The organism is Streptomyces luteoverticillatus, assembly GCF_003970715.1.
Lineage (GTDB): Bacteria > Actinomycetota > Actinomycetes > Streptomycetales > Streptomycetaceae > Streptomyces > Streptomyces abikoensis.
Genome location: NZ_CP034587.1, coordinates 2701987 through 2816396 on the forward strand (window position 1 = coordinate 2701987; position 114410 = coordinate 2816396).

Below are 114410 nucleotides of genomic sequence, written 5' to 3' on the forward strand. Positions count from 1 at the left end.
TTGTCCTTGTCGTGCGAGAAGTAGAGGTCCTGGAAGTACTGGCGGTTGTAGTCCTTCTGCCAGGCCGTGCTGTTGTCCTTCGCACGGTCCGGCTTGGCTATGGTGTTGTGCGCCGGGCCGGGTGTGCCGCCGTACTTGACCACGGGGGGCTTGGGGCCGTCGGGCCCGTCCGGGTCGTACATGGTGGTGTTGTCGACCTTGTCGCCGAAGTCGACCAGGATCGTAAATATCTTGTCGGTCTTCTCGCGGCCGAGCTCGACGTACTTGCCCTTGCCCAGCTGGACGACCTTGGAGGCGCCCCGCTGCTCCGGCTTGGCGTCACCCGCGACGACCCGCTCCAGCGCCGCCTTGCGCTGAGCTTCCTGCTTCTTGCTGAACGGGCCCTTGAGGTCGTGCTCCACACCGGGCTTGACCTGCGCCGGGTCCTGCCGCTGGATCTTGGCCGGGACCTGGTCCGCGCCGGACGGGTTGGTCACGCCCGCCGCCTGCGCGACACCCGCCGCCAGGGTGCCCGTACCGAGCGCCGCGACCACAACGGCCGCCGCGGCGGATCGGACGACCCTCCGATGGCTGATCTTCACTTGTGAATGTCCTCCCCAGTAAGAACTGTGGAGGTATTTGACCTGAGTGACGCAAGAAAAGACAGATCTTGACCATGGCGAGCAAAGCAAGTACGTTATCCGGCCTTTAAGTTGCGGATAACGGGCGTCAATGGGCGAGACCGGGCGCGCTCGACTCACTTGACGACATACCAAACGCCCCCGTGCGCCCCTTTCGCTCCGGGCACCGTGGGTTAGGTCACGCTTACCAGCAGTTCCGCCAGGGCAGACAGCACCGTAGAGTCGAAGTGCGGTACGTACCAACGGCACGTACCGACAGACGTACCGCCAGACTCCGGCCCCCTATATCCCCCCGCATATCGATGCCTTGAGGACGGATACCGCCATGCCGCGTCCGACTCCTGCACAGATCGCTTACGGATCGGCCACCGTAGTCTTCTCCGCCGCAGCGCTCCTGCTACTGACCCCCACCGGGTCGGTCCTGATGCTCGGCGCCCTGGCCCTGGCCTCGCTCCTCCTCGGCTGCGCCGTAGCCGTCACCGTCCCGGCCCGCACCCGCCGGGAACGTCAAGCGGCGGGCGCCGCCGCCGGGTTGCCCGAGCGGCGCACGCCCGCGCACGCCGGTTCGGCCGTGGGAGAGCACTCACTCAACGGCTGACCCACTCGGCGGCTGTTCTCACTCGGCGGTCATTCTCACTCGACGGTCGAGACCACGACGGTCCTGGCCGCCTTGTCGTGGACGCACTGGTGGTACGGCTTGTCCCAGGTGCACCACAACACGTTCACCAGCCAGAAGACGAAGCCGCAGCACGGCACGATCTCGGGCAGGGAGTAGACCGCGGCGCGCGTCCACCCCGGCCGCCCTTCCGGGATCGCGCCGTTGTCCAGCATCGCGACCCGGATCTTCATCAGCATCTTGCCGACCGTCTGACCACGCGTGGTCAGCATCAGGCCCTCGTACACGAAGTAGACGACCGCGACGATGATGGACAGGCTCGTGGAGCGCGCCTGGTCGTTCCAGGGGTCGTAGTTCCGCGTCGAGAGCGAGAAGATCACGCTGATCGGGATGCTCACGATCAGCCCGTCGATGACGCGGGCGACGAGCCGCTTGAAGCGGTTCGCGAGCGGGGGCATACCGGCGAGCGGATCGGGCCCGTAGGGGCCGCCGCCCAGGGGGGCGCCGCCGTAGGGGCCTCCGTACGGGTCGCCGGACGGGCCTCCGTACGGGCCGCCGCCGGGATACGGGCCACCGGGGGGCGGGCCGGGGTACGGCCCCGGACCCCCGGGGGGCGGTTCCGGCGGCGGGGGCGGCGGCTGATCGGTGCTCATGGCCCGAGTAGAACCCAGGGCGCTACGGGACGCATCCGCCGCTGTGCCGTTCGGGGGCTAATCCCCCGCCGACGCCACGAACGTCCTCGCCGCCTTGTCGTGCCAGCACTGCCGCCAGGGCCGGTCGAAAACGCACCACAGCACGTTCAACAGCCCGACGGCCAGCACCCCGAGCCCCCCGTACACCAGCCACCGTCGCACCGCCGCCCGCACCGGCGCCGTGTCGTGCGACTCGATGTCCAGCACCCGTACCCCGAACAGCTTCTTGCCCAGCGTGCGTCCCCACTTAGCGGTGGGCAGCGCCTCGTACAGCAGGCCGGCGACCAGCAGCACGGCGAGCACGATCGCCAGGTACGTGCCCGTCGTGCCGTCGAGGAGCCAGACCGTCACCGTCCGGCCGGTCCGCTTGGCCTGCTCCACCTTCTCGTCGATGTGCTCGACCGACTTGGCCCACAGCGGCACCGCGACCGCGCTCACCACTCCGCCCAGCACGGCGGAGTCCACCAGCCGGGCGGCGAGCCTGCGGCCGAGCGCGGCGGGGCGGCCCTGCGCCTGGGCCGCGCGCAGGAACGGGTCGTCCTTGGGCGGCTTCCACGCCGTGGGCGGCGCGACCGGCTCGGCCACCGCGCCGCCGGGCGCGGCCTGCGGCCCCTGCTGGGCGAGCTGGTGCACCTGCTGGGCCCAGCCCACCGGCTGCTGCCGCTCCACGGGAACGGGCGCGGACTCCGGGCGCCGGGCGGGCAGCGCGACCCCCTGGGAACCACCGGCCGGGGCGACCGGGGTGGCCGGGGCGACCGGTGCCACCGGGGCCGCCTCCCTGGCCCGCTGGGCGGGCCACGCCTGACGGGCCGCCGGCGCGTCCGCCGAGATGGGCGCGGGCGGCCCGCCGGGCGCCGAGCCGTGCGGCTTGGGCCGCAGGTCCAAGGTGCCCTGGCCGGGCACGGGACGCTCGGCCCGCTCCGGGGCCACCGGCTCCGCCGCGGCCGGCTCGGGCAGCCGCGGGTCACGGGCCCTGGGCAGCGCCGCGGCCCCACCCCAGGAGACCTGCTGCTCCTGGGCGCCGGCCGCCTGCCAGGCCCCGCCCCCGGCCGACCCGTGCCCGGGACCGGGCCCCGGCTCGGGCTCCGGCTCCTCGTCCAGGAACACCGGCCCCGTCTCGTCCGCCGCGCGCTGCGCGACCGGCTCGGCGGACGCGGGCGACGCGGCGGGCGCGGCGGACGCGCGCGACACAGCGGGCGGCGTCGGCGCGGGAGGCCGCGCGGCGGCCACCGACGGCGGCGGCGCGGGCATCGGCTCCCCCTTGGCGGGCGCCGGCCGGCTCGTACCGGGCACCCAGGCCGCACCGCTCCAGTAACGGATGTAGCCCGGAATGGACGGGTCCGGATAAAAGCCCTGAGGGGGGCTGCCGTCGGCGGATCCCGAGATAGGTGCGCTCATGGTCTCCGGTGTCCCGTATCTGCTCGGCCGTACATAAGGGGTGGTCACCAGGTCTACCAGAACGCCCCTTCCTCTGTGACCGTCCCCGGCCGGGGCCACTCACACGTGCGACTCACCCGCGCCACCGCGGCTCCGCCGCACCCCGGCACGAAAATCTTGAAACTGTTCGCCGAAACCGCGTAATGAAACCCGTCCGGCGCACTCTCTTCACCCGTAACCGATCCCGAACGGACGAGCAGAAAGGGGTGCGCCCATGCACACCGAGGTGGTACGAGACCTGGAGACCGACCTGGTGCTGTCGCCGGAGCACAGCGTTCCGATCCCGGCCAGGCTGACCTACCGGACGGAGGACCCCTATGCCGTCCACCTCAGCTTCCACATCACCTCGCCACGGCAGGTGACCTGGACTTTCTCCAGGGACCTGCTGATCGAGGGGGTGTTCCGGGAAGCCGGTGAGGGGGATGTGCGGATCTTCCCCGGCAAGGTCGACGGACGCTCCGTGGTCTGTCTGGCGCTGTCCTCCCCGGAGGGCCGGGCGCTGGTGACGGTGCCGGTGAAGGAGGTGTCCGGCTGGCTGGAGCGGACGCTGCGGCTCGTGGCACCGGGCCTGGAGGGCCAGTGGCTCGCCCTCGACGAGGCCCTGGAGGAACTGCTGACCTCCGGTGCGTGAGGCGGAAGGCACCGTTCGGGGAGGGCAGGGCGCGGGCGGGCTACCCGATGGAGTGACCGCCGCGCCGGCCCCCGGGCCCCTTGGTCACTCCCCCGCGCCCCCGGCCGCCGGGTCGCGGACCTCGCCTGGACCGAGATCTGGATCGAGGCCGGGATCGAGGACCTTGCCGGGGTTGAGCAGCCCGAGCGGGTCGAAGACGGCCTTGATGCCGCGCTGGAGCTCCATCGCCACCGGCCCGGCCTCCCGGACCAGCCAGTCCTTCTTCAGCAGGCCCACCCCGTGCTCGCCGGTGATGGTGCCGCCCAGCTCCAGCCCCAGGGCCATGATGGCGTCGAAGGAGTCCCGGGCGCGGCGCGTCTCGTCGGGGTCGGCGGGGTCGAAGCAGACGACGGGATGGGTGTTGCCGTCGCCCGCGTGGGCGACGACACCGATCGTCAGGCCGTGTTCGCGGGCGATGGCGGCGGTGCCGTCCAGCATCTCGGCGAGCCGGGAGCGCGGTACGCACACGTCGTCGATCATCGTGGCGGGGCGCAGCCGCTCCAGCGCGGGCAGGGACATCCGGCGGGCCTGCAGCAGCAGTTCGGACTCGGCGGCGTCCTCGGCGGGGACGGCCTCGGTGGCGCCGGCGGCGCGGCACAGTTCGGCGACGGCGGCCAGGTCGGCGGCGGGGGCGGGGGTGTCGAAGGCGGCGAGCAGCAGGGCTTCGGTGGTCTCCGGGAGGCCCATGTGGGTCAGGGAGTTGACGGCCCGTACGGTCGTGGCGTCCATCAGCTCCAGCAGGGACGGCGCGTGCCCGCGCGCCATGATGCTGCGGACCGCCTCGCAGGCCGCGGCGACGGAGGGGAACTCGGCGGCCAGCGCCAGTTGCGCGGGCGGCGCGGGCTTGAGTGCCAGGACGGCCCGTACGACGATGCCGAGGCTGCCCTCGGAGCCGACGAAGAGACGGGTGAGGTCGTACCCGGCGACGCCCTTGGCGGTGCGCCGGCCGGTGGTCAGCAGCCGGCCGTCGGCGAGGACGACGTCCAGGCCGAGGACGTATTCGGCGGTGACGCCGTACTTGACGCAGCACAGCCCGCCGGAGGCGGTGCCGATGTTGCCTCCGATGGTGCACTGTTCCCAACTGGACGGGTCGGGCGGGTAGTACAGGCCGTGCTCGGCGACGGCTCGGGAGAGGACGGCGTTGACGACGCCGGGTTCGACAACGGCGATCCGCTCGACCGGGTCGATCTCCAGGACGCGGTCCATCTTGACAAGGGAGAGGACGACGCAGCCGTCGATGGCGTTGGCCGCGCCGGACAGCCCCGTGCGGGCGCCCTGCGGGACGACGGGGACGCGGAGCGCCGTAGCGGTGCGCATGACGTGCCGCACTTGCTCCACGGTGCGCGGCAGCACGACGACGGCGGGCGCGCCGCGCTCGCAGAAGCTCGCCATGTCGGCGGCGTAGGAGGCGGTGACGTCGGGGTCGGTGAGGACGGCTTCGGCGGGAAGTCCTGTGCGCAACTGATCGATGAGATCACCCATGGGCCCACCCTGTCACCGAGCGTCTCCGCCGGAAAGATCGCGCGCCCCGAAGGGGCGCGGGGAACTGCGCGACCGGCCACAACCGGCCCGCAGCCGAAACACCCGCGACCCGGCGGGCCACGCCGCGAGGCTAAAGATTGCCGCGCTTCTCCTGCTCGCGCTCGATCGCCTCGAAGAGGGCCTTGAAGTTGCCCTTGCCGAAGCCCATGGAGCCGTGGCGCTCGATCATCTCGAAGAAGACCGTGGGGCGGTCCTGGACCGGCTTGGTGAAGATCTGGAGCAGGTAGCCGTCCTCGTCGCGGTCGGCGAGGATCTTCAGCTCGCGGAGGGTGTCGATGGGCACCCGGGTCTCGCCGACCCACTCGCCGAGGGTGTCGTAGTAGGAGTCGGGGGTGTCCAGGAACTGAACGCCCGCCTCCCGCATGGCCCGTACGGTGGCGACGATGTCGTTGGTGGCCAGCGCGATGTGCTGGACGCCGGGGCCGTTGTAGAACTCCAGGTACTCGTCGATCTGGGACTTCTTCTTGGCGATGGCCGGCTCGTTGAGCGGGAACTTCACCTTGCGGGTGCCGTCCGCGACGACCTTCGACATGAGCGCGGAGTACTCGGTGGCGATGTCGTCGCCCACGAACTCCTTCATGTTGGTGAAGCCCATGACGTTGTTGTAGAAGCTCACCCACTGGTCCATCTTGCCGAGCTCGACGTTGCCCACGCAGTGGTCGATGGCCTGGAAGCGGCGGGGCGTGGGCTCGACGATGGGGGCGGCGGCGACGTAGCCGGGCAGGTACGGGCCGGTGTAGGCGGAGCGGTCGACGAGCGTGTGGCGCGTCTTGCCGTACGTGGCGATGGCGGCGAGGACGACGGTGCCGTGCTCGTCCTTCAGCTCGTACGGCTCGGTGAGGCCGGTGGCCCCGTGCTCGATGGCGTAGGCGTACGCCGCCCGCGCGTCGGGCACCTCGATGGCGAGGTCCACGACGCCGTCGCCGTGCTCGGCCACGTGGTCGGCCAGGAAACGGCCGTGCTCGGTGCTCGCCTTGATCACGGTGGTGAAGACGAACCGGGCGCTGCCGGATTCGAGCACGTAGCTCGCGGTCTCACGGCTGCCGTTCTCCGGGCCGGAGTAGGCGACGCGCTTCATGCCGAAGGCGGTGGAGTAGTAGTGGGCGGCCTGCTTGGCGTTGCCGACGGCGAAGACGACCGCGTCCATCCCCTTGACCGGGAAGGGGTCGGCCTGCCGTGCGGTGTGCGGGGTGTGATCGGTGGTCTGAGTCATGGGCGAAGAGTCTCTCCGAACCACAAGGTGCGCAATAGTTTGCGATTTCACTGGGCATTATGCATAGAGGCGGTCGAGAAGCCCCGGACGATCTGTGCAGGATGACCACGAAAGGAGCATCAGGGTGATCGATCGTTTGGACGGGCGGCTGATCGAGCTGCTCGCCCGGGAGCCCCGGATCGGGGTGCTGGAGGCCTCACGGCGCCTCGGCGTGGCGCGCGGCACGGTGCAGGCGCGGCTGGACCGGCTCCAGTCGCAGGGGGTGATCAGGGGCTTCGGCCCGGACGTGGACCCGGCGGCGCTGGGCTATCCGGTGACCGCGTTCGCGACGCTGGAGATCAAGCAGGGGCAGGGCGCGGACGTCCGTACGCATCTGGCGTCGGTGCCCGAGGTGCTGGAGCTGCACACGACGACCGGGCACGGGGACATGCTGTGCCGGCTGGTGGCCCGCTCGAACGCGGACCTGCAGCGGGTGATCGACCGGGTGGTGGGCTTCGAGGGGATCGTCCGGGCGTCCACGGCGATCGTCATGGAGAACCCGGTGCCGCTGAGGATCATCCCGCTGGTGCAGCAGGCGTCGGAGGACTGACGCGTCCGTATTGCGCTGCGTCGGGTCAGGCCGGGCAGGAGGGGACGCGGCCCCCGTCCTTCAGGGCCTTCAGGGACGTGACGGCGTCGCTCAGCGTGTCGACCGGGATCAGCCGCATGCCCTTGGGCAGCTCGGCCCCCGCCTCGGAGCACTCGCCCTTCGGCACGATGAAGACGGTGGCGCCGTCGCGCCCGGCCGCCTGGGTCTTGAGGGAGACGCCGCCGACCGCGCCGACGCTGCCGTCCGGGGCGATGGTGCCGGTGCCCGCGATGACCCGGCCGCCCGTCAGGTCGCCGCCCCGGCCGTCACCGGCGATCTTGTCGATGATGCCCAGGGTGAAGAGCAGGCCGGCGCTGGGCCCGCCGACGTCGGCGAGGCTCAGCTCCACCTTCACGTCCTTGGGCGAGCGGTGGAGATAGCGCAGGGCGGCCTCGGCCGCGGCGTCCTGGGACTTCTTCATCTCCGCGACGTTGTGCTTCTCGATCTCCGTGTCGGACTGCCCCGGGGGGTAGACCGCGTCGCGCGGCATCACGGCCCGGTCCCGGCGGAACCAGCTGTCGACCACGTCGGTCAGACCGATCTCGGTATCCGGACCGGTGGCCTCGATGGTGGTCATGCGCAGCTGCCCACTCGTCTCGCGGGTCGGGACGCCGGAGATGGTGATGACCGGCTTGTCCTTGTGCAGGCCGAGCACGTTCGCCGTCGTGGAGCCCGGCTGGGCGATGACGAACGGCAGGGGGACGAGCGCGGCCACGGCGAGCAGGGCGACGACGGGCGCGGCGCAGACGGCGAGGACGCGGGTGGGGGCGGCTGGCATGCTGCGAATCTAATTCACGCGGTGGGTGTACGCGGCATCCGGGACCGCCTGGGGGTACGAGTCGGGGGCGGGGCGGGTCGGACGGGCCCTTACGGGGCTGAGCTCTTCGCGGTGCCTGGTATCGCGGTGTCGGTCGCCCGGCATGTGTCTCCAGCGGCGAAGAGCTCTTTACGCCCCTACCAGGGCCCGTCCGCCCCGCCCCGCCCCCTTGCGCCGGTGGGCTACCGGCTAGCGGAGGGCGTCGGCCACCTCCTTCGCGGCCTCCATGACGCGGGTGCCGACCCTCGGTGGCACGGAGTCGGCGAGCATCACGACTCCAACGCTCCCCTCGAGCCCGGACACGCCGAGCAGGGGTGCGGCGGCCCCGCTCGCCCCGGCCTCGAGCTCGCCGTGGGTGAGGGCGTAGCCGGGGTTGTCGACCTCGCCGCGGCGGGCGGCGAGGATGGCCCGCCCGGCCGCGCCGCGATCCAGGGGGTGGCGGAATCCGGCGCGGTAGGCGACGTGGTAGTCGGTCCAGGTCGGCTCGACGACGGCGACCGCGAGCGCCTCGGCCCCGTCGACGAGGGTGAGATGGGCGGTGGCCCCCAGGTCCTCGGCCAGCGAGCGCAGGGCGGGCAGGGCCGCTTCCCGCACGAGCGGGTGCACCTGCCGGCCGAGCCTCAGCACGCCGAGGCCCACCCTGGCCCGGCCGCCTATGTCCCGGCGGACGAGCGCGTGTTGCTCCAGGGTGGCCAGGAGCCGGTAGACGACCGTCCGGTTGACCCCGAGCCGGGTGGACAGCTCGGTGACGGTCAGTCCGTGGTCGGTGTCCGCTAGCAGTTTGAGGACCTTCAGTCCCCTGTCGAGCGTCTGCGAAGTCTCCGCGGTCACGACGCCCCTCCTCCGATGAGTGGCGGCTCCCGTCGCGGGTGGGGGTCGCGCCGCCGGTCCCGTTCCGGCAGCGCGCGAGGAGAGGCCGCCGGCGGCTTGTCGTTATGGTCCGGCTGCGCTCCGCGGCGGCGCTGCCACGGGGCGTGTGCGTGACCGGCACGGTAGCGCCGCCGGTCCGCTCAGCGGAAGAGTCTGCCCACAATCCGGGCATCACGGAGGGGAATTGAGCAATCCGCTTTGTGGACGGGGTAATCCAGGGGGGCCATTGGCATTGCGGGGCTTTAGTGTGATCGCCATGCAGATTTCCCGAATAGCCACGATCGTGGCGGCCGGTGTCATCACCCCGGCCCTCTTCCTGACCACGCCGGCGGTCGCCGAGGAGCAGCCGGCCACGACGGGACAGACGACGACCCAGCAGGACGGCGGGGCGGCGGCCCCTGCGGACACGAACCCGGCCCCGAAGGCCGACACGGGCGGAAAGGACGACAAGGCCGGCGGCGAGCAGTCCGGTAAGGGTGATGGCACCGCCCCGTTCTTCAACCCCTTGACGCTGCACGGCCCCGGAAAGAAGGTGGTGCAGGCCGGCCCCGACAAGTGGGCGGCCTTCGAGATGTCCTTCGACAACCGCAAGGGCGACAAGGACGCGTCCTTCGACCTGGAGGCGGCCTACGTCCCGGCCAAGCCCAATGTCGGCAAGGTCGAGGACTATGCCGTGGCGCTGGAGTACCGGAGCACCAAGAACTCCGGCTGGACGCACGTGGACCTGGTGCCCAGCTTCAGCGGAGAGAACGGCCCTTTCCGATTCACCGGCTCCCTCACGTCGTACGAGGTGAAGAAGGGCTTTCTCGAGACGTTCGAGCTGCGCCTGAAGCTCGGCGAGCGGACCCCGGCCCACGAGGCCGGCCTCACCCTGATGGACAGCCAGAACCACAAGATCTCGGCCGACCAGCGGTTCTCCGTCAAGGCCGTCGAGCCCAAGCCTGAGAAGAGCAAGAGCCCCACCGCCTCGGCCTCCCCCACCGCGACCGAGTCCGGGAAGAAGAACCCCGACGCCAAGCCCTCCGCCAGCGCGAGCGCGAGCGCCAGCCCGAGCGCGTCGTCCTCGACGACCGCCGCCGCAGCCGACACCACCTCCGGTGGCTCCGGTACCACCGCCAACGGCAGCCGCACCGAGCTCGCCGCGACCGGCTCGGACCCGGCCACCCCGTGGATCGCCGCAGGCGGCGCCGCGGCGATCATCGCCGGTGCCGGCCTGGTCGTCGCGACCCGCCGCCGCGCGGGCGCGCAGGGCTAGCCGCCGCTGGACGGGCCGGGGGACCCGGCCCGTCCGGTGCGGACGGCAACGGCAGTCGTCACTTCATGCGCGTGGCCCATTCGCGCACCTTGTTGATGCGCTCCGTGAGCTGCCCCGCCGTCGCCTCCGCGCTCGGCGGCCCGCCGCACACGCGGCGCAGCTCGGTGTGGATGACACCGTGCGGCTTGCCGCTCTGGTGGACGTACGCGCCCACCAGCGTGTTGAGCTGCTTGCGGAGTTCCAGGAGCTCCTTGTGCGTGACGACCGGCCGCCGCTCGGCGGGGATTTCGAGCAGGTCCGCCTGCTCGTCCGGCTTGCGGCGGCTGTGCGCGATCTGCCGGGCCTGGCGCTTCTGGAGCAGTAGCTGCACCTGTTCGGGCTCGAGCAGGCCGGGGATGCCGAGGTAGTCCTGCTCCTCCTCGCTGCCTGGGTGGGCCTGCATGCCGAACTCGGCGCCGTCGTAGAGCACGCGGTCGAAGACGGCGTCGGACTCCAGGGCCTCGAAGGGCAGCTGGTCCTGGTCGCCGGTGTCCTCGTCCTCCTGCTTGTTCGCCTCGTCCATCTCCTTCTCGGACTCGGCGTAGGGGTCCTCCTCGCCCTCCTTCTTGGGCTTGTCGAGGACGTGGTCGCGCTCGACCTCCATCTCGTTGGCGAAGGTCAGCAGCGTGGGGATCGTCGGGACGAAGACGGACGCCGTCTCGCCGCGCCGGCGGGAGCGGACGAAGCGGCCGACGGCCTGGGCGAAGAACAGCGGCGTGGAGATCGTCGTGGCGTAGACGCCGACCGCCAGGCGGGGCACGTCCACGCCCTCGGACACCATGCGGACGGCGACCATCCAGCGGTCCTCGGACGCCGCGAAGTCGTCGATGCGCTGGGAGGCGCCGCTGTCGTCGGACAGCACGAGCGTCGCGCCCTCGCCGGTGATCTCGCGGATCAGCTTGGCGTAGGCGCGCGCGGACTCCTGGTCGGAGGCGATCACGAGCGCGCCCGCGTCGGGGATGGACTTGCGGACCTCGGTCAGCCGCCGGTCGGCGGCGCGCAGCACGTTCGGCATCCAGTCGCCGCGCGGGTCCAGGGCGGTGCGCCAGGCCTGGGAGACGGCGTCCTTGGTCATGGGCTCGCCGAGCCGGGCCTCCAGCTCGTCGCCCGCCTTGGTGCGCCAGCGCATGTTGCCGCTGTAGGAGAGGAAGATCACCGGGCGGACGACGCCGTCGCCGAGCGCGTTGCCGTAGCCGTAGGTGTAGTCGGCGGAGGAGCGGCGGATGCCGTCGTCGCCCTCTTCGTAGGTGACGAAGGGGATGGGGTTGGTGTCGGAGCGGAACGGCGTGCCGGTGAGGCAGAGGCGGCGGGTGGCCGGCTCGAAGGCCTCCAGGCAGGCGTCGCCCCAGGAGCGGGAGTCGCCCGCGTGGTGGATCTCGTCGAGGATGACGAGCGTCTTGCGCTGCTCGGAGCGGTTGCGGTGGAGCATGGGGCGCACGCCGACACCGGCGTAGGTGACGGCGACGCCGTGGTACTCGCGGCCCAGCGGACCGGCGCTGTACTCGGGGTCGAGCTTGATGCCTATGCGGGCGGCCGCTTCGGCCCACTGCTTCTTCAGGTGCTCGGTCGGCGCGACGACGGTCACCTGCTGGACGACGTGGTGGTGCAGCAGCCACGAGGCCAGGGTCAGGGCGAAGGTGGTCTTGCCGGCACCCGGGGTGGCCACGGCGAGGAAGTCGCGGGGCTGCGTCTGGATGTACTTCTCCATGGCGCCCTGCTGCCAGGCACGCAGCTTGTTGGCGGTACCCCAGGGCGCCCGTCCGGGGAAGGCGGGTGAGAGATGGTGATTCGCGGTGGTGGTAGTCACGGTCTCCGTCGGTGGGGTCGGCGGTCGGCAACCGCGTCAGCCTACCCGCGTCGGCCGACACTGCCGGGTGCTACAGGCCGGGTCCACACGGGGGTGGGACGGACCTCACAGTCCGGGCACCATCAGCCCCTCCGGCGTTTGAGGAGCGGGGGTCCGGGGGCGGAGCCCCCGGGAAACGGTGAAAGGGCGGGACTGGGGCCTCCTCCTCCCGCGACCTACCCCCGCGGCCGCAGCCTCGTGGCCACGTACGCCCCCACCAGCGCCGCGCCCGCCGAGAGCACGAACACCGCCACGAAGGCCCCGCCGGGCGCGGCCGAGGCCCCCGGGCCATGCCCGGCGACGGAAGCCACCCCTCCCCCGCCAAGAGCAAACAGCACCCCCGCCAGCCCCACGAGCACCACGCTCCCCAGCGCGTCCGACACCTGGAGCGAGGACGCGTTCGTGCCCTCCTCGCCCGGCCGCGACAGCCGGAGCGTGAGCACGCCCACGCTGGAGATCGTCAGCCCCATCCCGTAGCCGACGAGGAGCCAGCAGACGGCCACCAGCCACGCCGGCACCGCGTCGATCAGCACCAGCGGCACCACCGCCACGGCGAGCGCCTGCACCGCCATGCCCAGGCTCATCAGCCGCTCGCGGTGGGGTTCCAGCCGGGGCCGGCTCAGGGTGAACGAGCCGAGGGCCCAGGTCAGCCCGCCTCCGGTGAGCGACAGCCCGGCGAGGGTGGCCGACAGCCCGCGCTCGGTCACGAGCATCAGCGGCACGAAGGTCTCGGCGGCCAGGAAGGAGCCCTGCGCGAGGCCGCGCAGCAGCACGACGGAGGGCAGCCCGCGCCCGGCCAGGAAGGTGCGGGCGGGCAGCAGCCGCCGGACGCACGGCACGAGGAGGGCGAGCCCGGCGGCCGCGGGGAGAGCTGACAGCAGGCGGAGGTCCTGGCCCGCGTACTGGAGGAGTCCCGCCCCCGCTGCGACGCCGAGGGCGAGGAGGATCCGGCGCCGGTCCATCGCGTCCGTGTTCCTCCCCGGCGGCAGCGCGCGCAGCGCGGGGAGCATCACGGCGAGCGGCAGCAGTATCAGCACGGGGATGGCCAGGAACACCCAGCGCCAGCCGAGCCGCTCGGTCACCGTCCCCGCCACCAGCGGCCCCACGATCACGGGGACGACCCAGGCGGCGGAGAACGACGCGATCACGGCGGGCCGCAGCCGTTCCGGGTAGGCCCGCCCCACGACCACGTACAGGGCGACGATCACGAGCCCGGAGCCGATGCCCTGCGCGCCGCGCGCGGCCACGAACATCCACATCTCCTGCGCCGCGCCCGCGCCCACCAGCCCGGTGCCGAAGGCGGCGATGCCCGTGAAGAGGGGTATGAGGGGGCCGGCGCGGTCGCACCACTCCCCCGACAGCGCCATCGCGAACAGGCTCGCGGTGAAGAAGGCGGAGAAGGCGAAGGCGTACAGCCCGATGCCGTCGAGCGCGCGGGCCGCGACGGGCATCGCCGTGTTGACGGCGCTGGCCTCGAAGGCGATGAGGGAGACGACGGAGACGATGCCGAGGGTGAGGGCGCGGTGGCGGCGTCCGAGAACGCCTTCCGCTGTGTCTGTTGCGGCCTGGGGGGCGGATATGGGATCGGCGGCGGTCATGGCCTTCACAGTAAGTGGCCAAAGCGGGTTTGACCCCTGTCGTGCGGCGGAGATCCACTCGGCCTTGCGGCCTAGTCGCACGGTCGGGCGGGGCTCGGCCACGGGTCGGACACGGGTCCGTCGTGATTCCGTCCCAGATTGATCATGACCATGCAAACAGTCGATTTTTCGCCATGCCCATGCCCATATGCTTCCGGCCGGTTCACATAGACAGTTCAGCTCGCTGGGGGATCCCTCATGTCCATTCGCCATGTCGTCACGGCCGCGCTGGTCGTCTCCGGCGCACTCGCGCTGACCGCCTGCGGCCCCACCGACGACGGCGGGAAGAACGACGACAAGGGTTCCGCCAGCGCGGCCCCGTCGCAGCAGCCCGCCGACGGCAAGGGGAAGGGCAAGAGCGACTACAAGGACCCGTGCGCGCCGCTGCCCAAGGGCCACAAGCTCATCAAGGTGCTCAGCGTCGAAGGCGCGATGAACAACATCGTCGCGCAGGACGCCAAGGTGTCCTGCAACACGAAGATGGACGAGGGCGCCTTCTACCGCAACGAGGGCCCGACGTACACCTACGCCTTCGACAACGAGAACGCGAAGGTGACCGTCCTCAGCCTGGACGGCCCCCAGGTCCGCCCGACGAAGCCCACCGACAAGGTCCTCTCGGGCATCGGCCACGTCAAGGAGTGCGCGGACCCGAACCACCAGCAGTACGACAACCAGAGCAAGGCCGACCACAAGGAATGGTGCGCCGGCCAGAACTACTACAACGTGACGCTCGGCCCGGACAAGAAGATCATCGAGATGGTCGAGCTGTCCGGCTCGTGACGCCCCGGGGGGTGCGGGGGTACGGCACCCCCGCACCCCTCACGTCGTGAGCAGCACGCCCCCGTACGACACGCCCGCGACGACCGCCCACGAGCACAGCCCCAGCGCCGCGACCCGGCCGCCCGTCCGGACGAGCGAGGGCAGGTGCACCGCGCTGCCCAGGCCGAAGAGGGCGGCGGCGAGCAGCAGTTCCTGGGTGTGCGCGGCCGCGTCCAGCGCGCCGCCCGGCAGCCAACCGGTGGTCCGGAGGGCCACCATGGCGAGGAAGCCGAGGACGAAGAGGGGGACAAGCGCGGGCCGCTTCCCCTCGGCGGGCGCTCCGGCGGCGGCGCGCCGCTGCCGTACGGCCATGGCCACCGCCGCGACCAGGGGCGCCAGCAGCGCCACCCGCATCAGCTTGACCAGCACGGCCTCGCCGAGGGCGGCGGGCCCGGCCGTCTGCGCGGTCGCCACCACCTGCCCGACGTCGTGGACGCTCGCGCCCACCCAGCGTCCGAACGCCACGTCGCCGAGCCCCAGCGGGTGGTGGAGCAGCGGGAGTACGGCGATGGCGAGCGTGCCGCACAGCGTCACCAGCGCCACGGACGTCGCGACGTCCTCCTCGTCGCTGCCCGACACCTCGCTGACCGCGCCGATCGCGGAGGCCCCGCAGATGGAGTAGCCGGTGGCGATCAGCAGCGGCTGGTCGCCGCGCAGCCCGAGCCGGCGGCCGAGCCACAGCGTCCCGAAGAAGGTCGCGGCGACCACCGCGACCACCATCGCGACGGTGGCCCAGCCCAGCCCGAGCACGTCGTCGAGGCTCAGCTTGAGCCCCAGCAGCACGATGCCGACGCGCATCAGCCGCTTGCCTGCCAGCGTCAGCCCCGGCTTGCCGATACCCCGCACCCGGGTCCGTACGCCGGGCAGGTGGGCGGCGGCGATGCCGAGGACGACGGCGGCGGTGAGCATGGGGACGGCGGGTACGAGCCGGTGGGTGCCCCAGGAGAGGGCCACGCCGGCGGCGGCCATGGCCAGCCCGGGCAGCTTGCCCGGTGCGGTCTTCGCCCGGGGAACGGACGCCGGCTGGGTGGAGGTCCGGGAGTCGACGACCGCCATCAGAACTCGTCGGCGGGCAGGTCGTACACGCGCCGCACGCTGGAGCCGAGGCGGGAGACGTCCGCGCCGTAGACGTGCAGGGAGATGGCGATGCTCGAGCAGGCGTTGCGCACCCGGTGGATGTCGCCGGGCGGCGCGAAGCCGCACACGTCGCCCTGCCGGTTGACGACGTCCTCGGTGGCGACGAGGCGCGCGGTCGGGACGTCGGGGACGAGGCGGTAGCGGCGCTCGCTCTCGGTGCCCTGGTGGACGCCGGTGACACACCAGGAGACGTGATCGTGGATGGCGGTCCGCTGTCCGGGCATCCAGACCAGCGCGACGACGGAGAAGCTGCCGTCGGCCTCGGCGTGGAGGATGTGCTGGCGGTAGCGGTCGGGGTCGCCCTCGCACTGCTCGGGGGTGAGCAGGTCCGGGGCGCCGAGGTGGGCCGCGAGCCGCTCGCCGACGAGGTAGGCCGTCGCGTCGGGCGCCAGGCCGCGGCCGACGGTCTCGCGGATCTCGTCGACGAGCCGGCCGAGGCGCGCGGTCGTCGCGGTGGTCGTCGCCGTCGCTGTCGTCGTCGCTGTCGCTGTCGCTGTCGCCGTCTTCGGGGGTGCGGTGGGGGTGGTCATGGGTGCAGCGTCGGGGCGCCGGATCCATCACGTCCAACGACAGTTCTTAACCCGACCGCCAACTCCCGCTTATGGATACGCGGGCATCCGGGGCGGGAACTCAGCACCCGACCCGTCGCGCCGCGACGGCCTTGAGCTCGTCGAGGACGAGCGCCGTGGCGGGGATGCGCAGGTGCTCGCGGAGGACGTAGGCGGAGACCTGCCGCCGGCAGGCCGGGTCGAGGGCCCGTCCGGTGATCTTGTCGTGCCGGAGGAAGGACAACACCAGCCCCGGCATCATCGCCACTCCCAGCCCCTCGGCGACGAGCGACTGCACGACGAGATTGTCGTCCGTTGTGAACGCGATGTCCGGAGCGAAGCCCTGCTCGGCGCACTCGTGGAGGAAATTGGTGCGGCAGCGCAGACAGCCGGCGATCCAGCGTTCCTCCGCCAGATCGGCGAGCTTGACGGCGCGGCGGCGGGCCAGCGGATGGCCTATCGGCAGCAGCACCGTCAGCTGGTCCTCGAACAGCGGTATCTCGACGAGCTCGTCGGGGACCTGTTCGTGCAGGCCGGGGTAGGTGAAGGCGAGGGTGATGTCGCACTCGCCGCGCACCAGCCGGCGGAGCGAGTCCGGCGGCTCGCCCTCCTGGAGCTCGACCCGCACCCCCGGGTGGTCGGCCGCCAGCCGGGCCAGCGCCTCGGGTATGAGGGTGGCTCCCGCGCTGGGGAAGGCGCACACCCGTACCCGCCCGGCGCGCAGCCGGGTCAGGGAGCTCATTTGCCTTTGCGCGGCGGTCAGGCTGTCGAGGATGACCTCCGCGTGCCGCGCGAGGGCCTCGCCCGCCTCGGTCAGCCGCATCCGGCGCCCGACCCGGGTGAACAGCGGCGTGCCGACGGCGCGTTCGAGGGCCTTCATCTGCTGGGTGATGGCGGGCTGGGTGTACCCCAGGGCCCGGGCGGCGGCCGAGTAGGAGCCCGCGGTGACGACCGCGTGGAATGTCTTGATGTGCCGGGAGTCGAACACGCCGGAATCATAAGCGGAATTTGGGATAGGGGGAGGAGGAGGGGTGGCTTGCTTCTGGATCACTCAACATTTCCGGCATGGTGGACTTATGACTCGTTACACCTCATACGACTCGGTGGAACTGGCCTATCGGGTCCTCGGCGAGGGCGCCGGCCCACCCGTCGTCTGTCTGGCGGGCGGCCCCGGCCGTGACGCCGCGTACCTCGGCGACCTCGGCGGCCTGGACGCCCACCACACGCTCGTCGTCCCCGACAGCCGCGGCACGGGCGCCTCCCCGCCCTCCCCCGACGTGGCGGGCTACGCCTTCCCCGCACTCGCCGAGGACGTCGAGGCGCTCCGCGTCCACCTCGGCCTGGAACGCTTCGCCCTGCTCGCTCACGACGCCGCCTGCGCCACGGCCCAGGCCTACGCCGCCACCCACGGCGAGCACCTGACCCACCTCGTCCTCATCGCGCCCGGCTCCCGCCTCCAGGGCGAACTCCCCACGGACGCCGAGGAGATCTTCGAGTCCCGCGCCACCGAGGACTGGTGGGTCGACGCCTACGTCGCCGTCCACTCCCTGGCCGCCGCCAGTGGCCTCGCCGAGGTCCGCTCCCTCCTCCGCCGCGCCGCCCCCATGGCCTACGGCCGCTGGGACGCCGAACAACGCGCCCACGCCGCCACCGAGCCCGACCAGCTCAACCCCGTCCCGCGCGCCGCCTTCTGGCAGGGCGTCGACGAACCCCTGCGCCTGACCCTGCTCCGCGGCCTGCGCCAGGTCCACTGCCCCGCCCTGGTCGTGACGGGCGACCTGGACGCCGTCACCGGCATGCGCGCGGGCGAACTCGTCGCCGCCTCCTTCCCCCGCGGCGTGACGCGCCCACTGCACGGGGTGGGTCACTTCCCGTGGGTCGACGAGCCGGAGATGTTCCGTCCGCTGGTGGACGAGTTCCTGCGGGGGGTGAGCGCGTGAGGTCGCCGTCCTCGGCACGGGAGCGTGGCTGGCGTATGTCCGCCATATGACAGTGGCCTCCGCACCATTGAAGCGGGGCCGGGGTGAACGTATGGTCGTAGCCGTCGGGGAGGGTACGACACTTCGACCGACCCGGCCGTGTGCCCGAGTGGCTTAGGGGCTCGCCTGCAAAGCGAGTTACGTGGGTTCGATTCCCGCCACGGCCTCCAGTTCGCCGAAGGTGAGTACGGCTACTCAGGCCGGTGTGAGTGGGCGAGCTCTCCCGGACGGGACCTGTCGGCGTGTGTGATCAGTCGCATGACGACCACGCTCCTTCCGGACCACCTGCCCGACCGCCTCCAGGCCGCCACCCGCACGGGAAAGGCCCATCTCCCCGCACGAGCCGCGGACCGCTTCATGACCGTCCTGGCGGCGATCCTGTGGACGATCACGGCAATGGCCGTAGGGCTGTGCCTGGTGGTCGTGCTGATGATCGCCGTCTGGGGTGCGGCGGCGGAACATCCTACGGAGGCCGGTGACTTCCTCCTCGGCGTGGCGGGAGTCCTGGCGCTGGCGGCAGCCGTCCTGACAGCCGTCTGGCATGCCCTGAAGCTCCTCCGCCTCGGCCCGACCACCCGCTGGGCCGTCACCGGCGCCCTGGCCTGCCCGGGACCGGTGGCACTGGCGCTGCACGTCTACCTGGGGCGGTGAGACCCTCGGGCCCCGGGTGCCGGCTCACCGCCCCCAGGGGATGTTCAGCCAGGGGCTGGCGAGGTCGGTGGTGAGGATGCGGTGCGCGGCGAGCGCGTCCTCGTACCACTTGCCGAACTTCTCCTCGTCGAAGTGGAGACAGCGCGCGAGGACGTAGCCGGCGGAGAACTCCTCCCACGAGCCGTACGCGGCCTTGGCCGCGATCCCGGCGCGCAGCACCGCCTCCTCCGCCTCGTGCAGGGTGCAGTACCGCGCGGCCAGCCCCCAGCGGGCCATCCCGGCGGCGCGCCCGTGGTCCCACGCCGTCGCCGTCCGCACGTACGCGCCCTCGGCGAGCAGGCCATCCGCGCGGAAGCGGGCCTCGTAGCGCGCGATCCGCCCGATCAGCTGGTGGATCTCGGCGACGTATTCCCCGACCTCCTCGTCGGAGAGTGCCTCCCCCCGGGTCACCCCCTCCAGCGTGATCCGCACCTCGCCCGCCTGCTCGGCCCTGCGCCGCAGGACGCGCTCGGCGGTCCGGCGCCAGTGCTCGACGTCGACGAGCCCCGGGAAGTCCATCGCCATGGCCCGGCGGACGCCCAGCGCGAACTCCCACGAGCCGCTGACCATGTCCGCGTCCAGCAGCCCTTCCTGAGCCTTCCGCCAGCCGTCCCGGTCGGTGATGCCCCACCACTCCTTGAGCCGGTCCTTCTCGTGGAAGTAGCCGCCGCCGTGGTAGGCCATGGCGTTCCACAGCTCGCCGTTGTCGACGAAGAGCAGGGCGGTGAGGGCCAGCCCGTGCGCGAGCGGCCCGTGCAGGGGCCCGCCCGTGTGGAGGGCGCGCAGCCGCCCGTGCCGGCTCGGGCAGCCGCAACCGGAGGTGCTGACGCGCTCGGCGTGCCACTGCCAGATCTCCCGCCCCGCCGGGTTCGCCGGGATGACGGCCTCACAGGGGCTGCCGGGGTTCACCACCAGATACGGCGGGTCGCCGGGCTCCCACACCCGGGCGTACCAGCCCAGGGAGTACCCGCAGAAGACGGGGTCCTCGGCGGGCGGGGGCAGCATCCCCTCGGTGAAGACGGCGAGGCAGGGCGTCCCGGTCTGAGGGTTCCAGTACGGGGTGAAGGGCACGGTGCGGGTCTCGGCGTCGGCGTTCGCCCGGGGCACGGGGAGGAACAGCCGCGTCTCGGCCAGCGCATGGAAGTACGCGTCCCAGTCGCCGCGCACCCGCGCCTCGTACAGCCTCTGCTCGACGTCACTCGGCGCCTGCCACGGCGCGACGGCCGCCGGCTGCGCCGCCCCGCCGACGGGCCGCTGTCCTGCCGTGCCTGTCGTGTTCCACAACCCCATACCCCGACCCTATCGAGCACTGTTCGAGCACCGTTCGAGCGCCTCCGGGGTCACCCGGCGATGGCCGACACGACCACCCACGCGGCGACCAGCATCCCCATGGCGACGGCGTACAGCCCCCTGGCCCGCCCCCCTTCCGCCGCCAGCCCGTACGTACCGAGCACACCGGCGAGGGGCGCGGTGACCATCGGGACGTAGGCGACGGCGTTCTGCCCGGCGACGGTGCAGATGGCGCGGGTGTCCCCGTCGAAGCAGCCGTCGCTGGCCATGACGTTGAGCGGGAGGAGAAGAAACGTGAACGCCGCGAAGACCCACAGCACGACCCCGCCGAGGTACTTCATCACGAGGGTGGTGGGGTCGCTGCCGGGGTCGATGTCCGTGGTGTTGGTTGCCATGCGACAGACGCTAGGCGGGGCGTGGTGGCGGGCGTATCCGTAGCGGTACTCAGGTGGGACGTGTGCGGGTACGGACGGTACTCACACGGACGGACGGCGCCGCGCTATCCCCGTACCCGGGTCTCGTTCCGTATCCGCGAGGTCTTCATCGCCGCTTCGTCGATGTCAGCGCTGCCGCCGGGGACGGAGAGGGTGGCCACGGTGCTGCGGTCGCTCCAGCCGCAGGCGACCACCGAATTCGACTGCCCGGCGCGGGTGGCGCCGAGGACCTCGCACGTGACGGACGTCTGGGCACCGGGCGGTGTGACCTCCCTGGCAGGTGTGGTGACCGTGACGCCCTCGTTGTCGCCCATGCCCCGGAGCATGCTGTCCAGAGCGCGGTGTGGATCGTCGATCTCGCCGTAGCCCCCGGCGAGGAGGATGGTCTCCTGCTCGTCTCCGGAAGTGGTGACGTACTGCCCGCTCGCCCACTTCATGTCGTGCTCGTTCCGGCCGTTCCGCTGCCCCGCGAGCTTGTCGTTCAGGGTCTGGCTGAGGTCCTGGGCCAGGGTGTACTTACCGTCCAGGAGGGCATGCGGCACGGTGAGCCGATAGCGCTCGGACTTCGGCACGGGACTCGAAGCGTGGTGCCGACCCGGCTGCCCACCGGACGACACGTACAGCAGAACGCCGGAGAGGGCAGGCAACCCCAACACCACACCGATGACGATCCCGACGATCGCCCCGGTGCTCAGGCGCCGGGGCGCGGGCGGGATGGGCGGCATGGGGGCCACGGGTGCTCCCCAGCCACCGGGCTGCGAGTACGGGGGGCCGTACGGCTGTTGCGCCGGGTACGGCGGCGGTGCGGCCGGGGGATGGGGCGGGAGGGGCGGGGGCGTCGTCATGACGTCAACCGTATGTCGCAGCGTGGTCGACGGTACGACGGCCTGCGGCAGACCTGGCGGCCGCAGAGCCCCGTAATCGGTGAACCGCCGCACACCGCTCGTCTCGGATGCCTCGAACGCTTCAGAGCACGGCATAACGCTCCGCCGCCTCTCGCGGGAGTACGGCCCACAGCCTGCTGCCGGCGAGCGGCCTCTCCGCCGCAGCGAGCCCGACGATCCCGCCGCACTCACCGACGACGGATTCGAGCACGGCCAGCGCCTCCCGCCGATACGCCCGGCACGCCACGCCGGCCTCGACGGCATGCTCCTGGTGCTCGTCGAACACGGTGAGCCGCAACACGCCGAAACGCCAGCGCAGGGTGAGGCTGACGTCACGCCCGGGGGTGAACGTATGGGCGTTCCCGAGCAGTTCGGACGCGGCCAGGGCGCCGAGCTCGGCGAGACCGCCGAGGCCGTGCTCGACCAGCAGACGTCGGACGACGGTACGGGCCATGCCGAGACAGTAGGAACCACCAGGCAGGCCGAGAGAGTAGTTGAGATTCACGCGGGTGGGAGGGAGTGGGGGTGCGGGTGGGCGGGATTCGGGCAGGCAGGAGCGATGAGGAGTACTCATGCGGGGACTCCAAGCACGTTCGAGTGGTGGGGAGTTCTGATCACTCACGCGCGGCCGACGACCGGTGGCCCGCCTCCCTGGGCGCGAGCACACCTCACCCCAGGGAAGGCGGGCATGCTCACGCGGTGCTCTTCCGGCACCACGGCGTGTGAGTCGAGCGATACCGACGGTAGCGCATCGGCGCGTACGTTACGTCGCTTCTGGAAAACGGTTCTACGAATGGATCGCGCACCCCTACAACGGGCAGACTGTGGCCACACGGAGAGGAGTTCCATGGCGCCAAGAACCGAGCCCACAGTTCGCCAGCGTCGGCTCGGCATCGAGCTCCGCAAGCTCCGCGAGGCAGCAGGCATCTCAACACAGGAAGCCGGCGCCCTCCTTGGCGTCAACCGCACCCGGATCCCGAACATCGAGTCCGGCCGCTTCGTCACCAGTCCCGAGCGTGTCCGGACCCTCGCTCAGCACTATGGATGCACGGATACGGACCTGATCGACGCCTTGGCCGCCATGGCCCAGGAACGTCCCGGCAAGAACTGGTGGGAGTCCTATAGAGGCCTACTCCCCTCCGGCTTCCTGGACGTGTCCGAGCTGGAACACCACGCCAAAGCCATCCGGATGTTCCTCATGGTGCACATGCCAGGTCTTCTCCAGACAGCCGAACACGCACGCGCCGTCTTCGAGATGTCGCTCAGCTCTCTACCCGCGAAGGACATCGAGGTACGAGCGCTTCACCGCATGCGGCGCCAAGAGGTCCTCACCCTTCGCAGCAACCCGCCGAAGTATGACGTGATCCTCCACGAGGCAGCTCTGCGCATGCAGTTCGGCGGCCCGAAGGTGGCTCGTCAGCAGTTGCAGCACCTCCTGGACATGAGCGAGCGGGACAACATCACCATTCGCGTCCTTCCCTTCACCACCCAGGGCTTCGGCGGCCCGGGACAACCGATCTGCTACGCGAACGGGCCGGTTCGCCAACTCGACACCGTCCAGCTGGACAGCTTCCATGGCCCCGTCTTCGTCGATGACGAGGCTGAACTGGCCAATTACCGAGGGCTCCTCGACAGGGCGGAGACGATGTCACACTCGCCGGAGGAGTCACGCGAACTCATCCTCGAAATCGCCCAGCAACTGTGAGAGGCACGGCATGTCCGACATCACCTGGCAGACCCCGCTCTGCGGTGGCAACGGTGGCAACTCCTGCTTACAGATAGGCCACACGTCCGCCGGCGTCCCCGTCCTCCGCGAGGCGACGCACCCCACCGAGCTGATCACCACAACCCACCAGGGCCTCCGCAACCTCATAGAGGCAGCGAAACGCGGCGACCTGGACCACCTGCTGTAGCGCGTACGTCAGCCACGAGCTACGCCGGCCGGGCGCGAGCCCAAGCCTCCTCGAACTCATCACGGCTGATCTCCTGCGCTGCCGACTCAGGGTCGAAGAGATCGACGACGGGCGGATTGAAGGGCCAGCCGTCAGGCCCACTCCTCACCGCGCTCCCGTCCTCGGCGAGCTCCACCTGCCGGGTCCGGCGCCCGTCGGAGCCGATTTCCATCAGATAGACGGCGGGATCGACATCGTCTTCGCCATCCCAGGGCCGCCGAAGGTAAACGACCCCCTTGTCCGCAAGCGCACCGAACCCGGGGCGCCCGCGCTGAGCGTCACGCTTGGCTCGCAGCCCGTCCAGCTCGGGCGGCATGTGGGGCGCGTCGATGTCGACGTCCTCCAGCTCATCGACCTCGCGCCAAGCGACGGTCTCAGGATCGGTGACGACCTCGACCCAGGCGAAGTTTTCAAGGATCTCCCGCGCCGATCGCGCATGGATCCACCACCACGCGCCGCCCATGCCGTAGTCGTGCAGAACGAGGAATCGCGACTTGGGCGCGACGTCGGTATCAGCCACGGCCCCAGAGAGTAAGCCCCCACTGGGGGAGCCCGTCACCCACCCCGCCCCGCCCCGCTCGCCGCGGCCCACTCCCCGTGGCATCGTCGAAACGGCAGATCAGCAGCCGAGGGGAGCACTCCATGGCCGGCCTCGTACGCAAGAGCTTCGCTACGCCAGACGAAATCCGCCCTTTCCAGGCTGACAAAGGGCGAATGGAGCTGGTGGAACTGGGCCCCGGCTCGGTGGGCCGGGCGACGTTCGAACCGGGCTGGCGCTGGTCCGACCACGTCAAGCCAATCGCGGGAACCGACAGCTGCCAGGCCTCCCACGCGGCCTATGTCATCTCGGGCCGCATGCACGTCGTCATGGACGACGGCGAAGAGGCGGAATTCGGCCCGGGCGACTGTATGATCTGCCCCCCGGGCCACGACGCCTGGGTACTGGGCGACACCCCCTGCATCATGATCGACTGGCAGGGCGCCACGAACTACGCGAAGGGCTAATGAGCCTACGTCAAGGCTCCGTCGCATGACGCGGCGCATCTCGTTGAGCTGAGCCCAGGACCCGCATTCGTCCGGGCGCGACCGCAGCTCGTCCGTGACGCGGTCGGCCCGAAGCGTGTACCAGAAGTTGTGACCGACCTTGACGTACCGAAGGCCAGTTCCACGCGGAACGTCAACCCACCTCATCCTCGCAGTCGAACAGCCAACTACTCGAATCCCCGACGTGTCACACGATTCGACTCAATGCCTGACTCCGTCAAAAACTCTTCCAGGATGTCGGACAGATCTTTTACACCGATAGCAGTCAAGATGTATCCAGGATTTGGGGCATTTTCCACTTCGCGCACCAGAGCAGCCAGAATCCCGCTACGGAGCGAGAACGCAAAGGTGAACCATGGACCGAGGTCATCCATGGTGATCTCATGGGGGCCCCAGCGCGCCTCGATCTCCTCCGTGGTCAGATCAAGCTCGGCAATATAATTCTGAGGCTTGCCAAGAAAATCAGAAGCATTAATTCGCTCCATCGCCGCTACCGCACCTCCGTAACAAACACAGGAATTGAGGCGAAATCTTCACCATTACTCTGAATATGCTGAACTCCCGGCTCCTTCCCCAGCTCCCACGCCGCATAGTCGCCCGGCGTGTTTCTCAAGGCCTTCGGCTCAACAGTCGTATAGAACTCAAAGCTTCCCGGCTTGGCGCCACTCGGTATTGGCCCCCGGTGCGCCTGGACCATCGGCTCGCCTCCCCAGCGCGCCTCGCGCCCCCACAATTGCCCCGACTCAATCACCTGTTGAGTGACCTCCGGCGTTTGAGTGCGTGAGCCCCGCCTATGGAAGGGGCCATACAGTTCCGCTACATCCCCGATCCCGGGCGAGCCGGATTCCAGCATGAGAGGTTCCTGCGCAATACCGGACCCAGGGCTCGCCACACCTGTTTCACTGCGCCCGAAAAATGCCTTCAGGCGGTTGAATATAGACCCCTTGCATGGGGCCAGTCCAAGCGGGTCCGCCCACGTATGCGGGTTCTCAACGTACGCCACCGGATTCGGTGCCGGAGCCAACCCCAGCGGGTCCGGTGACGTATAGCGTGCCGTCTCCGGGTCGTAGTGACGGTGGAAGTTGTAATGGAGGCCCGTCTCCGGGTCGTAGTACTGGCCCGGGAAGCGCAGGGGTGTGTACGCGGTGCTGTCCGATGCCCACGCCGTCGTACCCCACAGGGTGGTGCGGGTGCGCCAGGCGATCGTGCCAGACTCGTCCACCAACTCGCTCGGCGTGCCGACCAGGTCGGTGACGATCGCGAAGAAGCGGCTGTCGATCTCGGCCTGGGGGGCGTCCGGCGCCGATATGCGTTCCGTCTGGGCGACGGGGCGGAGGCCGTCGTGGTCCCAGGTCAGGGTGACGGGGTTCGGGAGGGCGGGTGACGTCGTCGTCTGTTCGGTGAGGGTCGGGCCGTCCCAGGTGAAGTCGACCTGTTCCGTCACGGCGCCCGACGCGTCGAGGCACTGCTTCGCTATGCGGCGGCCCAGCGGGTCGTACAGGTACCGCCAGCGCGTGCCGTCCGGTGTGGTCACGGACCGCAGGCGGTCCTCCGCGTCCCACTCGTACCGCCAGGTGTCCGGCTTCCGGGACAGCCGGGTCTTCTGGCGGAGGACGACGCGTCCCTGCGCGTCGTGCTCGTAGCGGATGCCGCCCGCGCGGGCGATGCGCGTGCCCGTGTACGTGCGCGGGCCCTGGGCGTCCGTGCCCGGGTGGTCCGACGGCCAGGTGGCCTCCGTCTGGTTGCCGGCCTCGTCGTAGGCGTAACGTTCCTGCCAACCCGGGCAGTGACGGCCGTGACGCGGCCGACGGCGTCGAGCTCGAAGGAGCGGTCGTTGACGGCCGTCAGGTGACCGTCAGGACGGTATGTGTAGTCCCGGTGCTGGAGCTGCGTGGACTGCGCTCCCCCTGCCAGCGTCTGCGACGCCAGTCGGCCACTCGCGTCCCACGCGCGCGTCAGTGTGACACCATCGCCGAAGTGCCGGGCGATCTCGCGTCCCGCCGCGTCGTGTTCGATGTCGAAAGCATGTCCCGATGCCGTCAGCGACGTACGCCGTCCCGCCGCGTCGTACGTCCACGCGCTGACCGCCCCACAGGGGGTGACCCGCCGCGTCCGCCGTCCCAGGCCGTCGTACGCGAAGGTCAGCGTTCGACCATTCGTCGTCTCCGACTTGACCCGACCCAACCGGTCGCGGCTGTAGATCAGGGTCGCGTCCGGGTTCACCGCCTCCAGCAACCGCCCCGCCGCGTCGTACGCGTACGTGGTGACAGCGCCATCCACTTCTTTGGCCACCATGCGACCGAGAACATCGTGGTCGTAGGTGATGGTCTGCCCCAGCGCGTTCGTACGTGACACGAGCCGACCGGCAGCATCATGCGTGTAGTTCAGCGTCCGTCCGTCGAAGTCTGTCTCGGACACCAAGCGGCCGACGGAGTCGTATGTGTAGGACCACGTCAGACGCTGAGGATTGGTGACCTGCGTCAGTCGTAGTTCCGTGTCGTAGGCGAACTCATGCCGAATGCCGTCGGGACCGGTCTGCGCGCAGAGCAGATCGAAGTGCGTGTATTCGTACTTCGTCACCCCACCCAGGGCATCGGTGTACGCGACGCAGTTTCCTTCGCCGTCGTACGTCCACGATTGTTCCATGCCGTCCGGAGCGATACGGCCGACAAGGTGTCCCTCCACAGACCACTTCAGTCGAGTCACGGCACCGACCGGATCTATCACCGTCGATACCCGGCCAAACGCATCGCGCCGATAGCTGGTCACCCCACCTAGCGAATCCGTCAGCTCCATCACAAGCCCGGCACTGTTACAACGAAGGCGGGTGATGTTACCCAAGGCATCAGTGACCGAAGCGGGGTGACCGAGCTCGTCGTAAGCAAACCGGGTCACCGAGCCCGACGGATCAGTGATGGATGTACGGTTCCCATTCCGGTCGTACGTCTGGCGCCAAACGCTTCCATCCGGGTTCGTAACCGTCTCTGGAAGCCCCAGCGTCAGCTCGTACGAAGCCCGCATCACTCGCCCATCAGGACGGACTACAGCAGTGTTACGCCCGAACTCGTCATACCGGAATCGAGTAGTCCGCCCCAGGGCGTCGGTACGCGACAGAAGCTGGTTGTGTCTGCCCCAGGTGGACCGGGACGCCCCACCGTCGGGGGTGATCCTCGCTATGACACGCAAGGATTGGTCGATCACATAGCGGGTGCTGTGGCCCAACGAATCGGTGACCGTGGTGACAGGCAAGCCGCTCTCGCTATCGATCCCGTCATAATCGAAGTACGAGCGCAGATGCCCTTGGGCCCCGGACTGCTCTACGCAGCGGTGACGATCGTCGTAGACATAGCCGAAACGGCGGCCATTGCGGTCGGTCCAGGAGGTGATTCGGCCGTACTCGTCATAGGCAAAGCGAAGCGGCTGTCCTGAAGAATTGATGATCTCGGACAGTTGCCCTTCGGTGTATCCGTATCGGACCAGCTCCGCATCCGTGCCGGCAGGCCCCGCACCGATCAGATGCAGGGCGGTGATCCGCCTCCCATCGGTCGTGACGCGGATGTGATAGCCCGCGTCATGAACGATGTCGGTCGGGGTGCCATCCTCCGCGTGGACGAAGGTGATGCGACGGCCATTCCGATCAGTCAGCTCCTCAAGGAGGGCGAATCCACCGTCGTAGCGCCGGAAGCGCCGGACACAGCCGCTGCCGGGGTCGCTGATCGAGTAAGTTCCAGCTTCATCAACGGTCAGTGGCCACCGTTGGCTCCCCGTCGGCAAGGTCTCCACACCGGGCGCAGGGTGCGGGTAAGACAGCAGAACGCCGTCCTCGCGCACGAAGATGACTCCTTCGGAATCGATCTCCAGACGCTGGTCCGCGCTGCTTGCCCAGGCCGGGCCGAACCAGATGCCAGCCCGATAGGACGACTCGAAGTGGCGGGAGAATACGAGGGGCAGTGCGCCAGGAAGCATGACGTCCGTCTGCGGCAGGAGCATGCGCCCCGTCGCAACGTCAACCGGGTCCTTCTCACAGACCTTCTCCTGCGGAGCACGCTCGTAGTTCGGACCATCAGCGGCATGCTCGCGTGCCGGACCACGCTCAACCGACTTGGCGGCCTCGCCCGCCCGCGTGCCCCCGCCTTCCACCGCGCTCGCCCCCGCGCGGCCCGTCGCCCCCGCCGCGCTCCCCGCCCCCCGCTCCGCCGCCGCGATCGCCGTACGTTCGGCCGCGGCGGCGCCCGCGCTGCCGCCGCCTGTGGCGAAGGCCATGAGGACGTTGCCGCCGAGACGGCCGCTTGCCTCGGAGAAGTCCTTGCCCCAGCCCTCGCCGACGAGGGTGGCGGGCAGCCGCTCGGGGTGGGAGGCGAGGGAGAGCATGCCGGCGGCGGTGTTGGAGACGGTGCTCAGGTAGTCGGCGGGGTGGGTGACGTTGTAGATGTCGAGGGGGTTGAGACCGCGGGCGAACTTCACCCCGTCCGTACCGGCCCTAAGGACGCCGCCCTCGAAGTGCATGAGCTCCATCGCCCCGCCGTCCTTGAGGTCGAGGGCGTTGGCCTTCATGCGGTTGGTGAAGCTGGGCTTCTGCGGGGCGTGCGAGACGGCTGCGGTGATCTTCGCCTGGGCCTCGGCGGCGGCCGTGTTGCGCTGCTTGCGGGCCTCGGCGAGGAGGCGCTGGGCCTCCTCCATGTCCGCGTCGCCGGGGTTTCCGGGGTCGACGGGCTTGGGGCCGGGGTCCTGGAGGTTCTGGATCTTCGCGTTGTAGACGAGGACCTTGCCGTTGTAGTCGTCGACGGCCTTCTTGTTGGCCTGCTTGCCCTTCCTCCAGAGGCGGACGGCCTCCTTGGCCTGGTTCTGCGCCCAGGCGACGGTGTGGGCGTACGACTCGAGCGCGCCAGCCGCCGCCTCGAAGGCGTCGGCCGCCTCGGCCCACTTCTGCGGCTGCTCGACGAACTTCGTGGTGAACGCGTCGGCGCCCTGACCCTTCCAGTCGGTGGCACGGACCTGCTGGAGGGCGGAGTGAGTGGTGTTGAAGGAGGAGTGGAGATTGCGCAGGTGCTTCGCCGTGTCCTCGATCCGCTTGGGCTCGCCGTGGACGAGCTCCTTGGGGTCCTCGGTCTGGTCCAGCTGGTGCTCGCCGACCTCGGCGCCGAGGTCGGAGGCGATCGCCTCACCGGCGTGCTCGACCTTGCGGGCCGCGCCGTGCAGGCCGGCCTTGTCCAGGCCCTGGGCGGCGAGGTCGGTGCCCTTGTGGATGACCTTGCCGACCGCCCGCTCGCCCTGCTCCAGCTTCTTCTCGCCCCACTCGCCGAGGCTGTCGAACGCGTTCATCAGTAGACCTCAGCAGCCTCAGTAGTCCTCGATCTTGCTGACCGTCCGGACCGCCACGCCGAGCGGGCCCGGTCCGCCGGTCTTGGCGCTGTCCATGAGGTCCTTGCCGGTCTTCGACCAGGCGTCCTTGGCGCCCTCGCCGGCCTTGGCGAAGGAGCCGAGGCTGTAGTCGGCATCGCGGGTCTGGGTGAACGCGTTGTCGGACAGCACTTCACTGACCGACTTTTCCTTCACCTGATCCTCGGTCAGATGAGGATTTCCCATGGCTGCGTTGGCGACGATCTTGAAGGTGTCCGCCACGTAGCGGTCACGCTCGTGGTAGTAGCCGGCCGCGAGGCCGACGCGCTCGGCGAACTGGTCGGCGTCCTGGATGAGTGCACGTACGCCCCAGTCCCAGCGCTCACAGAAGTTCTTGAGGGAGGCGGTCAGGCCGCCGTGCCCGAGCTCCAACCCGGAGAGCGCGAGATCGTCGAAGCCCCGCCCCACGGAGGCCGCGCCCGCGCCGCCGATGCCCTTGAGTTCGCCGATCGCCGCGTTGATGCCCTTGGCGACGTTGCCGAGCGCCGCCTGGCTCGCCTGTATGCCGTCCCCGCCCCCACCGCTCACGGTGCTGCTGCCTCCTTCTCGACGGATTCGATGGAGAATCGATTCTTCGGCGCGTCCAGCGCCACATCATCCGGCACGATGCCACGCACCGGCGGGAACATGACGGGACGTTCGTCGGCGATGTCGAGGGCGACACCGGCGGGCGCGCCGACCGCCGGGACGACCACGTCGAGGAGACGCGCGCCGAGGATCGAGCGGTACTCCCACTCCTCGTCCTCGCCGATTCCGCGCGCCACGGCGAACCGCGCGAGCGCGGCCATGTCCGTGAAGCCGCAGATCCAGCGGATGCCGTGCATCTCCACGGACCAGAGTCCGCCCGCCTCGTCGAGCGGTACGAGCATGGCGGTGCGGCGGAACTCACCGAGGAGGGCGGCGGGGCGTACGGCCTCGTCGTACATCGCGGCGATTTCGTCGGCCAGCCGAGCGGAATCGGCGGGCTCGGCCCCGTGAGCGGGGAGTTGGGCGTGGGTCATCGGGCGGCCTCGGGGGGGAGGGGACGGTGTCGGAACGTGATGGGCCCAGCCTAGTCAGGCGTTGGTGTTCGACGAACGGCGATTGCCCGCGTGGCCGGGTGCCGGGTGCCGGGTGCTTCCAGCAGTGACCTCGAAAGGACTTGAGAGTCCGCCCGGCCCATAAGCCATAGAGGCCCCATTTCTGAGCCCTCCCCATCTCCCACGGAATGTAAGGTGCATGCCAGACTGCTGGCCCCGCGCCCGCTCGATGCGGAGCACCTGGAGGCGGCATACCGAGGGGGACACGTGAGTGCCGAGGATTCCACAGAACAGCGTCTGCAATTGGCCGGGACGAACGCTGGTGGGGTGGACAACGGACAGGGGAAACTGGCCAGCTCCGCAAGCGACAAGCAGCGTGCTGTGGCGTTCATGGAGCAGCATCTTCTCCCGGACACCCAGGCCGCCTGCCGCATGGGGGAAGGCGGCGCAGCGGTGCAGCCGCCCATGGCCGGCCCGGGGGCGCAGTCGAGTCTCCTGAAGCCGGACACCGGGTTGACGGGGCTATCCGCTTGGGCTGCACACAAAGGGATGTCCGAGGCACTGACCACCTGGCAGATGCAGGCGGGCTGGCTCATGAACCGGCTGAACCGCGAGCTGAACGCGGTGCGCAGCACAAACACTTTCCTCCAGAGCCAGGACAGCGCCATCGGCGCGCAAATCGGCTCGGCGAGCATTGCGCAGCGGCCGCCGCACAGCCGAATTGACGAGTGGTGACCGAGGAGCGACCATGCCACTGAGCTACCAGGACGTCATGACTGCCGACCTGTCGCCGCTGTTGAACGCATCCGAGTCGTGGCAGAAGATGGGCAAACGATTCGGCGAGCTGAAGGGCGATTACGAAAGAAACGTTCAGCGCGCGCTGGCGAACGGCAATTGGCAGGGGGCTTCCTTCACCGCGCACCAGAACAGTTCCATAGCCACGGCATCAGAATACGCCGCAGCCAGCACGGAGGCGCTGGCCGTTGCCGACATCCTGGCGCAGGCGCATACCGAGCTGGCCCGGCTGCAGAAGGCGGTGAAGGACCTGGTCGCCGAAGCCGAGGACAAGGACTACAAGGTCGACAGTGCCGGCAAGGCCACCTACGTCGGCTTCGACAAGCTCTCCGCCGCGGAGCAGGACACCCTTCGCCGTGACCCGGACTACCCAAAGCTGATGGCTCAGGCCCAACAGACGGCCCAGGCCTGGACAGACGGAATCGCCAAGGCGGTGCATGCCGTGGACGAGACCGACCAAAGCGTTCAGCGGGCGCTGACCCGCGCGACGATCGACCATTCGGCAGGCAGCAACGGCTTTGGCGGGTTCAACGCGCATGCCGAGGGCACCTTGGCGAAGGCGGGGGCGCCGGAGGTGTCCGCCACGAAAACCGATGGGTGGGAGATCACGACGACCGGGCCCAAGGCCGACTTCACCTCAACCGACAGCCCTTCATACGGCAAGGAGGGCAGGTTCAAGGCGTATGCCGACCTGGGCCACGTGACCGCAAAGAGATCGCTGACCGACGGATCGACGGATATTTCGGTGGTCGCCGATGCCTACGCGGGAGCGAGGTTCACAGGGAACTACGGCTTCAACAACAAGGGTGGTGGCGCCGCCACCGAGGTGTCCATAGGGGGACGGGCCATGGCCGAAGTGCGCGAAGACCACGGACCCATGGATTACTACACGCGTGCTGAGGGATTTGCCGGAGGTGAGGCCGGACTCACCGCCAAAGCGACCAAGGACGAGGTCAGTGTCGGCACAAAGAGGTTCGTCGGGGCGAAGGCCGGCATGGCCGGTGGCTTTGAAATCGCCGGCATCGGCATCGGCGGGACGGTCGAAGGATGGGCCGGCGAAGGCGCGGAAGGCAAGTGGGGCTATATGAGGGACCCGGGAACCGGCAAGTGGAAGATCGGCGCCAAGGGCGGCGCGGCCGAGTTCTTCGGTGGCGCAACGGGAGTCGAGATCACCGTCGATCCTGACAAGTTCACCAAAGCCGTCGGCCATGCGGCCAACGCGGTCGGTCATGCCGCGGGCTCCGTCAAGAACACCGTCCGAAGCTGGTTCTGACCCGCGTTTGGAAGAAGGGCCCGAGATAGCCATGACATTGCCGGTACCTATTGAATTCCTCCCGCCCGAAGGCTGGTTTCCGGCCGACCTCGAGAAGGCCGACGCCACAGATGTGGCTTTTGCTGTCGTACATCCGCAGCCCGATGCCGGCTTCGCCGCCAACATCACCGTCGATGGCGAGTACCGGCCGGACACGGCGACGCTGACCGAGCTCGCCGACAAGTCGGTGGAGCGTTTGCGGAATGTGGCCGATTCCGTGGTGGTGACCGACTGCCGCGAGATCGGATCCCCTGACGCACCCGCCCTGATCCAACGGCTGGTCTTCTCCGTCGGCTTTGGTGACGCACGCCGCGAGCTCGTTCAGTCCCAGGTATATCTGCCCATGCTGGACGTCGCGGACTCGCGCGAGTGGGCAGTGGTTCGTCTGGCCCTGACCGCCACCGCGGCCCAGCACGACACCGTTCTTGGAGACTTCCAGGACTTCGTGCGCACGGTGCGCCCGGGTACCGGGACGGGGATCTGACGATGGGCCGCCTTTGGGACAAATGGCTTGGTACCCAATATCCCGACAGCGATGCCGTACCACTTTCCGCAGCAGAGGTCCGGGATGCTCTGCTCGCCGCCAACAGCTCGGCGGTGCCGTACCACGTGCGCAAGGCCAACCCTTGGGAGAAGGCCGACCTGGTGGCGGAGTGGCGGATCCCGCCGCGTTCCTCCTTCGGTGAGCAGGTGGAGCAGAGGGTCAGGATTCGGATGCGCCTGAACCCTTCAGAGCACGAGGTGCGGATCCTCCAGGAACAGTGGACTTCCGCCAGGAGCCAGCTGTCCAGCTCGGACGGGTACAGCCGTGGGCGAGGACATACGGTTGAACGGCAATGGACGTATGAGCGAGGACCCGATGGCCGTCGGCGCCGAGTCGAGACGTATCGCCTGGATACACGGGACATGAGGAACGCGCTGCGAAAGGTCGTCCTCAGCGCGGGGTGGACTTGGCGCGGAGTGTTCAAACTATGACCGCCGCTCTGCGGCTGGCCTGTGAGAAGCCCGGCGTCTCACAGGCCAACCCTGGGCGGGTCGCCCTGCATCGTCCCGGTATCCGTGCGGGCATGGGGATCCAGCCCTAGGCCGAACCGAACCAGCCTGGCTCGGCCATAGATGCCGTCAGACACGCCTCAACTGGTGAGTGCCCGACGACGCCGGGCGACAAGGACAGCCACCGTGACTGCTGCCGCTATGGCACTACAGGCGCCGACCGCAATCAGATTGCGCTTGGACAGCAGGGCGCTGTCCGCCTTGTCGGCCTGACTGCTTGCGGGGGGCGCGGCGACATCGGGAGCAGGAGACTTGGCGGCTGCCAGCTCGGGGAGAGGGCTGACGTCGGCGGGGCCGGGGTCGCCGGGATTCTGCAGGGCGATCCGGGGGCGGACTACGCCGTAACCGATGGAGTCGCTGCGCTTCTCGCCGCTCTTGGGGCCGCCAGCGGTGTTGATCAGGACGCGGAGGACCTGGTTGGCGGTCCAGTCGGGGTGGGCGGACCAGAGGAGGGCGGCGGAGGCGGAGGCCAGGGCGGTGGCGTCGCTGGTGCCGTGGCTTCGACAGAGGCCGGTGCCGCCCTTGCAGGTTGCGACGATGTTGTCGCCGGGGGCGGCCAGGTCGACCTGGGGGCCGTGTTGTGACTCGGCGGTCGCCTTGATGTCCTGGTCTACGGCGGCTACGCCAACGACCCCTGGAAACGCTGCGGGGTATTCGACCAAGTTGCTCTTGTCACCGGTGTTACCGACTGCCGCGAAGACCAACTTTCCTTTAGATACAGCATGCTTGACGGCTTCGTCCACCGCGTCTCTCTTTTGCGGGCTGCCCATCGAGATGTTGATGATCTTAGCTTCGGAATCAGCCGCATACCGGATCGCCGAAGCCATTGAATCTGCCGTCAGAACCTTTGATGCGGGCACTTTGGCATTGGCAACCCTTAGCGGGAGGATCTTGGCTCCGGGCGCCAGGCCGAAAGCTCCTACCCCTCCATTACCCTTTCCGCTTCCTGCGATGAGGACGGCCATGCCCGTTCCATGCCCGTCGTAGTCCGAGTGAGCGTCCCCCTCCAAACCTGAGAAGTCCTCACCAGGAAGGACCTGCCCACGAAGGTCCGGAAGCTCTGCGTCGACTCCACTGTCGACCACAGCCACAGTCATGCCAGACCCTGTGCTCCTCTGCCACATTTCTTCAGCCCGCATTGCATCCAAGTACCACTGCTGGGACCGAATCGTGTCTGCTTGAGCCAGTTGAGCGGGGAGAGCGAGAGTGAAGAGTGTGGCAACTGAGCAAACAGCAGCCTTCCGCCTACCAACCCTATTGCCTTCGATGCGACGCAAGGCCATCCCCTCTCTCGTCTCCTGCTGAAATCAGTCGATGACCGGCGGAACGACGCGCCGATTCACCTGCGTCCAGGTCCCCTCGTCTTCGACCAGGTAGTCAGGGCGCTGCCCCCCACGCCCACGTCGCGTCGTGGCGCCCCCCGCCGGAACGGGGCCAGGATGGGCGAAACCTTGCACGCTTCTTCCCGCAGACGAGCCACCTTCCGGCATCGACCGATTGCGGACCAAACCTGATCCGCCCGGGGTAAATTCCCTAGTGGCACCGGATCGTGGGACAGGTCCAGCCCCGACCACACCACCGGGCTCTGTGGCCAACCGCCGTCCCGCCGCCATGCCTGGGCCTCTGCCAGCCGACCCTGCCGGGACCCCAAAGGCAGGGGTAGCGCCCGTTGGAGCTTTCCCGGGGGTTGACCTTTGACCTTCCCCCCCGATGACTGTGCCGCGCTGCGCCTGACTCCCTGGCCCTTCCTGCCCGGGAACAGCAGCTCTCCCGCCGACAATCCCGGTATCAGAAGATCGGGGCGTTGCCAGTCCGGGTCGCGACATGCCCGGGCCTTGCCCAATAGGCGTGGCTGAGCGCATCGATGGAGATACACGACCGCCACCCGTCGGCCCCGTACCAGTTGTCACGTGGGGCAGAGCAACACCTGGCAGTGGTGGCACGCTGGCAACTGGCTGACTTCCAGTACGGCCGCCGAGATGATCTGTAGGCATCGACGGCGAGGCCGTGGGAAGCGGGGCAACGCTATTGACAACCGTGCCGGCATTCAGGCCCGGCCGAGCCGCACCACGATGCTCAGCGATGGCACTGATGTCTGTGGCATCATGGCTGCTCGCACGAAGCAGCGTCCCGCCATAACGACCCGCCTGACGGGATTCTTCGCCGACCGAGCTCGCTGTCTGGCCACCCCCTGTGTTGTAGGAGCCGTAACCCGACTGGCCGCTGCCCGGGTCTCCGATGTACTCCCGGCCATCATGCCCGTAATCAATTGGTCTCGGATTTCCCGGCATCGGCCGAAACGTAGGCCTCTCCCCCGTAGAAATCTGGTGCGCCGACCACGAATACGACTCCGCCAGCTTCCGCATAAGCCGGGCCGCCTCCGCGCGGTCCGCGTCCAGGCGCTGCTGGGCCGCGTAGGCCTGTGCCTGTGAGGGGCCGGAAGCGGTTGCCGACAGGGCTCCGCCCTGGTCCGGGGCCGCGACGGCGCCGACCTGTCCTGGGTAGTTGGCCCGAAAGGTGTCCAGGACGGTCTTCGGCTCCGTCGAGACCTCCGGCATCGCGGATTTCACGCCGGACAGGGTGGCGGCCGCGTCAATCATCCATGAGCCCGTGTTGTGGCTGAACTCGCCGAGTCGGAGCGCCGCGTTGGCCATGTCGGTGCCCCACTCGCGGAAGGAGTCGCCACCTTGGCCGGACCACTCGACCTTGGCCATGTGGCCCTTCAGGTCTTCGCCGATCTTCTTGATGGTGGCGGCCGCGACCTGGAGCTTGACGCCCAGGTTCTGGGTGCCCGAGGGGTCCGCCTGCTCGATCATCGCGCGGAGTTGTTCGTGCGACATCGACTCGAAGTTCGATGTCGTGAACAGGCCGCTGCTGGGCTTCCGGATCGCAGGCGTCGGGTTCGTCGGCGTCGTCATCAGATCTGCCCCTCGTTGCTGCCGCCCTGCGGGCGGGGGGACGGCGTCGGCCCCGGTGCCGCCGGCTTCGGGTTGGGGTCACGGCTCGGCTCGTACAGTTCCCTCGTCCTGGCCTGGATCGCCCACATGCGGTCGCGGAGGTCCGCGTCGACGTTCGCGTAGCCGACCTTGGCCGCGTGGACCGCCGTGCCCAGGGCCTCGATCTGGTCGCTCAGGAGCTGGGACAGCGCCTTGAGTTGCGCGTGGACCTCGTTGTACGCGCTGTAGAGCGACTCGACCTCCGCGAAGCCCACGCCCAGTTGCGCGGGCACCAAGTGGTTGTCCGCCATGCGGTGCGGGGATGCCTCCGTGCCCTGGAGGTAGGTCAATAGGGCGTCGACCCTGCCCTTGAAGGATTCGAGGGAATCCAGTTCCGCCCGCAATCCCGATGCCCCACTCACGGTCCCCGCCCCGCCCCTCATGCCAGTCCGCCAGTTGTCTTGTACGCAAGAGCCACAAGACTACTGACAGGCACCGACACTCACCTGAGTACGTCTACTCAGGCGTTCACCGCCGCCGTCTGCGGCCTGATCGGCAGGCGGTTGACCGGGCGACCCGTGGCCGCCCGTACTGCCCCCGCCACCGCCGCCGGGGACGTCACGACCGGCACCGCGCTGATCGCCTTCGCGCCGAAGGGGGCTACTACGTCGCGTTCCTCGACGAGTTTGACGATGTGGACTTCCGGGGCGTCCAAGGCCGTCGGGAGGGCGTACGACATCAGGTCGGGGCGGCGGACCTGGCCGGTGTTGGTGCGGAGGTTCTCCGTCAGCGCGGCGCCCACGCCCTGGATCACGCCGGCCTCGACGCGGGCCCTCGCCTGGGCCGGGTTGAGGACGCGGCCCACGTCCTGGGCGACGGCCAGTTCGACCACGCGCACCGAGCCCAGGTCGACGTCCACGTCCACCACGGCACGGACCGCGCAGAAGGCCATGCCGACGAAGGCGTCGCCCTGGCCGGAGGCGTCCAGGGGCTCCGTCGGGTGGGGGCGGCACTGGGCGGTGGCCCAGAGTTCCTTGCCGTCGAGGGCCTCGGCCACCGTCGTGCTCAGGACGCCGTCGTACGACGTGATCTTGCCGTCGGCGATGGTCAGCAGCTCCGTCGACATGCCGAACTGGTGGGCCAGGGGCTGCAGGAGCTGCGTACGGACCATTCTCGCCGCGCGCTCCACCGCGCCGCCCGAGACCCATGTGTGGCGGCCGTGCGCGGCCGGGCCGCACGGCGGCTGGTCGGTGTCGACCGGGGCGACGTGGACCTCCTCGATGCCCAGGACTTCCTGGACGATCTGCCGTGCCAGCGTGGTGAAGCCCTGGCCCGTCTCCACGGCGGCGCAGATGACCGTGGCCACCGAGCCCGAGACCTTCACCGTGGCCGTGGAGACCTCGTCGGCGCCCTCCGCGCCCAGCATGTGGACCATGCCCACGCCGTAGCCGACGCCCCGGCGCACCGCGCCCGGGTCGCCCGCGCCGTCGGGGCCGCCGGGGAGGAGCCAGTCGTCCTCGTTGTCGTCGGGGTCGTCCTTGGGAAGAGCAGGGAGCGGGTAGTCGCGGACGGCGCGCAGGAGTTCGGCGACGGGGGCCGGGCAGGTGACGGTCTGGCCGGTGGGCAGGACGTCGCCCGTGGCCATCACGTTGCGCATGCGCAGTTCCGCCGGGTCCAGGCCGAGCCGCTCCGCGAGCTTGTCCATCTGGCCCTCGTACGCGGCGCACACCTGCATGGCGCCCTCGCCGCGGACGTGGCCGGAGGGCGGGTTGTTGGTGCGGACGACCCAGCCCTCGACGAAGGCGTGCGGGACGACGTACGGGCCGCAGGCGAAGGCCACGGCCGCCGCCAGCGCGTCCGAGGACGAGTCGGCGTAGGCGCCGCCGTCCATCAGGATCTGCGCCTCGACCTTGACGAGCTTGCCCTCGGCGTCCGCGTGGTGGCGGTAGCGCAGCAGGGTGGGGTGGCGGTGCGGGTGGCTGAGGAAGGACTCCTCGCGCGTCGCCACCAGCTTGACCGGGTGGCCCGTGCGCAGGGCGAGCAGGCCCAGGGCGAGCTGGATCCCCGGGTCCTCGCGGTCGCCCATGGCGCCGGGGACTCCCGTGACGACGACCTTGACGCGGTCGTTCTCCAGGCCCAGGCAGGCGGCGACGAGGTCGCGGTCGGCGTGCGGGTCGGTGGAGGCGGTGTAGAGCTCGACGCCGCCGTCGGGGCGGGGCACGGCCAGGGCGGCCTCGGCGCCGATGGGCGCGGGGTCCTGACGGCCGATCCGGTACAGGCCCTCGACGACGACCTCGCCGACCGCCTCCGGGTCGCCGAAGCGCAGCGGGATGTGGCGGACCAGATTGCCGTCGGGGTGCAGCGGTTCCGCGGCGAACGCCTGCTCGGGGTCGGTGACCGGCTCGAGCGGCTCGTACTCCACCACGATGGCCGCGGCGGCGAGGCGGGCCGTGTCCGGGTGGTCGGCGGCGACGGCGGCGATCGGCTCGCCGTGGTGCCGCACGAGGTCGGAGGCGAAGACGGGCCGGTCGGCGACGCCCCGGCCGTACCTGTTCTCGCCCGGCACGTCGGCGTGGGTGACGACGGCCCGGACGCCCGGCATCGTCGCGGCCGCCGACGTGTCGATCGAGACGATGCGGGCGTGGGGGTGCGGCGAGCGCAGCACGGCGGCCCACAGCAGGCCCTCGGCCCACAGGTCCGCCGCGTAGGGGAAGGTGCCCTGGGCCTTGGCGGCCGCGTCGGTGGAGGGCAGGGAGACGCCGATGCCGAGGAGGGGCTCCTCGGGGGTGGCGGGCGGTACGAGGGTGGCGGTGGTGACGGATGCCGGGATGTCGCCCGCGCCCGTGCCGCCCGCCATTCCGCCCGTACCGGTCATCCCGCCCATTCCCGTCATGCCGTTGCCTTTCCAAAGCCACTGCCGGCGCCGCCGTCCCCGTACGGGCCGTCACCGTAGGGGCCGCCACCGCCGTAGGAGCCCGTGTCGTACGTTCCGTATGCCCCTTCGCCGTACGGCGCCTGGGCGTACGAACCGTCGCCGTACGAACCGTCGCCGTACGAGCCGTCGACGTACGGGCCGGGCTGCTGGTGCGGGATGCCCATCGTGTCCGGGCCCGCGTCCGAGGGCTGAAGGCCCTGGGCCTCTTCCTCGTGCGCCGCCGTTTCCTCTTCCATGGCGGCCGTCTCGGCGCGCTCGTCGACGACCTGGCGCACCGCTTCGAGCACCCCCCGGTACCCGGAGCAGCGGCAGAGGTTGCCGCAGATGGCCTGCCGGGTCTCCAGCTCGGTCGGGGCGTGGTTGCCCTCGAGCAGGTCGTGCACGGTCATCGCGAGACCGGGTACGCAGAAGCCGCACTGCACGGCACCGCACTCGGCGAGCGCCCGCTGGACGTCGGACGGCTGCCCGTGCGCCGCGAGGCCCTCGACCGTACGGACCTCCGAGCCCGCCGTCGTCGCCGCCGGTACGAGGCACGACGCGACCAGCCGGCCGTCCACCTGGACGGAGCACGCGCCGCACTCCCCCTGCGAGCAGCCGTCCTTGGCGCCCGCGAGGCCGAGTCGCTCGCGCAGGACGTAGAGCAGGGACTCGCCGATCCACGCGTCGGTCACGGGACGGTCGGTGCCGTTGACGCGCAGGACGTACGAGGCGCAGGGGTGCTCGTTGAGGAGGTAGGGCTGCGGGTCGGGGGTCGTGACGTCGGCAGGCGGGATGTCCGCAAGAGGGATGTCCGCAGGCGGGATGTCGGAGGCCAGGGGCTGGTCCTCCTGCTCCTGGGCTTCGGCCTGACCCTGGTCCTGGCCCGGGGCCTGGGCCTGGCCTTGGCCGTCGGTCGGGTCCGCTTCCTGTTCCGGCTGCGTCTCGGCCTCGACCTCGGCCCCGGCCTCGACCTCCGCATCAGCCTCGGCCTCGGCCGCCTCAGTCGCCTCACCGGGCACGGCGGGCTCGGCCGCGGCCGTCCACTCGTCGGTCGGATTATCGCCCGCACCGGTGACCGGGCGGTCCTCGGCGATGACGTCGGCGACACCCGTTCCGTACCCGGCGGACGCGTCCCGCGCGGCCGGTACGGTCCACTGCTGCTCGGCGGAACCGCGCAGCGCGTACTCCCCGGATTCCTCCACCGAGTCGTCCCCGGCGGCCGGGACCGACCACTGCCCCGAGGCCCCCGGCCCCGGGTGGTGCACCGGCTCCGGCCCGACGGGCTCGGCGATGCCGGAGGCGCCGGTGGCGTTCACGGCCTCGTCCGCCGCGAAGGACACCTGCCACTGCGCCGTGGCGTGCGGATCGGCGGCACCACCGTCGTCCGCACCCGGAACGTGCTGCTCCGGCACATGCTGCTCTGGAACGTGCTGGTCCGGCACGTGCTGGTCCGGCACATACCGGTGTTCGTACGCGTCCCAGTGCTGCTGCGCCGGCACCTGCGGCTCGTGCTGATGCGGGGCTGCCGGGTGCTGCGGCGCCTGCTGCTGCCAGGAGTCCACGACCGGGGGCGCGTAGCCCGTGCCGGGCGCCGCCAGGGGGCTCCATCCCGCGCCGGTCCCGGGGCCCGTCTGGGCCAGGAGCTCGGGCGGGAGCTGGACGAAGGTCGTGCCCTCGGCCTCCAGGCCCGCCCCCTGCGGGATCGGCTGCCAGCCGCCCGCGCCGGGCGCGGGGGCATGGGTGTGTCGCTGCTGGTCGTCACTCACGCGAGTGCCCTCCCCAGTGCTCGGCGGGCCAGGGTCGCCACCGTACGACGGAGATGCAGCACGGCCGGCGGCAGGGTACCGGGCTCGGCTCCCTCGTGAACGTTCAGCGCGTCCGGCTCGGGCACCGGATCGGGGATGCACGCGGCCGCGACGTAGTCGCCGAAGGCGGCGAGGGCGTCCGGCGCGAGCGTGCGGTCGCCGTCCCAGTCGACGATCGAGGACACCCAGCGTTCGGCGTCGAAGGGCCGCAGCGGCATCGGCGCCACCGCGCCCACCGCGCAGCGCACGCTGCGCCGCGCGGGGTCGAGGACGACGGCGACGGAGGCGATGGCGCGGCCGGGGCCCGTCCGGCCGGTCGCCTTGAGGAAGGTCTGGGGGGCGTGCAGCAGCGGTACGCGCACGTAGCCGATCAGCTCGCCGGGGCGCAGCATGTCGAGCCCGGCCAGCAGGCGGCCGATGGGGATCTCGCGGCGCGTGCCGCCGGGGCCGGCGATGACGAGCGAGGCTTCGAGGGCGGCGAGCACGGGCAGGGTGTCGCCGGTCGGCTGGGCGGAGGCGATGTTGCCGCCGAGGGTGCCGGCGTTGCGGATCTGGGGCGGTCCGGCGGCGCGGGCGGCGGCGGCGAGCGCCGGCATGAGGGCGGCGAAGTCGGGGCGGCCCATCCGGGCGTGGGTGAGGCCGGCGCCGAGCAGGGCGGCGCCGTCCTGGTACTGCCAGCCCTTGATCTCGCTGATGCGGCCGAGGCCGACGAGGCCCGCGGGGCGCAGCAGCCCGGAGTTGACGGCCGCCATGAGATCGGTGCCGCCGGCGACGGGCACGGCCGTGGGCATGGCGGCCAACGCCGCCACGGCCTCGTCCAGCGAGCCCGGCAACGTCACCGTGTGCGCCGCCTGCGGTGCGTGCGTGGTCAACCCAGGTGCCCCTTCCCGGTGGGCCCGACTGTTCCGTCAGGTCCTCGCCGTACGGTACGTGCTGTCGGCCCGGACGTGGAAACTTTGGCACATCTTCCGGTTCCGCTGTCGCGAGGGTCCGCAAGCCGTGGTCGCGCACCCGCCCAGGGAGAAAGTCCGGGTTGGGAGACTCTCACCACTGTGGGTGCTTTGCCAGCGTATTGCGGTGCTTGCTGACTCTTGTACGGCCCTTGTACGACTTACGGCAGTGTGTGGAGGACCACCGTGCCAGGGGCCGTCACACGGTTCGTCAGCTTCCGGCGCGGCTCACACGATCGGGGGCGCGCCCTCGATCGGGCGTCCGAGCACTCCGGGCCGGCGCTGCCAGGGGTGGGGGCCGCCGGGCGGCCGGTAGTCGACGCCGAGGGCGTCGAGCCGGGCGTAGTGGGCGGCCATCCGGCGTTCGAAGGCGGGGTGGTCGCGGGCGGCGGGGGCGGGCAGCGGGGACCACACGGTCTCGGCGAAGGCGGCCAGGCGGGGGAACGCCTGGTAGTCGAGGCGCCGCTGGTCCTCCATCACCTCCGTCCAGAGGTTGGCCTGGGCGCCGAGGATCCGGGCGGCCTCGGTCTCCGTGAGCTCCGCCGGCACCGGGTCGAAGCGGTAGACGTCCTCCAGGGTGCGGACGTAGCCGATGGGGACGGGCTCGTCGGCGCCGGGCGCCTGGCGGTGGTCGAGGTAGACCTGTTGTTCGGGGCACATCACGACGTCATGGCCCGCCCGGGCGGCGGCGATGCCGCCCGCGCAGCCGCGCCAGGACGAGACGGTGGCGCCTTCCGAAAGGCCCGCGAGGCCCGCGAGGCCCCCCTCCAGGATCTCGTCCCATCCGGCCATCCGCCGGCCGCGATCCGCGAGCCAGCGGTCGAAGTGCCGGATGAACCAGCTCTGGAGCTCGTCCTCGTCCGCCAGCCCCTCCGCCGCCATCCGGGCCCGCGCCGCCGGGGACGCCTTCCACTGGTCCTTGGGGCACTCGTCGCCGCCGATGTGGACGAAGGGGGAGGGGAAGACGTCGAGGACCTCGGTGAGCACGTTCTCGTAGAAGGCGAGAGTGTGGTCGGTGGGGGCGAGGACGTTCGGGCTGATCCCCCAGGTGTCCCAGACGGTGAGGGCCGCGGTGTCGACGACGTCGGTGTTGCCGAGTTCGGGGTAGGCGGCGATGGCGGCCTGCGAGTGGCCGGGCAGGTCGATCTCGGGGACGACGGTGATGTGCCGCTCGGCGGCGTACGCGACGATCTCGCGCAGGTCGTCCTGCGTGTAGTAGCCGCCGTGCGGGCGCTCGTCCCACAGCGGCGAGGCCCGGTGGCCGAGCTTGGTGCGGGCGCGCCAGGCGCCGGTCCGGGTCAGCTCCGGATAGCGGTGGACCTCCATGCGCCAGCCCTGGTCGTCCGTCAGGTGGAGGTGGAGGACGTTGAGCTTGTGGGCGGCGAGCAGGTCGAGGTAGCGGAGGACGCCGTCCTTGGGGAGGAAGTGCCGGGCGACGTCGAGGAGGACGCCGCGCCAGACGAAGCGGGGGGCGTCCTCGATGGCGACCATCGGGAGCTCCCACGCGGTCCCGGACCCGATCGGCGCCCGCCTGAAGGCCGCCGGGCCCAGCAGCTGACGGAGGGTCTGGGCGCCCCAGAAGACACCGACGGAGCCGCCCCCGTCGACGCGCACGGCGTGACCGTCCACCACGAGGCGGTAGCCCTCGGGGCCGAGCCGCCGCCCGAGCGCGGGGTCGACGGCGAGCACGATCCGATTGTCATCGTCGTCGCCAGGATCCAGCGGCAGTCCGGTCGCCGCGCCGACGGTCGCGCGCAGCCAGCGCGCCACGCCCTCGGTGCCGGGGCGCGCCTCGATACGGGTCTCCTCGTCGAGGACGTACCGCCCGGAGGGCGGCACCGCGCGGACGGACAACGGGGCCGGAATCAGATCGAGGCCGAGGTCGTGATCGAGATCGAAATCGTCCATGGTTCAGTTCAGTCCTTCACCGCTCCGCCGAGGCCCGAGACGAGCCCGCGCTGTACCAGTACGAAGAAGACGAGCACCGGAATCGTCATCACGGTCGACGCCGCCATGATGCCGCCCCAGTCGTTGCCCTCGTCCTTGAAGAAGACCAGCAGTGCCATCGGGAGCGTCGAGTTCTCGGTGGCGCTGATGATGAAGGACTTGGCGAGGAGGAAGTCGTTCCATGTCGAGATGAAGGAGAAGACGCTCGTCGCCACCAGTCCCGGGAAGACCAGCGGAAAGAGGATCCGCCACAGGAAACGGGCCCGGCTCGCCCCGTCGAGGTACGCCGCCTCCTCCAGCGACTCCGGCACCGCCCGGACGAAGCCGCGCAGCATCCAGATCGCGAAGGGGAGGGAGAACGCGATGTGCGGGAGGATCAGCGAGCCCAGCGTATTGAGCCCGACGCCGGGCACTCCGGTCACGTCGCCGAGGTCCCGCATCAGGAAGAAGAGCGGAATCGTCAGGGCCTCGACCGGCACCATCTGCGCGACGAGGAACATGACGAGCAGCGTCGTCCGGAAACGGAACCGGAATCGGGTGACGGCCACGGCCGCCAGAAAGGCGATCAGCGCGGAGGCGACGACCACGACGACGGCGACCAGCAGGCTGTTGCCCAGGTAGCGGCCGAAGTCCTGCTGTCCGAAGACCCGCCGGAAGGCGTCGAGGGTGGGGCGCGCGGTCCACGGCCGGGCCTCCTCCGACAGCACTTCGTCCTCCGGTTTGAAGGCCGAGAGCACCATCCAGTAGAGGGGAAAGGCCACCGCCGCCGCGCACAGCAGCGCGGCCGATTCCGCCAGGAGCCGACCTCGGGGGCCTCGGAGTCGTCGGGATCCTCGAAGCCGTCTCATATCTCCTCCCCTTGCCGTCTGAGCAGCCGCAGGTATCCGAGCGTCACCGCCAGCAGGATCAGCAGCATCACCACGCCGATCGCCGAGCCGAGGCCGTACTGCGAGGAGGCGAACGCCTTCTGATAGGCGTAGACGTTCAGCGTCAGATTCTGTCCGGCGATACCGCCGCCGTTCGTCATCACATAGATCTGCGTGAAGACCTTGAAATCCCAGATGACCGACTGGATCGTGACGACGACCAGGATCGGGCGCAGCATGGGCGCCATGACGTCCCGCCAGATCCGCCACTGCGAGGCCCCGTCCAGCGCCGCCGCCTCCAGTACCTCCCCGGGAATCGCCCGGATGCCCGCGTAGACGGTCACCATGACGAAGGGGAACGAGCACCAGACGACTTCCAGCAGGACGAGCGCGAAGGCGCTGTACCGGTCGTAGGTCCACGCGTAGCCGTCGAATCCGCTCAGCCCGAGCCAGGAGAGCGCCTTGTCGACCGGGCCGAAGTCGGGGTCGAAAAGGAAGACCCACACCGTGGAGCCGGTGATCGCGGGCGTGGCCCAGGCCCCCAGCGCGGCGAGCGTCAGCGCCAGTCGTGGCAGGGCCCGGATCCGCGTCAGCAGCACCGCCAGCGCGCAGCCGACGGCGAGGGTGGCGACGACGCAGGCCGCCGCGAAGACGACGGTCGTCAGCAGGACCTGGCGGAACCGGTCGTCGGCGAAGAGCGCGCGGTAGTTGCCCAGGCCCTGGAAACTCGTTGGCTCTCCCCCGCTGACCTGGGCCTGGGTGTATTCGAGGAAGGAGATCAGGCCCAGCTCGTAGACGGGGTAGACGAGGAGTCCGCCGAGGACGACGAGCGCCGGGGCGAGGTAGAGCCAGGGTGCTCCACCCTTCCCTCCCATCACTCGGGCCCTCATGATCCGGGCCCTCATGACCGGAGTCCGTTCTTCCGGAAGGCGGCGTTCATCTTCCGTGCCGCCCCGGCCGTCGCCGCGTCCACGTCCTCGCGTCCGCTCACGACCTCCTGGAGCAGGGTCGGCAGCACCTGCCCGGCGTCGATGGCGGCCCACGCCGGCGTCACCGGCACGCTCCGCGCGCCCGCCGCCAGCGTCCGGACGAACGGCTCCACGAAGGGCCGTTTCCGCGCCGCCTCGGCCCGGACGTCGGTGAAGGCCGGCAGGAAGCCCATGGCGTCGAAGAGCCGGGCCTGGGTGCGCTTGCCGGCCAGGGTCTTCAGCAGGTCCACGGCGAGGGTGCGATGGGTGCTGCTTCTGAGCACCCCGAGGTTGTTCCCGCCCGCGAAGGCGGGGGCGATCCGCCCCTCCCGGGTCCCGGGCAGCGGTACGACCGCGTACGCGCCCTTGACCTTGCCGTTCTCCATGGCCTGATGGCTGAAGTCACCGGCGATGGCCATGGCAGCCTTGCCGGACGCGAAGGCCTGGACGGTGTCGTTGCCGGTCATCCGGGCGCACCGGCTCGCGGGGCAGTTGTGGTCGCCGAACAGGCTCGTGTAGGCCGTGATGCCCCGCCGGGCGGCGGGGTCGTCGACGGTGGCCTCGTACGACCGGCCCTTCCGCTCGGCGACGTCCCCGCCGTGCGCCCAGACGAAGGGCAGCGCGGCGTAGGTGTACGCGCCGCCCACCGCGAGCCCGTACAGCCCGGGGCGGGCCGCGTGGACGCGGCGGGCGGTCGCGGCCAGTTCGTCCAGGGTCGCCGGTGGCCGCAGGCCCAGCTCCCGGAAGACGTCGGTGCGGTAGTACAGGGCCCGGACGCCCACGAGGAGCGGCGCGCCGTAGAGCTTGCCGTCCACGGTCACGGACCGCTTCGCGGCCGGGTCGAGGGCGCGGGCGTCGTCCCAGGCCGCCAGGTCGGCGGTGAGATCGGCCAGCCCGCCGTCCCGGACGTACCCGGCCGTGTCGGTGTTGCCGTACTCGACGACGTCGGGGGCGCTCCGCGGGTCGTTGAACGCGGCCTTGATCCGCTGGGCCCGGGTCTCGACGGGGATGTAGGTGACCTCGGCCCGCACCCCGCGATGGGTCTTCTCGAAGGCGGCGACGGCCTCGTCGACGACCGCCGCCTTGGGCGCGTTGTCGACCTCGCGGAAGAGCCAGACCCGCAGGGTGCCGGTCGCGCGGTCCCCGCCCGGGCCGCCGGCCGGCGTGCGCGGCGCGCAGGCGCCGACGGCGCAGAGCACCGCCCCCGCCACAACCAGGACGAGCGTTCGCCACGCCATGAGGCCCCCCGGAGCGTTGCAACATACGCAATGGACGTTTCGCAGCGCACAACTGAGAGGAGGCTAAGCGGGGCGACGGCGCCCCGACAAGAGCACATCCGATAAGAACAAAACGGCTCCCAGGGCGCGATCACGCGCCCTGGGAGCCGTCGGCGAACCCGAGGGGAGAAGCGGGAGGGGGCTTACTTCTTGTCGCCGCCCTTGCCGCCCTTGTCGTCCCCGCCGGCGCCCATGCCGTCGAAGATCTCCTTGCACATCGGACAGACCGGGTACTTCTTGGGGTCGCGCCCGGGCACCCAGACCTTGCCGCACAGGGCGACGACGGGGGAGCCGGAGAGCGCGCTCTCCATGATCTTGTCCTTCTGGACGTAATGGGCGTAGCGCTCGTGGTCGCCGTCGCCGTGCGACACCTGCGGCGTCGGCTCTACGAGGGTGCCGGTACCTGCCCCGCGCTCGGGCTCAAGAGTGCTCATGGTCTCCAAGAGTACTGGGGACGGCGCGGGTCAGTTGAGGCTCGGGTCGTCCGGATAGGTGGCGACCATCGCCAGCTCGCTGCGCTGACGCCGCAGGACGGCCCGCCACAGCCGCGCCGGGTCCGGGGACGACACGTCGCCGGGCTCCGACTCCACCACGTACCAGGCGCCCTCGGCCAGCTCCTTCTCCAGCTGCCCCGGACCCCAGCCGGAGTACCCGGCGAAGATCCGCAGCGAGCCCAGGACCCTGGCCATCAGCTCGGGCGGGGCCTCCAGGTCGACCAGGCCGATCGCCCCGTGCACCCTGCGCCAGCCGACGGGGTCGCCCATGGCGGACGACGGCAGCAGGCCCGCACCGGCGCTCTCGCCGGCCGACGACGGCCCTTCGTGCTCCCGGGCCTCGCCCGGCACCACCGCCACGCCCAGTGCCGAGTCCAGCGAGACCGGGCCGCCCTGGAAGACCACCCCGGGCTCCCCGGCCAGCGCGGCCCAGGGCTCGAGGACGTCGCCGACGCCGACCGGGGTCGGGCGGTTCAGGACCACACCGAGGGAGCCGTCCTCGTCGTGGTCGAGCAGCAGCACCACCGCGCGGTCGAAGTTGGGGTCGGACAGCGCGGGCGTCGCGACAAGCAGTCGCCCTGTGAGCGAGGACACCTCGGTCATGGGCACATGATCCCCCATTTCGCCCCTTCGGGGGGAGTGGACGACTGCCCCCGCCCGGGGCGGGTAGGGGGCGTACGAGAGCAGCGCCCGCGCAAGTGACCGAAAGCGACCTCACGGCCACGGAAAGCGCCGGAAAGGCCGCCCGGGCCGTGAGCGCGGGCCCGTCGGGCGGTCCGGGGACGCCCCGGCGATAACCGGTAGCGACCGTTCCATAAACACAGAGTGTTGTGACAAACCCATGACGTGCTTTCCGGCCCTCCAGGGCGCCAGAAGGGCCCCCGGGTCGCATTACCCTTTCTTCTTGCCCCCTGCCCAACTCCAGGAACGCGAGATCCATGACCGGCCCTGACGATGTCCTGCTTGTCCACGGCGGCACCCCGCTCGAGGGAGAGATCCGCGTCCGCGGCGCGAAGAATCTCGTGCCGAAGGCCATGGTCGCCGCCCTGCTCGGGCACGGTCCCAGCCGGCTGCGCAACGTGCCCGACATCCGTGACGTCCGCGTCGTGCGCGGTCTGCTCCAGCTGCACGGTGTGACCGTCCGCCCCGGCGACGAGCCCGGCGAGCTGGTTCTCGACCCGACGTACGTGGAGAGCGCCAACGTCGCGGACATCGACGCCCACGCGGGCTCCTCGCGCATCCCGATCCTGCTCTGCGGCCCGCTGCTGCACCGCCTCGGCCACGCCTTCATCCCGGGCCTGGGCGGCTGCGACATCGGCGGCCGGCCGATCGACTTCCACTTCGAGGTGCTGCGCCAGTTCGGCGCGACGATCGAGAAGCGCGAGGGCGGCCAGTACCTGGAGGCCCCGCAGCGACTGCGCGGCTGCAAGATCCGCCTGCCCTACCCCTCGGTCGGCGCGACCGAGCAGGTGCTGCTGACCGCCGTCCTGGCGGAGGGCGTCACGGAGCTGTCCAACGCGGCCGTGGAGCCGGAGATCGAGGACCTCATCTGCGTGCTGCAGAAGATGGGCGCGATCATCGCCATGGACACGGACCGGACGATCCGGATCACCGGTGTCGACAAGCTCGGCGGCTACAACCACCGCGCCCTGTCCGACCGCCTGGAGGCGGCCTCCTGGGCGTCGGCCGCGCTGGCCACGAAGGGCAACATCTACGTCCGCGGCGCCCAGCAGCGGTCGATGATGACCTTCCTCAACACCTACCGCAAGGTCGGCGGCGCCTTCGAGATCGACGACGAGGGCATCCGCTTCTGGCACCCGGGCGGCTCGCTCAACGCCATAGCGCTGGAGACGGACGTCCACCCCGGCTTCCAGACGGACTGGCAGCAGCCGCTGGTCGTGGCCCTGACGCAGGCGAGCGGTCTGTCGATCGTCCACGAGACGGTCTACGAGTCCCGCCTGGGCTTCACCTCCGCGCTCAACCAGATGGGCGCGCACATCCAGCTCTACCGCGAGTGCCTGGGCGGCTCCGCCTGCCGCTTCGGTCAGCGCAACTTCCTCCACTCGGCCGTCGTCTCCGGCCCGACGAAGCTCCAGGGCGCGGACATGGTCGTCCCCGACCTGCGCGGCGGCTTCTCGTACCTGATCGCGGCGCTGGCCGCGGAGGGCACGTCCCGGGTGCACGGCATCGACCTGATCAACCGCGGCTACGAGAACTTCATGCAGAAGCTGCGGGATCTCGGCGCGAACGTCGAGCTGCCGGGCGGCTCCGACGCCTGACGGTGAGGGGGCTCCGCCCCCTCGAACCCCCGGAGGGGGCTGACGTACGTCAGCCCCCTCCGGCGTTTCACGGCAGGATTCCGCTGCCGGGCCGTCAGGGCGCCGAACGGCCCCGGGGTGGGGCCCGGGCACCCTGACGAGGCGTTAGGGGCTTTACGGGCCGCGCAAAGGCCGTTTACGCGGCAACGCGGCGGGGCATGCTCCCCTGATACGCCAAAAGGGCGGCCACCCCGCGGGGTGGCCGCCCTTCGAGCTGAAGGCTTACTTGCCCTTCGCGGCTTCCTTGAGCTTGGAGCCCGCGGAGACCTTCACGCTGTAACCGGCAGCGATCTGGATCGGCTCGCCCGTCTGCGGGTTGCGCGCGGTCCGAGCGGCACGGTGGGTGCGCTCGAAGGTCAGGAAGCCGGGGATGGTGACCTTCTCGTCGCCCTTGGCGACGATCTCGCCGACGGTCTCGGCGAGCGCGGCCAGAACGGCGTCGGCGTCCTTGCGGGTCACCTCGGCGCGGTCGGCCAGAGCGGCCACCAGCTCACTGCGGTTCATGTTGTACTCCCGTGTTCTTCTTGCCAATGAGGCGTGAGATCGAAGCCGATGCTGCCAGGGCCCTCGGACAGTCCCCGGACCCGGGTCCGTATGCCAGACCCTCGCGCCCGGTTACGCATCCTGCCCCCACCAGTGGCGGGAAAGCCAATCCGGCACCCTGGAGAGTCACACGGAAAGCGCCACGGCCAGCTGCCACAGCCTCGGATGTGGCCGCATTTCTGCGGCCGGATGTCTGCCCGACACCTTATGGGGGGCCCAGCGGCGTCGCGCCACTCGACGCGCCGTGCGTCAGGCCGTCGTGGTGCCTGTCACAGCGGCCCCGGCGGCCTTCGCGGCCTCCCGGACGGCACCCGCGACGGCCCCGGCGACCTTGTCGTTGAAGACGCTGGGGATGATGTAGTTGGCGTTGAGTTCGTCCTCGGCGACGACGTCGGCGAGGGCGCGGGCGGCGGCGAGCATCATGTCGGTGTTGACGGTGCGGGACTGGGCGTCGAGCAGGCCGCGGAAGACGCCGGGGAAGACCAGCACGTTGTTGATCTGGTTCGGGAAGTCCGAGCGGCCGGTGGCCACCACCGCGGCGGTCTTGCGGGCGATGCCGGGGTCGACCTCGGGGTCGGGGTTGGCCAGCGCGAAGACGATCGAGTCCGGGGCCATCGCGGCGACGTCCTCGCCGTCCAGGACGTTGGGGGCGGAGACGCCGATGAAGACGTCCGCGCCGCGCACGGCCTCCTTCAGCGTCCCGGTCACGCCCTCGGGGTTGGTGTTGTCCGCGATCCAGCGCAGCGCCGAGTCCGGGCTCGCGGAGACGAGGTCGGGGCGGCCGGTGTGGACGACGCCGTGGATGTCGGCGACCACCGCGTGCCGCACCCCGGCGGCGATGAGGAGCTTGAGGATGGCGGTGCCGGCCGCGCCCGCACCCGACATGACGACGCGGACGTCGCCTACGTTCTTGCCGACGACGCGCAGGGCGTTGGTCAGGGCGGCGAGGACGACGATGGCGGTGCCGTGCTGGTCGTCGTGGAAGACGGGGATGTCGAGGGCTTCGCGCAGGCGGGCTTCGATCTCGAAGCAGCGGGGGCGGAGATGTCCTCGAGGTTGATGCCGGCGAAGCCGGGGGCGATGGCCTTGACGATCTCGACGATGGCGTCGGAGTCCTGGGTGTCCAGGCAGATCGGCCAGGCGTCGATGCCGGCGAAGCGCTTGAAGAGGGCGGCCTTGCCCTCCATGACCGGGAGGGCGGCCTTGGGGCCGATGTTGCCCAGGCCGAGGACGGCGGAGCCGTCGGTGACGACGGCGACGCTGTTGCGCTTGATGGTCAGGCGGCGGGCGTCCTCGGGGTTCTCGGCGATGGCCATGCAGACGCGGGCGACGCCGGGGGTGTAGACCATGGAGAGGTCGTCGCGGTTGCGGATGGGGTGCTTGGAGGCCATCTCGATCTTGCCGCCGAGGTGCATCAGGAACGTGCGGTCGGAGACCTTGCCCAGGGTCACGCCCTCGATGCCGCGGAGCTTTTCGACGATCTCGTCGGCGTGCTCGGTCGAGGTGGTGGCCATGGTGACGTCGATGCGCAGCTTCTCGTGGCCGGAAGCGGTCACGTCCAGGCCGGTCACGGACCCGCCGGAGGACTCCACGGCCGTGGTCAGCTCACTGACCGCGGTCCCCGACGCGGGAACCTCCAGCCGGACCGTCATCGAGTACGAGACGCTGGGCGCCGTTGCCATGGCCGCTTTCCCCTGCTTTCGCTGTTCTTCGCTTGTTTGGATCGCTTCGGCGTGGTTCACGTCACGAAGACGCGACATGTCCCGTGGAGGACGAGACGTTCGATCGTCCCACCTACCGGTGAGTAGGGGGTAACCCGGCCCTCATTCCGGAAGAAAGCTTCCGGAATCTTGGGAAACTTGGGAAGACAAAAACCGGCGGGCGCCCTTCCGCATAGGAAGAACGCCCGCCGGTACGTGTTGAGCGACACCGACCCGCCATGCTCGCCTCGCGGCAAGTGGTCGCTCGTAGCGACGAAGGTTGGGCCCGGGGGCTTGGATCGAGCCGGTGTCGTAACCAGGCTAACAAACAGTCCGCGGAACTGATTCCGTGCGGAGCGTTCCGCCGGCGGATCGGGCCGTACGGGCGGCCGGAACAGGCCGTTCGGCCGCACCGGTCCGGCCATCCGGCCCACGCCGGCGGGCCCGTAGCGGCCCCTTTCGGCCCGTTCAGTCGCGCCCGTTTCAGTCGCGCCCGTTTCAGTCGCGCAGCAGGTCGGGCACCCCGAGCTCGTCCGGGTCGTCCCGCTCCCCCGAGATCACCGTCAGCCGCTGCGTGGCCCGGGTGAGCGCCACGTAGAGCACCCGCAGACCGGCCGGTGACTCGTCGGCGATCCCGGCCGGGGTGACCACGATCGTCGCGTCGTACTCCAGGCCCTTGGCCTCCAGGCTGCCCAGCACCACCACGCGGTCGCCCAGCCCGGCCACCCATTCCCGGGCCTCGACGCGACGGCCCATGGGGACGACCACGCCGACCGTGCCGTCCACGTCCGCCAGCAGGTGCTCCGCCTCCGCGCGCACGGACGCGGCGAGGTCCGCGCCGGCGACCACGAAGCGCGGCTCGATGCCGGTGGAGCGCACGGCCGAGGGGGACTCCATCCCCGGCATGGCCAGCGCCAGCACCTTCGCCGCCAGCTCGGCGATCTCCGCCGGGTTGCGGTAGTTGACCGTGAGCCGGAAGCGGCGGCGCGGGCGGGTGCCCAGCGCCTCGTCCCGGGCGGCGCCGGCCTCGTCGGGGTCGGACCAGGAGGACTGGGCCGCGTCGCCGACGATCGTCCAGGTGGCGTGGCGGCCGCGACGGCCCACCATCCGCCACTGCATGGGCGTGAGGTCCTGCGCCTCGTCGACGATGACGTGCGCGTAGTCGCGGCGCTCCCGCTCCAGCCGCTCGGCGCGCTCGCGACGGGACTCGGTGCGCTGGGGCATCAGCTCCTCCAGCCCGGTGAGCTGATCGAGCGGGTCGGCCTCGCGGGGCTTCTTGGGGCGGGCCGGGACACCGAGCAGCGTCTCCAGCTCGTCCAGCAGCGCCACGTCGTGCACCGACAGCGGGCCCTTGCCGGCCGCGTCGAGCCGGCGCAGCGAGCGGGCCAGCTTGCGGATCTCGCGGGGGTTGAGGTCCCGGCGGGCCCAGCGGTTCAGCCGCTTCTCGTCGGCGAGGCAGCCCAGCACCCGGCGCGGGGTGAGCTCGGGCCACCAGGCGTCGAGGAACTCGATGAAGTAGTCCTCGGTGGTGATGTCCTCGTCGAAGGCCGACCGGGCCTCGGCGGCGAGCTCGGGGTCGGTGTAGCGGCGGGGGCCGCCGGACTTCGACCACAGGGCGTCCAGGATCAGCCGGCGGGCGCGGGGGCGCAGCAGGTTGATCGGGGCGGTGCCGCCGAGGGCCGTGTTGCGGACGCGCCGCAGCTCGTCGGCCCCCAGCTCGATCCGGGCGCCGAAGGCGACGACGCGCAGCCGCTCGGGCACGGCCGCGCCGGAGGCGGGGACGTCCAGGGCGCCCCGGACCGCCTTGCGCAGCACCTTGACCATCCGGGAGGAGCCCTTGACGCGGGCGACGTCCGGCTCGTCGTAGACCTCGGCCTCGGCGCCGTCGACGAGGTTGCCGACCGCGCGGATGGCGACCTGGCCCTCCTCGCCGAGCGAGGGCAGCACGCCCTCGGTGTAGGCGACGAGCAGCGGGGTCGGCGAGACGACGAGGATGCCGCCCGCGTAGCGCCGGCGGTCCTGGTAGAGGAGGTAGGCGGCGCGGTGGAGGGCGACGGCGGTCTTGCCGGTGCCGGGGCCGCCCTCGACCTCGGTGACCGAGGCGGCGGGGGCGCGGATGACCAGGTCCTGCTCGGCCTGGATGGAGGCGACGATGTCGCGCATCGTGTGGCTGCGGGCCTGGCCGAGCGCGGCCATCAGGGCGCCGTCGCCGACCACCGGCAGGGCGTCCCCGTCGAGGGTGGCGCGCAGCTCGGGGCGGAGCAGGTCGTCCTCGACGCCGAGGACCCGGCGGCCCTTGGAGCGGATGACCCGGCGGCGGACGACCCGGCCGGGGGCGACCGGGGTGGACCGGTAGAAGGGCGCGGCGGCGGGCGCCCGCCAGTCGATGACGAGCGGCGAGTAGTCCGCGTCGAGCACGCCGATGCGGCCGATGTGGAGCGTCTCGGCGATCTCGGCCTCGTCACCGCGCACGGCGTCGTCGGCGGGCTCGACGGAGGTGTAGGCGCCGTCGGGGCCCTTCTTGCCGTCCTTGCCGAGGAGGAGGTCGATCCGGCCGAAGAGGAAGTCCTCGAACTCGTTGTTCAGCCGGTTGAGGTGCACACCGGCGCGGAACACCTGGGCGTCGCGCTCGGCGAGCGCTCCGGGGGTGCCGACCTGGCCGCGTTTGGCCGCGTCGTCCATGAGGAACTCCGCCTCGTGGATCTTCTCCTCGAGGCGTCGGTACACCCGGTCGAGATGGTGCTGTTCGGCACCGATCTCACGGTCCCGGATCCCTTCGGACTCCGTCGCCGTTTCTGTCGCCACGTGCGCGTGTGTGGCGTTCTGCGCGGCCACCCAGGCCCCCTTCTGCTGTGCGTAGGGCAGCCGTCAACCGTACGCGAACAGGGGTAGTGAGCGCACCTGTCAGGACATGAGGGGTTTGCCACGAGTGTCGGCTGTTGACGGATCACATATTGACGGTCACGAGGTGCTTTCCGTCGAGGGTGCGGACCTCGAAGCGGACGATGTCCTTCTCGTTGAACGCGACGCCGCCGTGGGTGTAGAGGGGCTCCGTGGCCGTCGGGTACCCGGAGGGGCTCCCGGTCTTGTTGTCGCCCTTGTCGATGCCGTAGCCGGATTCGGGGACGGCCCAGGTGGTGGCGACCTGCTCCTGGCCGTTCTTGGCGACGGCGACGAGATCGCAGGTCAGGGGCCCTTTGACATTGCCGAGCTTGAGCGCGACGTGGGTGCCCCAGGCCTTGTCCTGGAGGGACACGGTGGCGTTGGCCTTGGTGACGGGGTCGGTGACTCCGCCGTACTTCTCGCCCTCGTCGTACATCTCCTTGGCGGCGCTCACCCCGGTGTGGCCGTGCCCGGTGTCCTGCCCGGTGAGGGCGGCGCCGGCGAACGGCCCGGCGACGATCAGGGCGACGGCGGCGGCGACCAGCCACAACCGGCGGGTGCGCCGCGCCCTGCGGGTGACGGTGACATCGTCGAGCAGCCGGTCCAGCAGCTGGGGGCGGGGCTCGGGCGCGAGGGCCGCCGGGTCGGGCGTCGCCTCCTTGAGCTCGGCGAGGAGCGGGATGGTGAGGCCCATGAGCGTCTCCAGTTCGGCGGCGCAGCGGGGACAGCCGGCGAGGTGCTCCTCGAAACGGGCGGTGCCCGCCTCGTCCAGCACGCCGAGCGCGTAGGCACCGACGGCGGTGTGCTCGTCGTCGCGGTGCGGGTGCTCATGGTGCGGTGCCGGCCGGTTCATGCCGTCACTCCTCGTTCCTCGAGCGAGAGCCTCATGGAGCGCAGCGCGTAGAACACCCGGGACCGTACGGTCCCGGCGGGTACACCCAGCACTTCCGCCGCCTCGCTCACGGTACGTCCTTTGAAATAGGTCTCGATCAGGGCCTCTCTATGGGCTTCGGAAAGGTCGCCCAGCGCGTCGGAGATCGTCATCAGGCGCAGTGCCCGGTCGATCTCGTCGGCGGCGGGCAGCAGCTCCAGTGGCCCCGGGTCGACCTCGGGGGGCCGGGCCTGCCGGCTGCGGTGGTTGTCGATGACGATGCGCCGGGCGACGGTGATCAGCCAGGGCCGTACGGAGCCGGTGGCGCCGCGCAGCCGGTCGGCGTTGCGCCAGGCGCGCAGCAGCGTCTCCTGGACGACGTCCTCCGCCCGCTGGCGGTCGCCCGCCACGAGCCGGAGGACGAAGGCCAGCAGGGGACCCGCGTGCTCCTCGTAGAGCGACCGCATCAGGTCCTCGTCCGGACTGGTCCTGTCAGCCACGACGGCATCCTTGCGCAAGGCTTCCCCCTTGGTCGAGAGCGCGGGGCCGGGGTGTCGCCGCCGGGCCGTGGCCGTGCCATGGCCCTTCAACCAGGAGTACGGAGGGCGGCGGCCCTCCGTTCACCGCCTGGGGGTGGCGTCAGGCCTTGTCGCCCACCGGGAGGGGTTCGCTGGCGCGGCGGCGGTGCCGGGCCACGCGCTCGCGGTTTCCGCAGACCTCGCTGGAGCACCAGCGCCTGCGGCGGCCGCGGGAGGTGTCGAGATAGATCAGGGGGCAGTTCTCGCCCTCGCAGCGGCGCAGCTGCCCCCGGGCGACGGGGTCGGTGAGGAGGTCGACGGCGTCGCGGGCGACCTGCCCGAGGAGCGCGCCGCAGTCCGGGGCGCCGGCGAGGCGCCGGACGAGCCGCCCGTCGGCGCCCCGGGCGGCCACGGGGGCGGGCGGGGCGGTGACGGCGAGGGCGTTCACCCGCTCCAGGTCGGGCCCGGCGACCCGGCCGTCCCCGTCGAGCTCGGCGTGCACGACGCGCGCGAGCAGCTCCCGGGCGGCCTGGAAGCGCGCGAGCCACGCGCCGTCCACGGCGTCGAGCGGCGTGCCCGGCGGGACGACCCCGGCCCCGGCCAGCCACGCCCGTAAGCGCCGGGCGCCGTCGAGCCGGTCCGGTGGCTCGGCGGTGGCCAGCAGGTCCAGGCAGAGCCGCCCGCAGTCGAACCTCAGACCATTCGTGGCCGCCGCGGCCGGTGCCATGCGTCACCTTTTCCGTATGAGTGTTCCCCGGGATCCCCGCCGTTACAGGGTGCCCGGTGGGGCGGACGGCGGGAAGGGGCGGATCACGGGTTTCCGCCAGGCCCCCCGGGTGTCCGGACGCCGCCTGAGCGCCCGTCAGGGGTCGGCCGTCCAGGGGAGACGTGGCACGCCTGTTGACGGAGTGCCACGGACACGGATGTACGAACTGCTCCCCCTTCTTTTACGGGGCAGTCGACCGACGTTCACCACACGACGATCCGCAGCGCGGGACAAGGGCCGCCGCCTCTCGCCGAGAAGGCCCTGGTGCCTCGGGAGCGCTTGATCACCCGTATCGCGCATCGGCCGGCGAGGGCGCCGGGCCGCGCGCCCATGAATCCAAAAGTCGCCCTGACCAGGGATAGTGCCGAATCGGCCGCACAAAATAGGCGACAGAAGTGCATCAGAGCGAAGATCGACCTTGCGGGAAGGGCCGAGGCAATCAGCCGACCGGAGGACAGATGGCGCCCACTGAGCCAGCTGGCCGCATGCCATGATCGGCTTGGTGATCAGCGTTGAATTCGCTGGTCAGCGCCATCTGTCGGTTTGAACTGCCGAAGCGCCAGGGGCCGACAAGCACCACCCAAACTGCTAGCTTGCAGATTAGGGCGTCCCACGGTGCCCTGATGTGCGGGAAGGACCAGCAATCGTGGTTACTCCGGGTGCCGTAGTACAGCGGCAACAGCTACGCACGGAGCTCAAGAAAGCGCGCACCAAGTCAGGGCTCACTCAGCTCCAAGTGGCCGAACGGATGGACTGGAGCCCCTCCAAGCTCATCCGTATCGAAGCAGGACAGGTGGGAATCTCCACCAACGACCTTCGGGCACTCGTGCGCGAGTACGGGATCACCGACCCGGAGAAGGTGGAGTTCTTCCTGTCGCTGGCTCGTGCCAGCCGGAAGATGCCCTACCGGGAGTACCGAGGGCTGCTCGCGAAACCGTTCCTGGACCTGCTGTCGTACGAGACCTCCGCGTCCATCGTGCGCACATACCAGCCACTGCTGATCCCCGGCCTGCTGCAGACCGAGGAGTACTCCCGGGCGGTGAACCTCGCTTTCGCACCTGATGTCGCGGGCGACCGGCTCGACCGTCTGATCGAGGTCAGGCAGCAGCGCCAGGAGCTCCTGGAGAGCGACGGGCGGCCGGAGTTCTTCTTCATCATCGACGAAGCGGCGCTCCACCGGTGGGTCGGCGGCCCCAGGGTGATGCGAGGGCAACTGAACCAGCTCAAGGAAATGGCCGCCCGCCCCGGCGTTTCCATCCAGGTCGTCCCGTTCAGGACCGGCGCGCACGTCGGCCTGCAAGGCCCCTTCGTCCTGCTCGAGTTCGACGGGGACATCGACCACATTCTCTATCTGGAGAAATACACAGGGGAATCCGTCTTCAGTGACGCCCCCGAGGCGACCGCAATGTATTTGGAACGCTTCTGGGAGCTGGAGCGACTGGCGCCGCGAGAGGAACTCCACCGTTTGGTGGACAACGCGATCGAAGGATTGAGCGAACAGCCCGTCACCACACCGCAGGAAGAGGTCGGCGTGATGACGTAGCGAAATTCGTCCCCACGTCAGCGGCAGCTGCAGGGCAGCGGGGCGTCCGATCAGAAGTCGGTTGATATCGGAGTATGTCGTGAAGTGCACAGTCAGCCCCGCCACGGCCGCGCCATCGGCACGGGGACATGCGAACGAGTTGCAGAAAAATGGCCAGTGGTAGCACCAGGCAGCACGTCAAGGACGCTTGGGACGCCGTCCACGTCGTCCTGCGGGAGGTCCTACCGGATTCCCGCAGGACGCTCCATCTGATTCTGCTGGTCACCGTGCCACCGTTGGTGGTCGTCTCGGCGCCGCTGACGGTGGTGCTCCTGCTGATACCCGACCCGGGGGCGGTGCTGACGACGGTGCTCTCCTGCTCCCTCGGGACATCTGCGGTGGCAGCGGCGGCCGTCCGGCGTCGATCACGCGCCTCCAGGCGCACGCCCCTTCTCAGCGCCGGGAGTCCGCCTGTCGGCGTGCCGGAGCAGCAGGGGGGTGGGCTGGACGGCGAGGAGGCCACAACCGAAACACCAGGCTGAGCAAGGTCGGTGCGACCACCCCTGCCGCCAGTACTGCCAGCCCCGAGGCCACGACCTGCACCAGGACCGATCGCCCGGCGACCGAAGCCGCCAGCACTCCCACTCCGGTCGCCGCGATACCGGCGGCAAGGATGTAGACCGCCCACAGGAGTCGCCTCACGTTCCGGGGCGGACCGGTGGCATCTGCGCTCATCATGACGTCCTCCGACAGAGGAAGCAGTTGGGCCCAGGTTAGAGGATGAGGCGCACGGCCGTAACTGTAGCTGTATATATGCGTGTAAATACTGTGTTCCAGCGATATCCCGCAGCCCGCCGTGACTCCCCTTCCCTGATCAACGTTGGGTTGCCATTCTGGATGGGGCACCCAGCCGGAAGGGGACTCACATGGGCGACCGAATCCCTCGTCTGCACTGGCACAGAAGCAGTTTCAGCGGAGGCCTCAACAACGAATGCGTCGAAGTCGCTTACCATCTTCGGAAGGTATGGGTACGCGACTCGAATTCACCGCGTCGAACCATCCTGCAGTTCAGTCGTCCCGCCTGGACGGAATTCCTGGCGGAGTTACCCCCGTCGCCATGACCGGACACAGACCCCGGCCGCGACTAGAAGAACCCCTTGGCCTCCGCCACGGCCCCCGCGTCCTCCAGCACCGCCCCCGGCCTGGTCCCGGAACCCAGCAGTCCCCCGCCCCACCGCATGCCCATGTACGCGGCGGACGAGCGCAGCGTGCCGAGGAGTGGTTCGGCGATCGTGCGGTCCTCGTTGCTGGAGGCGGCGACGGCCCAGAGGGTGGAGCCCCGCATCCGGTCGCGGAAGCTCAGCTCGGGGAGACTCAGCCAGTTGACCCAGTAGTCGAGGTAGAGCTTGGTGCTGGCCGAGACGCTGTACCAGTAGACCGGTGAGGCGATCACCAGGTCGGTCGCGTCGAGCGTGGCGTCGAGCAGGAGCTTCTCGTTGCCGGCCGGAGGGGCGAACGTACGGTCCTCGCTGTGGCGGAGGTCCTCGAACGGGGGGAGCGGATAGTCGCTCAGCCGCAGCCAGGTCTGCCGTACACCGGAGGGGAGTTGGGCAGCCGCCTCCCGTGCCAGTGCCTCCGTGTTGCCGCCCTCGCGGCCGCTGCCCAGCAGAAAGAGAAAGGAGCGCTTTGCGTTCTGATCAACATCCGTCATGACGGTCTACAACAGCGCTCAACTCACACGCATTCCAACCGCGTCGGCTTCCGGCAACCACGAGCCCGAGGGCCGCTCCAACCACCCGTGCAAGTCCACCAACTCCCGTACAACATCGCGCAGCGCGTCCAGCCCGGGATGACGAAGCCCCCGCCGCCACACCATCGCCACGGGCGACAATGGCACCGGATCGACCAGGGGCCTGAGCACCATCCCCGGCACCTCGATGAACTCCTCGCTCGCCAGCACCGCCCACCCCCGTTTCCGGATGACGCGGACGAACTCCTCCTCACCCTCGATGCCGGGGAACGGCTCGGCCACGGCGATGCCCCGGCCGGCGAAGAGCCGCTCCGCGAGGTCCGTCCACTCGGCCGTGTCCGGGTTGCCCGCGCCCGCGTAGAGCGTCTCGCCCCGCAGCGCGTCCAGCGACACACGGTCACACCCGGCCAAACGGTGATCATCAGGCAGCAGCACGGTCATCCGCTCCAGCCGTACGGGCAAAAACTCCAACCCGGCCCGCACGTCAGCCGAAAGGCCACCGACGCGCCCAAAGGACACATCGAGCCGACCCGCAAGAATCCGCTCGACCGCGCCCGTGAGGCCGGACTGATAGCGGGCCACCAGTTCCAGCCGGGGCGCCGTCCGCCGGGCCTCCGCCAGCACGCGCCGACCGGTGCTCACCGGGCCGCCGACGTCCACGAGCAGGGGGCGGCTCTCCCCCGCGCACGCCGTCGCGAACTCCTCGTACGCGGCGAGGACCCGGCGCGCGTACGGCAGCAGCCGCTCCCCCTCCGCGGTGAGCGCGACCACGCGCGTGGTCCGGGAGAACAACTCGGCGCCCACCTCGCGCTCCAGGCGCCGGATGTCACGGCTGAGCGCCTGCTGGGCGAGGTACAACCGCGCGGCGGCGCGCGTGAAGTGGAGCTCCTCGGCCGCGGTCACGAAGGCGCGCAGCAGTCGCGGTTCCACAGAGAACGAGGCGTAGGACGAGGACACGCACGGCAGTTAACAACACAGGCGCGTGAATGGCCACCCACCAGGTGTTGGACGCCACACCACACCGACAACGACCGTAGAGACATGCTCCTCTTCCTCACCACTCCCCCAAGCTGGACCGAGCCGACCGAGCCGACCGAGCCCAAGCAACCCACCCTCCGCACCCGCATCCACCGCACCCGCATCCGCATCCGCATCCGCATCCGGGGGCGGGCATGGCAGACACGGCGAGGAGGGGGCGGGGCGGGACGGACCCCGGTGGGGGCGTAAGGCGTTCTTCGCCGCTGGTGCGAGGTGCGGGGCAAGCGGTGACGTGTTACCAGGAACCGCGAAGAGCGCAGCCCCCGCCGGGGTCCGGCCCGCCCCGCCCCCGCCCCCGACGCCGCACCACCAGCACCACCGTCCCCACCCCGACGCCCAGCGCCGCGAGCCCCGCGCCCGTCCCCGCGACGATCACCATGGGGTCGGGGCCGTCGTCACCGACCGCCTTCGCGGCGAGGGCCCCGACCGTCGCGCCGGTGACCTGGAGATGCCCCGTCCGCTTCACCCGGCCGTGGTGGCTGATCACGGTCACGGCGTAGCGGCCGGGCTCCAGCCCCCTCCGGACCCGGGCGGGCCCGTAGTAGCGGGGGTCGTCGCCGTCGCTCGCCTTGCTGTCGTCGCGCCGCAGCGGAACCGGGCGTTCGAAGGCGGGCGAGGTCGCGGTGAGCCGGTCGTCCTCGCCGGGGTCGGGGGCGGCGTCGCGCCACAGAACGTTGACCGTGCCGCCGGGCGGAACCCGGTGGCCGTACGCGCGGGCGGCCTCCGGACGGCCGTCGAAGGGGAAGAAGGCGGGGCCGCGCGCCCTGCCCACGTAGTCGCTGTCGCCGACGCGGGCGGCCCGCACGACGAGCGGTTTCTCGTCGACGCGCCGCCCGCCGGGCGCCGTCAGCGTCATCTTGTACGTGCCGTCCTTGGCGTCCGGCGGCACGGAGACGAGGGCGGTGAACATCCGGGGGTTGTTCCAATGAGTGCCACGCGGATCGTGCACCAGCGGAACCGGCGCGGGAAGCAGTGGCGAGGCGACGGCGAAGGAGTCACCCGTCTCCCCCGGGTAGAGATCGTCGTACGAGACGCCCAGTTGCTCCCCGGGCCGCAGCACGTCGTCCTTGATGCCCACCCGGAACTCCGGCCGGCGCGGGGCCTTGATCTCCACCTGCTCCTCGGCGACGACCCGCCCACCGGCGTGGACGCGCAGCGGATACGTCCCGGGCCGGGCCCGCGCCGAGATCGCGGGCCGCGCGTGCAGCCCCTCACCACCGTCCGGACCGGTGGCGCCGGGGTCACCGGCATTGTCATAGGGCGCGAGCGGCACGCGGCTGTCGAAAACGGGCGAGGTGACGCTGACACCGGACCCGGCCCGCAGCCCCCGGACGTCTATGTCGATGAGCTCACCGGGCCGGTTGCCGAAGGCCCCATTGAGCAGCACCTGCACCCCGCCGGGATCCCCCCGCGTCTCCTGGATCCCCCGGGTCCCAGGGGATCCATAGATCCCCCGGTGCGCGTCGTGCGCGACGGCCGCGGCCGACCCGCCCAGCCACAGCGTGCCCGTGCCCACCACGGCGACAGCAGTTCGTGTCCAGTTCACCGGCCACCCCCTATGTCACTCAGGAAGAGGGCCCCTCCGGCCCGGCGGTTGCACGGCGGCTACCCTTCCGCGCGTGAGCGACGAAGCGAGCAGCACCACTACGAACCGTAGCTACGAACTCCGCCCGGGTGTACCGGCGATAGAGACCTATCGTGCCCTGCGCGCCGCGACGGGCCTCGGCGCGAAATCGGTCGAGGGATCGGCCGTCGGACTCCCCAACACCTGGTTCGGAGTGCTCGTCCTGCAGGACGGGGACCCCGAGCCGGTGGGCATGGGCCGGATCGTCGGGGACGGCGGCTGTCACCTCCAGATAGTCGACATCTGCGTCCTGCCCGAGCACCAGGGCCAGGGCCTGGGCAAGCGGATCATGGAGGCCCTGACGGCCGAGCTGGAGCGCCGGGCGCCGGAGGGCGCCTATGTCTCCCTGATCGCGGACGGGGACGCCCGCCACCTCTACGCGAAGTTCGGCTGGACCGAGGTGGCCCCGGTGTCGGTGGGCATGGCGCGACTGTTCTGAGTACCTCATCGTGCTCTGAGTACCTCATCGCGCGCAGCGCATCAGCGCCGACGCGGGCGCACGAATGCTATCCGGGGGCGCATGAATAAGGAATGCGCCCCCGGATTACTTCGATTTCCCTGCCGTACCGATACCTCACACCGGCCTCAGCGGAGAGGTGCGCGCAGAGCTCGGGGATAATGGCCCCTCGCGGAACCCCGGGCCTCGCAAAGAAGGTACGATGCCGAACACCCCGATTAAATCGAAATTGTATAACTGGCTCTTCTTTGCGTGCACCGTCCTGCCTCCCGCGCTTGTTCTGATCGCCAACTGGATAGCCAGGGAAACCCACGGCCTGGCGCAGTCCTTCTGGTACGCCCTCGCCGCCGCCCTGGCGACAGTGCCTCCCGGGTGGGCATTCCTGCGGCACCGAAAGGACCGTGCCGAGCAGGAGCGGGAGCGCATCGCCGAGAGGGAGCGCCAGCAGGCGCTACTGGCGCCGGTGATCACCTATATGGGCGACTGCATCGTCGAGCCCCACGAGGCGCCGACCAAGGTGGCTCAGATCCATGAGCGCCTGACCCCGCTGCTGGCGGACAACCTGACCGGGGATGTGCGGGTCGCCTACTACCTTTACGACAGAAAAAACGAGCGCCTCAAAAGAGTTGCCGTCTCGGGTGGCCAGAACGGCCTGCCGAACGAGTTCGGGAAGGATTCCAGGGAATTCGGCGAATTGATGGACGCCATGAAGGAGAAGGGCCGGAAGAGTCCCGTCTACACCGAGGACATCCTGGACCGCGACGCGAATCTCACGGTGACGCTCGGCGGCGGGTACCGGTCCTCCATCGTGTCGGGAGCGTTCGCGGGCGCGGAACTGAAGGGCATCCTGTTCATCGAGGCCCCGAACCCCGGAGAGCTCTCCCGGGACAAGGTGTCCGAATACTACGTCTGGGTCTACGCGGCCCTGTACGGCACATCGAGCGCCCTCCTCCCCCACTTTCCCGTTCTACCGGAGCAGCCGAGCGGTGAACGATCAGGTGACGGCAGCCCGAGCAAGGGGTAGGAAAAGTGAATAGGCACGCGCGACCGCCCGGGGCTCACTACAGTCGATGTGCGGCTACGGACAGTTGGGGGAACGGTCATGGGTGAGCAGGAATCGGCGATCATCGAATCGGGACGGAAGTGGATGGCCGGCGAGGTGTCCACCGACGTATACGTCTCCGGGGTACTCCAGTCGTCGGCAAGGGTGCTGCGGCCCACCCATCACGGTCAGGAACTGCTGCGTCGCGTCAAGGCCGGCATCACCACCGTCCTGCACTCCCTGCACCTGCACAGGCCCTGACCGCCCCGGTCACGGAAAGACGTACACGGAAAGACGTACATAAAAAGACGTACGGCCCGCGAGCTGGGCTCGCGGGCCGTACGTCTACATGGGATGAGTGGAGATGGCGGGAATCGAACCCGCGTCCAACGGTGCGGAATCAGGGCTTCTCCGTGTGCAGTTCGCTGCGATTTTCTCGGCCCCGGAGATCACGCGAACAAGTCTCCGACGGGCTCAGCCACTGTTTGATTTCCCACCGGGCCCCGTGGCCGAGCCCAGTGGTTTAGTCCCCTTCATGATGCCAGGATCCGGGTCGGGAACAGCCCCGGGCTGACACTTCGCAAGTCGCTACTTAGGCAGCGAGGGCGAAGGAATCGCGCTTGGTGTTGGCGATTATTGGTTGCGACATATGGTTTACGAGATCATTGCCGCTTCCTCGACACGCTTCCCCTGCTTCGACATCCGCTGTCGAAACCGATCATCCCCATGTTGTTTTTTCAAGGTGCGCACCCGGTACCACCCGGTGTGCTGCGTTGCCCATCGTACTGGAACGACGCTGGGCGGTGCCAGCGTATTCCCGCCGGGCAAGTCCTGGGCAAGCCCCCGGGCCAGGCCCCGGCTAGCCCCGGGCCGCCGCCGACGCCCGCTGCCGGCGCCGCGCCGCCGCGATCGCGCGGTTCGACTCGCGCAGGTCCTGCTTCTCGCGGAGCGTCTGCCGCTTGTCGTACTCCTTCTTGCCCTTCGCCAGGGCGATCTCGACCTTGGCCCGGCCGTCCTTGAAGTACAGGGACAGCGGGATGATCGTGTGGCCGGTCTCGTCCGCCTTGGAGGCCAGCTTGTCGATCTCCGCGCGGTGCATCAGCAGCTTCCGCTTGCGCCGCGCGCTGTGGTTGGTCCACGTCCCCTGGGCGTACTCGGGGATGTGCGCGTTGTGCAGCCACGCCTCGCCGCCGTCGATCTGGACGAAGCCGTCGACCAGCGAGGAGCGACCCTGGCGCAGCGACTTGACCTCGGTGCCGGTGAGCACCAGGCCGCACTCGTAGGTGGTCAGGAGGTGGTAGTCGTGGCGCGCCTTCTTGTTCTGCGCGACGATCTTCCGACCCGACTCTTTCTTGTCCTTGTCTTTAGCCATAGCACCGTCATTCTCGCACTACGCCCCGCCCCCGAGGCCACTCAATACTCTGCGCCCCCGCGCCTCCGCGTCCTTCTCCCCGCCGTCCCCGGCAGGGCCCTGGACGGCCAGGTCGGGGGTGATCCCGGCGCCGTCGACCGCCCGGCCCGCCGGGGTGCGGTAATGGCCGACGGTGAGCTCGGCGACGGAGCCGTCCGCGAGCCGGCTGGGCATCTGGACCGAGCCCTTGCCGAAGGTCCGGGAGCCGACGACGACCGTGCGCCCCCGGTCCTGCAGGGCCCCGGTCAGCAGCTCGGCGGCGCTCATGGTGCCGCCGTCGACGAGGACGACGAGGGGGCGGCGGGTGTCCCCGCCCGGCTCGGCCCGCAGGACGTGCCGGCTGCCGCGCACGTCGTACGTGGCGACGAGCCCGCCGTCGAGGAACGCGGAGGCGGCCGTGACGGCCTCGGCGACCAGCCCGCCGGAGTTCCCGCGCAGGTCCAGCAGGATCCCCTCGCCGGGCGCGGCCTCCCGCACCGCCGCCCGGACCCGCTCGCCGGTGCCCCGGGTGAAGGAACTGACCTTGATCAGCGTGGCCGGGAGGGTGCCCGCCGCCCCCCGGCTCAGCTCCTCGACCTCGACGCTCTCGGTGACCAGCCGCTCGCGGCGCAGCGTCCGCTCCCAGCGCTCCGCGCCGCGCTGAAGGCCCAGCCGGACGGTCGTGCCGGGCGCGGAAACGGGCCACGAGCCGAGGGAGTGGCCGTCGCCGCGCAGCAGGGAGACGACCTCCGTCACGGGGCGGCCGGTGACGTCCGCCCCGTCGACGGTCAGGAGCCGGTCGCCGGGGGCGATGCCGGCCCGCTCGGCGGGGCCGCCGGGGCGGACCCCGTCGACCTCCATCCGGCCGTCCTCGGCGCGCCGGGTGGTGAGCCCCACGCCGACGTAGGCGCCGTCGAGGGCGAGCGCGAACCCTTCGTACTCCCGGGGTGTGTAGACGGCGCTCCAGGCGTCCCCGCTGCGGCTCAGCAGCTCGGCGGCGGCCTCCGAGCCGGACTTGCCGTCATGCACGGCCCGCTCGGCGGCGGCCTCCACGGCACGGCGGTCGACGGTGTGCCGGTCCGCGGCGTGCCGGTCGGCGGCGCGGGGGGCCACGGCGCTCCGGCCGGCGGCGTGGGAGAGCACCTGCCGCTCGCCGTGCTCCCCCGCCGGGGGCCGGGCCGGCCGCCCGTCGGCGGCGCCCCACGCGGCGGTCGCGGCGCCCGCCGCCAGCGCCCCCATGAAGACCAACGTCAGCGCGGCCCCGCGCCGGGCGCGGCGCGGCGGTACGAACAACGTCGGGCCGGGCATGCGCGTGAGTCTAGGACACCGAAGGGCGCCGTACGGGGAGTTGACCGTACGACGCCCTTGACTGTTCCACGCCTCTCTACAGCTTCTGCACCATCCCGCCCCTTCGGGCTGTCCAGGCAGTCCCGGGAGTGCTACACCTTCAGGTACTTGCGCAGGGCGACGAACGCGGCCAGCGCGGGCATCAGCAGCCCGATGGCGATCACCAGGGGCATCTTGGCGAACACGGCGTCCCAGCCGATGAACTGGATCACGTCGATCTGGTGCGCCAGCCAGTTGTTGACCAGGAAGTACTGGACGCTGACCAGCAGGACGCAGGCGAGGCCGGCGCCGAGCAGCCCGGCGAAGGCGGCCTCCATGATGAACGGCGTCTGGATGTAGAAGCTGGACGCGCCGACCAGGCGCATGATCCCGGTCTCCCGGCGCCGGCTGAAGGCCGAGACCCGGACCGTGTTGATGATCAGCATCAGGGCGACCACCAGCATCAGGGCCATCACGCCCAGGGCCGCTAGGTTCATGCCGTTGAGCAGGTTGAGCAGGGGTTCCAGGGTCTTGCGCTGGTCCTCCACCTCCTGGACGCCGGGCCGCTGGGAGAAGGCGCTGGAGACCACCCGGTACTTGGCGGGGTCCTTCAGCTTGACGCGGAAGGCCTCCTGCATCTGGTCGGGGGTGAGGAAGGGCACGATCGGGGAATTGCCGAACTGCTCCTTGTAGTGCTTGAACGCCTCGTCGGCCGTCTCGAACTGGACCGACTGGACGACCGGCATCTTCTCCAGGTCGGCCTTGATCTCCTTCTTCTGGTCCTCGGTGACCGCGCCCTTGGCGCAGGCGCCGCCCTGGCTCTGGGCGTCGTTCTTGTTGCAGAGGTAGATCGAGACGTTGACCTTGTCGTACCAGTAGCCCTTCATCGTGCCGACCTGCTCGCGCATGAGCAGGGAACCGCCGAACAGGGCGAGCGACAGGGCGACGGAGACGATCACCGCGAAGGTCATCGTGAGATTGCGGCGGAGACCGACGCCGATCTCCGACATGACGAACTGGGCGCGCATGGCGTCCTTTCAGTGCCCTCGGGCGGTTTCAGTGCTGGTAGCCGTAGACGCCGCGCGACTGGTCGCGCACGAGACGGCCCTGTTCGAGTTCGATGACGCGCTTGCGCATCTGGTCCACGATCTGCTGGTCGTGGGTGGCCATGATGACCGTGGTGCCGGTCCGGTTGATCCGGTCCAGCAGCTTCATGATGCCGACGGACGTCTGCGGGTCCAGGTTTCCGGTGGGCTCGTCGGCGATCAGCAGCCGCGGCCGGTTGACGAACGCGCGGGCGATCGCGACGCGCTGCTGCTCACCGCCGGAGAGCTCACCGGGCATCCGCTGCTCCTTGCCGCCGAGACCCACCAGCTCCAGGACCTGGGGCACGGCCTTGCGGATCTCGCCCCGAGGCTTGCCGATGACCTCCAGGGCGAAGGCCACGTTCTCCGCGACGGTCTTGTTGGGCAGCAGCCGGAAGTCCTGGAACACCGTGCCCAACTGGCGGCGCATGTGAGGTACTTTCCAGTTCGAGAGCCGGGCCAGGTCCTTGCCCAGGACATGGACCTGGCCGTGGGTGGCCCGCTCCTCGCGCAGCAGCAGTCGCAGGAAGGTCGACTTGCCGGAGCCGGAGGAACCGACCAGGAAGACGAACTCGCCCTTCTCGATCTCGAGCGAGACGTCCCGGAGCGCCGGACGGTTCTGCTTGGGGTAGGACTTGGAGACGTTGTCGAATCGGATCACGAGTGCACCACGTGTCGGCCTGGAGAGCGGCACGGAACGCCGCGTTCGCGGCTCCCGTCGGTGTGCGTGACCATACCGAACCGTCCGTGCACGCGCAGTCGGCCTCCGGAGTCAACGGGACAATTGGGTTCCATTTCGCGCTTCACCGGGCCGGCCGCGCCGGACGGCGGTAAAGCTGGCACAGTGGTAAGGGGAACCGCACGACGTTCCCGCGCGTTGGACGTACCGGAGGAGGACTTCGCATGACATGCGACCGACTGGTGTGCGCCAACTGCGCGGCCCCCGTCAGTGAGGGCAGGTGCCCGGTCTGCCGGGCGAGCCGCGAGCGGCTGCAGCACCAGGAAGGCATCTTCGGCGGCCTGACCCCGGCCGCGCTGATCGCGCTGCTGGTGGTGCTCGTCGCCCTCGCGGTGCTCGCGCGCGGTTTCGCGGGGTAGCGGCTCGATCGCTCTCCGATATCGCCGGCTTATGGACCGAGGCCCGGGACGCTGTCCGCGTCCCGGGCCTCGGTCGTCGTGCGTGCGCTTGAGCGGCCGGGGCCGTCAGGCGGCGGCCGCGCCGCGGTCGATCAGGCGCGGCAGCATCCGGAAGCCGATGCCGCCGGCGATCATCGTGGCGGCGCCGACCACGAGGAACATGGTCTGACCGGCGCCGGTCTCGGCCAGCTGACCGGCCTGCGCGGGCTGGCCGGACTGGCCGCCCTGCCCGGACGAGCCGGACTGCCCGGTCTGGGCCAGCTCCTCCTTGGGCTTGCCCTGCTGGACGGGCTGGACGCCGGCGTTGTCGGGGCTGGTGTTGCAGTTGCCGTCGGTGTCGACCGGGCAGGTACGGGCGTCGTCGCCGCCGTCGCCGCCCGTGGAGCCCGAACCGCCGGTGGCGGAGCCGCTGTGGCCGCCGGTGGTGGAGCCACCGGTCGTGGAGCCACCCGTGGTCGAACCGCCGGTGGAGCCGCCGCCGGTCGTGGAACCGCCGGTGGTCGAGCCGCCGGTCGTACCGCCGCCGGTGGTGGAGCCGCCCGAGGTGGAACCGCCAGTGGTGCCGCCGCCGGTCGTGGAACCGCCCGTCGAACCGCCGCCCGTGGTCGAACCACCGGTGGTGGAGCCACCGGTCGTCGAACCGCCGCCGGTGGTGGTCTCACCGCCGGTCGTGGAGCCACCCGTCGCACCGCCGCCGGTGGTCTCGCCACCGGTCGTGGAACCGCCGGTGGTGGAACCACCCGTCGTGGATCCGCCGGTCGTGGTCTCGCCGCCCGTGGTGGAACCGCCGGTGGTCGAGCCACCGGTCGTGGACCCACCCGTCGTGGTCTCGCCACCGGTCGTGGAACCACCAGTGGTGGAACCGCCGGTGGTGGAGCCACCGGTCGTGGAACCGCCCGTCGTGGAACCACCGGTGGTGGAGCCGCCCGTGGTCGGGGGCTGCGGGATCTCGGTCGGGTCGGCCGTGGGGCCGTCAGCGGCCGCGGCGCGCACGTCGGCGCCGCCCTTCACGCCGAAACCGCCGACCTCGACATCGAGACCGGCGGCCGAGGCCGCACCCGCGGCCGTCAGCGAAGCACCAGCGGCGATCATCGCGCCGGCGGCTATGCGCGCAACGCGCAGTCGCGTCTTACTCGTCATCTGCCTGCTACCCCCAGTAGCTGAACTCGTCGATGGAGCAGCTGTGCACGGGGCCGCGGCGCTGAAGGGGGACGGCGTGACCGATCCGGCCCCGTACGCATGTCGTGAACGCATGCCATACGGGCCGGGCCGCTCGCCCCCCGCCACACGCGCCCCAGTGATTCGCATGCCGCGCGCCAGCCTTCCCAGTTTTCTGGGCAGCGTCAAGGAACTTACGGGCGCGATGTCCGGCTATGCGGGGGTTGCGACAAACAAGCGGAGGGAGTTGTTCTACTTGTCCTGCTGCTTGCGCCAGCGGATGCCGGCCTCGAGGAACCCGTCGATGTCGCCGTCGAGGACGGAGGTCGGGTTGCCGACCTCGAACTCCGTGCGGAGGTCCTTGACCATCTGGTACGGGTGGAGGACGTACGAACGCATCTGGTTGCCCCAGGAGCTGCCGCCGTCGCCCTTGAGCGCGTCCATCTTGGCGCGCTCCTCCTGGCGCTGGCGCTCGAGGAGCTTGGCCTGGAGGACGTTCATGGCGGTCGCCTTGTTCTGGATCTGCGAGCGCTCGTTCTGGCAGGAGACGACGATGCCGGTGGGGAGGTGCGTCAGGCGGACCGCGGAGTCCGTGGTGTTGACGCCCTGGCCGCCGGGGCCGGAGGAGCGGTAGACGTCGACGCGCAGGTCGGACTCGTCGATCTCGACGTGGTCGGTCTGCTCGACGACCGGCAGCACCTCGACGCCCGCGAAGGACGTCTGGCGGCGGCCCTGGTTGTCGAAGGGCGAGATGCGCACCAGGCGGTGGGTGCCCTGCTCGACGGAGAGGGTGCCGTAGGCGTACGGCGCCTGGACGGCGAAGGTGGTCGACTTGATGCCGGCCTCTTCGGCGTACGACGTCTCGTAGATCTCGGTCTTGTAGCCGTGGCGCTCGGCCCAGCGCAGGTACATGCGCTGGAGTCGCTCGGCGAAGTCGGAGGCGTCGACGCCGCCGGCCTCGGCGCGGATGTTGACGAGGGCCTCGCGGGAGTCGTACTCGCCGGAGAGGAGGGTACGGACCTCCATCTCGTCGAGCGCCTTGCGGACGGAGGTGAGCTCCGCCTCGGCCTCGGCGAGGGCGTCCGCGTCGTCCTCGGCCTCCGCGAGCTCGAAGAGCACGCCGAGGTCGTCGATGCGACCGCGGAGCGTCTCCGTCTTGCGCAGCTCCGCCTGGAGGTGCGACAGCTTGCTGGTGATCTTCTGCGCCGCCTCCGGGTCGTCCCAGAGTGACGGGGCGGCCGCCTGCTCCTCGAGCACGGCGACGTCGGCCCTCATCTTGTCGAGGTCCAGAACGGCCTCGATCGACCCCATGGTCGAGGAGAGGGACTTCAGCTCTTCGGATACATCAACGACTGCCACGCACCCAGCCTAACGGCTGCGCCGGGCTTCCCGGTCCGAAGGACGGCCCGGATCGCACTCCGGGGCGCGCACAAGGCCGCGCCGGGCCCCTGGCGGAGCCTTCTCCCGCCGCGGCGGCGATCAGCCGGCGGCTACCGGTCCGGCGGTGCCGGACCGGCCCGCGCCCCGGGCCTTACCGCGTGCTCGGCGGAGCCGTGCGGTGGATGCCCGGCGGGTGGGAGCCACCCGGCTTCGCGTCGCCCGGGTCCGAGCCCCCGCTCGTCGCGAACCAGCCGCCGACGCCCGCCGCCGCGGCCAGCGCGACGGCCGCCGCGCCGAGGCGGATGCGGCGGCGCCGCGCCTTCTCCGCCGGGGAGCGGTGGCGCGCGGAGCCCGCCCGCGGCTGCCCCGGCGAGCGCGGAGCGCGAGCCGTCCCGTGGGGGCCGCCCGCGAGCTCCTCCGGCCCGGGCACCCGCATGCTGGTGTGGGTGTCGCGGCTGGAGTCCGACACCCCGGCCCCCGGCACGAGCGGCACGACCCCCCGTCGCCGCGGCTCGGGCGGCGCGGCGGCGGTGGCGGCGGGCGCGGGAGCGCCCTCCGCGTATCCGGCGGGCGCGGTGGAAGCGGCCGCCTCCTCGTCTTCCGGCTCGTCGATGTCGAGCGGCGGGATCCCGGCCAGGTGCGGCAGCAGCTCCCGCAGCCGGGCCGCCAGCTCCGAGGCGCGCAGCCGGGACGCCGGAGCCTTGGCGAGGCACTGCACGACGAGCTGCCACAGCTCGTCGGGGATGCCGGGCAGCGGCGCCACCGTCTCCGTCACATGGCGCCGCAGCACCGCCCCGGGGTGGCCGCCGCCGAAGGGCGTGAAGCCGGCCAGGAGCTCGTAGAGGACGGTGGCCAGGGCGTAGACGTCGACGGACGCGCGCGGCGGCAGGCCCTCGATGATCTCGGGGGCGAGGTAGTCGGGCGTGCCGATGACGCTACGGGCGCCTGGCGAACGCTCCCGGTCGCGGGCGGGCGCCGGGCGCGGCACGTCCACGAGCCGGGCGATGCCGAAGTCCGTGAGCAGCGCGGGGTGCGCTCCGGCGGGCCCGAGCGGGCCCTGCATGTCGAGGAGGACGTTCTCGGGTTTGACGTCGCGGTGGACGACCCCGGCGGCGTGCGCGGCGGCGAGGCCGTCGGCGACGTCGGCCACGATGGCGACGGCCGCCTCGGGCGCGAGGCGCCGCTCGCGGTCGAGCCGCGTCCGCAGGTCGGTGCCGCGGATGAGGTCCATGACCAGGGCGAGGTCGTTGCCGTCGACGACGAGGTCGCGGACGCCGACCACATGGGGGTGGTCGAGACCGAGGAGGGCCGCGCGCTCCTGCACGAAGCGGCCGACGAGCTCCTGATCGGAGGCGAGATCCTCCCGCAGGAGCTTGATGGCGACCGGCCCCTCGGGGCCTTCGCCGAGCCACACCGTCCCGACACTGCCCCGGCCCAGGACCTGGTGGGCGGTGTACCGGCTGCCGATCTTCCGTGCCAAGACTGTTCCCCGACTCCTCCGCCATCCGGCGACATCATCCGACGGGCGCGGCCAGGCGGCCGTCACCCGCGCTGGCGACCAAGCTACGCGGCCGGAGGGGCGTTGGGGACACCGATTCAGTGCCAACCGTTACTTCTGAGGCAGAAAACACCCTTCGGGTGTCGACATATCGACTGCCTTATCGGTTCTTCACGGCCCCCACCGCCCCGTCGTCACTGGCCGGAACCCGACCCCGCTCCGGAGTCGGACCCCAGGCTCGAGAGCCAGTCCTTGACGCTGGTGATCCAGTCCGACGCGGCGTCCCAGAAGTTCTTGCCGTCGGCGACCCAGTCCTTGAGCGGCGTGAACTCCCACACCAGCCAGGAGCCGACGATCAGCACGACGATCATGAACAGACAGCCCTTGAGGCAGCCCAGGCCCGGGATCCGCATGGGGTTCGCGCTGCGCTGACGCGGCGGGCGCGGCTCCCGGCGCGGGGCGGGCGTCGGCTCGGGCGGGGGCGCGGGGGCGTACCGCTGCGGCCGGCTCTGAGGCTGGGGCGGCTGCGGGGGCTGCTGGTAGCGCGGAGCCCGCTGGGGCTGCGGCTGGGGCTGGGGTTGCCGACGGGGCGGCCGCTGCGGCGGGTACTGCTGCTGCGGCGGCTGCGGGGCGTACTGCTGCTGGGGCGGCTGCTGCTGGTAGCCCTGCGGCGGCTGGGGCGACGGGCGGCGCTGGGGCCTGCGGCGCAGCGGGTCCTCGCCCGGGTCGAGGTACTGGGTCTGCTCGTTGCGGTCGCGGGCCGCGCGCATCTGGGTCTGCCACGGGTGCGGGCTGTCGCCCTGGCCCGGCTGAGCGGACGGGGGCCCCGGCGGCACGGGCGGCATGACGCGCGTGGGGTCGCCGCCGCCCTGCGGGCCGGAACCGGCGGAGAGCACCTGCGTGGGGTCGGCGTCGCCCGTCCGCCCGGAGCCGTGGGCGCCGGAGGCCGGGAGGCCGGTGCTGGGCAGGACGCTCGTCGCGGCGTTCGGGTCGTAGCCGGCCGGGAGCCCGGCCGGGGCCGTCCCGGCGGAGGACGGGAGCACCTGCGTCGGGTCGGCGTCGCCGGTGGCGGGACCCGCGCCGGGGAGGGTGTGGAGGCCCGTACCGGGCACCCGGGTGGGCTCGGGGTCGGGCGCGAGCAGCGCGGCGACGCCCAGCGCCGCCTCGGCCTGGTCCGGGGAGGCGTGGACGCCTACGCCGGCGGCGACGACCCGCAGGCCGCGGGCGAGGTTCTCGGCGCTGGGCCGCTCCTCGGGGCGCTTGCGCAGACAGCGCTCGATGACCGTCCACAGCGGCTCGGGCACGGTCGTGGGGCGGCGCGGCTCGGCGCTGAGGTGCTGGTGGAGGACCTCCAGGGCCGTCGCGCCCGCGAACGGCGGACGGCCGGTGACCAGCTCGTACAGCAGGATGCCCGCGCCGTAGATGTCCACGGCGGAGGTCTGCGGGCGGCCCTCGGCGGACTCGGGCGCGACGTAGGCCGGGGTGCCGACGAACTCGTGGGTGCGGGTCAGGCCGGGCGAGTCCGCGAGGCGCGCGATGCCGAAGTCGGTGAGCATCGGGTGCATCTGCCCGGCTTCGCTCTTCAGCAGCACGTTGGCGGGCTTGAGGTCGCGGTGGACGATGCCGTCGGCGTGGCTGGCGGCGAGGGCGTCGGCGATCTGCGCGGTGAGCAGCGCGGCCGCGACGGGCGTGAAGGGGCCGTTGTCGCGGAGGTAGCGGTGGAGGTCCGGGCCGTCGACCAGGTCCATGACGAGCGCGAGGAGATCGCCCTCGACGACGAGGTCGCGGGTGCGGACGATATTGGGGTGCGTCAGCCGCAGCAGCACGGAGCGCTCGCGCAGGAAGCGCATCACGACGTCCGCGTCGTGGGCCAGCTCCTCCTTGAGGACCTTGATCGCGACGGTCTCGCCGGGCTGTCCGGCCACCGCCGCCTCGGCGCCGGCCGCCTCACGCTGGCGGGCACGCCAGACAGTGCCCGTGGCGCCGCGTCCGAGCGGCTCCTCGAGCAGGTATTTGCTGCCTACCGGCCGCACGTCATGCGCTCCCTGGTCGTGATCCGGATGCCGAAACCTGTGCCGAAGCCCGTGCCGAAACCTTCGATACCGTCGGTACCGTCGGCTGCCGACGGCACCTCCGCCCCACTGTAGTGCCGCCGTCCGGACCGTCGGCCCGGCGAATCCGTGGGGCTTGTGGGAAAGACGCGGGCCGGGTGCGGATGGTTGCCGCGAGCGGTGGCGCTCCCCTCAAAATCGGCGATAAAGGGGTCGAGAGCAGGCAATTCCCAGAAGAAATCAGCCATCGCCCCACCGCGACCAGCGGGTTTCGCATACTCGGACCGTCGTTCAAGATCACGAATCGAGTCTCGCCGGGCGAGTCGTCCGCGGTGGATGCGAGGATGCTCGCTGGCGAGAGGATGCTGCTCGCCAGCACGGCTGCGGCGGGGAGGGAGCGGGAAGACCCCGCGCGACGTGGTGACCTGTACGTGCCGACGCGCCCGTGCGAGGTGGGGGAAGGCTGGCGCCGCCCCTGCCGCGTACTTTCGGGCAGGAAGGGACCGTTGACGGCGATGCAGATCCGGCTGACCGTCCTCGGGCCGCTCAGCGGCCACACCACGTGCGCCTGCGATGTGCTCGTGACCGCCCCGGCGGGGACCGCTCTGGCCGCCGTGACCAGCGGCCTCGCCACCGCCGTCGCGGCGGCGGGATCCGACCTCGGCAGCGGTGCCGTCGTCGTCCACTCCGGCGAGCGGCGGCTCGACCCGCAGCGCTGTGTGCTGGGCGAGCCGCCGCTGATCGACGGCGCGGTGCTCTCCCTGGGCGCCCCCGCCGACCCCGAACGCCACGGCGGCGTGTCCCTCACCGGCCCCCTCCCCGCCGCCGCGCGCCTCCACGTGGTCTCCGGCCCGGACGCGGGCGGCGTCCACCTGCTGCACGGCGGCGAGGTGCGCGTCGGCCGCTCCAGCTCTGCGGACATCCCGCTGGACGACCCCGACGTCTCCCGCCTCCACTGCGCGGTGACGCTCGAGGACGACGGCGCCGTCACCCTCCACGACCTGGGCTCGACGAACGGCACCACCCTGGACGGCGCCCCGGTCGACGGCACGGCCGTCCCCCTGGCGCCGGGCGCGCTGCTGCGGGTCGGCGAGTCGACCCTGAGCCTGTACGGGGCGGGCGCGGGGGCCGGCGCCCCCGAGACCCTTCCGGCGGCGCCGGACGGGGAGGGACATCTCCGGGTACCTGTACAAGCGCGCGGGGCGGCCGAGGAGAGCGCGGTAGCGCTACCGGGCGCGCGAAGCGCGACGAGCGCCCCCGGTGGCCCCGGAACGCCGGACGCGGGACCGGCAGGCGGGCAGATCGAAGCGGTGGGCTCCGCGAGCCCCTCGGCCGACGGCGGGGAGCCGGGCTGGGGCGCGGGCGCACGGGCCGGGTACGCGAACGGACAGAGTGGCGGCGGCTCGGCGCGGGGCGTGGGTGGCGCGGCCGGGTCCGGCCGGGCGCCGGCCAGCTGGGGCTCGGACGCCCGCGCGGCCCACGAAGGTGACCCCGGGCAGCAGCCCGCGTGGCGGAGCGACGGCCCCCTCGACGCGCACCAGGGCCAGGACGCGCACCAGGACCGGGACGGGGACCGGACGCACAGCCGGCGCGACGACGGCGGGACGAACCGGGCCGCCGGGTTCGCGAACCTGACCGGTCCCGACGCCGCGACGGCCCCCGGCGCGTACCCCTCGCACCAGGCGGACGCCTTCGCCGACGGCGGCCACGCCACCCACACCGTGCGCGGCAACGCCGCGCTGACCCCCGGCACGGCCGACGCGCCCACGGCGGAGCCGGCGCGGGCGGACGGCGGCGGCAAGCGCCGCGCCCGCGGCATAGGGGCGTGGGCCCGCCGCCTCACCGGCGGCGGCCGCGCCGTCGCGCAGCGCGAGACGGTGACGGGCGAGGGCCCGCAGGAGCGGGCCGCCGCCGCGCCCGAGCGCGCGCCCGACACCGCCGCCGCGCTGCGCGAGCGCTGGCCGGACCCCGCCGCCGTGCTGCTCACCGCGCTCGGGCCGGGCCCCCGGCTGTGGGAGCGCGGCCCGGGCCACCCGGACCTGCTGACCGTCCGGCTGGGCACGGCCGACCGCTACGCGCCCGACGGCGGCGGACCGCTGCCGTCCGTGCCGGTGACGGTCGGGCTGCGCGAGGTGGGGGCGCTCGGCATGACCGGGCCCCGGGAGCGGCTGTCCGGGCTCGCCCGCTCCGTGCTGGCGCAGCTGGCCGCGCTGCACGCGCCGGGCACCCTGGAGTACGTGCTGATCAGCACCGACCGTTCGCGCTCGGCCGAGGAGCGGGCCGCGGAGTGGTCCTGGCTGGGCTGGCTGCCGCAGTCGCGGCCGGCGCACGGGCAGGACTGCCGACTGCTCGTCGGCTACGACCGGGAGCAGGCGGAGGCCCGTACCGCCGAGCTGGTGCGGCGGCTGGACGACGGCCCGCTGGGCACGGGCTGGACGACGGCGCCGCCGGAGGCCGTCGCGGAGGCCGCCGCGCGGCACGAGGGCCCGTACACGGTCCTGATCGTCGACGGCGACCCCGGTTCGACGGCGCTGCGCGAGACGGTCGCGCGGCTGGCGACGGGCGGTCCGGCGGCGGGCATCCACGTCCTGTGCCTGGCGGAGGCCCCGGCCACCACACCCGCCTCCCCCGTCTCGGCGACGCTCGCGTCGGCGGAGGCGGTCTCCCCCGCCTTCGCGCACTGCGGCGCGGTCGCGCTGCTGAGCGGTGACGTGGCGACGGTGGTGCAGGTCATCCACCGCGCTTCGGCGCCGGCCGCGCCGGTGGCGCACCCCGTGCGCCCGGGGCACACGATGATCGCCGCGCTGGACGCGGTGTCGGGCGCGTGGGCCGAGCGCTTCGCGCGGGCCCTGGCGCCGCTGCGCATGGCGGACACCGCGGGCGACCCCGCGCACGCCTCGCGCATCGCGGCGGCGCTGCCCCGGTCGTCCAGACTCCTGGACGAGCTGGGCCTCGCCCGCGCCACGCCCGCCTCGCTGACCGCGCGCTGGGCGGCCGCCACCGACCGGGGCACCCGGCCCGGCGGGCGGGCCGTGGCCGTGCTGGGGGCCGGGCCGCACGGCCCACTGTCCGTGGACCTGGCGGCGGACGGGCCGCACCTGCTGGTGGAGGGTTCCCCGGGCAGCGGGAAGACCGAGCTGCTGCGCTCCCTCGCCGCGTCGCTCGCGGCGGCCGACCGGCCGGACCGGCTCTCGCTCGTCCTGGTCGACGGGGCGGCCGCCGAGCGGGGCGAGGGGCTGCGGGTCTGCACGGACCTGCCGCACGTGTCGACGTACCTCGCCGCCGCCGACCCGGTGCGGATGCGGGAGTTCGCCCAGGCGCTCGCGTCGGAGCTCAAGCGCCGGGCCGAGCTGCTGGGCACGCTGGACTTCGTCGGCTGGCACGACCGGAACCCGGCCCCCGGCCCGAACGTCGTCGGCCCGCGCCGGTCGGCCGAGCCGACGACGGCCCCGGCTCCGGCCGCGGTCGCGGCGGCCGCCTCCGGCCCGGGTGCCGGTTCCGGGGCCGGTGCGGGTTTGGGCGTGGGGGCGGGCTTGGGCGTGGGGGCGGACTTGGGCGTGGGGGCCGCCGATCTCGAGTCCGCGCCGAGCGGGACGATCAAGTTGCGTACGCAGAGCGGCGGTCGGACGCGTACGGCCGAGACGGCCCTGCCCCGGCTCGTCGTGCTCGTCGACGACTTCGACGCCCTGGTCGCCCCCGCGCTGGGCAGCACGGGCCGTCCGGCGGCCGGTTCGGTCGTACGGGCCCTGGAGGCCGTGGCGCGGGACGGCGAGCGGCTCGGGGTGCATCTGATCGCCGCGTCGGGGCGTCCGGACCGTACGGCCGACACGGCGGCGGTCGAGCGGGCCGGGCTGCGGGTGACGCTGGACATCGCCCCGCCGTCGGCGGACGCCGTCGCGTCCGGCGGCGACGGTCCCGGCGCGGGCGAACCCGCCCCGGGGCGCGGCCGGTTGCAGCGTCCGGACGACGACGCGACCACCCCGTTCCAGGCGGGCCGGGTCACCGGCCGCATCCCCCGTACGGCGACGCTCCGGCCGACGGTCGTGACCCTCGACTGGCAGCGCATGGGCGACCCGCCCACCCGCCGGCCGGTGCGCGAACTCGGCAACGGCCCCACCGACCTGGCCCTCCTCGCCAGCGCCCTCCAGCGCGCCGCGCAGTCCGCCGGGGCCCAGGCGGCACCCCCGTTGCTGTAGTCCGCCGCCGCAGTCAGTCGCGGCACGGGCCGGGCCGGGCCGTCGGTGCCGGAGCGTCACAGCCCTGTCACGATCGGCTGGTTGACGTCGGAGACGGTATTGCGGCGGTCCGTGCCGGGGCGTAGACCTGTCGCACGGGAGTGCGGCCGTATGCCGGGGCGACGTGCGGCGCGGCCGTCGACGGGGACCGGGCACGGGAGGTACGGGCCATGCGCACGGCAACACGTACATCGCTCCGCGCGACACGCGCGGCGCGCACCCCACGCAGAGCGGACGGCGGCGCGGGCGCGCGGCGCGGCGCGCTGGCCCTGGCCGTGGCGGGGGCCCTGGCCCTGACCGCCGCCGGCTGCGGGGACGGCGGCGGGGACAAGGACAAGAGCGGCGACAAACCCGCCCCCGGGCGGTCCGACCTCATCACGCACACCGTGCAACTCCCCAAGCTCAACGGGCAGAAGCTCAAGGTGACCGCTGTCTGGACGGGCGTCGAGCAGAAGAGCTTCACCAAGGTCCTGGACGAGTTCGCCAAGCGCACCGGCGCCGAGGTCGCCTACGTACCCAGCGGCGACGACATGGCGGCCTTCATCGGCTCGAAGGTGGCGGGCGGCGACCCGCCGGACGTGGCCATGCTGCAACAGCCGGGAGCGCTGCGCGAGTTCGCCGGGAAGGGGTGGCTCAAGCCGCTGAGCGAGGAGGCGCGGGCGCAGCTGAACAAGAACTTCCCGCAGGGCTGGCAGGACCTGGGCTCCGCCGACGGCAAGCAGTACGGCGTCTACTTCAAGGCGAGCAACAAGTCCCTCGTCTGGTACAACACCAAGATCTTCACCGCGGCGGGCGTCAAGACGCCCGCGACCTGGCCGGAGTTCCTGCGCACCGCGCAGGCCGTCGCCGACTTCGGCGTCTCCCCGGTGTCGGTGGGCGGCGCGGACGGCTGGACGCTCACGGACTGGTTCGAGAACGTCTACCTCTCCCAGGCGGGCCCGGAGAAGTACGACCAGCTGGCCCAACACAAGATCAAATGGACCGATCCCTCCGTCAAGGACGCGCTGACCACGCTCGGCCGGCTCTTCGGCAAGAAGGAGCTGCTGGCGGGCGGCCAGGAGGGCGCGCTCCAGGCGCAGTTCCCCACGTCCGTCACCCAGACCTTCAGCGGGGGCGAGAAGGCGAAGGCCGCCATGGTCTTCGAGGGTGACTTCGCGGCCGCGAACATCACTGCGGCCAAGGCGAAGATCGGTACCGACGCCAAGGTCTTCCCCTTCCCGGCGGTCGGCGGCCGGGCGCCCGTGGTGACCGGTGGCGACGTGGGCGTGGCGCTCAAGGACGGCCAGGCGGCGCAGGCACTGCTGACCTTCCTGGCCTCCACCGACGCCGCCGGGATCTGGGCGAGGGAGGGCGGCTTCATCTCCGCGAACAAGAACCTCGACCTCGCCTCCTACCCCGACGACGTGCAGCGCTCCATCGCCAAGGCGCTGGTCTCGGCGGGCGACTCCTTCCGCTTCGACATGTCCGACCAGGCGCCCGCCGCGTTCGGCGGCAAGCCGGGACAGGGCGAGTGGAAGGACCTCCAGGACTTCCTGCGGAACCCGGCGGACGTGGAGGGCACCCAGCAGCGGCTGGAGTCCGACGCGGCCAAGGCGTTCAAGAACTGACGGGACCGGTCACCATGACCACCGCCACCGCCGTCCCACCACCACCGCCGCCCGACCCCGCCGTGCGCCCGGCCCCGGCTCCCCGGGGCAAGGGCCGGGGGGCGCTCGGCACGCGGCCCTGGGTGGCCGCCTGCTTCCTGCTGCCCGCGCTGGCCCTGCTGGGCGCCCTCGTCGTCTACCCCATCGGCTTCTCCGTCTACCGCAGCCTCTTCGACGCCTCCGGGCACGGCTTCGTGGGCATGGACAACTACCAGGAGGTCTTCACCGACGCGCGGATACGCACGGCCCTGAAGAACAACGTCATCTGGGTCGTCGTCGCGCCCTCCGTGGCCACCGCCCTCGGCCTGATCTTCGCCGTGCTCACCGAACGGGTGCGCTGGGGCACGGCGTTCAAACTCGTCGTCTTCATGCCGATGGCCATCTCGATGCTCGCCGCGGGCATCATCTTCCGGCTGGTGTACGAGCAGAACCCGGACCGCGGCGTCGCCAACGCCGTCTGGGTCGGCATCCACGACACCTTCGCCGCCCCCGCCCCCTTCCCGGGGGCGCACCCCCGGCCGACGGGGGACCTCGTGGCGAGCGGCGACGGCGCGTTCACGACGAAGACGGCGGCGCGGGCGGGCAGCGCCGTGGCGCTGCCACTGGTGGCCGTGAAGCCGGAGGACGTCTCCGGCGCCAGGGACGCCATTCCCGCGCGGGACGTGGCCGGGAAGGTCACCGGCACGGTGTGGATGGACTTCAGCCGGGGCGGCGGCGGAACTGCCGGGAAGATCGACGCCGGCGAGAAGGCCCTGGCCGGGGTGACGGTGGAGGCCGTCAAGGACGACAGGACCGTCGCCTCCACCACCACGGACCCCGACGGCACCTTCACCCTGCCCTCGGCGGCGGACGGCGCCCGGCTGCGGCTGCCCGCGGCCAACTTCGCCTCCGCCTACAACGGCGTCGACTGGCTCGGCCCCTCCCTGGTGACGCCCTCCATCATCGGCGCGTACATCTGGATGTGGGCAGGCTTCGCCATGGTGCTCATCGCGGCCGGCCTGGCGGGCGTGCCGCGCGAACTGCTGGAGGCGGCGCGCGTCGACGGCGCCAACGAGTGGCAGGTCTTCCGCCGGGTGACGGTGCCCCTGCTGGCACCGGTCCTCGCGGTGGTGGTCGTCACCCTGATGATCAATGTGCTGAAGATCTTCGACCTGGTCTACATCATCGCCCCGGGCTCCAGTCTCGACAACGCCAATGTGCTGGCCCTCCAGCTCTATCAGTCCTCCTTCGGCACGGACGTCAACCAGGGCGTGGGCAGCGCCATCGCCGTCTTCCTGCTGCTGCTCGTCACTCCGGTGGTGATCGTGAACATTCGCCGGATCAGGAAGGAGCGGCAACGATGAGCCTTCAAGACACCGTCGTACGGGGCGAGCGCTCCCTTCCCGCCCGCTTGGCCGCCCGCCTGGGCGCGGGGGCGACGCGCGGCTTCCTCGTCGTGGTCGGGCTGTTCTGGCTGATGCCGACCGTGGGACTGCTCCTTTCGTCACTGCGCGACAAGTCCGACATCGCCGCCTCGGGCTGGTGGCAGGTCTTCGCCCACCCGTCCCAGCTGACGACGGAGAGCTATCGCACGCTCTTCGCCAACGACAAAGTCACGCACTCCCTCCTGACCACCGCGCTGATCACCGTCCCGGCGACGGTGCTGGTGATCCTCGTCGGCGCCCTCGCCGGATACGCCTTCGCCTGGCTGGACTTCCCCGGCCGGGACTGGTGGTTCATGGTCGTCGTGGGGCTGCTGGTGGTGCCCGTGCAGGTGGCGCTGATCCCGGTGGCCAAGCTCTTCAGCGCGCTCGGCATCTTCGAGTCCACGGTGGGGGTGGTGCTGTTCCACACCGCCTTCGGGCTGCCCTTCGCAGTGTTCCTGTTGCGGAACTTCTTCGCGGAGATACCGCGCGAGCTGCTGGAGGCCGCGAGACTGGACGGCGCGGGCGAGCTACGGCTGTTCACCCGCGTCGTGCTGCCCCTGGGCGGGCCGGCCATCGCCTCCCTGGGCATCTTCCAGTTCCTGTGGGTGTGGAACGACATGCTGGTCGCGCTGATCTTCGCGGACAGTGGCAACCCTCCCATCACGGTGGCCCTCCAGCAGCAGGTCCGGCAGTTCGGCGACAACGTGGACATCCTGGCGTCGGGTGCCTTCCTCTCGATGGTCGTTCCGCTGGCGGTCTTCTTCGCCTTCCAGCGCCAGTTCGTGAGCGGGGTGATGGCGGGCGCGGTGAAGTGACGGCGCGTACAGACGGCGCGTACGTACGGACTAGCGCTGTACGTACAGCGACACCGCCCCTCCCCGGACGAACACCGTGGACTCCTCCCGGTACAGCGCGTCGAGCTCCCTCGTCTTGGCGGACTCGGCGCGCTGGGCCCGGAACCACGGCGTCCCGACCGTGCTCGTGTCCGCCACCACCCACACCCGCGTCCCCGCCGGAAGCCCCCGCAGCCGGGAGCGCAGCTCCCCCGCCCCGGCCTCCTGGCCGTAGAGGGTGCCCGAGGCGGCGGGCGACCTCTTGAGGGTGAGGTCCCGCAGCCCCGTGAAGGCCTCCGGGTAGGCCAGGGATATCCGGCGCTCGTGGAGCGGGAGGAAGAGCACCGTGTCCCCCGGCCGGGCCGTCCTCCCGACGGCCGCGGCCACCCGGGCGAGCTCGTCGCCCCGGCTGGACGGCAGCCGCTCGCGCTCGTGGAAGGGCAGCTGCGCCACGAAGGCCGCCGCCACAGCCGCGACCCCGGCCGCCGCCGCAACACTCCGCCACGGCAGGAGCCCCAGGAGCCGCTCCGCCCCGGCGGCCGCCAGCAGCGGAACGCCCGCGAGGCAGAACAGCAGATAGCGGTCGAGGAAGAGCGGCTGCCACTGGGACGCCGCGTAGAGCAGCACCGGTGGGACGACGGCCAGCGGCAGGGCGACGGCGCCCAGCCGCAGCGGGCCGGTGCGGGGCAGAGGGGCGAGCACGGCGAGGGCCATCAGCGCGACCACCACGGCCACGACGGGCTCACCAGGGCCCGTGAAGGCGTGGAGGAGCGCCTTCGCCTGCTCGTATCCCGGTGCGCGGAGCCAGGAGACCTGCTCGCTCTGGCCTTGGGAGAGCACGGCCAGCGGCGCCAGCACGGCGCAGGCCGCGGCCGCCGCGCAGCCCCACCCGCGCCAGGTCCGCCCCGGCACCCGGGAGAGCAGCAGCGTCAGCCCATGGGCCGCCAGCAGCAGGATCGCGAACTCGTGCAGCAGCGCCGTGACCGCCACCACCGCGCCGTAGCCGGCCCAGCGCCCGGGCGAACCCCGTTCGACGGCCTCCAGCAACAGCCACGTCGCCAGCGCCGCGCCCGCCGCGACCAGGGCGTACGAACGGCCCTCCTGGGCGTAGTGGCCGACGAACGGGGTGGCCGCGTACAGCAGCCCGGCCCACAGGCCCACCCGGGGCCGGGCCAGCCGACAGCCGATCGCGCCGATCAGCCCGGCGGTGACGGCCGCGGCCACGACGGACGGCAGCCGCAGCGTGGTCTCGTCGGCGCGCAACGCCAGCACCGGACGCATCAGCAGGTAGTAGAGCCCGTGCACGGCGTCGACGTGCCCGAGCAGGCGCACGATCTCGCCCGGCGAGCGGCGCGCCACCTGGAAGGTGGCGGCCTCGTCCCGCCACATCGTGCCCCGGTCGAGCCCCCACAGGCCGAGGAGGAGCATGACGGCGGCGGGCACGATCACGGCCAGGGGCACGGCGGTGGTCAGCTCCCGAAGGGCGGTCCCGAGGGTGACCGCCCATGGTTCCCTCGGCTCCTTCCTCGGCCCCTTCCTCAGCTCGGGCCGTACCGCGGTCCGCGCCATCGTCGTCCCTCCCCGCTTCCGTTCCTGCCGGCCACACGCGGTCGCAGAATGCACCGATTACGCATACTTACTGGATAAAACTGTGCTTTATGGCAGTGAACGGGAGTGGAATCCCTGTCGCGCACCCCGCCACCGGGCTTCCGGTGGGCGCCCCGGCCGACGCCCGGGTCGGCGTCGTCGTCATCGGCTACGACGACGCCGCCCACATCGGCCACGCCGTGCGCTCGGCCCTCGGCCAGGGCCCGGCCGTCGCCGAGGTCGTCGCCGTGGACGACGCGTCCACCGACGGCACCGGGGCCCTCCTCGACCGGCTGGCCGCGCGCGAACCCCGGCTGCGCGTCGTCCACCGGGCCGTCAACAGCGGTGGCTGCGGCACCCCCCGCAACGACGGCCTCCGGACCGTCACCACGCCCTATGTGATGTTCCTGGACAGCGACGACATCCTGCCCCGGGGCGCGGTGACCGCCCTGCTGCGTGGCGCCCTGGCCCACGACGCGCCGGTGACGGCGGGGCTGTGCGTCCGCAGGGAACTCCCCCGGCGACGGGACACTCCCTGGCAGCCCGCCCTCTACCGGCGGCCCGCCGTCCACGCCTCCCCCGAGGAGCACCCGGCGCTGCTGCGCGACACGCTCTGCGTCAACAAGCTCTACGCCCGCCACTTTCTCGACACGCACGGCATCGACTTCCCCGAAGGGCCGTTCCCCTACGAGGACTTCGTCTTCAGCGCCCGCGTCATGGCGGCGGGTCCGCGCGTGGCCGTCGTCCCGGACCCGGTCTACGTCTGGCACGTGCGCCGGGGCGCGGCCCGGCCCTCGATCTCCCTGGACCGCGAGCGGGTGGCCAACTGGCAGGCGCGGGTCCGCGCCCACGAGCGGGGTGTGGAGGTCTTCCGCGACGCCGGCAACGAGCCGCTCGCCCACGCCGCCCGGGTGAAGTTCCTCGACCACGACCTGCGGATGTACGTCCGGGAGTTGCCCGGCCACGGCCCGGCGTACCGCGCGGCCTGGTGGCGGGCGGCGCGCGCCGCGCTGGCCGCCTGCGACGAGGCGGACCTGCGCGCCGCCCGGGCCCCGGCCCGCTGGATCGCCCGGGTCGTGCTCGCCTCCGAGACGCCGCGCGACCTGGACCGGCTCGCCCAGCTCGCCGCCCGGCCCGCCCGGCTGCTGCCCCCCTACGCCGAGGCGGCGGGGCGGCCGGTCTGGGCGGCGGACCTGCCGAGGGCCGTCCTCGACGGCCTCACCGGCCCGGGCGCCAAGCCGGCCCGCCGCCTGCCGGTCACCGTCGACGCCGTCCTGCGCCGCCGCGCGGGGCGCGGCCGCCACGCCGAACTCCGGCTGCGGGTGCACGAGCTGTACGGCCGGCTGGCGGCGGCCCGGCCGCACGGCGTCGACGTCGAGCTCCGGCTGCGGGACGGCGCCTCCGTCCAGGAACACACCGCCTCGCCATGGCCGGACGAGCCGGCCGGGTCGGACGGGTCGGACGGGCTGGCCGGGTCGGACGGGCCGGCCGGGTCGGGTAGGCCGAGCGGCGGCGGGCCGGACAGACCAGTCGGGCCAGGCGCCGGAACCTCGTGGGTGGTCTCCGTGCCCGTGGACCTCGCGGCGCTGGCCGCGCGCGGGCTCCTCGACGCCAGGGCCCGCAGGGCCCTCACGACCGGGTCGCAGGCGTGGGACGTCCGCGTCCGCATCCACTGCGCCCACGGTGGCACCCTGCGGACGGCCGTACGGGCCGTGGGCGCAGGCTCCCGGCCCGCCGTGCTGCTCGGCGCGCGGTACGGCCTGTTGCTGGCGCAGCCGCACGCCACGGCGAGCGGTTCGCTCGTCCTGCGGCTCGCGCCCGGCGTCCGCTGCGCGCTCGGTGTCGCCCTGCGCAGGGCCCGTACGCTCCTGCCCCCGCTGCCCCTGCTGCCCCCTCTGCCCCTGCCATCCCTCCTGCGGCGCACGGCGGCGGCCCGTACCGACGGCCGTCCCTAGCCTCACGACGCTCATGTCCCATCCCCCGTTCATGCCCCATCCCCCTTGTGGCCGTTCCGGTCCGGTGGCGGACCTAGCGGTCGATCTCCTCGAACAGCGCCTCCCAGCGGTCCAGGACCGCCGGGAGGGCCAGTGGCGCGACGTGCTCGCGCGCGGCCCGCCCATAGCGTTCGCGCGCCGGGCCGTCCCCCATCAGCTCCCCCAGCGCGGCCGCGAACGCCGCCGTGTCCCCGTGCGGCACGAGCGTGCCGGTACGCCCGTGGACGACCAGCTCGCGGACGCCGCCCGACAGGTCGAAGCTCACGCAGGGCACTCCGGCGGCGGACGCCTCGGCGAGGGCCATCGGCCGTCCTTCGCGCTCGCTGGTGAGAGCCACCAGCGACAGCTCCCGGTAGGCGGCGGCCATGTCGCGAACGGTGCCCCGGAAGCGGACCCTGCCGTCGATGCCGAGCCGGGCCGCCCGCGCCCTGAGTTCCGGCTCCTGGGGGCCGTCGCCGAAGAAGTGCAGCTCCCAGCCGGGGTGTTCGGTCGAGGCGGTGGCGAAGGCGTCGAGCAGCCGGTCCAGCCGTTTGACCGGTTCCAGCCGCCCGACCGCGCCGACGCGCCGACCGTCCAGGGGCGCGGGGGTGAGGGGAGCGAAGGGCAGTGGGTTGGGCATCACTCCGGCGTTCGGCAGCCGTCTGCGGCGGAATTCCGCCGCGTCCGGCTCGCTGAGGAACAGCGACTTCTCCAGCGCCGGGTAGTGCCGCAGGATCAGCTCCAGGTTGACGGACGTCCGCGCCTGGTGGAATGACTCGTGGTATTGGCCGATGGCCCGCACGTGGGCCGGCCGCGCCACCGACTCCAGCCAGACCGCCGCCCAGGGCGAACCGGCGATCACATACCCCCTACCGTCCTCCGGTGTGTCGGCGAACCGTCGCGCCAGCAGTTCCCGGGCCCGCTGTCGCTCCCGGCGTTCGGCCCGCGCCGACCACAGCCGTGCCGGGCTCAGCCGCTCGGCGAGGGAGTCCGCCCGCCAGGAGGGCGGAGCGGCTGCCCGGTAGAGCGTGGTCCGCCGGTAGGCGGGGTCGGCGATGTACGCGTGGGGCCGGGGGCTCGGCCGGATGCCGATGAGCTCGACGGTGTGGCCGCGCTCGGCGAACCCCTGGGCGAGGGTGTGCAGCACCCGCTGGGAGCCGCCCGTCGAATCGACGTCGATGCCGAGGAGGAACAGCCGCCTCCGGCGGCCCTGAGCCGAAACCCTCACCCCTGTCCGTCCGTCGTGGCGGTTCACCGGTCGCTCCCCTCGAAGAACAGGTCGACCACGGACTTGCTCGACCATCCGGTCTCCAGGGGGTTGAACCGCTCCTGGAAGCGGGCGTACGCCCCGGCCCACCGCTCGCGCACCCCCGCCAGATCGCCCAGCGCCGCCGCCAGTTCCCTCGTGGTGGTGAGCATCGGACCGGGGGCGATGTCCGCCAACTCGTAGTAGGCGCCGCGCGAGACCGAGCGGTAGTGCTCGTAGTCGTCGGTGTAGAGCAGGATGGGCCGACCCAGGTTGGCGTAGTCGAACATCACCGACGAGTAGTCCGTGAGCAGGGCGTCCGAGGCGAGCTGCAGATCGTTGAGATCGGCGAACTCCCGCCCGTCGCGCACCGCGTGCCCGAGCTCGCGGGGCACGGTGAACCGGTCGTAGTAGTGCGGGCGGACCACGACCGTCCACTCCTCGCCGACCGCGCCGACGAGCTCCGCCAGGTCGATCCGGATCGACGCCCCGCTGCCGCGCTCGCCGTCCCGGAACGTGGGGGCGTACAGCAGCACCTTCCGGCCGTCGGGGATCTGCAGTCGCTCCCGGGTGCGGGCCGCGCGGTCGCGCTGCTCCGGCTCGTTCCAGCGGACGAGCACGTCGTTGCGCGGCAGCCCGGTGCGCAGCAGCCGGCCCGCGTAGCCGTTGGCCCGCACGAAGGTCCGCTCGAACTCCTCGCTGGGGGAGATCAGCGCGTCCCAGCGGGCCACCGTCGCGCGGTGCCGCCGGCGCCGCTCGGCACTCGCCAGCCGTAGCTCGGGGATGTCGAACCCCATGTGCTTGAACGCCTGGCCGTGCCAGGTCTGGAGATAGCGGGTGCCCGCCCGTTTGGCGTAGGACGCCGGGAAGCCGTGCGAGTCCACCCAGTAGCGCGCCCGGGCGACCGTACGGGCGTGCTCCCAGCTGCCGCGCCGGACGAGCTCCACGCCCTCGGGGAAGGAGGACCGGTCGCCGGTGTACGACCAGACCGCGCGGAGCGGGAGTCCGCGCCGGACGAGTTCCTCGTGGATGTAGCGGGGGCTGTCGGCGTAGCCGCGCCCTTCCAGGGCCTCGAAGACGACCAGCCGGTCGTCGATGGGCAGTTTCCGCAGCTCGTGGTAGGCGAGGGCCTTGGCGCGCGGCCCGGTCGCGCGGCGGATCAGCCGGTGGGCGCGGCGCAGGGCCGGCCGGGCGGGGACGAGGGCCTCGGCCCGGCCGAGGGCGCCCGTCCGCTCCCAGGCGAGCTCGAACCGTCCGGCGCCGTGTCCTTCGCACCCCGCCCGCACCAGGTGCCCGCCGATCCGTGCCCGCAAGGACGGCGCCGGGGCGGGGGCCAGCAGCGGATCGGCGCGGGTCAGGCCCTGCCGGGTGAGTACGACGTGGGGGTGACGCCGCCCCCGGAACCCGGTGGGCCCGAGGGGCACCCGGCGCAGATCGATCTCGACCCGGGCGGTGCGCTCTTCCGCGCCCTCGGTGCCTTCCGTGTCCTCCCCGTCCGGCTCGTAGCGGAAGGGGACGACGAGGGGCTCGGCGGTCACGGCGACGCGCAGCTCCGCCGTGACGGGCACGGGCCCGGCCAGCAGCCGTGCGGGGTCGTAGGTGCGCAGGGTAAGGCGCAGGAGGCTTCCGGCCGGTTCGACGTGCGTCACCTCGTGCCGAAGGGGGCCGGTGGTGAAGGGCTGGTCGTCCAGGCGCCATTCGGTGATGTCCAGTTCCCGGGCGGCCCGTTCGTCCTCGGGCAGTTCCCGTCCCCAGTACCGGCGTCCGGTGGCGTCGCGCACGGTGTGGCGGGGGGCGATGCGGGGCCGGTCCAGGGTGCGCGCGCATTCGGCGGCCTCGGCGAGGCGGCCGGTGAGGAGCAGGTGCTGGCAGACGCGTTGTTCGCGCGGCAGCGTCTCCCAGGCGCCGAGTGCGATGCCGGCGAGGTAGGGGGCGACGAGGGCGGCGAACTCCTCGGTCCACCGCCGGTCGCGGAAGGGCAGGTCACCGAGGTGGAGGCGGAGGTCGTGCCGGAGGAACTTGGCGTCCTTCGCGGGCCGCAGATCGGCGTGGCCCGACTCCTCCAGGAAGGCGTCGACGCGCCGGGCGACGGCGACGCGGTCGGCGACGTTCCGCAGTTTGTGGCGGCTGGAGGAGATGGAGGGGCCGGTGGCCGGGTCGCCAGCGAGCCGCCAGGTGTAGACGGGCCAGGGGACGACGGCGAAGGACCGGGCCAGGGTGAGGGCTTGAGCGCTGAAGAGCTGGTCCTCGTAGTGCACGTCCTCGGGGAAGCGCAGGCCGTGCCGGGCGAGGAAGGCGGCGCGGTAGAGCTTGTTGGTGGAGAGGTGGTCGAGGAGGTATTCGGGGGCGGCGCGCAGGCCCGCGACGAGGCGGGTGTCACCGAAGAGCTCGGGGTACCACAGAGCGGTGGTGCCGCTCTCCTCGAAGATCCGGGTGACCTCGCCGGTGACGAGGTCGGCTCCGGTGTCCTCCGCGGTCAGCAGCAGCGATTTGCAGGAGTGGTAGGGGAGTTCGTCGTCGCTGTCGAGGAACATCACATAGGGGGCGCGGGCGGCGGCGATGCCGGCGTTGCGCGGGGCGCCGCAGCCGCCGCTGTTGACCGGGAGCCGCAGCAGGCGCACACGTGGGTCGCCGGCGGCCAGTTCCCGGGCGACGCGGGGGGTGCCGTCCGTCGAGCAGTCGTCGACGACGATCGCTTCGAGGCGGCGCAGCGACTGCCCGAGGACCGATCGGACGGCGCGCGGCAGCCGCTCGGCGTCATTGTGGACGATCACTACTACGCTGACCTCCGGGGTGGCGGAGGGCACGGGAGCGGACATGGTTCACCTCGCTTCGGGATCGGGCCGGGTCTCGGGCCCTGAACGCCGGGCCTCGACCTCTGAACACAGAGAGTAACGACAACTACTCTCCGTGACAACCCCGTCGTCTCGACCCCACCCCCTCCCCCGCCACGCCGCGACTCCCAGCACCACCGCCAGCCCGCCGAACATCACCACGTCCCGGAACGCGTGCCGCTGCGCGCTGTCCACCCCCGGCCACGGCACCCCGCCCAACTGCGGCACCAGAGGCACCCAGAACCACACCGACCTCGCCGCCGCCCCCCGTACCACCACCGACACGGCCAGCGAAGGCACCACGACCAGCGCGTAGTTGAGGAACGAGGGGCGCGAGACCACGAAAGCGGCCAGCATCAGCAGCGCCGCGCACTCCACCAGCCGCAGCGCCGGATCTCCCCCGCACCGCCACCGCAGCCACGCGAAGTACAGCACCGCCGTCCCGGCCACGGCCGCCAGCGCGAACGCCAGGAGGTGCGGCACCCCCAGCCGGGGCAGCACGGCAGGCCAGGAGGCGTCGTACGGACGGGCGTACGCGTCCTGGCCGTGCAACAGGAACGGCAGCGTCCGGGTGAAGAACAACCCCGGCCTCGGCAACGCGACCGCGGCCGACAGCGAGATCGCGGCGGGCAGCCCCAGCCCCCACGCCAACGCCCGCCACTGGCGCGCCAGAAGGAACAGCAGGAACAGCGGCACCAGCATCGGCTTCAGCGCGACGGCCACCCCGACCACCACGCCCGCCGCGGCCCACCGCCCGTTCCGCGCCAGCAGAAGGGCCGCAGGAAAGGCGGCCACCGACGCCGCCGTCCAGTTGCCCAGGAAGACCAGGCTCTGGAAGGGCAGGAACAGCGCCGTACCCAGCGCCAGCGCCACCGCCAGCCGGCTGTCCGCCCGCACCCCGAAGATCCGCAGCGCCAGCACCCCGCCCACCGCGACCAGCGCGCCCGTCACCACCGGCACGGCGTAGAACAGCGCCTTCTCCGGGAACGGCGTCTGCGGCAGCGCCGCGAACACCGCCCCCGGCGGATACAGGAAACGTTTGTCCGCGTACGGCGACCCGCCGCTCAGCAGCGCCCGCGCCGCCCGCACCACGACCGCGTTGTCGATGCCGGAACGCGCCTTGCCGTACGCCCGCACCGAGCTCAGGGTGAACACCAGCGCCGCCGCGACCAGCGCGGGCACGGGCGCCCGGCCGCGCAGCCACCCGGAGGCCGCGTCCCCGAAGGACGGCCCGGTCACCGGCGCGGTCTCCGTCGCGCTCATCGTCCGACGACCTCCAGCAGCACGCGCCCGCCCGGCCCCTGGGCCGCCTTCCTGAGCGCGGGGTCGCCGGGCGGCAGGCCCGCCGCCCCGTTCTTCCACAGCACCCACCGCACGCCGTACTCCTTGAGGATGCCGAGCCGCTCGGCCCGGGAGGTGGCCGGTGCGAAGTAGCGCCGTGTGGCGTCGCGGCGCCGCTTCTCGTCGGGGAGGAAGAGGTCGGGATAGGCCGGAGCGACGGTGTACGGGCCGTACGCGGGGAGCATCCGCAGCGCGTAGTAGTCGTCCGTCATCACCGTCGCCCCTTTGGGCACATGCGCCACGGCCCAGCCGAAGCCCGGCCACAGCGCGATGACGGGCGCCTGACGCAGCCCGGGCGGCACCGCCTCCCTCCGCAGCACGTACGACAGCACCCCCGCCTGCGCCCAGGCCCCGGCCAGCAGCGCCGCCACCGCCACCACCGGCAGACCGTGCCGCACACGCCGCAGCCGCTCACCACCCGCCCCACGGTCGTCGAGAACCTCGGCCGTCTCGATGGCGAGTGCGAGCTGAGCCGGGATCAGCACGGCCGGCAGCGCTCTCCCCCACGCGTAATGCCCGCTCGCCCACCCCGCCGAGACGACCACCACGCCCAGCCCGAAGAGGAGCGCCAAGGGATCGCGGCGATCCCGCCACCACCGCGCCCCGAGGGCCGCCACCCCCACGGTCACCAGGCAGAACCGCTCCGCCGCACGGTTGTAGAGCGCCCGGTGGACGGGGTCCAGCCCGCCCCCGCCGAGCAGCGCGGGAAAGGAGTAGTACGGCCAGCACAGCGGCAGCACCAGGGCCACGGCACCCCCCGCAGCCACCAGCACCCACCCGGCCCCGTTCGGCCCCGGCCGCGTCCCCAGCAGCACCGCCAGCACACCCAGCACCGCCACCACGCCGGTGAACTGATGCACCAGCAGCACTGAACCCAGCAGAAATCCCAGCCCCAGATGCCCCGGCAGCCCCCAGCCGGCCGTCCGCGCCCGGCGCAGCAGCGCCCACAGCCAGCAGGAGAGGCCCAGGGCGAAGGTGCCCGGATAGGCGAGGGTCAGGCTGAGCGAGGCCAGCCCCGGCATCCCGCTCCACGCGAACGGCACCACGCCGTACAGCAGCAGCACGCACAGCAGCGCGAGCGGGACGGCCGTCCGCGCCCGGCTGAACGTCCGGGTGAAGGCGGCGAGGCCCGTGGCCAGCAGCACGAGCCCGGCCAGCCCGGCCATCCGCAGCACGCCGAAGGTGCCCCAGCCGGTCGCCCTCGCCGCCAGGGCCAGCGCGACCGTCCAGGGCGAGTAGTACGGGCTCGGCGTGTCCTCGTCCACCAGGGGGTTGCCCGGGTGGATCAGGTCCGCGCGCAGCCGCTCCAGGACGGCGGCGTGCATCCCCAGGTCACCGGACCACGGCAGCCGCACCACCATGAGCAGCAGCAGGACGCCCAGCAGCAGGACGGCGACCGCGGCCGTCCGGCGCGGCAGGCCCGCCCCGCGCGGCGGGGCGGTCCGGGAGAGCGGCGGCCGGGGCGCCCTGAAGGCCGTGGGCGGGCTCACGGATCAGCGGGAACGCTTGCCGGCCGCCGGGCCGCGGAGCGCTCTGGACCGCAGCCGCCAGGGCATGGCCACGGATTCGAGCTGCACGGCAAGGTTCATCTTCGACTCCCCGGCGGTGCGGTCCTCGAAGTGGATGGGCACCTCCATGACCGTGAAACCGGCGCGCAGCGCGCGGTACTTGGTCTCGACCTGGAAGCTGTAGCCCGCGCTGTCGACGCTGCCGAGCCCGACGGCCCGCAGTGCGTCCGCGCTCCACAGGTTGAAGCCGCTGGTGATGTCGCGGACGCGCGTGCCGAGGATCCCGCTGGCGTAGGCGTTGGCCCAGCGGGAGAGCAGCTTGCGGTGGGCCTTCCAGGCGTCGGAGAGGGTGCCCCCGGGCACGTACCGGCTGCCGACGACCACGTCCGCGCCGGTGGCGAGGGCGACGCCGAGCATCTCGGAGATCTTGCCGGTGGGGTGGCTGCCGTCGGCGTCCATCTGGAGCACGTACGCGGCGCCCTCGGCCACGGCCCGCTCCATGCCGGCGGCGTAGGCGCGGCCGAGGCCGTCCTTGGTGGTGCGGTGCATGACGCCCATGCGCGTCCGGCCGGGCTCGTTGTACTTCTCCGCCAGCTGTTCGGCGACGGTGCCCGTGCCGTCGGGGCTGTTGTCGTCGACCACCAGCAGCCGCAGCCCTTCGAGGGGCAGGGCCATGAGCGCCTCGGCCATGGTGGGCAGGTTCTGCGCCTCGTTGTACGTCGGCATCACCACGGTGAGCGGGGTACGGCCCCATTCGGCGGGGAGCGGTGTCGCGGCGGCGGGGGTGCGCGGAGGGCTCATGAGCGGATCCTCGGCAGACGGAGACGGCGAGTCGTACAGGGGGTGGCGCGGCTGTCGACAGTTGGCGGTCGACGGACGTTCAAACGCTGAAGACCTTCAAACACTAAGTCGGTGTTCGCATGCGGGCAGGCGGTGACGCTCAGACGGCCGAGAAGCGGATGGCGGCGTCGGGGATCGCGGTCCCGCACCAGACGCGCGCCCCCTCGCGCAGCTCATTGTCCGCGCCGATGTCGGAGCGATCCCCGATCACCACGTCGTCCAGGAGGGTCCGGGGGCCGACCCGGGCGCCGGTGCCGACCATGGACGCCCGGACGCGCGCGCCCTCCTCGATCCGGGCGCCGTCCAGGACGACGGAGCCCTCCACGACGGCGCCCGCCGCGACGTACGCGCCGGCCCCCACGACCGTGCCGCCCAGCAGCCGCGCCCCGTCCGCCACCCGTGCCCCGGGCAGCACCAGGAACTCACCGGGGTCGCCGGGGACGGCCGGGGAGTGGACGACGCCGCGCACGAGGTCGGCGGATGCCTGGACGAAGGCGGCGGGACGGCCCAGGTCCAGCCAGTACGAGGCGTCGACCACCCCGTGCAGCACGGCCCGGGCGGCCAGCAGCCCGGGGAAGGTCTCCCGCTCGACGGAGACCGGCCGCCCCTGCGGGATGGTGTCGATGACCTCCCGCCGGAAGACATAGGCCCCGGCGTTGATCTGGTCGGTGACGATCTCCTCGGGGCGGCGCGGCTTCTCGGTGAAGGCCAGGACCCGGCCGTCGGGGCCGGTGGGGACCAGACCGAACGCACGGGGGTCGGCCACCCGGGTGAGATGGAGGGTGACGTCGGCCTGCGCCCGCTCGTGGCGCAGCAGCAGGTCGCCGATGTCGAGGCCGGTGAGGATGTCGCCGTTGAAGACGAGCACCGGTTCGGTGGGCCCGGAGGTCAGGGCGATGGAGGCCTGGCGGATGGCCCCGCCCGTGCCCAGCGGCTCCTCCTCGTGGACGTAGGTGAGGCGCAGCCCGTGGGCGGAGCCGTCGCCGAAGTACGGCTCGAAGACCTCGGCGAGGTAGGAGGTGGCGAGGACGACGTGTTTCACGCCGGCGGCTCTGGCGCGGGCCAGCTGGTGGGCGAGGAAGGGCACCCCGGCGGCCGGGACCATGGGTTTCGGCGTGTTGATGGTGAGCGGCCGGAGCCGGGTTCCCTTGCCTCCGACGAGCAGTACCGCCTCAGTCATGCCAGTTCCTCGTCATACATTCCAGTCCCTCGCCAATACCAGACCCTCGCCCATTGTGCCCATCTCGTCGCACTGCGTCAGTTTTTGCGGCAATTTACACTACAATCGGTTGTCTAAGCGAGATGTCCGCTACGCGTGGCGACCGTATCTGGAGATGCCTTTGCGACCGACGGAATCGAGGGAAAGGCTTTCGCCCGGCCGGGGGAGGCTGACGGCGCTGGCCCGGGAGTTCGCGAAGTTCGGCACGGTGGGCGGCCTGGGGATCTTCGTCAACCTCGGCGTCTTCAATGTGTGCCGGGGGGCCACCGGGCTGCCGGTGGTGCGCTGCAGCGTGGTCGCGACGGCCGTCGCCATCGCCTTCAACTATCTGGGGCTGCGCCACTTCACCTACCGCGACCGCGACAAGGGCCGGCGCAGCAGGGAGATCGCCCTCTTCGCGGCCTTCAGCGGCGTCGGACTGGTGATCGAGAACGGTGTCCTCTACGTCGCCACCTACGGCTTCGGCTGGGGCGGGGCGCTGCTCGGCAATCTCTTCAAGTTCCTGGGCATCGGCACGGCGACCCTGTTCCGATTCTGGTCCTACCGCGCCTGGGTCTTCAGGACCCTGCCGGGGCGGGCCATGCGCCACGGCTCTCCTGCCGGAGACCACGGCGATCACGGCGATCCGTCGAACAGCACGAGCAACCCGGCCGCGTACCAACCCGAGACCACCGCACCTCCACCGTAGAGACACACCCGCACCCCCAGCGGAACACGCGCGAGCGGCCGGGCCGCCAACAGCAGCGGAACCGGCAGGAACGGCAGCATGAAGCGTGGTTTGGAGTACGGCGAGCCCGGCGTCGCCACCATCAGCAGCCAGGCCCCGGCGACGACCGCCACCAGCGGCCAGGGCACCCGCCGGTCCAGTGCCAGCGCCACCACCGCCGCCGCCGTCAGCAGGACCACGGCGAGCACGGCCGTGTGGCGCACGTCGGCGACCGCGCGGGGATCGCCGTAGAGCAGGACCTGCCGCAGGAAGTCCGCGGTGCCCGCGCCGAAGTCGAACGTCTGCCCCCAGGCCCGCTCCGCCTCGAACCAGCCGTCCCAGCGACCCACCCTGCTGCCCAGGTACAGCCAGCCGGCCAGCAGCCCCAGCGGTGCCAGGGCCAGCGCCGCCCATGGCCGGGCGCCGTCCCGGCGGCGCAGCAGGGCCGCCGCGGCGGCCAGCAGCACCGTGGCGATCAGCACCGTCGCCGTCGGCCGTACGGCGCCCGCCAGGGCGCACAGGACGCCCGCCGCGACCCAGCGGCGCCGCACCAGCGACACCAAGGCCCACATCAGCAGGGCGCTGAAGACCGCCTCCGAGTACGGCACCCACAGCGCGAAGGCGTACGGCGAACAGGACCACAGCGCCACGCACGCGTACCCGGCGCCCCGGCCTCCCCCGCAGCACCGCACGAGCGTGTACGCCCCCGCCCCGGCCACCGCCGCCGCGCACCAGGAGATCAGCACCCCGGCGCAGTCGTGGGGCAGGCCGGTCACCAGGTGCAGACCGCGGATCAGCGCGGGGACGAGCGGGAAGAAGGCGAGCCGGCTGTAGTCGGGCGTGCCGTCGGGGCGGTGGGGGATGAGGCGGGGATAGCCCCGCTCGGCGATCCGCAGATAGTTGCCACTGTCCCAGCGGTACAGCAGCCAGCGCGTCCCATGGCCGAGGTGGTGGTTGACCAGCAGCAGGACGGCGAAGCCGACGGCGGCGACGGCCAGCTGGACGGCCGCCGCGACGACCGCCTCCCGGTATACCGTCCGGTACGCCGTCCGGGTGGTCGCGAGCCGCGGAACGACTGTCATCCGACTCTCTCACGCATGCGAAAAGGGCGGCCCCGGGGGTTTTCCCCGGGGCCGCCCCCTTCATGCCGGTGCGGCGGTCACCCGTCAGGTGTGCGAACGCAGCAGCGTGCGCATCGTGCGCATGGCCACCGACAGGTTGGCCAGGTCGAACGCGTCCGACCCGCGGATCTCGTCGAGCGTCGTCCGCGCCCGGGTCAGGATCGCGGCGTTCCGCTCCTCCCACTCGGCGAAGCGCTGCTCCGGCGTGGAGGAGCCGTTGCCCACCGAGAGGACCTCGGCCGTCAGCGCCGCGTGGGCCGCGTAGAGGTCCTCACGGATGGAGGCACGGGCCATCGACTGCCAGCGGTCGGCGCGCGGCAGGTCGATGATGCGGTCCATCAGCTGGGTGATGTGCAGCCGGTCGGCCAGGTCGTAGTAGACCTCGGCGACGCCCAGCGGCTCCTTGCCCGTGCGCTCGGCGGTGGCGACGATGTCCAGCGTCGGGAAGACGGACGAGAAGCCCGCGACCTTGACCGCCAGCTCGGCGGGCACCTCGGCGGCGACGAGCTCGTCGTGGATGGACTGCCACCACTCCATGTCGGCGCCGCGCAGCAGCTTGGGCAGCTCGGCCCAGACCATGTCCACGCCGTCACGGAAGAACCCGATGGTCTCCGCGAGCTCCAGCGGCTGCGGGCGGTTGTTGAGCAGCCAGCGGGTGCCGCGCTCGACCAGCCGGCGCGAGTGGAGCCGGATGCGGGTCTGGACGTCGGCGGCGACCACGTTGTCCAGGCCCTCGACCGCGTCCCAGACCTCGTTCAGGCTGAAGATCTCGCGGGCCGCGGTCTGCGCCCGGACGATCTCCTCCAGCGAGGCGCCGGTCTCCTCCCGCAGACGGTGGAGGAAGGTCGAGCCGCCGGAGTTGACCGTGTCGTTGACCAGGACGGTCGTGACGATCTCGCGGCGCAGCGCGTGGTTGTCGATCTGCTCGCCGAACGACGTGCGCAGGGCCTGCGGGAAGTAGGCGTAGAGCAGTCGCTGGAGGTACGGGTCGTCGGGCAGCCCGGTGGTGAGCAGCTCCTCCGCCGCGGTGATCTTGATGTAGGCGAGCAGGACGGCCAGCTCGGGCTGGGTCAGGCCGCGCCCGGCGGTCAGCCGCTCCCGGATCTGCCGGTCGGTGGGCAGGAACTCCAGGGCGCGGTCGAGGTGGCCCTCGCGGGTGAGGCGGCGCATGATCCGCTGGTGGGCGTGGAGCAGGCTGGGCGCCTGGGCCACGGCGTTGGCCAGGGCCACGTTCTGCGCGTAGTTGTTGCGCAGCACCAGCTCGCCGACCTCGTCGGTCATCTCGGCCAGCAGCTTGTTGCGCTGCTTGACGGTCATGTCGCCGTCGGTCACGAGGGCGTTGAGCAGGATCTTGATGTTCACCTCGTGGTCGGAGGTGTCCACGCCGGCGCTGTTGTCGATGGCGTCGGTGTTCACCCGGCCGCCGGTCGACTCGGGACCGCCGGTGAGGGCGAACTCGATGCGGCCGAGCTGGGTCAGACCGAGGTTGCCGCCCTCGCCGACGACCTTGACGCGCAGGTCCCGGCCGTCGACGCGGATGGCGTCGTTGGCCTTGTCGCCCACGTCGCCGTGCGACTCGGTGGACGCCTTGACGTACGTGCCGATGCCGCCGTTCCACAGGAGGTCGACCGGGGAGCTGAGGATGGCCTTCATCAGCTCGGCGGGGGTCATCTTGGTGACACCGGGGGCGATGCCAAGGGCCTCGCGCACATGGGCGTTGACCGGGATCGACTTGGCGCTGCGCGGGTGAATGCCACCACCCGCGGAGAGCAGCTTGGTGTTGTAGTCGGCCCAGGAGGAGCGGGGCAGCTCGAAGAGCCGGCGGCGCTCGGCGTAGGAGACGGCCGCGTCCGGGTTCGGGTCGATGAAGATGTGGCGGTGGTCGAAGGCGGCGACCAGGCGGATGTGCTCGGAGAGCAGCATGCCGTTGCCGAAGACGTCACCGGACATGTCGCCGACGCCGACGACCGTGAAGTCCTCGGTCTGGGTGTTGTGGCCCAGCTCGCGGAAGTGCCGCTTGACCGACTCCCAGGCGCCGCGGGCGGTGATGCCCATGCCCTTGTGGTCGTAGCCGGCCGAGCCGCCGGAGGCGAACGCGTCGCCCAGCCAGAAGCCGTAGGACTCGGCGACCTCGTTGGCGATGTCGGAGAAGGTCGCGGTGCCCTTGTCGGCGGCGACGACGAGGTAGGTGTCGTCCTCGTCGTGGCGGACGACGTTCTTGGGGTGGACGACCTCGCCGCCGACCATGTTGTCGGTGATGTCGAGCAGACCGGAGATGAAGGTCTTGTACGAGGCGATGCCCTCGGCGAGCCACGCGTCGCGGTCCACGGACGGGTCCGGGAGCCGCTTGCCGACGAAGCCGCCCTTGGCGCCGACGGGCACGATGACGGTGTTCTTCACCATCTGGGCCTTGACCAGGCCCAGGATCTCGGTGCGGAAGTCCTCGCGCCGGTCGGACCAGCGCAGACCGCCTCGGGCGACCTTGCCGAAGCGCAGGTGCACACCCTCGACGCGCGGCGAGTAGACCCAGATCTCGAAGGCCGGGCGGGGCGCGGGCAGGTCGGGGATGGCCTGCGGGTCCAGCTTCAGCGAGAGGTACGAGTGGGGCTCGCCCTGCTCGTCGCGCTGGAAGTGGTTGGTGCGCAGCGTGGCCTTGATGACGGTGAGGAAGGAGCGCAGGATGCGGTCCTCGTCCAGGCTCGCCACCTGGTCCAGGGCGCCGTCCAGCTCCTCCAGCAGGCCCTCGATCAGCTCGCCGCGGCCGTCCTGCGGGAGCGCCGGGGACATCCGGGCCTCGAACAGGTTGACCAGGAGGCGGGTGGTGTGGACGTTGTTGCTGAGGGTGTCCTCCATGTACGCCTGGCTGAAGGTCGTACCGGCCTGCCGGAGGTACTTGGCGTAGGCCCGCAGCACCATCGCCTGGCGCCAGTCGAGACCGGCCCGCAGCACGAGGTTGTTGAAGTTGTCGTTCTCCGCGGCGCCGGTCCACACGGCCGCGAAGGCCTCCTGGAAGCGGGCGCGCGCGTTCTCGCCCACGATGTTCTCGGGCAGCCGCAGCCCGAAGTCGTAGATCCAGGCGTTGGCCCGGTCGGCGCAGCGCAGCTCGTACGGGCGCTCGTCGACGACCTCGACGCCGAGCCGGTGGAGCACCGGCAGGACGGCGGAGAGCGAGACGGGCTCGCCCTTGCGGTAGATCTTGAAGCGGCGCTCGCCGGGGCCCGCGCCGACCGGCTCGTACAGGCTGAGCTCGAAGGCCCGGGCACCGCCGGCGGTGGTCAGCTTCTCCAGGTGGGCGAGGTCGGAGACGGCGCCGCGCGGGGAGTGGTCGGCCTTGTAGCCCTCGGGGAAGGCCTGGCCGTAGCGGCGCAGCAGCTCGGCGGCGCGCTCCTCGCCGACCTCGGCGGTGAGCGTCTCGGCGAAGCCGTCGGCCCAGGAGCGGGCGGCCTCCACCAGGCGGGCCTCGATGCGGTCGGCGTCGGCCTCGGAGAGCTCGGGCAGCGCGGAGCCGGGCTCGACGCGGACGACGAAGTGCAGCCGGGAGAGGACCGACTCGGTGTTCCAGGCCGTGAAGTCGACGCTGGTGCCGTTGAGCTCTTCCTTGAGGATGTCGATCAGGCGCAGCCGGACGCCGGTGGTGTAGCGGTCGCGCGGCAGGTAGACCAGGGCGGAGTAGAAGCGCCCGTACTCGTCGCGGCGCAGGTACAGCCGCAGCCGGCGGCGCTCCTGGAGGTAGAGCACGCTGGTGGCGATGGCGCGCAGCTGGTCGGCCTGGATCTGGAAGAGCTCGTCGCGCGGGTAGGTCTCCAGGATCTGGAGGAGGTCGCGCCCGTCGTGGCTGTCGGGGCTGAAGCCGGCGTCGTCCAGGACCTGGGCGACCTTGCGGCGGATGACCGGGACGCGGCGGACGGACTCGGTGTAGGCGGCCGAGGAGAACAGGCCCAGGAAGCGGCGCTCGCCGACCACGTTGCCGTCGGCGTCGAACTTCTTCACCCCGACGTAGTCGAGGTAGGAGGGGCGGTGGACGGTGGCGCGGCTGTTGGCCTTGGTGAGGACGAGCAGCTTGTGCTCACGGGCCTTGGCGCGGGCGTCCGCCGGGAGCCGGCTGAAGGACGCCGAGGAGGGGCGGGGCAGCGGGGCGTGGTGGCCCACGTGGTGCCCGCCGGCCGTGTGCGAGGGGTCGGAGCGCAGCACGCCCAGGCCGGTGCCGGGGACGGCCGTGAGGACGTCCTCCTCCTCGCCGTCGGTGACGACCTTGGTCAGGTCGTACTCGCGGTAGCCGAGGAAGGTGAAGTGGTCGGCGGCCAGCCAGCGCAGCAGCTCACGGGCCTCGTCGAGCTCGGTCGGCGGGACGTCGGCGGTCGGCTCGTCGGCCAGGCCCTCGGCGATGCGCAGCGCGGCGTCGCGCATCTTGCCCCAGTCCTCGACGGTCTCGCGGACGTCGGACAGGACGCGCAGCAGGTCGGCGGCGATCTGCTGGAGGTCGTCGCGGTCGGTCTCGCGGTCGGTCTCGACGTGGATCCACGACTCGACGAGCGCGTCGTGCGGCAGGTCGGCGTCCTTGCCGTTGCCGTGCGCGTCGCAGGCGGAGCCGAGGACCTCCAGGAGGCGGCCGGTCACATCGCGGCGGACGACGACCTGCGGGTGGATGACGACGTGGATGCCGCGGTTCTGGCGGGAGAGCTCATTGGTGACGGAGTCGACGAGGAAGGGCATGTCGTCGGTGACGACCTCGACGACGGAGTGGCTGGACGTCCAGCCGTTCTCCTCGACCGTCGGCGTGTGGACGCGCACGTTCGCGGTGCCCTGCGGCCGGTTCTCGGCCAGCCGGTAGTGCGAGATGGCCGCGCCGTAGACGTCGACCGGGTCACGGCCGGTGAGGTCCTCGGGTGCGGTGTGCAGGTAGTAGCGCTGGAGGTAGGCGGTCAGGGTCTTCTGGTCGAGCCCGCCCTCGCCCTGGGGGCCGGCCGGGTGCGCTCCCCCGGGGCTGCCTTCAGCGACGCGGGCCGCCCGCTCGAGCAAATCGGCCTTTGCTTCGTCCAGCTTGGTCTGCATGTCCTCTGGCTCCTGTCGCGCGCCGTTGCGTGACATAGGTGGTGATGGCTTCACGTCGCGACTCGGGGTGTCCGGTCGTCACCGACGGTCCGCCGGGATGAGGGGTGGCCGGGCGGAACACGGCGAACGCCGTCAGGAGAGCCCGGCTCCGGGGATCCGCTGCGAACGACCCGGGCGCGGTGGCGGCCCGGGAGCAGGACAGAGGCGCCGGCGCCCCTGCTGGATATCGCGCTGATCACCTGGTAAGGCTATCGCCCTTCCCCCGGGACGCGTCCATGAGCAGCTTCTATACATTACGGCCACGAAACCTTCGCACTCTGGACAGCCCGGCCTCAGACAACGAGACGTTCCGCCTCGGCGACGGCCTCCTCCAGGCTGTCCACCACCGGAACACCAGCCTCCGCGAGACTGCCCCGGCTGTGCGAACCGCCCGTGTACAGCACGGCGTGGGCACCGACGTGCGCCGCCGCGACGGCGTCGTCCACGGCGTCCCCGATGACCACCGTACGACCGGCGGCCACACCGGACAGCCCCGCGAGATGGCGCGCCATGTGCTCCGTCTTGCTGCCGCCCGAAGGCCCCGTGCGTCCGTCCACCCGGATGAATCTTCGCTCGATGCCGAAGCCCCGCACCAGCGGCAGCAGGTCCTCGTGCCCGTACATCGACATGATCGACTGGGTGCCGCCGGTGTCCTGCCAGCGAGCCAGCAGCGACTCGGCGCCGGCCGTGAGGCCGCAGCGTATGCGATGGTCCGCGTAGTGCCGGTGGAAGACGACGTCCATGTGGTCCCACTCGTCCTGGGTGGGGAGGCGGCCCATCAGGCGCTCGTAGAAGCGCGGGATCGGGACGCAGTACAGCTCCCGGTATCTGGCCAGGGTGATCGGCGCCAGGCCGATCTCGGCGAAGGCGGCGTTGGTCGCCGTGATCACCGCGTCGATGTCGTGGAACAGGGTGCCGTTCCAGTCCCAGACGATGTGCGGCGGGGCTTCCGCGCCCCGCTCCCCCGTGCCCCGCTCGTGCCCCGTGCCCCGCGTGCCCATGCTGTGCGTCCCCATGCTCACGACCGTACCGTCCGGGTCCGACAGACCCCTCAGACGAGGTTCGGGATCTCCTGGACGCCGAACCACATCAGCTCGTGGTCGTCGGCGCCGTCCACGGTGAACTGCGCGTCGGCGTCGCCTCGGTCCGCCGCGCCCAGGGCCGCCGCCGCGGCGGCCACGTCCTCCTCGGCGTCGTCCGCGTCGACGTGCACCGAGGCCGCCTTCTTCAGCGGAACCGCCTCCACCAGCCGCACCTCGCCGAGCGCCGACTGGTCCAGCCCGCGATCCGGGTCGGCGGTCACCGCCGTGTCGGGCACGTCGACCGCCACGACCACACGCCGTCGCGGCGCCCGCGGATCGGCCGCCAGCCGCCGCAGCGAGCCCTGTGCGGCGCGGCTGAGCGCCGCGTACTCCAGCTCCTCGATGTCGTCCGAGACGTACCACTCGCGCAGGGCGGGGGTGACGGCGTAGGCGTCCACCGGGCCCGGGCCCAGCAGGCCCGCCTTGTGCGCCTCGGCGAGGCCGGGGAGGGTCAGGGGGACGTAGACGCGCATGACCGCCGCTTTCCTGCTTCCTGAGGGCTTACGAACAGTGCTGCCAGCATACGGGCGCGAGTCCCCCTTCGAAGTGCCGGAGGCCCCTTGAGCGGCCGTCCCCCGGACGCGCCGGTCTCCCGCCCCGCCCGCCCCGCGCGGTCCGGGTCCCCCTGATAGGTGAACGGCCCAGGCCCCACGACCACCCCGGGGACGTCCTTGCCCGCCTCCGAACGGCGCCGGTAGAAGATCCACCGACCGAAGCCACGCCCGGTGACAGCCGGGCCGCGCACCGCGGGGGCGACGCGTGAACAGGAACAACCGCGTGAACGGGAACAGGGGACCGGCCGGCCCGGGCCCGGCCGCGCCACCACGGCGCACCGACTCCCGACGGCCGGCCGCCGACGCGGCCGCCCGGCGCCACGAACGCGAACGACGCCATCCGCGCTACTGGTTCGCCGAACGGCTGCTGCTCACCCTCAGCGGCCAGCGCCCGGTGCACTGGATGCTCGGGCACACCCTGCCACCGGCCTACGACCAGCTGGCCGAGCTCGCGCCCGGGGCGCCCCTGCGGCCCGTCCCGCCGAGCCACGGCATCCCCTTCGTGCGCCACTGCGACGAGTTCCAGCCCCGGCCCGGAGTGATCGAGGCGTTCGCCCGGATCGCCTCGGGCGACCGGCTGCGGGCACTGGCCTTCCGGCTGGAGCACTGCCCGGACCGGCGGTGGCGCTGCGCCGCGGTGGAACTGGGCGGAGCCCGCACGTGAACACGGAGGGACGGAACCCTTACCCGGGCACGGCGAAGGGCGGGACACCCCGTGGGTGTCCCGCCCCTGAAGAGCCCGCCGTGCCGCGTCGTTACTTCTTGCGGCGGCGGCCGCCGGCGCCGCGCTGCGCCTTGCGGCGCTCGGCGCGCGTCATGCCGTCCGCCTCGGAGCGGTACTCGGTCATCTCGTCGGCCGTGAGGTCGCGCTCGTCGAGACCGGCCTCGCCGTCCACCGTGGGGGCGGAGAAGTGCAGCCGGTCGGGGCGCTGCGGGGCGCCCAGGCCCTTCGCGCGGATCTCCGGACGGGCGGCGGGCACGGTGTCCTGGACCTTCTCCAGGGACGGCGCCTCGCGCTGCTCGACGGGGACCTCCTCCAGCTGCTGGTCGACCTGGACCTCCAGGTTGAACAGGTAGCCGACGGACTCCTCCTTGATGCCCTCCATCATGGCGGTGAACATGTCGAAGCCCTCGCGCTGGTACTCGACCAGGGGGTCCTTCTGGGCCATGGCCCGCAGGCCGATGCCCTCCTGGAGGTAGTCCATCTCGTAGAGGTGCTCGCGCCACTTGCGGTCCAGGACGGACAGCACGACGCGGCGCTCCAGCTCGCGCATGATGTCGGAGCCGAGGTGCTCCTCACGGGCGGCGTACTGGTCGTGGATGTCGTCCTTGACTGACTCGGCGATGAACTCGGCGGTGATGCCCGCGCGGTCGCCCGCCGCGTCCTCCAGCTCCTCGATGGTGACCTTGACCGGGTAGAGCTGCTTGAAGGCGCCCCACAGCCGCTCCAGGTCCCACTCCTCGGCGAAGCCCTCGACGGTCTCCTGACGGATGTAGTCGTCGATGGTGTCGTCCATGAAGTGCCGGACCTGCTCGTGGAGGTCCTCGCCCTCCAGGACGCGGCGGCGCTCGGCGTAGATGACCTCGCGCTGGCGGTTGAGCACCTCGTCGTACTTCAGGACGTTCTTGCGGGTCTCGAAGTTCTGCTGCTCGACCTGCGACTGGGCGGAGGCGATGGCCCGGGTGACCATCTTGTTCTCGATCGGCACATCGTCGGGGACGTTGGCCATGGCCATCACGCGCTCGACCATCTGGGCCTTGAACAGGCGCATCAGGTCGTCGCCCAGCGACAGGTAGAAGCGGGACTCGCCCGGGTCGCCCTGACGGCCGGAACGGCCGCGCAGCTGGTTGTCGATGCGGCGCGACTCATGGCGCTCGGTGCCGAGGACGTAGAGCCCGCCGAGGCTCTTGACCTCCTCGAACTCGGCCTTGACCGCGGCCTCGGCCTTCTCCAGGGCGCCGGGCAGCGCGGCCGCCCACTCCTCGACGTGCTCCACCGGGTCCAGGCCGCGCTGGCGCAGCTCCGCCTCGGCGAGGTCGTCGGGGTTGCCGCCGAGCTTGATGTCCGTACCGCGGCCGGCCATGTTGGTGGCGACGGTGACGGCGCCCTTGCGGCCCGCCTGGGCGACGATCTGGGCCTCGCGCTCGTGGTGCTTGGCGTTGAGGACCTCGTGCGGGATGCCGCGCTTGGACAGCTGCTGCGAGAGGTACTCCGACTTCTCGACGGAGGTCGTGCCGACCAGGATCGGCTGGCCCTTCTCGTGCTTCTCGGCGATGTCCTCGACGACGGCGGCGAACTTCGCGACCTCGGTGCGGTAGATCAGGTCCGACTGGTCCTTGCGCTGCATCGGACGGTTCGTCGGGATCGGCACCACGCCGAGCTTGTAGATCTGGTGGAACTCGGCGGCCTCGGTCATGGCCGTACCGGTCATACCGGACAGCTTGGAGTAGAGGCGGAAGAAGTTCTGAAGGGTGATCGTGGCGAGCGTCTGGTTCTCGTCCTTGATGTCCACCCCTTCCTTCGCCTCGATGGCCTGGTGCATGCCCTCGTTGTAGCGGCGGCCGGCGAGGATACGGCCGGTGTGCTCGTCGACGATCATGACTTCGCCGTCCATGACGACGTAGTCCTTGTCCTTCTTGAACAGTTCCTTCGCCTTGATGGCGTTGTTCAGATAGCCGACGAGGGGGGTGTTGACCGACTCGTAGAGGTTGTCGATGCCCAGCCAGTCCTCGACCTTGGCGACACCGGCCTCGTGGATGGCGACCGTGCGCTTCTTCTCGTCGACGTCGTAGTCGCCGGTCTCCTCGACGCCCTTCTGCGGGTTCGCCGGCTCGCCCTTGGTCAGGCGGGTGACGAGCTTGGCGAAGTCGCCGTACCACTTCGTGGCCTGGTCGGCCGGACCCGAGATGATCAGCGGCGTACGGGCCTCGTCGACCAGGATGGAGTCGACCTCGTCGACCACGGCGAAGTTGTGCCCGCGCTGGACCAGCTCGTCCTGGGACCACGCCATGTTGTCGCGCAGGTAGTCGAAGCCGAACTCGTTGTTCGTGCCGTACGTGATGTCGCAGCCGTACTGCTCGCGGCGCTGCGCCGGGGTCATGTTGGCGAGGATGCAGCCGACCGACAGGCCCAGGAACTTGTGCACCCGGCCCATCAACTCCGAGTCGCGCTCCGCCAGGTAGTCGTTCACCGTGATCAGGTGGACGCCCTTGCCCGACAGCGCGTTCAGGTACGCCGGAAGGGTGCCGACGAGGGTCTTGCCCTCACCGGTCTTCATCTCCGCGACATAGCCCAGGTGCAGCGCGGCGCCGCCCATGAGCTGGACGTCGTAGTGCCGCTGGCCCAGGACGCGCTTGGCGGCCTCGCGGACGGTCGCGAAGGCCTCGGGCAGCAGGTCGTCCAGGCTCTCGCCGTCGGCGTACCGCTGCTTGTACTCCTCGGTCAGGGCGCGCAGCTCAGCGTCGGAGAGGTGCAGGAAGTCCTCTTCGATGGAATTGACCTGGTCCGCGATGCGGTGCAGCTTGCGCAGGATCTTGCCTTCTCCTGCACGCATGATCTTGCCGAAGACGGACACGTAGGCTGGCTCCTTGCCGGTCGGGCCTGGGCACGGTTGGGGTGCGCGGGCACGACGGGACAGTCCCCGCCGCAACGGCCATCGTAAGCGAGGACCCCACCACGCCGGGAGGTCCGTCATCACCGAGGCCGGGTGTCACCCACTGTGAGAACGAACGGCACTCCCGGAAGGTGCCGGAGCGGCGAAATTCGGACACGTCCGAAGCGCCCCGAATCTAGACTCCGCCCATGGAGCCCATACATCTGACCACCGAACGCCTGCTGCTGCGCCCGTTCACCTCGTCGGACGTACCCGCCGTCCACGCGGCCTGCCAGGACCCCGACATCCCGCGCTACACCAGCGTGCCCTCCCCCTACACCCCGGAGGACGCCCGCGCGTTCGTCGAGGGGAAGTGCCCGGACGGCTGGCGCGACGACTCCATGTACACCTTCGGTCTCTTCTCCCGCGAGGACGGCCGGCTGATCGGCTCCATGTGCCTGGTGCGGCTCGCCGAGCTGCGCACCCCCGAGCGCCAGGCCGAGCTCGGCTACTGGACCGCCAAGGAGGGCCGGGGCCGCGGATACACCGTGGAGGCCGCGCGCGAGGTGATCCGCTGGGCCTTCGAGGACCTGGGCGTCGAGCGCCTGGAGTGGTACGCCGAAGCGGGCAACGAGGGCTCGCGCGCCGTCGCCCTGAAGGCCGGGTTCCGGATGGAGGGCACGATGCGATCGAAGATCGTCTACAACGGCACCCGCCGCGACGCCTGGATCGGCTCGCTGCTCCCCTCGGACCTCGGCCGGCCGACGCAGACCCCCTACCTGCCGTTTCCCGAGCGCGGCTGATCATCACCGGGTGATGTCAGTGGTCCCCTCTAGGGTGATCGGCATGACAACTGCCGTCACCGTCAAGGCCGGTACGCCCGGCGCCCGCCCTTCCGGGGACCGGGGGGCCGCCGTCCGGCTCTCCGCCGACGAGGCGCGCCGGCTGGCCCTCCGCGCGCAGGGCCTCCTCGGCGCGCCGGACCGGAAGGCGGGCCCCCGGGGGGTGCTGCGCCGGCTGGGCGCGGTCCAGCTGGACACGATCTCGGTGCTCGCCCGCTCGCACGAGCTGGTGCCCTACGCGCGGCTGGGCGCCGTCGGGCGGGGCACGGTCGAGGAGGCGTACTGGAGCGGGGACGCCGAGACGGGGGCCTTCGAGTACTGGTCGCACGCGGCGTGCATCCTGCCGATCGAGGAGTGGCCGCTGTTCGCCTTCCGCCGCCGGGCCATGCGGGAGCGGGGCCACCGCTGGCACATCATGGCGGACGCCGACCGTTCGTGCGCGGCCGTCCGGGACCGGCTCAGGGCCGAGGGCCCCCTGACGGCCACGGACCTGGGCGGCGCCAAGAACGGCGGCGAGTGGTACGACTGGTCCGAGACGAAGATCGCGGTGGAGTGGCTGCTCGACACCGGCGAGGTGGTCTGCACCCGCCGGCGCGGCTGGAAGCGGGTCTACGACCTGACCGAGCGCGCCGTGCCGGACGCCCTCTTCCACGACGACCTCGACGACGCCGAGTGCGTACGGCGCCTGGTGGCCCAGGCGGGCGCGGCGATGGGCGTGGCGACGCGCGCGGACCTGGCGGACTATCACCGGCTCAAGGGCGAGCAGGTCGACGCCGTCATCGACGGTACGGGGCTGGTGCCGGTCGAGGTGGCGGGCTGGGACAAGCAGGCGTGGGCGGACCCGGCGGCGCTGGCCGAGGAGCCCCGTGGCCGCCACCGCACGACGCTGCTCTCGCCGTTCGACTCGCTGATCTGGGACCGGCCGCGCACGGAGCGGATATTCGGCTTCACCCACCGGCTGGAGGCGTATGTGCCCAAGGCGCGGCGGGTGCACGGCTACTTCGCGATGCCGCTGCTGACGGGCGGCGGGCTGGCGGGCCGGGTGGACCCGGCGCGCGAGGGCCGGACGCTGGTGGCCCGGCAGGTGTCGCTCGAGGGGCCCAGGGCCGTCGAGCCCATGGCCCGGGCGCTGTGGGAGGCGGCCGGGTGGGTGGGCTGCGACAGCGTGCGCGTCGAGCGCTGCGACGACGCGAAGCTGGCCGCCGCCCTGGTGAGCGCCCTGACCGCCCTCGGCTGAGGCTCAGCGGATCTCGAGGATCTTCTCCCGCATCGCGTAGACGACCGCTTCCATCCTGGAGTGCAGCTGGAGCTTCTCCAGGATGTTGCGGACGTGGTTCTTGACGGTGTTCTCGCTGATGAACAACTCCTTGGCGATGTCCCGGTTGTTCATCCCGGTGGCGACGAGCTTGAGCACCTCCAGCTCGCGGTCGGTGAGCCGGGGGGCGGGCACCAGCCTGCGCTCGTCGGTCCGCTGGATCATCGACTTGAACTCGGTCAGGAGCTTGGAGGCCATCGACGGGCTGATCTGGGACTGGCCGTCGGCGACCGCCCGGATGGCCGTCGCCACCTCGTCGGTGGAGATCTCCTTGAGGAGATAGCCGGTCGCCCCGGCCTTGATGGCGTCGTAGAGGTCGGCTTCCTCGTCGCTGATCGTCAGCATGATGATCTTCGCGCTGGGGGCCACCTCCTTGATGGAGGTGCAGGCCTCGATGCCGCCGCGCTTGGGCATCCGGACGTCCATGAGAACGATGTCGGGCAGCAGGTCGGCCGCCTTGTCCACCGCCTCCGCGCCGTCCCCGGCCTCGCCGACGACCTCGATGTCCTCCTCGTGCTTGAGGACGATCTCCAGCCCCCTGCGGAAGAGCGCGTGGTCGTCCACGACCAGGACCCTGATCGGTTCCCGCCGGGCGGCGTCCCGCTCGTCCCGGGCACCTTCTTCGTCGTCCTCGTCGGCCCCGATCACGGGCCCGAACCTGTCCGCCACTGTTCCTCCCCCTGAAGGCCATGGCCCGTCGCGGTCGCTCGGTCCGGCGCCGCCCCAAACGGCTCCGGCGGACCGGTGGTTGGTCCGGGCCATGATTTCATGCCGGGCCGCCGGACGGTGCTTCCCCGGCCGCGGAGGTGGCGCGCCGCACAAGCGGTGCCCCGGGAGCGCGCCGGGCGCTCCCGGGGCACCGTCACGGGTCAGCCGCCGAGCTCCCCGCCCGCTCCTCCGGGCTCTCCGGCGTAGAAGGGGTCGCTGTTCAGGCGGATGACGCCGTAGTCGTACGCGTGCCGCCGGTAGACGACACTGGGCATCTTGGTCTCGGAGTCGACGAACAGATAGAAGTCGTGGCCGACCAACTCCATTTCATACAGCGCCTGGTCGAGCGCCATGGGGGCCGCGGAGTGGGTCTTCTCGCGGACCACCAGGGGGCCTTCTCCCCGGATCTCCAGTGGTCCCATGTGGGTGACGGGCACCTCGCCCGCTCCCTGCTCCGCGACGAGTTCACCGCTGTCGTTGAGCTCTGCGGCGCCGATGACGGCGCCGACGTCGCTGGCCGGGACGCGTCCGTTGCCCCGGCGGGAATGACGCTTGTCGTGCTGCTTGCGCAGCCGTGCCTCGAGCTTGTTCGTGGCCAGATCGAGCGCGGCATAGGGATCCGTCGCTGCGGCCTCCGCCCGGATGACCGGTCCCCGGGAGATCACCGTGATCTCCACTCGGTCGGAGCGGTCGGCCTGCCTCGGGTTGGGCTCTTTGGACACCTCCACGTCGAGGCGAATCACCTTGCCGTCCAGCTTCTGGACCTTGTCCAGCTTCAGCTTCTCGGCCACGTGCTTGCGAAACCGCTCGGGCACCTCTGTCTTGCGGCCCTTGACGACGATGTCCACGCAGAACTCCGTTCCCGGATCGCTCCGCCGAAGGTTGCGGAGCGCATCCCTCTTGCATCAGGCCCCGGGGGCACCGGAGCCACCGACTAAGCGGTTTTCACCTCCTCCTCCCCCGTCGGCGAGATCTACACCCCACCCGGCCCCAAGGCGCCTCGGGTGCTTCCTACAAGCTTCCGCCTAGGCGTGCAAAGCACGCCAATCGGAGATACCAGGCATAGATCCTGCCCTTCCTCACAACCGAACATATCTCGCTCGGAAGCCCGTCGGTACCCCCTATCGCGACGTACCTCCGTTCAGGTGTTTTCCGGCCGTTTCCCTCAGCAACGCAGGGCGTTCTCCGTCAGTTCCGGTGGTTTCCGAACGTTCTCGGTGCCGCCGCGATCACCGCCGCGGCCACGACCCGGCCGTCGCCGGCCGTCACCGCGCGCGCCGCCTCCGCCAGCGAGGCGCCGGTCGTCATGAGGTCGTCCACCAGCACCACCGGCCCTCCCGACCGCCACAGCCGCTCCGCTCCCCGGACGGCCTCCATCGCCCCCGCCACGTTCGCCACCCGCCGACGGGCGTCCACACCCGACTGGTCGAGGACGGGCCGCCGCAACCGCAGCACCGCCGCGACCCGCGCGGACGTCCCGGAGCCGCGCAGCGCCCGGGCCGCCGCCAGCGCGAGCCGCCGCCCGGCGTCCTGCCCCCGCCCCGCCACCGCCGACCGCGCGGAAGGCACCGGCACGAGCAATATCGGGCCCCTCCGACCCCGTACATCCCACCCCGCACCAGAGCGACCGGCCGCCCCGACCGCGCCCGCCAGCGCGGCGCCCAGCGGGTCGGCCAGCGCGAGGCCACCCCGCTCCTTGTGCGCGATCAGCGCCGAGCGCACCCCGCCCTCGTACCGCGCGGCCGCGTACACGGGCGGCAGCCCGGCCGGGACCGGATCCGGCCGCACCCGCCGCGCCGGACGCCCCCACAGCTCCGCACCGCATTCCCCGCACAGCACGGACCGCGGCAGCCCGCACCCCGCGCAGTCCACCGGCGTCACCAGGCCGGCGAGTTCCTGCCACCACCCGCGCATGGCTCCACTCTCGCGCGCGGCAACCGAAGCCGCCACCCCTGTGGACAACCCGCGCGGCCGCCCCAGGAATGCCCGCCGGCCTGCGCGAACGCGACGCTCACCGCCGCGCCGAGCACCGACCGCGCCCGCACCACGGGGCGCCACCGGCCGTCACCCGGGGTAGACCGGAGCCGTACCTTCCTTACCCACCAGCTTCCAGTTGGTGTCCGGCAACAGTCGTACGACCCCGCCGTCGCCCTCCGCGACCAGCGCCTGCGCCTTGCCCGGGTTCTCCGAGGCGGCCACGCCCCGGACCCCCGTGATCCCCGGCAGGCCGGAGCCGTTGGCCTGCGAACCGTCCGTCTCGACGTACTGGAGCTGCTGG

93 protein-coding genes, 1 tRNA gene, 1 other RNA gene and 4 pseudogenes (2 of these 99 only partly in view) are annotated in these 114410 nt (G+C 71.5%); 31 read left to right on the top strand and 68 right to left on the bottom strand.

Features of this window, described 5'->3' with window-relative positions:
* Nucleotides 1-581, bottom strand: partial view of an immune inhibitor A domain-containing protein gene (locus tag EKH77_RS11670; RefSeq protein ID WP_240667313.1) — the 5' end (the start) only. It extends 1840 nt beyond the left edge of the window; 581 of the gene's 2421 nt are visible here — the first part of the coding sequence; it begins with the start codon at nucleotides 579-581; its stop codon lies beyond the left edge, outside the window.
* 463 nt (nucleotides 582-1044) lie between these two features.
* Here EKH77_RS11670 and EKH77_RS33750 point away from each other — a divergent pair, with 463 nt between their 5' ends.
* Nucleotides 1045-1218, top strand: coding sequence for a hypothetical protein (locus EKH77_RS33750; protein ID WP_240667314.1), 174 nt, complete (start codon nucleotides 1045-1047; stop codon nucleotides 1216-1218).
* Nucleotides 1219-1253: 35 nt separating this feature from the next.
* On the opposite strand, the gene EKH77_RS11680 is transcribed toward EKH77_RS33750, so the two are convergent.
* Together EKH77_RS11680 and EKH77_RS11685 are read right to left on the bottom strand one after the other, a co-directional pair.
* Nucleotides 1254-1889 carry an RDD family protein gene (locus tag EKH77_RS11680; RefSeq protein WP_126914334.1) on the bottom strand — a complete coding sequence of 212 codons (636 nt, stop codon included), beginning with the start codon at nucleotides 1887-1889 and terminating at the stop codon, nucleotides 1254-1256.
* A 57-nt stretch (nucleotides 1890-1946) separates the two neighbouring features.
* Nucleotides 1947-3326, bottom strand: a complete 1380-nt coding sequence (locus tag EKH77_RS11685; RefSeq protein ID WP_126914335.1) for an RDD family protein — start codon at nucleotides 3324-3326, stop codon at nucleotides 1947-1949.
* 253 nt (nucleotides 3327-3579) lie between these two features.
* On the opposite strand from EKH77_RS11685, the gene EKH77_RS11690 reads away from it, so the two are divergent.
* On the top strand, nucleotides 3580-3996 hold the full coding sequence (locus tag EKH77_RS11690; RefSeq protein WP_126914336.1) for an SsgA family sporulation/cell division regulator: 417 nt from the start codon (nucleotides 3580-3582) through the stop codon (nucleotides 3994-3996).
* A gap of 159 nt (nucleotides 3997-4155) precedes the next feature.
* Here the strand turns inward: EKH77_RS11690 and EKH77_RS11695 are convergent.
* Both EKH77_RS11695 and hppD read right to left on the bottom strand, forming a co-directional pair.
* Nucleotides 4156-5517, bottom strand: a pseudogene (locus tag EKH77_RS11695) (FAD-binding oxidoreductase); the annotation flags it as partial.
* A 130-nt stretch (nucleotides 5518-5647) separates the two neighbouring features.
* Nucleotides 5648-6790 (bottom strand): 4-hydroxyphenylpyruvate dioxygenase, encoded by a 1143-nt coding sequence (gene hppD / locus EKH77_RS11700; RefSeq protein ID WP_126914338.1) that lies wholly within the window; start codon nucleotides 6788-6790, stop codon nucleotides 5648-5650.
* A 124-nt stretch (nucleotides 6791-6914) separates the two neighbouring features.
* Between hppD and EKH77_RS11705 the strand changes: the two genes are divergently transcribed.
* Entirely contained in the window at nucleotides 6915-7379 is a 465-nt protein-coding gene (locus tag EKH77_RS11705) for an Lrp/AsnC family transcriptional regulator (RefSeq protein WP_126914339.1), read from the top strand.
* 25 nt (nucleotides 7380-7404) lie between these two features.
* Here the strand turns inward: EKH77_RS11705 and EKH77_RS11710 are convergent, their stop codons facing one another.
* The gene (locus tag EKH77_RS11710) at nucleotides 7405-8196 is read right to left on the bottom strand and encodes a S16 family serine protease (RefSeq protein ID WP_126914340.1); all 792 of its coding nucleotides are present in this window, start codon (nucleotides 8194-8196) and stop codon (nucleotides 7405-7407) included.
* A gap of 228 nt (nucleotides 8197-8424) precedes the next feature.
* Nucleotides 8425-9066, bottom strand: a complete 642-nt coding sequence (locus EKH77_RS11715; protein ID WP_126914341.1) for an IclR family transcriptional regulator — start codon at nucleotides 9064-9066, stop codon at nucleotides 8425-8427.
* 295 nt (nucleotides 9067-9361) lie between these two features.
* On the opposite strand from EKH77_RS11715, the gene EKH77_RS11720 reads away from it, so the two are divergent.
* Nucleotides 9362-10360, top strand: a complete 999-nt coding sequence (locus EKH77_RS11720; protein WP_126914342.1) for an LAETG motif-containing sortase-dependent surface protein — start codon at nucleotides 9362-9364, stop codon at nucleotides 10358-10360.
* Between the two features lie 58 nt (nucleotides 10361-10418).
* Here the strand turns inward: EKH77_RS11720 and EKH77_RS11725 are convergent, their stop codons facing one another.
* Both EKH77_RS11725 and EKH77_RS11730 read right to left on the bottom strand, forming a co-directional pair.
* Nucleotides 10419-12206 (bottom strand): DEAD/DEAH box helicase, encoded by a 1788-nt coding sequence (locus tag EKH77_RS11725; protein WP_126914343.1) that lies wholly within the window; start codon nucleotides 12204-12206, stop codon nucleotides 10419-10421.
* Between the two features lie 215 nt (nucleotides 12207-12421).
* Nucleotides 12422-13843: an MFS transporter gene (locus tag EKH77_RS11730; protein WP_126914344.1), complete on the bottom strand. Its 1422-nt coding sequence runs from the start codon at nucleotides 13841-13843 to the stop codon at nucleotides 12422-12424.
* A 237-nt stretch (nucleotides 13844-14080) separates the two neighbouring features.
* Between EKH77_RS11730 and EKH77_RS11735 the strand changes: the two genes are divergently transcribed.
* The gene (locus EKH77_RS11735; RefSeq protein ID WP_126914345.1) at nucleotides 14081-14662 is read left to right on the top strand and encodes a DUF3558 domain-containing protein; all 582 of its coding nucleotides are present in this window, start codon (nucleotides 14081-14083) and stop codon (nucleotides 14660-14662) included.
* 39 nt (nucleotides 14663-14701) lie between these two features.
* Here EKH77_RS11735 and EKH77_RS11740 read toward each other — a convergent pair whose 3' ends face one another.
* From EKH77_RS11740 to EKH77_RS11750, 3 genes are all read right to left on the bottom strand, one after another.
* Nucleotides 14702-15757 carry a YeiH family protein gene (locus EKH77_RS11740; RefSeq protein ID WP_126914346.1) on the bottom strand — a complete coding sequence of 352 codons (1056 nt, stop codon included), beginning with the start codon at nucleotides 15755-15757 and terminating at the stop codon, nucleotides 14702-14704.
* Entirely contained in the window at nucleotides 15757-16368 is a 612-nt protein-coding gene (locus tag EKH77_RS11745; RefSeq protein WP_126914347.1) for a cysteine dioxygenase family protein, read from the bottom strand. Before EKH77_RS11745 ends, EKH77_RS11740 begins: the two co-directional genes overlap by 1 nt.
* Before the next feature lie 100 nt (nucleotides 16369-16468).
* The gene (locus EKH77_RS11750; RefSeq protein WP_126914348.1) at nucleotides 16469-17374 is read right to left on the bottom strand and encodes a LysR family transcriptional regulator; all 906 of its coding nucleotides are present in this window, start codon (nucleotides 17372-17374) and stop codon (nucleotides 16469-16471) included.
* Between the two features lie 88 nt (nucleotides 17375-17462).
* Between EKH77_RS11750 and EKH77_RS11755 the strand changes: the two genes are divergently transcribed.
* The 3 genes from EKH77_RS11755 to EKH77_RS11765 all read left to right on the top strand — a co-directional run bounded on the left by EKH77_RS11755 (nucleotide 17463) and on the right by EKH77_RS11765 (nucleotide 19016).
* Nucleotides 17463-18326 carry an alpha/beta fold hydrolase gene (locus EKH77_RS11755; RefSeq protein ID WP_126914349.1) on the top strand — a complete coding sequence of 288 codons (864 nt, stop codon included), beginning with the start codon at nucleotides 17463-17465 and terminating at the stop codon, nucleotides 18324-18326.
* Nucleotides 18327-18460: 134 nt separating this feature from the next.
* Nucleotides 18461-18535: transfer RNA gene (locus tag EKH77_RS11760), tRNA-Cys, on the top strand.
* Between the two features lie 88 nt (nucleotides 18536-18623).
* A complete protein-coding gene (locus tag EKH77_RS11765; protein ID WP_126914350.1) occupies nucleotides 18624-19016 on the top strand; it encodes a hypothetical protein in 393 nt (130 codons plus the stop codon).
* Between the two features lie 24 nt (nucleotides 19017-19040).
* On the opposite strand, the gene EKH77_RS11770 is transcribed toward EKH77_RS11765, so the two are convergent.
* The 5 genes and pseudogenes from EKH77_RS11770 to EKH77_RS11785 form a co-directional block, all read right to left on the bottom strand.
* Nucleotides 19041-20345, bottom strand: coding sequence for a DUF1266 domain-containing protein (locus tag EKH77_RS11770; RefSeq protein WP_126914351.1), 1305 nt, complete (start codon nucleotides 20343-20345; stop codon nucleotides 19041-19043).
* 50 nt (nucleotides 20346-20395) lie between these two features.
* Nucleotides 20396-20740, bottom strand: coding sequence for a hypothetical protein (locus EKH77_RS11775; protein ID WP_126914352.1), 345 nt, complete (start codon nucleotides 20738-20740; stop codon nucleotides 20396-20398).
* 104 nt (nucleotides 20741-20844) lie between these two features.
* Complete coding sequence (locus EKH77_RS11780; protein WP_126914353.1) at nucleotides 20845-21624, bottom strand: hypothetical protein; 780 nt, start codon at nucleotides 21622-21624, stop codon at nucleotides 20845-20847.
* A gap of 15 nt (nucleotides 21625-21639) precedes the next feature.
* A pseudogene (locus tag EKH77_RS34750) lies at nucleotides 21640-21759 on the bottom strand (DUF6255 family natural product biosynthesis protein); the annotation flags it as partial.
* The gene (locus tag EKH77_RS11785; protein WP_126914354.1) at nucleotides 21746-22117 is read right to left on the bottom strand and encodes an ATP-binding protein; all 372 of its coding nucleotides are present in this window, start codon (nucleotides 22115-22117) and stop codon (nucleotides 21746-21748) included. The gene EKH77_RS11785 and the pseudogene EKH77_RS34750, both read right to left, overlap by 14 nt.
* A gap of 393 nt (nucleotides 22118-22510) precedes the next feature.
* Here EKH77_RS11785 and EKH77_RS11790 point away from each other — a divergent pair, with 393 nt between their 5' ends.
* Together EKH77_RS11790 and EKH77_RS11795 are read left to right on the top strand one after the other, a co-directional pair.
* Nucleotides 22511-23368, top strand: coding sequence for a helix-turn-helix domain-containing protein (locus EKH77_RS11790; RefSeq protein ID WP_126914355.1), 858 nt, complete (start codon nucleotides 22511-22513; stop codon nucleotides 23366-23368).
* A gap of 10 nt (nucleotides 23369-23378) precedes the next feature.
* On the top strand, nucleotides 23379-23576 hold the full coding sequence (locus EKH77_RS11795) for a hypothetical protein (protein WP_126914356.1): 198 nt from the start codon (nucleotides 23379-23381) through the stop codon (nucleotides 23574-23576).
* A gap of 19 nt (nucleotides 23577-23595) precedes the next feature.
* Here EKH77_RS11795 and EKH77_RS11800 read toward each other — a convergent pair whose 3' ends face one another.
* Complete coding sequence (locus EKH77_RS11800) at nucleotides 23596-24135, bottom strand: hypothetical protein (RefSeq protein ID WP_240667315.1); 540 nt, start codon at nucleotides 24133-24135, stop codon at nucleotides 23596-23598.
* 122 nt (nucleotides 24136-24257) lie between these two features.
* Here EKH77_RS11800 and EKH77_RS11805 point away from each other — a divergent pair, with 122 nt between their 5' ends.
* The gene (locus EKH77_RS11805; protein WP_126914357.1) at nucleotides 24258-24620 is read left to right on the top strand and encodes a cupin domain-containing protein; all 363 of its coding nucleotides are present in this window, start codon (nucleotides 24258-24260) and stop codon (nucleotides 24618-24620) included.
* Nucleotides 24621-24826: 206 nt separating this feature from the next.
* Here EKH77_RS11805 and EKH77_RS11810 read toward each other — a convergent pair whose 3' ends face one another.
* The 4 genes and pseudogenes from EKH77_RS11810 to EKH77_RS11825 all read right to left on the bottom strand — a co-directional run bounded on the left by EKH77_RS11810 (nucleotide 24827) and on the right by EKH77_RS11825 (nucleotide 31060).
* On the bottom strand, nucleotides 24827-25144 hold the full coding sequence (locus EKH77_RS11810) for a hypothetical protein (RefSeq protein WP_126914358.1): 318 nt from the start codon (nucleotides 25142-25144) through the stop codon (nucleotides 24827-24829).
* A gap of 5 nt (nucleotides 25145-25149) precedes the next feature.
* Nucleotides 25150-29981, bottom strand: a pseudogene (locus EKH77_RS11815) (putative T7SS-secreted protein).
* A gap of 18 nt (nucleotides 29982-29999) precedes the next feature.
* Nucleotides 30000-30587 (bottom strand): hypothetical protein, encoded by a 588-nt coding sequence (locus tag EKH77_RS11820; RefSeq protein ID WP_126914359.1) that lies wholly within the window; start codon nucleotides 30585-30587, stop codon nucleotides 30000-30002.
* Nucleotides 30584-31060 (bottom strand): hypothetical protein, encoded by a 477-nt coding sequence (locus EKH77_RS11825; protein WP_430980989.1) that lies wholly within the window; start codon nucleotides 31058-31060, stop codon nucleotides 30584-30586. The genes EKH77_RS11820 and EKH77_RS11825 overlap by 4 nt, the downstream gene beginning before the upstream one ends.
* A 285-nt stretch (nucleotides 31061-31345) precedes the next feature.
* Between EKH77_RS11825 and EKH77_RS11830 the strand changes: the two genes are divergently transcribed.
* The 3 genes from EKH77_RS11830 to EKH77_RS11840 are packed head-to-tail and all read left to right on the top strand — an operon-like array spanning nucleotide 31346 to nucleotide 33669.
* A complete protein-coding gene (locus tag EKH77_RS11830; protein WP_126914360.1) occupies nucleotides 31346-31813 on the top strand; it encodes a hypothetical protein in 468 nt (155 codons plus the stop codon).
* 13 nt (nucleotides 31814-31826) lie between these two features.
* Entirely contained in the window at nucleotides 31827-33146 is a 1320-nt protein-coding gene (locus tag EKH77_RS11835; RefSeq protein WP_126914361.1) for a hypothetical protein, read from the top strand.
* A 31-nt stretch (nucleotides 33147-33177) separates the two neighbouring features.
* Entirely contained in the window at nucleotides 33178-33669 is a 492-nt protein-coding gene (locus EKH77_RS11840) for a hypothetical protein (protein ID WP_346429054.1), read from the top strand.
* A gap of 649 nt (nucleotides 33670-34318) precedes the next feature.
* Here EKH77_RS11840 and mycP read toward each other — a convergent pair.
* From mycP to EKH77_RS11900, 11 genes are all read right to left on the bottom strand, one after another.
* Nucleotides 34319-35521: a type VII secretion-associated serine protease mycosin gene (mycP, locus tag EKH77_RS11850; protein WP_126914363.1), complete on the bottom strand. Its 1203-nt coding sequence runs from the start codon at nucleotides 35519-35521 to the stop codon at nucleotides 34319-34321.
* 1634 nt (nucleotides 35522-37155) lie between these two features.
* On the bottom strand, nucleotides 37156-37596 hold the full coding sequence (locus tag EKH77_RS11855; RefSeq protein ID WP_126914364.1) for a hypothetical protein: 441 nt from the start codon (nucleotides 37594-37596) through the stop codon (nucleotides 37156-37158).
* 98 nt (nucleotides 37597-37694) lie between these two features.
* On the bottom strand, nucleotides 37695-40058 hold the full coding sequence (locus tag EKH77_RS11860) for a xanthine dehydrogenase family protein molybdopterin-binding subunit (protein ID WP_430981028.1): 2364 nt from the start codon (nucleotides 40056-40058) through the stop codon (nucleotides 37695-37697).
* A gap of 5 nt (nucleotides 40059-40063) precedes the next feature.
* On the bottom strand, nucleotides 40064-41854 hold the full coding sequence (locus tag EKH77_RS34330) for a 2Fe-2S iron-sulfur cluster-binding protein (RefSeq protein WP_276319221.1): 1791 nt from the start codon (nucleotides 41852-41854) through the stop codon (nucleotides 40064-40066).
* Nucleotides 41851-42765, bottom strand: a complete 915-nt coding sequence (locus EKH77_RS11870; RefSeq protein WP_126914365.1) for an FAD binding domain-containing protein — start codon at nucleotides 42763-42765, stop codon at nucleotides 41851-41853. The genes EKH77_RS34330 and EKH77_RS11870 overlap by 4 nt, the downstream gene beginning before the upstream one ends.
* Before the next feature lie 306 nt (nucleotides 42766-43071).
* The gene (locus EKH77_RS11875) at nucleotides 43072-44751 is read right to left on the bottom strand and encodes a beta-N-acetylhexosaminidase (protein WP_126914366.1); all 1680 of its coding nucleotides are present in this window, start codon (nucleotides 44749-44751) and stop codon (nucleotides 43072-43074) included.
* Nucleotides 44752-44759: 8 nt separating this feature from the next.
* Nucleotides 44760-45638: a carbohydrate ABC transporter permease gene (locus EKH77_RS11880; RefSeq protein ID WP_126914367.1), complete on the bottom strand. Its 879-nt coding sequence runs from the start codon at nucleotides 45636-45638 to the stop codon at nucleotides 44760-44762.
* Nucleotides 45635-46561: a carbohydrate ABC transporter permease gene (locus tag EKH77_RS11885; RefSeq protein ID WP_126914368.1), complete on the bottom strand. Its 927-nt coding sequence runs from the start codon at nucleotides 46559-46561 to the stop codon at nucleotides 45635-45637. The genes EKH77_RS11880 and EKH77_RS11885 overlap by 4 nt, the downstream gene beginning before the upstream one ends.
* Nucleotides 46558-47862 (bottom strand): extracellular solute-binding protein, encoded by a 1305-nt coding sequence (locus tag EKH77_RS11890; protein ID WP_126914369.1) that lies wholly within the window; start codon nucleotides 47860-47862, stop codon nucleotides 46558-46560. The genes EKH77_RS11885 and EKH77_RS11890 overlap by 4 nt, the downstream gene beginning before the upstream one ends.
* 182 nt (nucleotides 47863-48044) lie before the next feature.
* The gene (locus EKH77_RS11895) at nucleotides 48045-48335 is read right to left on the bottom strand and encodes a DUF3039 domain-containing protein (RefSeq protein WP_109281359.1); all 291 of its coding nucleotides are present in this window, start codon (nucleotides 48333-48335) and stop codon (nucleotides 48045-48047) included.
* 30 nt (nucleotides 48336-48365) lie between these two features.
* Complete coding sequence (locus EKH77_RS11900) at nucleotides 48366-48998, bottom strand: YqgE/AlgH family protein (protein WP_126914370.1); 633 nt, start codon at nucleotides 48996-48998, stop codon at nucleotides 48366-48368.
* 335 nt (nucleotides 48999-49333) lie between these two features.
* Between EKH77_RS11900 and murA the strand changes: the two genes are divergently transcribed.
* Nucleotides 49334-50674, top strand: a complete 1341-nt coding sequence (gene murA, locus EKH77_RS11905; RefSeq protein WP_126914371.1) for a UDP-N-acetylglucosamine 1-carboxyvinyltransferase — start codon at nucleotides 49334-49336, stop codon at nucleotides 50672-50674.
* Nucleotides 50675-50935: 261 nt separating this feature from the next.
* Here murA and EKH77_RS11910 read toward each other — a convergent pair whose 3' ends face one another.
* The 6 genes and pseudogenes from EKH77_RS11910 to EKH77_RS11940 all read right to left on the bottom strand — a co-directional run bounded on the left by EKH77_RS11910 (nucleotide 50936) and on the right by EKH77_RS11940 (nucleotide 57955).
* Entirely contained in the window at nucleotides 50936-51217 is a 282-nt protein-coding gene (locus EKH77_RS11910) for an HU family DNA-binding protein (RefSeq protein WP_071961969.1), read from the bottom strand.
* A 288-nt stretch (nucleotides 51218-51505) separates the two neighbouring features.
* Nucleotides 51506-52938: pseudogene (locus EKH77_RS11920) on the bottom strand (NAD-dependent malic enzyme).
* A 516-nt stretch (nucleotides 52939-53454) separates the two neighbouring features.
* A complete protein-coding gene (locus tag EKH77_RS11925; protein WP_240667319.1) occupies nucleotides 53455-55761 on the bottom strand; it encodes a HelD family protein in 2307 nt (768 codons plus the stop codon).
* A gap of 142 nt (nucleotides 55762-55903) precedes the next feature.
* On the bottom strand, nucleotides 55904-56692 hold the full coding sequence (locus tag EKH77_RS11930) for an anti-sigma factor family protein (protein ID WP_126914373.1): 789 nt from the start codon (nucleotides 56690-56692) through the stop codon (nucleotides 55904-55906).
* On the bottom strand, nucleotides 56689-57228 hold the full coding sequence (locus tag EKH77_RS11935) for a sigma-70 family RNA polymerase sigma factor (protein ID WP_126914374.1): 540 nt from the start codon (nucleotides 57226-57228) through the stop codon (nucleotides 56689-56691). Before EKH77_RS11935 ends, EKH77_RS11930 begins: the two co-directional genes overlap by 4 nt.
* A gap of 121 nt (nucleotides 57229-57349) precedes the next feature.
* Nucleotides 57350-57955, bottom strand: a complete 606-nt coding sequence (locus EKH77_RS11940) for a CGNR zinc finger domain-containing protein (RefSeq protein ID WP_126914375.1) — start codon at nucleotides 57953-57955, stop codon at nucleotides 57350-57352.
* 685 nt (nucleotides 57956-58640) lie between these two features.
* Here EKH77_RS11940 and EKH77_RS11945 point away from each other — a divergent pair.
* The 3 genes from EKH77_RS11945 to EKH77_RS11955 all read left to right on the top strand — a co-directional run bounded on the left by EKH77_RS11945 (nucleotide 58641) and on the right by EKH77_RS11955 (nucleotide 60637).
* Entirely contained in the window at nucleotides 58641-59537 is an 897-nt protein-coding gene (locus tag EKH77_RS11945; protein WP_164737787.1) for a helix-turn-helix domain-containing protein, read from the top strand.
* Between the two features lie 149 nt (nucleotides 59538-59686).
* The gene (locus EKH77_RS11950) at nucleotides 59687-60058 is read left to right on the top strand and encodes a hypothetical protein (protein ID WP_126914377.1); all 372 of its coding nucleotides are present in this window, start codon (nucleotides 59687-59689) and stop codon (nucleotides 60056-60058) included.
* A gap of 384 nt (nucleotides 60059-60442) precedes the next feature.
* Nucleotides 60443-60637, top strand: coding sequence for a DUF397 domain-containing protein (locus EKH77_RS11955; protein ID WP_126914378.1), 195 nt, complete (start codon nucleotides 60443-60445; stop codon nucleotides 60635-60637).
* Between the two features lie 23 nt (nucleotides 60638-60660).
* Here EKH77_RS11955 and EKH77_RS11960 read toward each other — a convergent pair whose 3' ends face one another.
* The 3 genes from EKH77_RS11960 to EKH77_RS33355 form a co-directional block, all read right to left on the bottom strand.
* Nucleotides 60661-61227: a flavodoxin family protein gene (locus tag EKH77_RS11960; protein WP_126914379.1), complete on the bottom strand. Its 567-nt coding sequence runs from the start codon at nucleotides 61225-61227 to the stop codon at nucleotides 60661-60663.
* 18 nt (nucleotides 61228-61245) lie between these two features.
* A complete protein-coding gene (locus EKH77_RS11965) occupies nucleotides 61246-62223 on the bottom strand; it encodes a LysR family transcriptional regulator (RefSeq protein WP_240667321.1) in 978 nt (325 codons plus the stop codon).
* A 316-nt stretch (nucleotides 62224-62539) separates the two neighbouring features.
* Entirely contained in the window at nucleotides 62540-63850 is a 1311-nt protein-coding gene (locus EKH77_RS33355) for a hypothetical protein (protein ID WP_206279846.1), read from the bottom strand.
* Between the two features lie 73 nt (nucleotides 63851-63923).
* Here EKH77_RS33355 and EKH77_RS11970 point away from each other — a divergent pair, with 73 nt between their 5' ends.
* The 3 genes from EKH77_RS11970 to EKH77_RS11980 all read left to right on the top strand — a co-directional run bounded on the left by EKH77_RS11970 (nucleotide 63924) and on the right by EKH77_RS11980 (nucleotide 65688).
* The gene (locus EKH77_RS11970; protein ID WP_240667322.1) at nucleotides 63924-64367 is read left to right on the top strand and encodes a GNAT family N-acetyltransferase; all 444 of its coding nucleotides are present in this window, start codon (nucleotides 63924-63926) and stop codon (nucleotides 64365-64367) included.
* A 220-nt stretch (nucleotides 64368-64587) separates the two neighbouring features.
* A complete protein-coding gene (locus tag EKH77_RS11975; protein ID WP_126914380.1) occupies nucleotides 64588-65409 on the top strand; it encodes a hypothetical protein in 822 nt (273 codons plus the stop codon).
* Between the two features lie 78 nt (nucleotides 65410-65487).
* Complete coding sequence (locus EKH77_RS11980) at nucleotides 65488-65688, top strand: hypothetical protein (protein WP_126914381.1); 201 nt, start codon at nucleotides 65488-65490, stop codon at nucleotides 65686-65688.
* A 95-nt stretch (nucleotides 65689-65783) separates the two neighbouring features.
* Here EKH77_RS11980 and ssrA read toward each other — a convergent pair.
* The 5 genes from ssrA to ftsE all read right to left on the bottom strand — a co-directional run bounded on the left by ssrA (nucleotide 65784) and on the right by ftsE (nucleotide 69889).
* Nucleotides 65784-66153, bottom strand: a transfer-messenger RNA (tmRNA) gene (ssrA, locus tag EKH77_RS11985).
* A gap of 133 nt (nucleotides 66154-66286) precedes the next feature.
* Nucleotides 66287-66799, bottom strand: coding sequence for an SsrA-binding protein SmpB (smpB, locus tag EKH77_RS11990; protein ID WP_126914382.1), 513 nt, complete (start codon nucleotides 66797-66799; stop codon nucleotides 66287-66289).
* A gap of 18 nt (nucleotides 66800-66817) precedes the next feature.
* Nucleotides 66818-68125 (bottom strand): S41 family peptidase, encoded by a 1308-nt coding sequence (locus EKH77_RS11995; RefSeq protein ID WP_126914383.1) that lies wholly within the window; start codon nucleotides 68123-68125, stop codon nucleotides 66818-66820.
* Between the two features lie 131 nt (nucleotides 68126-68256).
* Nucleotides 68257-69171, bottom strand: a complete 915-nt coding sequence (ftsX, locus tag EKH77_RS12000; RefSeq protein ID WP_126914384.1) for a permease-like cell division protein FtsX — start codon at nucleotides 69169-69171, stop codon at nucleotides 68257-68259.
* Between the two features lie 28 nt (nucleotides 69172-69199).
* Nucleotides 69200-69889, bottom strand: coding sequence for a cell division ATP-binding protein FtsE (gene ftsE / locus EKH77_RS12005; RefSeq protein ID WP_126914385.1), 690 nt, complete (start codon nucleotides 69887-69889; stop codon nucleotides 69200-69202).
* 242 nt (nucleotides 69890-70131) lie between these two features.
* Between ftsE and EKH77_RS12010 the strand changes: the two genes are divergently transcribed.
* Nucleotides 70132-70326 carry a hypothetical protein gene (locus tag EKH77_RS12010; protein ID WP_126914386.1) on the top strand — a complete coding sequence of 65 codons (195 nt, stop codon included), beginning with the start codon at nucleotides 70132-70134 and terminating at the stop codon, nucleotides 70324-70326.
* A gap of 105 nt (nucleotides 70327-70431) precedes the next feature.
* Here the strand turns inward: EKH77_RS12010 and EKH77_RS12015 are convergent, their stop codons facing one another.
* From EKH77_RS12015 to EKH77_RS12035, 5 genes are all read right to left on the bottom strand, one after another.
* Nucleotides 70432-71505, bottom strand: coding sequence for a hypothetical protein (locus EKH77_RS12015; RefSeq protein ID WP_126914387.1), 1074 nt, complete (start codon nucleotides 71503-71505; stop codon nucleotides 70432-70434).
* Between the two features lie 270 nt (nucleotides 71506-71775).
* Nucleotides 71776-72882 (bottom strand): peptide chain release factor 2, encoded by a 1107-nt coding sequence (gene prfB / locus EKH77_RS12020; protein WP_126914388.1) that lies wholly within the window; start codon nucleotides 72880-72882, stop codon nucleotides 71776-71778.
* A 172-nt stretch (nucleotides 72883-73054) separates the two neighbouring features.
* Nucleotides 73055-74383, bottom strand: coding sequence for a serine/threonine-protein kinase (locus tag EKH77_RS12025; RefSeq protein WP_126914389.1), 1329 nt, complete (start codon nucleotides 74381-74383; stop codon nucleotides 73055-73057).
* Between the two features lie 212 nt (nucleotides 74384-74595).
* The gene (locus EKH77_RS12030) at nucleotides 74596-76434 is read right to left on the bottom strand and encodes a serine/threonine-protein kinase (protein WP_126914390.1); all 1839 of its coding nucleotides are present in this window, start codon (nucleotides 76432-76434) and stop codon (nucleotides 74596-74598) included.
* Nucleotides 76422-76700, bottom strand: a complete 279-nt coding sequence (locus EKH77_RS12035) for a hypothetical protein (protein ID WP_126914391.1) — start codon at nucleotides 76698-76700, stop codon at nucleotides 76422-76424. Before EKH77_RS12035 ends, EKH77_RS12030 begins: the two co-directional genes overlap by 13 nt.
* Nucleotides 76701-76967: 267 nt before the next feature.
* Here EKH77_RS12035 and EKH77_RS12040 point away from each other — a divergent pair, with 267 nt between their 5' ends.
* From EKH77_RS12040 to EKH77_RS12055, 4 genes are all read left to right on the top strand, one after another.
* Complete coding sequence (locus EKH77_RS12040) at nucleotides 76968-80648, top strand: FtsK/SpoIIIE domain-containing protein (protein WP_126918029.1); 3681 nt, start codon at nucleotides 76968-76970, stop codon at nucleotides 80646-80648.
* A gap of 209 nt (nucleotides 80649-80857) precedes the next feature.
* Nucleotides 80858-82294 carry an ABC transporter substrate-binding protein gene (locus EKH77_RS12045; protein WP_126914392.1) on the top strand — a complete coding sequence of 479 codons (1437 nt, stop codon included), beginning with the start codon at nucleotides 80858-80860 and terminating at the stop codon, nucleotides 82292-82294.
* 14 nt (nucleotides 82295-82308) lie between these two features.
* Nucleotides 82309-83676 (top strand): ABC transporter permease subunit, encoded by a 1368-nt coding sequence (locus tag EKH77_RS12050; protein WP_126914393.1) that lies wholly within the window; start codon nucleotides 82309-82311, stop codon nucleotides 83674-83676.
* Nucleotides 83673-84554, top strand: a complete 882-nt coding sequence (locus EKH77_RS12055) for a carbohydrate ABC transporter permease (protein ID WP_126914394.1) — start codon at nucleotides 83673-83675, stop codon at nucleotides 84552-84554. The genes EKH77_RS12050 and EKH77_RS12055 overlap by 4 nt, the downstream gene beginning before the upstream one ends.
* A 30-nt stretch (nucleotides 84555-84584) precedes the next feature.
* Here EKH77_RS12055 and EKH77_RS12060 read toward each other — a convergent pair whose 3' ends face one another.
* The gene (locus EKH77_RS12060; RefSeq protein WP_240667323.1) at nucleotides 84585-86141 is read right to left on the bottom strand and encodes a glycosyltransferase family 39 protein; all 1557 of its coding nucleotides are present in this window, start codon (nucleotides 86139-86141) and stop codon (nucleotides 84585-84587) included.
* Between the two features lie 89 nt (nucleotides 86142-86230).
* Between EKH77_RS12060 and EKH77_RS12065 the strand changes: the two genes are divergently transcribed.
* A complete protein-coding gene (locus EKH77_RS12065) occupies nucleotides 86231-88114 on the top strand; it encodes a glycosyltransferase family 2 protein (RefSeq protein ID WP_126914395.1) in 1884 nt (627 codons plus the stop codon).
* A gap of 73 nt (nucleotides 88115-88187) precedes the next feature.
* Here the strand turns inward: EKH77_RS12065 and EKH77_RS12070 are convergent, their stop codons facing one another.
* The 6 genes from EKH77_RS12070 to EKH77_RS12095 form a co-directional block, all read right to left on the bottom strand.
* Nucleotides 88188-89360 (bottom strand): glycosyltransferase, encoded by a 1173-nt coding sequence (locus EKH77_RS12070; protein ID WP_240667324.1) that lies wholly within the window; start codon nucleotides 89358-89360, stop codon nucleotides 88188-88190.
* A gap of 23 nt (nucleotides 89361-89383) precedes the next feature.
* Nucleotides 89384-92197 carry a bifunctional glycosyltransferase/CDP-glycerol:glycerophosphate glycerophosphotransferase gene (locus EKH77_RS12075; RefSeq protein ID WP_126914397.1) on the bottom strand — a complete coding sequence of 938 codons (2814 nt, stop codon included), beginning with the start codon at nucleotides 92195-92197 and terminating at the stop codon, nucleotides 89384-89386.
* A 3-nt stretch (nucleotides 92198-92200) separates the two neighbouring features.
* Nucleotides 92201-93475 carry a glycosyltransferase family 87 protein gene (locus EKH77_RS12080; protein ID WP_126914398.1) on the bottom strand — a complete coding sequence of 425 codons (1275 nt, stop codon included), beginning with the start codon at nucleotides 93473-93475 and terminating at the stop codon, nucleotides 92201-92203.
* Nucleotides 93472-95043: a hypothetical protein gene (locus EKH77_RS12085; protein ID WP_126914399.1), complete on the bottom strand. Its 1572-nt coding sequence runs from the start codon at nucleotides 95041-95043 to the stop codon at nucleotides 93472-93474. The genes EKH77_RS12080 and EKH77_RS12085 overlap by 4 nt, the downstream gene beginning before the upstream one ends.
* 3 nt (nucleotides 95044-95046) lie before the next feature.
* Nucleotides 95047-95862, bottom strand: coding sequence for a polyprenol monophosphomannose synthase (locus tag EKH77_RS12090; RefSeq protein WP_126914400.1), 816 nt, complete (start codon nucleotides 95860-95862; stop codon nucleotides 95047-95049).
* Between the two features lie 139 nt (nucleotides 95863-96001).
* Entirely contained in the window at nucleotides 96002-97081 is a 1080-nt protein-coding gene (locus EKH77_RS12095) for a sugar phosphate nucleotidyltransferase (protein WP_126914401.1), read from the bottom strand.
* Nucleotides 97082-97235: 154 nt separating this feature from the next.
* Here EKH77_RS12095 and EKH77_RS12100 point away from each other — a divergent pair, with 154 nt between their 5' ends.
* Entirely contained in the window at nucleotides 97236-97808 is a 573-nt protein-coding gene (locus tag EKH77_RS12100; protein ID WP_126914402.1) for a GtrA family protein, read from the top strand.
* Here EKH77_RS12100 and EKH77_RS12105 read toward each other — a convergent pair.
* From EKH77_RS12105 to EKH77_RS12120, 4 genes are all read right to left on the bottom strand, one after another.
* Nucleotides 97736-98908 (bottom strand): hypothetical protein, encoded by a 1173-nt coding sequence (locus EKH77_RS12105; RefSeq protein ID WP_126914403.1) that lies wholly within the window; start codon nucleotides 98906-98908, stop codon nucleotides 97736-97738. The two genes, EKH77_RS12100 and EKH77_RS12105, sit on opposite strands and share 73 nt — an antisense overlap.
* Nucleotides 98909-98992: 84 nt before the next feature.
* Nucleotides 98993-103999 carry an NAD-glutamate dehydrogenase gene (locus EKH77_RS12110; RefSeq protein WP_126914404.1) on the bottom strand — a complete coding sequence of 1669 codons (5007 nt, stop codon included), beginning with the start codon at nucleotides 103997-103999 and terminating at the stop codon, nucleotides 98993-98995.
* 332 nt (nucleotides 104000-104331) lie between these two features.
* Nucleotides 104332-105039, bottom strand: a complete 708-nt coding sequence (locus EKH77_RS12115; protein WP_126918031.1) for an HAD family hydrolase — start codon at nucleotides 105037-105039, stop codon at nucleotides 104332-104334.
* Between the two features lie 50 nt (nucleotides 105040-105089).
* Nucleotides 105090-105593, bottom strand: coding sequence for a DUF6912 family protein (locus EKH77_RS12120; RefSeq protein ID WP_126914405.1), 504 nt, complete (start codon nucleotides 105591-105593; stop codon nucleotides 105090-105092).
* A gap of 304 nt (nucleotides 105594-105897) precedes the next feature.
* On the opposite strand from EKH77_RS12120, the gene EKH77_RS12125 reads away from it, so the two are divergent.
* Entirely contained in the window at nucleotides 105898-106338 is a 441-nt protein-coding gene (locus EKH77_RS12125) for an Rv3235 family protein (protein ID WP_126914406.1), read from the top strand.
* 91 nt (nucleotides 106339-106429) lie between these two features.
* Here the strand turns inward: EKH77_RS12125 and secA are convergent, their stop codons facing one another.
* Nucleotides 106430-109249 (bottom strand): preprotein translocase subunit SecA, encoded by a 2820-nt coding sequence (secA, locus tag EKH77_RS12130; RefSeq protein ID WP_126914407.1) that lies wholly within the window; start codon nucleotides 109247-109249, stop codon nucleotides 106430-106432.
* Nucleotides 109250-109476: 227 nt separating this feature from the next.
* Here secA and EKH77_RS12135 point away from each other — a divergent pair, with 227 nt between their 5' ends.
* Entirely contained in the window at nucleotides 109477-110070 is a 594-nt protein-coding gene (locus EKH77_RS12135) for a GNAT family N-acetyltransferase (protein ID WP_126914408.1), read from the top strand.
* A 13-nt stretch (nucleotides 110071-110083) separates the two neighbouring features.
* Nucleotides 110084-111346, top strand: coding sequence for a winged helix-turn-helix domain-containing protein (locus tag EKH77_RS12140; protein WP_126914409.1), 1263 nt, complete (start codon nucleotides 110084-110086; stop codon nucleotides 111344-111346).
* Nucleotides 111347-111349: 3 nt separating this feature from the next.
* Here the strand turns inward: EKH77_RS12140 and EKH77_RS12145 are convergent, their stop codons facing one another.
* From EKH77_RS12145 to EKH77_RS12160, 4 genes are all read right to left on the bottom strand, one after another.
* Entirely contained in the window at nucleotides 111350-112093 is a 744-nt protein-coding gene (locus EKH77_RS12145; RefSeq protein WP_126914410.1) for a response regulator, read from the bottom strand.
* A gap of 200 nt (nucleotides 112094-112293) precedes the next feature.
* A complete protein-coding gene (gene hpf, locus EKH77_RS12150) occupies nucleotides 112294-112980 on the bottom strand; it encodes a ribosome hibernation-promoting factor, HPF/YfiA family (protein ID WP_126914411.1) in 687 nt (228 codons plus the stop codon).
* 340 nt (nucleotides 112981-113320) lie between these two features.
* A complete protein-coding gene (locus tag EKH77_RS12155; RefSeq protein ID WP_126914412.1) occupies nucleotides 113321-114046 on the bottom strand; it encodes a ComF family protein in 726 nt (241 codons plus the stop codon).
* 150 nt (nucleotides 114047-114196) lie between these two features.
* Nucleotides 114197-114410, bottom strand: partial view of an LpqB family beta-propeller domain-containing protein gene (locus tag EKH77_RS12160; RefSeq protein WP_240667326.1) — the final stretch only. It continues 1628 nt past the right edge of the window; 214 of the gene's 1842 nt are visible here — the last part of the coding sequence; its start codon lies off the right edge, out of view; the stop codon is at nucleotides 114197-114199.

Coding starts and splice junctions, on each gene's coding strand:
- EKH77_RS33750 (WP_240667314.1), top strand. CDS start 1,045: ATGCTCGGCGCCCTGGCCCTGGCCTCGCTCCTCCTCGGCTGCGCCGTA.
- EKH77_RS11680 (WP_126914334.1), bottom strand. CDS start 1,889: ATGAGCACCGATCAGCCGCCGCCCCCGCCGCCGGAACCGCCCCCCGGG.
- EKH77_RS11685 (WP_126914335.1), bottom strand. CDS start 3,326: ATGAGCGCACCTATCTCGGGATCCGCCGACGGCAGCCCCCCTCAGGGC.
- EKH77_RS11690 (WP_126914336.1), top strand. CDS start 3,580: ATGCACACCGAGGTGGTACGAGACCTGGAGACCGACCTGGTGCTGTCG.
- hppD (WP_126914338.1), bottom strand. CDS start 6,790: ATGACTCAGACCACCGATCACACCCCGCACACCGCACGGCAGGCCGAC.
- EKH77_RS11710 (WP_126914340.1), bottom strand. CDS start 8,196: ATGCCAGCCGCCCCCACCCGCGTCCTCGCCGTCTGCGCCGCGCCCGTC.
- EKH77_RS11720 (WP_126914342.1), top strand. CDS start 9,362: ATGCAGATTTCCCGAATAGCCACGATCGTGGCGGCCGGTGTCATCACC.
- EKH77_RS11730 (WP_126914344.1), bottom strand. CDS start 13,843: ATGACCGCCGCCGATCCCATATCCGCCCCCCAGGCCGCAACAGACACA.
- EKH77_RS11735 (WP_126914345.1), top strand. CDS start 14,081: ATGTCCATTCGCCATGTCGTCACGGCCGCGCTGGTCGTCTCCGGCGCA.
- EKH77_RS11740 (WP_126914346.1), bottom strand. CDS start 15,757: ATGGCGGTCGTCGACTCCCGGACCTCCACCCAGCCGGCGTCCGTTCCC.
- EKH77_RS11745 (WP_126914347.1), bottom strand. CDS start 16,368: ATGACCACCCCCACCGCACCCCCGAAGACGGCGACAGCGACAGCGACA.
- EKH77_RS11755 (WP_126914349.1), top strand. CDS start 17,463: ATGACTCGTTACACCTCATACGACTCGGTGGAACTGGCCTATCGGGTC.
- EKH77_RS11765 (WP_126914350.1), top strand. CDS start 18,624: ATGACGACCACGCTCCTTCCGGACCACCTGCCCGACCGCCTCCAGGCC.
- EKH77_RS11770 (WP_126914351.1), bottom strand. CDS start 20,345: ATGGGGTTGTGGAACACGACAGGCACGGCAGGACAGCGGCCCGTCGGC.
- EKH77_RS11775 (WP_126914352.1), bottom strand. CDS start 20,740: ATGGCAACCAACACCACGGACATCGACCCCGGCAGCGACCCCACCACC.
- EKH77_RS11780 (WP_126914353.1), bottom strand. CDS start 21,624: ATGACGACGCCCCCGCCCCTCCCGCCCCATCCCCCGGCCGCACCGCCG.
- EKH77_RS11785 (WP_126914354.1), bottom strand. CDS start 22,117: ATGGCCCGTACCGTCGTCCGACGTCTGCTGGTCGAGCACGGCCTCGGC.
- EKH77_RS11790 (WP_126914355.1), top strand. CDS start 22,511: ATGGCGCCAAGAACCGAGCCCACAGTTCGCCAGCGTCGGCTCGGCATC.
- EKH77_RS11795 (WP_126914356.1), top strand. CDS start 23,379: ATGTCCGACATCACCTGGCAGACCCCGCTCTGCGGTGGCAACGGTGGC.
- EKH77_RS11805 (WP_126914357.1), top strand. CDS start 24,258: ATGGCCGGCCTCGTACGCAAGAGCTTCGCTACGCCAGACGAAATCCGC.
- EKH77_RS11810 (WP_126914358.1), bottom strand. CDS start 25,144: ATGGAGCGAATTAATGCTTCTGATTTTCTTGGCAAGCCTCAGAATTAT.
- EKH77_RS11825 (WP_430980989.1), bottom strand. CDS start 31,060: ATGACCCACGCCCAACTCCCCGCTCACGGGGCCGAGCCCGCCGATTCC.
- EKH77_RS11835 (WP_126914361.1), top strand. CDS start 31,827: ATGCCACTGAGCTACCAGGACGTCATGACTGCCGACCTGTCGCCGCTG.
- EKH77_RS11840 (WP_346429054.1), top strand. CDS start 33,178: ATGACATTGCCGGTACCTATTGAATTCCTCCCGCCCGAAGGCTGGTTT.
- mycP (WP_126914363.1), bottom strand. CDS start 35,521: ATGGCCTTGCGTCGCATCGAAGGCAATAGGGTTGGTAGGCGGAAGGCT.
- EKH77_RS11860 (WP_430981028.1), bottom strand. CDS start 40,058: ATGGGCGGGATGACCGGTACGGGCGGAATGGCGGGCGGCACGGGCGCG.
- EKH77_RS11875 (WP_126914366.1), bottom strand. CDS start 44,751: ATGGACGATTTCGATCTCGATCACGACCTCGGCCTCGATCTGATTCCG.
- EKH77_RS11880 (WP_126914367.1), bottom strand. CDS start 45,638: ATGAGACGGCTTCGAGGATCCCGACGACTCCGAGGCCCCCGAGGTCGG.
- EKH77_RS11885 (WP_126914368.1), bottom strand. CDS start 46,561: ATGAGGGCCCGGATCATGAGGGCCCGAGTGATGGGAGGGAAGGGTGGA.
- EKH77_RS11890 (WP_126914369.1), bottom strand. CDS start 47,862: ATGGCGTGGCGAACGCTCGTCCTGGTTGTGGCGGGGGCGGTGCTCTGC.
- EKH77_RS11895 (WP_109281359.1), bottom strand. CDS start 48,335: ATGAGCACTCTTGAGCCCGAGCGCGGGGCAGGTACCGGCACCCTCGTA.
- EKH77_RS11900 (WP_126914370.1), bottom strand. CDS start 48,998: ATGACCGAGGTGTCCTCGCTCACAGGGCGACTGCTTGTCGCGACGCCC.
- murA (WP_126914371.1), top strand. CDS start 49,334: ATGACCGGCCCTGACGATGTCCTGCTTGTCCACGGCGGCACCCCGCTC.
- EKH77_RS11910 (WP_071961969.1), bottom strand. CDS start 51,217: ATGAACCGCAGTGAGCTGGTGGCCGCTCTGGCCGACCGCGCCGAGGTG.
- EKH77_RS11930 (WP_126914373.1), bottom strand. CDS start 56,692: ATGAACCGGCCGGCACCGCACCATGAGCACCCGCACCGCGACGACGAG.
- EKH77_RS11940 (WP_126914375.1), bottom strand. CDS start 57,955: ATGGCACCGGCCGCGGCGGCCACGAATGGTCTGAGGTTCGACTGCGGG.
- EKH77_RS11950 (WP_126914377.1), top strand. CDS start 59,687: ATGGCCAGTGGTAGCACCAGGCAGCACGTCAAGGACGCTTGGGACGCC.
- EKH77_RS11955 (WP_126914378.1), top strand. CDS start 60,443: ATGGGCGACCGAATCCCTCGTCTGCACTGGCACAGAAGCAGTTTCAGC.
- EKH77_RS11960 (WP_126914379.1), bottom strand. CDS start 61,227: ATGACGGATGTTGATCAGAACGCAAAGCGCTCCTTTCTCTTTCTGCTG.
- EKH77_RS11975 (WP_126914380.1), top strand. CDS start 64,588: ATGCCGAACACCCCGATTAAATCGAAATTGTATAACTGGCTCTTCTTT.
- EKH77_RS11980 (WP_126914381.1), top strand. CDS start 65,488: ATGGGTGAGCAGGAATCGGCGATCATCGAATCGGGACGGAAGTGGATG.
- smpB (WP_126914382.1), bottom strand. CDS start 66,799: ATGGCTAAAGACAAGGACAAGAAAGAGTCGGGTCGGAAGATCGTCGCG.
- EKH77_RS11995 (WP_126914383.1), bottom strand. CDS start 68,125: ATGCCCGGCCCGACGTTGTTCGTACCGCCGCGCCGCGCCCGGCGCGGG.
- ftsX (WP_126914384.1), bottom strand. CDS start 69,171: ATGCGCGCCCAGTTCGTCATGTCGGAGATCGGCGTCGGTCTCCGCCGC.
- EKH77_RS12010 (WP_126914386.1), top strand. CDS start 70,132: ATGACATGCGACCGACTGGTGTGCGCCAACTGCGCGGCCCCCGTCAGT.
- EKH77_RS12015 (WP_126914387.1), bottom strand. CDS start 71,505: ATGACGAGTAAGACGCGACTGCGCGTTGCGCGCATAGCCGCCGGCGCG.
- EKH77_RS12035 (WP_126914391.1), bottom strand. CDS start 76,700: ATGGCTGATTTCTTCTGGGAATTGCCTGCTCTCGACCCCTTTATCGCC.
- EKH77_RS12040 (WP_126918029.1), top strand. CDS start 76,968: ATGCAGATCCGGCTGACCGTCCTCGGGCCGCTCAGCGGCCACACCACG.
- EKH77_RS12045 (WP_126914392.1), top strand. CDS start 80,858: ATGCGCACGGCAACACGTACATCGCTCCGCGCGACACGCGCGGCGCGC.
- EKH77_RS12050 (WP_126914393.1), top strand. CDS start 82,309: ATGACCACCGCCACCGCCGTCCCACCACCACCGCCGCCCGACCCCGCC.
- EKH77_RS12055 (WP_126914394.1), top strand. CDS start 83,673: ATGAGCCTTCAAGACACCGTCGTACGGGGCGAGCGCTCCCTTCCCGCC.
- EKH77_RS12060 (WP_240667323.1), bottom strand. CDS start 86,141: ATGGCGCGGACCGCGGTACGGCCCGAGCTGAGGAAGGGGCCGAGGAAG.
- EKH77_RS12065 (WP_126914395.1), top strand. CDS start 86,231: ATGGCAGTGAACGGGAGTGGAATCCCTGTCGCGCACCCCGCCACCGGG.
- EKH77_RS12075 (WP_126914397.1), bottom strand. CDS start 92,197: ATGTCCGCTCCCGTGCCCTCCGCCACCCCGGAGGTCAGCGTAGTAGTG.
- EKH77_RS12080 (WP_126914398.1), bottom strand. CDS start 93,475: ATGAGCGCGACGGAGACCGCGCCGGTGACCGGGCCGTCCTTCGGGGAC.
- EKH77_RS12090 (WP_126914400.1), bottom strand. CDS start 95,862: ATGAGCCCTCCGCGCACCCCCGCCGCCGCGACACCGCTCCCCGCCGAA.
- EKH77_RS12095 (WP_126914401.1), bottom strand. CDS start 97,081: ATGACTGAGGCGGTACTGCTCGTCGGAGGCAAGGGAACCCGGCTCCGG.
- EKH77_RS12100 (WP_126914402.1), top strand. CDS start 97,236: ATGCCTTTGCGACCGACGGAATCGAGGGAAAGGCTTTCGCCCGGCCGG.
- EKH77_RS12105 (WP_126914403.1), bottom strand. CDS start 98,908: ATGACAGTCGTTCCGCGGCTCGCGACCACCCGGACGGCGTACCGGACG.
- EKH77_RS12110 (WP_126914404.1), bottom strand. CDS start 103,999: ATGCAGACCAAGCTGGACGAAGCAAAGGCCGATTTGCTCGAGCGGGCG.
- EKH77_RS12115 (WP_126918031.1), bottom strand. CDS start 105,039: ATGGGCACGCGGGGCACGGGGCACGAGCGGGGCACGGGGGAGCGGGGC.
- EKH77_RS12120 (WP_126914405.1), bottom strand. CDS start 105,593: ATGCGCGTCTACGTCCCCCTGACCCTCCCCGGCCTCGCCGAGGCGCAC.
- EKH77_RS12135 (WP_126914408.1), top strand. CDS start 109,477: ATGGAGCCCATACATCTGACCACCGAACGCCTGCTGCTGCGCCCGTTC.
- EKH77_RS12140 (WP_126914409.1), top strand. CDS start 110,084: ATGTCAGTGGTCCCCTCTAGGGTGATCGGCATGACAACTGCCGTCACC.
- EKH77_RS12155 (WP_126914412.1), bottom strand. CDS start 114,046: ATGCGCGGGTGGTGGCAGGAACTCGCCGGCCTGGTGACGCCGGTGGAC.